The sequence below is a fragment of the Humibacillus xanthopallidus genome (assembly GCF_044793955.1).
Classification (GTDB): Bacteria; Actinomycetota; Actinomycetes; order Actinomycetales; family Dermatophilaceae; genus Humibacillus; species Humibacillus xanthopallidus_C.
Map to the genome: position 1 here is coordinate 342821 of NZ_CP084995.1, position 112552 is coordinate 455372.

The following is a 112552-nucleotide window of genomic DNA, read 5'->3' on the forward strand; positions in this document are numbered from 1 at the left end:
GGCCGTGCGGTGTCACCCGGAGGTCGATCGTTCCGCGGATCACCTTGCCCTGCTTGTGGATTCGGGCCCGACCCCCTGACCCGTCGGTGGGCTGCTCGATGGAGTCGACGACCATGACGTCGTCGAAGCCGACTGGTCCGAGGGCCGTGCGTCCGACGAAGCGCGAGCCCGGCACGAGCGCCGCCGCCTCCATCTGCTCACCGGTCACGGTCGTCAGCGGGATCACCTCGCTGTGGCCGCGCAGGTCGAGCACGCGCCGCCAGGCCTCGGCGGCCGGCAGGTCGGTGTCGAGGTGCACGTCGAAGGCCGCCATGGCGCTCATCATGCCCCCTGCGCCGGCGAACCGGCAGGGGTGGCTGCCGAGCCGGTGGGGCCGCCCTACTGCTTGGCGGTGAGCGTCATGCCCGAGCTGGCGTCGCCGAGGGTGAGGGTGTCGCCCTCGACCTTCAGCGCCGGGGAGGAGGTGAGGAAGGAGCTCAGCCACTGGTCCTGCGCGGCCAGGTCGTCCTCGCAGCCCATCATCGTCGAGGCCAGCGGCTCGGCGACGACGAGCGTGCCGCCGTCCCAGGTCGCCGAGCCGTTCATCGTGTTGCACCCGGCGTTGGCCGAGATCCGCCCGTCCTCGAACGCGAGCGTCACCGTGCTGCCCGCGACGAGGTCGTGGCCGCGGACCTCCGTCGACGTGTACGACTGACCGTTGAGGTCGGGGGTCGAGTCGCCGCAGGCGCCGAGCGACAGGACGCCGGCCACCGCGACGAGCAGCACGAGCGGCGCTCGCTGGCGCAGGCGCCAGTGGTGCGCGACGGGCCGCGGGCTCCCGGCCCTCGCCGACCCTTTCGCGACCGCACCGGTCATCGTCGTGGTCGGGGTGCTGTGGCGAGTGATCGGCATCGGGCTCTCCTCGTCGGTTGCTCGACCCTAACGGGCAGAACGTCGCCGGCTCAGGCGTTTCGCGACGATCGCTACCGCGATCCCGCCGCCATCCCGCCGCGATGGCGCCGCGGTGGTGACGTGTCGTGACACCTGTCATGGGCAGGTCGTGACGCCTGCTGCCGACGCGAAGGCGCCCGGACCGGCAGGCTGGGGCCATGCACACCACACCGCCCCCGACCGTCGGCCGCCCGGGAGCGCCCGCGATCGAGCTGCGCAACCTCGTCAAGAGCTTCCGACCGCTGCGTGGCTCGGCCGACACCGAGGTCACCGCGGTCGACGGCATCGACCTGACCGTCGGGCACGGCGAGGTCGTCGCCTTCCTCGGCCCCAACGGCGCCGGCAAGACGACGACGCTCGACATGGTGCTCGGCCTGACGGAGCCGACGAGCGGCACCGCCCGGGTCTTCGGCCGTCCGCCGCGCCACGCGGTCGTGGCCGGCGAGGTGTCGGCCGTGCTGCAGACGGGTGGCCTGCTGCGCGACCTCACCGTGCGCGAGACCGTCCGCATGATCGCGTCGACGTATGCCGTCACCGCCCCCGTCGACGAGGTCATCGACCGCGCCGGGCTGGCAGCTCTGGCGCACCGCCGCGTGTCGAAGTGCTCCGGAGGCGAGCAGCAGCGGCTGCGGTTCGCGCTCGCCCTGCTGCCCGACCCGCGCCTGCTCATCCTCGACGAGCCCACGGCAGGCATGGACGTCAGCGCTCGCTACGAGTTCTGGCAGACGATGCACGCCGACGCCAGCGCCGGGCGCACCGTCGTCTTCGCGACGCACTACCTCGAGGAGGCCGACGCCTTCGCGCACCGGATCGTCCTCGTGGCCGGTGGCCGGGTCGTCGCCGACGGGACCACCGCCGAGATCCGGTCGCAGGCGACGAGCCGCACGGTGACGGCGGTCGTGCCTGACGAGGCGATCGCCTCGATCAGCGCGTCGCTGCGCCGCCTGGACGGGGTGCGCACCGTCACGAGCCGCGGTGATCGCGTCGTCGTCACGACGAGCAACGCCGATGACGTGGCCCGGCTGCTGCTCGCGGAGCGCGGCGTCCATGATCTCGAGATCACCAGCGCCGGGCTCGAGGAGGCGTTCATGGCGCTCACCGGGCGCACGGTGGCCGAGCCTGCGAGCGACGGCCCGCCGGACGGCATACCGGCTCGGGTGGGCGCCGAGACCGAGGAGGTGGCCCGATGAACGCCACCTTCACGCTGCTCGAGATGCGCCGCATCACCCGCGACTGGAGCGGGATGTTCTTCACCGCAGTGCTGCCCGCCTTCTTCTACCTCATCTTCGGCGCGACCGTCGACAACAAGGACGCGAGCATCGGCAGCGGCAACGTCGCGATGTACGTGATGATCAGCATGGCCGCCTACGGCGCCCTCACCGCCACGACGAGCATCGGCGGGCAGTCGGCGATCGAGCGGCAGCAGGGCTGGGGGCGTCAGCTCGGGCTCACGCCGCTGCCCGACTCGTCCTACATCGCCATGAAGGCGGCCATCGCGATGACCGTCGCCGCCGTGCCGATCCTGCTGACGTATGCGTTGGGCGCGGCCACGGGAGCCCGCGGCACCGCGTCGGACTGGGTCTTCAGCGGTGTCCTGTGCCTGCTCGGCTCCGCGGTCTTCGCCGTCTACGGCCTGCTCGTCGGCACCGTCTTCCGGTCGGAGGCCGCGGTCGGCGCCGCGAGCGGCACCATGGTGATCTTCGCCTTCCTCGGCAACCTCTTCATCCCGCTCTCGGGCGCGCTGCTCACGTTCGCCAAGTTCACTCCGCTCTACGGGTATGCCGCCCTGGCGCGCTATCCGCTCACCGAGGGCTACCTCACCGACGGGTCTCAGGACCCGCTGTGGGTGCCGGTGCTCAACGTCGTCGTGTGGCTGACCATCTTCGGTGTCGGCGCGGTCTACTTCGTGCGGCGGGGTCGGGAGCGGCAATGACCGGCGCGGGTGGCTCGGCGGTCGGGCCCGCCATGGCCGGCGGGCCCGCTGTGTCCGGCGGGCCTGACGCGAGCGCGATGCCACCGCTGCGGGCCGGCGGCGGTCAGGGTCGCGACCCGTGGGAGCGCTACGGCTGGGTCATCCGCGCGGTCTGGCTCGTCTTCCTCGTCTTCCCCCTCATCACGCTCCTCAGCTCGGACCTGGCGTGGTGGCAGGTCGGCATCGGAATCGTGCTCATCGGGGCCTTCACGGCGATCTTCGTGCTGGGGGCCCAGCGTCTCGAGCGGCGCGAGCGGCGGTGCCAGCCCACCGCGGGGCTCGGGGCGGGCTACGTGCTCGCGCTCATCGCCTGTGGGCTGGGCACGGTGCCCCTCATCGGGGTGGCGGCGCTCAGCTTCCTGCCCTTCCTCGTGTCGTTCGGGATGTTTGCGCTGCCGATGACGTGGGGGATCTGCCTCTGGGTGGCGAGCGTGGCCGTGGCGGCCTTCGTCGGCCTCGTCGTCGACCCCGGCGAGGGCACGTGGGTCGTGGCGATCATCGCCTTCGCGGTCGGGGCCATGGCCGCCGGCATCCGCCTCGTCACCGACCGCAGCGGGCAGTACGTCGCGATGTCGCGCGAGCTCGCCCTCGTCGCCGAGCGCGAGCGGGTGGCCCGCGACGTGCACGACGTGCTCGGCCACTCGCTCGCGGTCGTCGCCGTCAAGGCCGAGCTGGCCGAGCGGCTCGTCGACCTCGACCCCGAGCGCGCCAAGGCCGAGCTCGCGGAGATCCAGACCCTCAGCCGTCAGGCGCTCGCCGAGATCAGGGCGACGGTCGGTGGCCTGCGCGCAGCACGTCTGGGCGACGAGATCGTCTCTGCAAGAAGGGCGCTCGCGGGGGTTGGCATCGCGGCGCACCTGCCCGACGAGGCGAGCGCGGTCGACGTGGTCGACCCGCGCCACCGCACGGTGTTGGCCTGGGTGCTGCGCGAGGCGGTGACCAACGTCGTGCGCCACAGCGACGCCGACGAGTGCTGGGTCGAGCTGGAGGGCAACCGTCTCGTCGTGCGCGACGACGGTCGTGGGCTGGAAGGGCGGCCAGAGGGCAACGGCGTGCGCGGCATCCGCGAGAGAGTCGAGGCGGCCGGTGGGCGGCTCTCGCTCACGACCGGGGACGAGGGCCACGGCACCGTGCTGGAGGTGGTCCTGTGAGCACGACGATCCGCGTGCTGCTCGCCGACGACCAGGCGCTCGTGCGTGGTGCGCTCGCCGCCCTGCTCGCTCTCGAGAGCGACCTCGAGGTCGTGGCCGAGGTCGGCCGGGGCGACGAGGTGGTGGCCCGGGCCCGCGAGAGCCGCGCCGACGTCTGCCTGCTCGACATCGAGATGCCGGGCCTCGACGGCATCGCGGCCGCAGCGGCGGTGCGCGACCAGCTGCCGGGTGTGCGCACGCTCATCGTCACGACCTTCGGTCGGCCGGGCTACCTGCGGCGGGCGCTCGAGGCCGGGGCGTCGGGCTTCGTCGTCAAGGACACCCCGGCACGTCAGCTCGCCGACGCGGTGCGCAAGGTGCACGCCGGCCTGCGCGTCGTCGACCCGTCCCTCGCCACCGAGTCACTCATCGACGGCGCCAACCCGCTGACGGAGCGTGAGCGCGAGGTGCTCGCGGTGGCCCTGGGCGGGGGCACGGTCGCGTCCATCGCCGCCGTGGTCCACCTCTCCGCGGGCACGGTGCGCAACCACCTCAGCTCGGCGATCGGCAAGACCGGCACGTCGACGCGCGCTGAGGCAGCCCGCGTCGCCCAAGACCGCGGCTGGCTCTGATCGAAAGAGCAATCCCGCGCGGTCCCCCTGATCGAGAGAGCAATCCCGCGCACCCGCCTCCCTGATCGAGAGAGCAATCCCGCAGGCGCGTCCCTGATCGAGAGAGCGATTCCGCGCGCTCGGCGTGCGGGACGGTGGGCCGTTGTCGCTGGTTTGGCCGGACGAATCGCTCTCTCGATTGTGGGGAGGGGTGGCCGTGTCAGGTCTCGAGGTGGGCGTAGTCGGGCAGCTCGATGCGATCGGCCGGCGGGGAGTAGAGGTCGCCGGCTCGTTGGACGACCCTGCTGGAGGCGAGGCGCAGGGCCGTGCGCATCGCAGCGATGCCGGCGCCGGTGCGGGGGTGCGCGATCCACGGCACCCCCGGCGGCAGCTTCTGCGCCTGCTCGACGTACGGGCGCATGACGCGCTCGTAGGCGCGGAAGGCGTCGACGTGGTGGACGTGCGACGCCAGCTCGCCGGCGAGCACGTAGGCCCCGACGAGCGCGAGGCTCGTGCCCATGCCACTGACGGGTGACGGGGCGGAGGCTGCGTCGCCGAGCAGGGCGACCCGGCCGCGACTCCACTGCGGCACGTGCACCTGGGCGACGGCCTCGAGGTAGAAGTCCGGGGCGTCGCGGACTCCGGCGAGCACTCTCTCCGTCTGCCACCCGGCGCCGGCGAAGACGTCCTCGAGCAGCTGCCGTTGCTGGTCGCGGGGAAGGAGCTCCGCTCCCTCAGGTGCGTCGCGGAAGGACAGCGCCGCCCGAGTGGTGCCCGCGTTGTCGGGGCGGAGGGTCACGACGCGCCCGCCGGGGGCGTTGTACCACCGCCACCACTGGTCGTCGGTGTCGGTGCGGTCGATGGTGAGCCACGCCATCTGCAACCCCAACGGGGAGATCGTGGCTGTCGGTCCGAAGACGAGGCCGCGTGTCGCCGAGTGCAGCCCGTCGGCCGCCACGACCACGTCGACGTCACGCTCGGCGCCGCTCGCGAGGGCCACCCGCACGTGACCACCCTCGTCGCTCAGCGCGACGATGTGGTCGTCGAAGACGTACTCGGTCCGATCGCGCGTCTGCTCGACCAGCAGGTTTGCCAGGTCCTCGCGCAGGATCTCGACCTCGGCGGTCGTGCCACCGCTCTGTGAGGTGCCCGCGGGGAACTCGGCGATGGCGCCACCGTCGCTGGTCACGAACCGGGTGCCCACCTCGCCCGTCGTCGCGTCGCGGATGGCCTGCTCGAGTCCCATCCTGCGCGTCACCTCACGACCGGCTCCCCGCACGTCGATGTTCTGACCTCCCGGGCGCACGCTCGCCGCCCGCTCCACGACGACGGTCTCCCAGCCGTAGCGGGTGAGCCAGTGGGCGAGAGCCGGACCGGCGATGCCGGCACCGGAGATGAGGGCACACTGCGGGCGCCCGGGCCCCTGATCCATGTCTGCCTCCCTGACGACGTGGATCCACCGTAGGACGAGAGCCGGAATGCCGCAGTGCGCGGCTCGCTGTGACCCCGATTGACCGGACGGAATTGCTCTCTCGATCGGGTTTGGGGGAAACGGGGTGTCGAGGTGAGGGCACGTCGATCGACGTGGGGGTGCAGGCTGGCAGTCAGAGCCACCTGCAGAGCCGCACCCACCACCGACGTCCGAGGAGACGACATGCGCTACCTGCTCATCCACAAGCTCGACGAGACCCGGCCCGAGGCCTGGAACCCCAGCACCGAGTTCGTCGAGGCGATGGGTGCCTTCATGACGGAGTGCGCCGAGTCGGGCGTGCTGCTCGCTGCCGAAGGGGTTCACGAGAGCTCCGAGGGGGCGCTCATCCGCAAGCGCGCCAGCGGCACGACGGTCACCGACGGACCCTTCACCGAGGCACGTGAGGTCATCGGCGGCTTCGCCGTGCTCCAGGTCGACTCCCGCGACCAGGCGATCGCGCTGGGTGAGCGCTTCGCGAGCCTCTTCGAGGAGGTGTCGGTCGAGGTGCGCCGGGTCATGGAGTTCGAGGACCTGCCCGACGACATCCAGCAGACGCAGGGAGCGCACGCCATCGATCTGGCCCAGGGCCACGCCTGAGGGCACCTGACCGCGGGAGCCCGCGGCACGGCATACAGCCGGAGCGACGTCGCCGCGCCGATGGTTCCGTGGCGTCGCTCCGAGCCGACCGATAGCGTCGGGCCCGTGAACATCATCTTCGTGGAGCCCTCGTTCCCCGCGAACCAGCGTCGCTTCGTGCACGCGCTCGCCTCCGTGGGCGCCAACGTCTACGGCATCGGCGAGACGGAGGAGGGGCACCTCGACGGTGAGCTGCGCGGGCAGCTGAGCGGTTACTACCGCGTCGGCTCGGTGACCAACGTCGAGCAGATGGTCGAGGCGGTGCGCTACTTCCAGGACCGCGTCTGGATCGACGGGCTCGAGGCCACGGTCGAGGCGCACACGATGCCTGCTGCACAGGTGCGCGAGGCGACCGGCATCCCCGGCACGAGCGTGCGCACGACGTGGCTGTGCCGCGACAAGCCCTCGATGAAGGAGGCACTGCGCCAGGCCGGCGTGCCGACCGCGGCGAGCGCTGCCGTCGAATCCGCCACAGAGGCACACGAATTCGCCGACCGCGAGGGCTATCCGCTCATCCTCAAGCCGCGCGCGGGCGCCGGCGCCCAGGGCACCGTCCGCGTCAACGACGAGCACGAGCTGCTTCACGCGCTGCAGGGCTACGCCCGTGAGGGCGCCACGTCGATCGCCATCGAGGAGTTCGTCGAGGGCCACGAGGGCTTCTACGACACGATCACCGTGGGCGGCAGGGTCGTGCACGACTGGGCCACGCACTACTACCCCAACGTCCTCGAGGCGATGCGCCACCGCTGGATCTCGCCGCAGTTCATCACGACCAACCGCATCGACGACCCCGGCAACTACTTCTACCAGGAGGTGCGCACCCTCGGCCACCGCGTCATCGAGGCGCTCGGCATCGAGACCTCGGCGACCCACATGGAGTGGTTCTACGGCCCGAAGGGCCTGAAGTTCAGCGAGATCGGCGCGCGCCCGCCCGGCGTCGGCGCGTGGGACCTCTACTCCGCCGCCAACGAGGTCGACGTCTATCGCGAGTGGGCGCACGTCATCACGCACGGCCGCCCGGAGCAGCCCATGAGACGCACGTATGCCGCCGGGATCGTCGCGCTGCGCCCTGACCACGACGGGTCGGTGACGGGCTACACCGGCATCGAGGAGATGCAGGCCCGGCACGGCGACTCGATCATCGACTCGCACTTCCCGCCCGTCGGGCACGGCACGCAGTCCGTCGAGGCCGGCTACATGGCCAACGCCTGGGTGCGCGTGCGCCACCACGACTACGACACGGCGCGGGCCGTGCTCGACGACATCGGCCAGACGATCCGCATGCACGCGCGTTGATGACGACGATCCTCCTTGGCCCGCAACGGTTCACCACGACCGTGGGCGCCACTGTGCGCTCCCTCGGTCTGGACGGGCCGATCGCGATGATCAACTCCGGCTGGGAGGAGCGCGAGAGCGAGGACGCCGAGCTCGCCGGACACCTCGAGGGGCGCGGGGTCAACCTGCAGCTGCACCACCGGATGATGGACGTGCTCGACAAGGACGAGCACTTCGCTGCGGCCGCACGGCTCTTCCGCGACCGGCAGGACGAGCTGCGTGCCTTCTACGGCATCCGCCTGCAGGCGGCCATCGACGCCGTGCAGGCGGTGGCGCACCGCTCCTCACTCCACGCCATCGGGCCGGTGGCCCTCCAGTCCGCGATCGAGGCCGTGCGCGACGTCGACGCCTGGTATGTCGCCGAGCTCGCCGACCTCTATCGCTCGGTGCGCGCCACGGCCCCTCGCGACGAGAGCGGCACGATCGGCTGGCACCGCGGCGAGATCGGGGCGCTGCTCGACGACTGCGTCGGGGTCGTCATCGCCGGGGGCAACGTGCGCACCCTGCTGCGCACCCTGCGGGTCTTCGACGTGCAGATCAGTGCCGACCTGCCCATCGTCGCCTGGTCGGCGGGAGCCATGGTGCTGAGCGACGAGATCGTGCTCTTCCACGACCACGCGCCGCACGGCGTCACGGCGGCCGAGGTCTTCGACACCGGCCTCGGACGGCTGCCCGGTGTCATCGCGCTGCCGCACGCCAAGCGGCGGCTCCGCCTCGACGAGTTCGACCGGATGAGCGTCATGGCGCGGCGCTTCCCCGACCACCGGCTCACGCTGCTCGACGACAGCACGGTCGTGCGCTTCCCCGACGGGTCGAGCGAGCTGCCCGCGGGGGCGCGCTATCTCGGCCTCGACGGCCATGTCGCCGTGGTGGGGGCCGCCTCATGAGCCCTCCCGAGCGTCTGGCCGTCAACCGCCTGCGCGAGCGCGTGCCGCTCGACGGCCCGACCATCGACCGGTTCATCACCCGCTTCGGCTCGCCCATCATCGAGGGCGAGCGCGCCACCTTCCTCTATCGCGGCGACGTCGACGAGGCGTGGGTGCGCCACCGGGTCGTCGGGCTCCCGGATCCCTTGCCGCTCAAGCGGATCGGCGAGTCCGACCTCTGGGCCGGCACGACGGTCCTGCCTGAGGGATCGCGGGTGGAATACCAGATCGAGATCCGCAAGGGCGAGCACTACGAGCGCTTCAACGACCCGCTCAACAGCCGGCTCGCGCACAGCCCGATGGGCTCGTCGTCGGTGTGCGCGGCGATCGGCTACCGGGTGCCCGAGTGGGCGCGCTACGACCCCGAGGCCCGTCAGGGCACCCTCGTCGAGGAGCAGGTCCGCAGCCGGGCCCTGCGCCGCGACCAGCCGGTGCAGATCTACCTGCCCGCGCGCTTCAACCGGGCCCAGCGCTACCCGCTGCTCGTCGTCCACGACGGCACCGACTACCTCGAGTTCGCGGCGATGAAGATCGTGCTCGACAACCTCATCCACCGCCTCGACGTCGACCCGCTCATCGCCGTCTTCGTGCCGCCGCGCGACCGGCTCAAGGAGTATCCGCACCACGCGCCGCACGCCCGCTTCATCGCGCGCGAGCTCGTGCCGCTGCTCAACGAGCGACTGCCGCTCATCGACACCCCGGAGGCGCGCTGCCTCATGGGCAGCTCGTTCGGCGGCGTCGCCTCACTCTCGACGGCGGTGCGCTACCCCGGCTACTTCGGCTCGCTCCTGCTCCAGTCGGCGTCGCTCGTCTTCACCGACATCGGGTTCGAGCACGGCGGCGGCCCGGCGTTCGACCCCGTGGTCAAGTTCGTCAACCGCTACCGCCTCCGGCCGACGGCGGTCGTCGACCGCATTTTCATGACGTGCGGCGTCTACGAGCCGCTCATCACGCCGAACCGGTCGATGGTGCCCGTCTTCCGTCACACCGGCATGCGCGTGCGCTACGTCGAGTCGCGCGACGGCCACAACTGGGAGAACTGGCGCGACCGCCTCGGCGACGGCCTCTCCTGGCTCTTCCCAGGACCCCAGAAGTTCGTCTACGAATGAGATCGACAAAGGAGTGCGCATGAAGGTGACCGACCGGTGGTACTCCGACCGCCTCGGCCATGACCTCACCGTGGCGCGGTGGGGCTCCTACGGCAGCCCGGTGCTGCTCTTCCCGACCGCCGGCGGCGACGCCGAGGAGGTGGAGCGGCACAAGATGATCTCCCACCTCGAGCCGCTCATCGCGGCCGGTCGCGCCAAGGTCTACTCCGTCGACAGCATCGCCGGGCGCGCCCTGGCTGAGAAGCGCGGCTCGGCGGAGTACCAGCTCGCCCTCTTCAACGGCTTCCACGAGGCGATCGCGCGCGAGGTGATCCCGGCGATCCACTCCGACCTCGGCGGCCAGCACATCCCGGTCACCGTCGCCGGGGCGTCGATCGGCGCCTTCAACGCGCTCGCGATCACCTGCCGCTATCCCGAGCTCGTGCGCTCCGCCGTCTGCATGAGCGGCACCTACGCGATCGAGCAGTTCGTCGGCGGGGTCGTCAACGACGACCTCTACTTCAGCTCGCCGCTGCACTTCCTGCGTGGTCTCGAGGGGCCGGCGCTCGACACCCTCCGCTCCCGCATGATCGTGCTCGCGTCGGGCAGCGGCCGCTGGGAGGACGTCGGCGAGTCGCGCGCCGTCGCCGACCTGCTCGGCTCCAAGGGCATCCCCAACCGGGTCGACGACTGGGGCACCGCCTACGACCACGACTGGCCGACGTGGTGGGCGATGCTCCCGCTCTACCTCGACGACCTGCTCCCCTGACGCTTCCCCCTCCCCCGGTCACCCCCGGCGTATGCCGTGAGGCCACCACCCCAATCGAAAGAGCGATCCGCGCGGCCTCCTCCAAGACGAGGGCCGCGCGGAATGCTCTCTCGATCAGGTAGGCGGCCGCAGGGAGGGCGCGCGGAACTGCTCTCTCGATTGTGAGCGGGGTATCAGGCGGGTGGAAGGTTGCTCTGACAGGAACGGGCCCGCGCGGCGTGGGCCCCTTCCCCGTGAGGTCCCCTGCCATGAGCACTGCCGACGTCTTCCCGCTGATCAAGGCCCCCGAGGCGTGGCCCGTGCCCGTCGTCGCGACGCTGGCGATGGTGATGCTCGCCGGGCTCGACCTCGTCGGTGCCCTCTTCGCAAAGGAGTGGGCCGAGCACGGCGGCATCCGGGCGCTCGTGCTCGGCGCGGGGGCCTTCGTCGTGCTCTTCTGGGTGTATGCGTCGTCGCTGAAGTACGCCGAGCTCGCCCTCGTCACGATGGGCTGGGTCGTCATGCTGCAGGTCGGCCTCGTGCTCATCGACCGCTGGGTCTACGGCGTGGAGCTGCCGCTCGGCAAGTGGGTGGCGATCGGGGTCGTGCTGCTGGCCCAGGGCTACCTCGTGCTCGCACCGGGCGTCGAGCGCGCAGCGACCGTCGCGGGCTCGGCTGGATAGACTGCCTCGACGGCTGGGAGCGCGTGACGCGTCCGGGTGGTCAGCCGGCACCAGTCGCGCCCAGCTCGCACCACGGAGGGCGCTCACCCCGTGAGGAGCCCCATGCGCCGTCCCGCCGCCCGCCGCGCCCACCGCGCGGCTCGGGCGATGGGTGTGCTCACGGTCGCGGCCCTGCTCACGACGGCTGCCTGCACGACCACCCCCGAGGTCGCGCCGACCTCCACGACGGGCACGGCCACCTCGACGCCCACACCGACGACCACAGGACCGCCCGAGCCCCTTGTCGTCGAGACCGTCTTCGACCACTCGACGCTCGACCCGACGAGGCAGTACGACCGCAGCGGAGCGCTCGTGTCCAAGGCGCTCTACGAGACCCTGACGACCTATGACGGAGCCGACCAGACCAGGCCCCAGGCCGGGCTGGCCGAATACACCCTGTCGCCCGAGGGCAACTGGCTCACGCTGCGGCTGCGCAGCGGCCGCGTCTTCTCCGACGGCAGCGCGGTGACGAGCGACGACGTCGTCTTCACCCTCGAGCGGGTCAAGGGTCTGGGGGGCGCGGCCGCGACGATGCTCGGCAACGTCACGATGCGCCGGGTCGATGACCGCACCCTGATCCTGACCTCGCCCGACGCCAACTTCGCCCTGCCGGCCATCCTCGCCAACCCCGCCTTCGGCATCCTCAACTCGCGAGCCGTCAAGGCCAACGGCGGCACCATCGGCCCCGGCGACACGGCCGATCGGTGGCTCGCGACCAACTCGGCCGGCTCGGGACCCTACGTCCTCTCCGGTGCCGACGACGACGAGGTGCGCCTCACCGTCAGCCCCACGTGGGCCGGCACGCGACCGGCCTTCCCCGAGGTCGTCCTGCGCGACACCGACCCTGACCAGCAGGTCACCGACGTCGCCTCCGGCGCGGCCGACGTCGTGCTCGACCTCTCGCCCGCGCAGGCCGACCGCATCGCCGAGGCCGCGACAGGAGCGGCCGGCTCGGGTCAGGCCGCCGTCACGGTCATGGCCGCCCTGTCCTCGACCACCGCCTTCGTGCTGCTGCACCGCGACCCTGAGGTCAACGCCTGGACCGCCAACCCCGACTTCGCCGAGGCGGTGCGGCTCGGCATCGACCGCCAGGCTCTGGCGACAGCGGTCAGCGACGCGATCCCGGCCGCGGGGGTGATCCCGGTCGGCATCGTCGGGTCGCTCCTCGCCCCCGACGGGACCCCCTCCGGCACCCCGACCACCCCGGCGCCGGCGGGGACGACGCCGGTGACCACCGACCCTGACCCGGCTCCCGCCCCGACGCCCGCCTCGACTGCCGCGGCGCCTGCCCCTGTGACCGAGCCGGGCCCGGGCGAGAGCACGCCCACTCCCGGCGCCACGACGGTCGCACCCCCGCCCGTCGTGCCGGCCCGCGACCTTCCGGGTGCCCGCGCGGCGCTCGCGCGCTCCGGCTACGCGGGCCAGCGCTTGCCGCTCACCTTCGCCCGCGACCTGCCGATCCAGGGCGTCCCGACCGCCTCGGTCGCGGCGCTCGTCGCGGCGCAGCTCGCCGAGGTCGGCATCACCGTCACCCCGACGCCGCTGCCGGCGGAGGCTGCGCTCGAGCGCTACCGCGCGGGCCGCGACGCCTTCAGCCTGTGGAGCTGGAACCCCGACTACACCGACCCCGAGAACTACCTCGCCTTCGCCCCCGGCGGCCTCGTCGGCCTCCGCGCGGGGTGGCCGCTCGGGGTCGACACCGAGGTCGACACCCTGACGGATGACGCGCGGGCGTCCATCGGAGCCGACCGAGCCGTGGCGTATGCCGTGTGGCAGCAGGCGCTCGACGCCCGGGGCCCGTTCGTCCCCCTCTTCCAGCCGTCGAGCCACCTGGCGCACGGCCAGCGGGTCAGCGAGCTGCCGACCAACCCGGTCTGGACGCTCGACCTCGCCCGGGTGCGCTGAGCCCCCGTCGTGGTCGCGTGGGCCTAGCCTGACTCCTGAGGTCGGCACCGCACCGACCCTGCCGTGTCGAGAGGATGCCGCCCATGCCCACGAGCAAGGCCAAGACCGAGTCGACGTCTGAGTCGAAGGCCGGGGCGACGTCCAAGCCGTCGACGTCTGACGGCTTCACCGCGGAGGAGCGCGCTGCGATGAAGGCGCGCGCAGCCGAGCTCCGCGCCGAGGGCCGGAAGGGGGCCAAGAAGGCCGACGGGCTGCAGGCCGTGCTCGACGCCATCGGCGAGATGCCGCCGGAGGACCGGGCGATCGCCGAGCGGGTGCACGTCACCGTGACTGCCAACGCCCCGGACCTCACGCCCAAGACGTGGTACGGCATGCCCGCCTACGCGAACGCCGACGGCAAGGTCGTCGTGTTCCTGCAGGCAGCGGGCAAGTTCAACACGCGCTACTCGACGCTCGGCTTCCAGGACGCGGCCAACCTCGACGACGGCGACATGTGGGCCGCCTCCTTCGCCGTCGCGAGGTGGAGCCCGGCCGTGGAGGAGAAGGTTGCGGCTCTCGTGCAAGCCGCCGTCTCCTGAGCCACCCCATGTGTACGCTGTGAACTCATGGCGACCGTGTCCTCCTTGCCTTCCGATCCCGCCGAGCGACACCGGGCCGTCGCCGGCCGGTTCACCGAGCTCGTCCGGGGTGTCACCGACTGGGATGCCCCCACGCCCGTGCCCGACTGGGCGGCGCGAGACGTCGTGCGTCACCTCGTCGAGTGGTTCCCGGGCTTCCTCGAGTCGGGCAGCGACGTGCGCCTGCAGCGCGGTCCGTCGGTCGACGAGGACCCCGTCGCTGCCTGGGAGACCCATGCGACCGCCGTCCAGGCCGTGCTCGATGACCCAGTTGCGGCCGCCGGGATGTATTCCAGCCCGCACACCGGCGATCTGCCCGTCGACCAGGCCACCGACCGCTTCTACACCGCCGACGCCTTCCTGCACACGTGGGACCTCGCCCGGTCGACGGGTCAGGACGACACCCTCGACGCTGCGACCTGCGCAGAGATGCTGGCCGGCATGCAGCCCATCGAGGACCTCATGAGGGCGTCGGGGCAGTACGGCCCGGCCGTCCCGGTCTCGGACCATGCCTCGTCACAGGACCGGCTGCTCGGCTTCATCGGCCGCGACCCGGCCTGGCGCCCCCCGACTGGCTGACCCCGCCGCGTGAGGAAATGGGCACTCGACCCAGCCGATGTCGAGTGCCCAGTTCCCGACGCCCCCTCGGGCCAAGCCGACGTCGAGTGCCCAGTTCCCGACGCCCCCTCGGGCCAAGCCGACGTCGAGTGCCCAGTTTCCGACGCCCGCTCGGGTCAAGCCAAAGTCGAGTGCCCAGTTCCCGACGCCCGCTCGAGCCGGGCGGCCGGACCCACAAAGTGCCTGCCGCCCCGACGGTCCCTGCGTAACGGCCGGACCTGGGACGCGGTTTGTGGGTCCGACGGTCACCGCGTGGGTTCGGCTCTGGTCGTGAGGAGATGGGCACTCGACCAAGCCAAAGTCGAGTGCCCACTTCCTGACTGCTGTCGGGGCTGGTGGGGGGCGCGGTAGCGTCGCCACCGTGACCTTGCCCCAACAGCCGACCGACTCGCAGCTCACCGCCCTGCACCGCCACGGCCGGGTGCCCCACGTGCGCGGGCTCGTGCTCGCGGCCGGGGCCGGCCGCCGGATGGGTAGCCCCAAGGCGCTCCTGCGCGTGACCCCTGACGAGCCGACCCTCGTCGAGCGCGCCGTCGACCTGCTCACGGTCGGAGGCTGCGACGGCGTCACCGTCGTTGTGGGCGCAGCCGGCGCCGAGGTGGAGACGCTCGTGCGGTCGCTCGGGCGCGACGTCGCCATCGCCCACTGCCCCGACTGGGACGACGGCATGGGCGCGTCACTGCGAGCCGGGCTCGCCTCGCTGGCCGCCTCCACCCACGAGGGCGAGGGAGTGACCGAGGCCGTGCTCGTGACGCTCGTCGACCTGCCCGACGTCACGCCGGATGTCGTCGCCCGCGTGCTCGACTCCGCGGCGCCGGCCGAGCCCGGCACCCCGGGTCACTGGCGACGCGAGCTGCGGCGGGCGGCATACGGAGGACTGCCCGGCCACCCAGCGCTCATCGGGCGCGACCACTGGGAGGCCGTGGCTCGCGAGGCCGGTGGTGACCAGGGCGCGCGCGGCTACTTCCGCAGCCACCCGCACGACCTGATCGAGTGCGGCGACCTCGCGACCGGACGCGACGCCGACACCCCGACCGAGCTGGGCCGGCTGCGGTCGGACGGAGCCTGACTCAGTCGGGCGACGCCCACGCGCCGACGGCGAGGGCGACGACGTAGGTGACGGTGCTCACGAGGTCAGGCGGGCTGGGCGGCGGCGTCCGATGCGACGCCCCGGTCGGCGCCCGTGCCCTCGCGAGCGTGCTTGATGGCGAAGTAGACCAGCGCGACGGCAGCGATGTTGGCGACGAACACGACCGCAGCGGCCAAGCCGGTGCCACCGCTGGCGGAGAAGCTCAGCGAGACGAAGTCGTAGATGGCGTGGAAGACCATGGCCCAGATCAGGGTGCCGGTCACGCGCCGGATGATGTAGAGCAGGGTGCCTGCCATGAAGGTCGTGTAGACCTGCTGAATGGTGGTGCCGACGGCCTGACCGTTGATGACGTTCGACGCGTGCATGAGGCCGAAGCAGAGGCTGCTGAGGAACCAGGCCATGCCCTCGCGGAAGCGCCCGCGGAAGCCGGTGAGCAGCAGGCCGCGTGTCATCAGCTCCTCCGAGAAGCCGACGAGGATCACGGCGACGGCGACGAGCAGGACGACGCTGACGTCGAGCTTGGACCACACAGTGCTGAGGGCGGTGAGGATGACGCCGATGACGGCCAGCACCACGGCGATCCACGGCAGGCGCGAGGTGGCCTTCTCCCGGTCGTAGAGCGCCGGGCGCCACCAGCCGAGATAGCTCGTGGCGGCAGCGACGAGCACCGACGAGCAGGTTACGGGGATGACGGCGCCCTTGAGGGTCGCGTCTGCCGTCTTGCCGATGTCGTCGTAGTCGGCGCCGAGCAGCTTCGAGACGCCGACGATGACGATGAGGTAGAGCACGAAGACCAGCAGGGCGGGTCCGGGCGAAGGCCTGTGGCGCATGAGGTGCCTTTCGTGATGCGCGAGTCGAGGGAGCCTAGGGCGGAGCACGTCGACGAGAAGGCAGGTAGGCGATGTCGACGCTACCAAGGGTGGGACCGTGCGCAAGATCGGTCGAGTTCGGCGTGTTTGGAGCGCTGCTCGGTGCGCCGCTGCCCTGACGCCGTGGTCCGGCTTCGCCGCTTCGTCGCTCGGTGGCTAGTCGTCCATCGCCTCGATGCCGAGCTCGGCCAGCTCGCCCAGGCGCTCGCGGAGGTGCTCGACCAGCTCCCGCGGCGGGGGCTCCCAGCCCACGACCTCCTCGACGACGCGCAGCGGCTCCGTCGTGCGATAGGAGCGGGTCGGGTTGCCGGGGAAGCGCTTGTCGGTGACGTTGGGGTCGTCCTCGATCGTGCCGACCGGCTCGACCCGATAGACGCGCGGCGGCCCGTCGCCGCGGGCGAGCTCGGCAGCCAGCGGCGCGCCCTCCCGGCTGGCCGTGAGGTAGATGTGCCGGGACTGGCGACCGGAGCCGTAGTTGGAGCGCCATCCCGGCGTCAGCAGCTCGCCGACCGCCACGTCGGCCCTCGTCCCGTGGAAGAACGGACCCGGGTCGTCGACGACACGGGGTGTCGGAGGCGGGTCGCGGAGCAGGCTGTCGAGACGGCCCATGAGGGCCGCGATCCTGGTGCGACCGTGGGGCGCTCGCGGGTAGCGACCGAGCACGTCGAGGACGACGGGCGTGGCTCGCTTGGCCGCGGCGGTGAGGACGTACTCCGCGACCACGGGGTCGTCGCCCCGAGCGAGCTCAGCGGCCCGGGCGGCATGCGTCGCCGCTCCCAGGATGTGACGCACCTGCGTCGCCGTCGCCAGCGGATGGAGGTATGCCGCCGCGGCCGCATCGCCTGCCGCGGTCGCTGCGTGCCGGGCGGGCTCGGTCGACGCCTCCTTCGCCGCGCGGTGGGCGTCGGTGGCGGCTGTCCGCTGGAGGCGGGAGCGGGGCGCACCCTCGGCGAAGACTCGCGCTGCGTCGAGCGCTGCCGCCGGGCGCGGGTCGTCCGGCTCAGCCCTCTCGAAGAGGACGAGGACAGGCTCGGCGCACGACACGGCATACGCGGCGACGGAGCGCAGCTCGTCCATCGTCAGCTGGAAGTCACCGGTGGGCATCGGCATCTCCCCGAGTATGGCTCAGGCGTGGCCGCTCAGCTGGCCCAAGCGGTCGGCGAGCGCGTCGACCATGGCGCCGGCGCGCTTCTCGGGAAGGGGCGACTTGCGGTCGCCACCCTGGCTGGAGACCGGGAGCACGTCGATCGAGAGCTTGGCGCCGCCGGCCAGGGCGCGCAGGGCGTCGACCCGCTCGGCGAACGGCGAGCCGCTGCCCGGCGAGTAGTAGCGCACGACCTCGTCGACGTCGTCGGGGTAGAGGTCGGTTTTCGTCACGGCGATGATGAGCCAGATCGGCTTGTTGCGCCGGACCGCCATGGAGGCGATGCGGTGCGAGGTGATCGTCCAGTCCTCGAGCTCCGCGGCGAGCTGCTCCTCGCGCGTCGAGGTGGCCACGCCCGTCGTGCCGGCGGCGCGGCGCGGGGTCGCGTGCCCGTTGGCGACGACGTGGATAACGCCGGCGACCGGCTGGTCGTGGAAGACCTCGTCGAGGGCGCCGAGGCGCGTGGCGGCGTTGTCGCCCGGCACGACGAGGAAGCGGAAGCCGTGCAGCTTGGCGCCGCGGCGGGTCCGGCGCTCCATGACGGCCGAGCCGACCTCGGCCACGGCCTCGTCGGAGGAGCGTCGCGTCAGCCGGTCGACGAGCTGGCTCTTGCCGACGCCGGTCATGCCGGTCACGGCCACCATCGGGTAGCGGTCGCGCAGGAGCCGGCTCATGCGCTCGGGCGCCGAGGCGAGTGCGGTCAGCAGACCGGTGGCGACGGTCGCACCCAGTGCGGTGCGACTCGACGTCGGCAGGATCGTCCGGATCCGGGATGAAGTCTGAGACACGGTGCCTCCTCGGCATGCTGGTCAAGGCCAGTGGGTGCCAGCCGAAGGCTGGTGGGCGGTCAGTTGGCCCCTCGAGCCTACGGTCCGCCGGTCACGGTGCGTGCCTTGCAGTGCGGCCGAGACCGATGAGCAACGAACAACACCCCGTCCTGGCGAGAGGACAGGGTGTTGCGTGACTGATTCTAGCGGGGTGCGGGCAGGCGCGTCGCCGAGCCCGTGTCCGAGATCTGGTGGTATGTCCGGCCTTGTGGGCCCATTGACGGACTTCTCCGCTCGGTGGTTCAGTGAACTCTCAGGTTTTCCCGTCCGCTCGATGGGGGTTGTCATGCACCGCAGGGGCACTGCTCACCTGGTCCGACTGACTGGCGGGCTGACCGCGCTGGCGCTCGCAGCCGCGCTGCTCGTCACTGCCCCGAGCGCCGGGGCACGGCCGGCGTCACCGCCGGGGGCTGCGTCGGGGGTTTCGTCGGCTGTGGCAGCGGCGTGTGACCCGTTCACCGCCCCGGCGCTGGATGCGAGCGTCCCCACCGCGCGCGACGTGATCGGCATCGATCTCGGCGACCGCGACGTCACGACGCAGGAGTCGGACTCCTACCTGGCCGCCGTCGCCGCGGCGAGCCCGAAGGTCGTCGACGGTGTGCTCGCCACGTCGGTCGAGGGACGCCCCCTGAGGTATGCCGTCGTCGGGCAGGAGAAGTGGGTGACCCCCTCGGGGCTGGACCGCATCGGTCGAGACCTCGCCCGGCTGCGCGACGCCCGCACGCCCGAGGCGCAGGCTCGCCAGATCATCCGTTCGATGCCGTCGATCCTCTGGGTCGCCGGCAACGTGCACGGTGGTGAGGAGAGCGGCACCGACGCCGCGCTGCGGGTGCTCTACGAACTGGCTGCGCGCACCGACTGCGCGTCCCAGGAGATCCTCGACGACGCGATCGTCGTCGTGCTGCCGACGCAGAACCCCGACGGTCGCGAGGCCGACACCCGGCGCAACGCATACGGCTTCGACATGAACCGCGACTGGTTCGCGCGGACCCAGCCCGAGACCGACGGCAAGGTGGAGATGCTCCGGAAGCTGCCGCCGCAGCTCTTCATCGACGCGCACGAGATGGGGCGCGCGACCTACTTCTTCCCGCCCAACGCCGACCCGGTCTACCACGACATCGGGGAGACGCCGCTGGACTGGATCTACAACCTCTACGGCACGTCGATGCAGGAGGCGTTCGGGCGGTTCTCGATCCCCTTCTTCAACGGTGACGTCTACGACCTCTTCTACATGGGCTACGGCGACACCGTGCCGGCCACGGGCTTCAACGCCGCCGGGATGACCTTCGAGAAGGCGAACGGCGACCCGACCGCGCAGCGGGTGCAGGAGCAGTACGTCGCGATCTGGGCGACGCTGAGCGCGGCGGGCGCCAAGGACGACGAGCTGCTGACGCAGTGGCGCGCCGAGCACGTCAAGGCCTATCAGCAGGGCGTGGCCGGGGAGCTCGAGCCCAACCAGCTCTACTGGGAGGGCACAGCCATCACCAACCCCGTGCCCGACATCACCATCAAGCACTACTTCCTGCGCACCGACGACCCGGCCAAGGCCGAGGAGGTGCAGCGCGTCGTGCGGCGGCTCCAGCGGATGGACGTCGAGGTCTACCGGCTCGTGCGCCCGCTCTCGGTGCCCGACTACACCGCCTACGGCCGGCCCGCTGCTCCGACGACGATGCCGGCGGGGACCTACTGGATCCCCATGGCCCAGGGGCAGAAGCACTGGGTGCAGGCGATGCTCAACGAGGACACCTACGTCCCGTTCCCCTACTTCTATGACGTGACGGCGTGGAGCTCGCCGCTGCTCGAGAACATCGCGGGTGGTCGCTCCGGCGCAGACCTCAAGCCCCAGGCCGCTCCCCTGGCCCTGCAGGCCGAGCCCGCCTCGGCGGTGACCGGTGCGGCTCCCCGGCTGGGCGTGTGGCAGGTGTCTGCCACCGCGACCGGCTCGATCGAGTCCGCCGGCTGGCTGCGCTGGTGGCTCGACAACCGCGTCGGGCTGGACTTCACCGACCTGACCGCGGCACAGATCGCTGCCGGCGCCCTGGCCGACATCGACGTGCTCGTCGTGCCCAACGGCTCTGATGCCACGGCCTCCAACGCCCTCGGCGCCGCCGGGCGGGCGGCCCTCGACCAGTGGGTCCGCGACGGCGGCCGCCTCATCACCCTGCGAGACAGCTCACGTCTGGCCACCCGGCTCGGCCTGACCTCCGCGTCCTACACGGCCGCGACCTCCGACATCCCCGGCTCGCTGATCCGGGTGGAGGTCGACCCGGCGAGCCCTCTCGCTGCTGGCGTGGGCGACACCGCGTGGGCGATGTACGAGTACGAGTTCGTCTGGACGGCTGCTGCGGGCGCAACGCCCGTGCGCTACCCGGCGGCGGGTGACCCGGACTGGTTCATCTCGGGGTTCGCCGAGGGCGAGGAGCAGCTGCACGGGAAGTCTGCCGTCGTGGACGAGAAGGTGGGTGACGGCCGGGTCGTGATGTTCGGCTTCGACCCCAACTACCGCGCGTTCACCGGCGGCACGGTGAAGATGCTGCTCAACGCCATCGTCGGGCCGGACCCGTCAGCGTCGGTGCAGGCTCGGACGGTTGCCCCCCGGGCGACGTCGGCGCCGGCGGCGTCCGACCGCATGGTCATCAGCGTGCGCCCCGGTGCCGCCGACCGCGTGCAGGCGATGCTCAACGCGAAGGCGGCGTCGGCCGACGTCGTGCGGTCACCCGGTGTCGTCAGCTTCCGGGTCGACCTCGGCGGCCAGACGTCCGACGAGCACCCGTGGGCGCAGGAGCTCGCTCTCGACGCCGCCAAGCTCGGACCTCAGGTGGTCGCCGTCCGGCTGCCGTAGCCCGAGGCGGATGGTCCGCTGCCGCAGGGCGCACCGGTGGTTGGATCGACGCATGCGCATCTTCTTCACCGGCGGCAGCGGCAAGGCCGGCAAGCACGTCGCGACGTTCCTCGCCGAGCAGGGTCACCAGGTCACGAACGCCGACCTCGTGCCGCTGCGTCACCCGGACGTCTCCGACCTCACGGTCGACCTCACGGACGTCGGCGAGACGTACTCCGCCCTGGCGGGGCTGGCGCGCTTCGAGGAGCTGGAGCTTGCGGCCAAGCCGGCATACGACGCCGTCGTGCACTTCGCCGCGGTGCCGGCGATCCTGCTCACGTCGGAGGCCAAGACGTATGCGACGAACGTGCTCAGCACCTACAACGTGCTCGAGGCCGCGACGCGGCTGGGCGTGCGCAAGATCGTCTTCGCGTCGTCGGAGACGACCTACGGCGTCTGCTTCGCCCAGGGTGAGCGGCGACCGCTCTACGTGCCGGTCGACGAGGAGCACCCCACGGTCCCGGAGGACTCCTACGCGATGTCCAAGGTGGCGGGCGAGGTGACGGCGCGCTCCTTCCAGGCCCGCACCGGCGCCGACATCTACGGCCTGCGCATCAACAACGTCATCGAGCCGCACGAGTATGCCGAGCTCTTCCCGCCGTTCCTCGACGACCCGGCGCTGCGGCGGCGCAACATCTTCGCCTACATCGACACCCGCGACCTGGGGCTCATGGTGCAGCGGTGTCTCGAGGTCGACGGGCTCGGCTTCGAGGTCTTCAACGTCGCCAATGCCGACATGTCCGTCGCCGCGACGACCGACGAGGTGCGCGAGCGCTTCTATGACGGGGTGGAGCTGCGGCGGCCCATGGGGCGCGACGAGACCTTCTACTCGATCGACAAGGCGCGTCGTCTGCTCGGCTACGAGCCGCAGCACTCGTGGCGCGACGTCCTGACGGACCCGCGCGCGTCGTGATGGCTGTCGCCCACGGCGACTGCGGGCGTATGCCGGAGCTGCGGACGTGCCCGAGCCTCCGTGTGCTCCCGGCGGTGTGGTCGTCGCCGTCGAGGCGACGGGCGTATGCCGCTCGGACTGGCACACGTGGAAGGGGCACGGCCCCGTGTCGTTGCCCCACATCCCCGGTCATGAGCTGGCCGGTGTCGTGGCTTCGGTGGGGGCTGGGGTGCGTGACTGGGTCGTCGGTGACCGGGTGACGGTGCCGTTCGTGTGTGGGTGTGGTGCGTGCTCGTGATGCCTGGCCAGCGAGGCGCAGGTGTGTCCTGACCAGACCCAGCCGGGATTCACGGGGCCGGGGTCGTTCGCCGAGCTCGTGGCGATCCACGGAGCCGACACGAACCTTGTGCGGCTGTCGGACTCGATCGACTTCGTGACGGCGGCGTCGCTGGGGTGCCGGTTAGCGACGGCGTTCCGGGCTCTGACGACACACGGGCGGCTCGGGGCTGGCGATTGGTTGGCCGTGCATGGCTGTGGCGGGGTCGGGTTGTCTGCGGTGATGATCGGTTTGGCTCTCGGTGCGCGGGTCGTTGCTGTCGACGTGAATCCGGCTGCGCGGGAGCGGGCCTCGGCGCTGGGAGTTGCTGCGATTGTCGACGCTGGCGACGTTACTGACGTCGTGGCGGCTATCCGGCAGGTCACGGGTGGCGGTGCGCACGTCTCCATCGACGCGTTCGGCTCGCCCGAGCTGGCGGTGGGCTCGGTGTGCAGCCTGCGCCGCCGTGGCCGACACGTGCAGGCGGGATTGCTGCTCGGACCGAAGTCGACCCCGCACTCCCGATGGACCTCGTCATCTCCCAGGAGCTTGAGATCTACGGCTCCCACGGCATGCCGCCCGCGACTACCCCGTAATGCTCGCCCTGATCGACAACGGCACCCCCCGCCCAGCCAACCTCGTCGGCCAAGTCATCGGCCTAGAGGAAGCCGCTGCGGCCTTGGCCATTTTGGATCGGGCGTCAGCCGCCGGGATGACAGTCGTGAGCCTCGGGACGCTGTCACTCGGGGAGGCATACGGCTATGAACGTTCGGGTCGGTCTGTTTGGCTGGACAGTCATAACGGTTCAAATGAGTGGCGCCAGACCCGCGAGCCGAGTCATCACCGCGCCCTAAAGGCGTAGGTACCGGCGCAGTACGTAGGGGGAGCGGGGGCAGTCCGGCTGCACCCCGGCGCCGTCAGTGCGGCCGCACACCCCAACGGAGATTCCCCGACATGCCTCAACTACATGCATGCAGCCTCGCGAGTCCGACGCCTTCGCTCTCACCCTGCCATCTGACTGCGGCTGGGTAGCACCGGCATGTCTGGGGAGCCTGACGGCGAGGTCCGACATGATGTGGGTATGTGGATCGAACGACTGCAGGTCGAAGAAGGATTCCTCGATGGTCTGGACATAACCTTCTCGCCTGGCCTCAACGTCATCATTGGGGCGCGAGGGGTGGGCAAGACCAGCATCCTCGAGCTGATCCGCTACGCGCTGCGCCTGCAACACGTGGACGACCGTCGGGCGGCGGCGGCGACTCAGCATGCGGAGGCGATCCTTGCTGGTGGCCAAGTGCTCGTGACCTTCGTCGACGCAGGTCAGCGCCTGACTCTTCGACGATCTGCCGCGGACCAGGCGGTAAATGATCTTGTCCCTTCCACGAACCCGCCACTGATGCTGGGTCAAAACGAGCTGGAAGGCATTGGCCTCGACCCCGGTAGCAGACTGCGCCTCATCGACGCCCACGCGGGCATAGAGCCGAGAACTGTCGAATCAGTTATCGATCGATACGGAGCCCAAGCGCAGTCTTTGACAGCGCAAATGCGGGGTATATCACAGCAGCGAGAGAACCTCCGTCAACAGGAGCTGGTTCGCCCCGCAATTGAAAAGGACCTATCCTCTGCCCGCGCAGAAGAAGCTTCACTTATTGGCAGCGCGGGTGCTGAAGCCGCGGCATTGCGCCAGCAATTGGCCTCGGCGACGGCTCACGCCGTGCAGTTGACGAGACACGTTGTTGGGCTTGAGGAGTCTCATGAAATTCTTCAGGAGCTCCTATCGAGCTCCCATGCGTCCGCGGAGTCGCTCGAGGCTTCCAGAGCCACGCTGACATCTCATGGCGGCCGTTCAGAGATGTATTCGACGCGCGTCGCTGGCGTTGTGGAACAACAGCAGCACGTATCGCGTTCGCTCGCCAAGTTAAAGGAAGACATCGAGGCTGATATTTCAGCCGCTCGCGCCGAAATTGCTCGCCTGAACGATCAGATGCGTCCGGTGCGCCGAAACTTTGACGAGTACGAGGTGGGAGCGGCGGCGGCGGCGCAAAGAACCGCGCAACTGGAACAGCAACTCAAGGCTATTGAAGAGAGCGTAGACCGAGCTCGAGCACTCGATTCGCAACTGTCTCAAATAGTTGCACAGCGCAAGGCCATAATGGATCTGATAGATCAGAGTCGAGAACAACTTTGGAGTCTACGTCTAGCGGCCGCTGAGCGGTTGAACTCCCAGTTTCGACCGCGCATAAGAATTGAAATGGAACACTATGGTAATCGTAGTGGATATATAGGCGCGCTGGCAAGCGCTCTTCGAGGTAGTGGTCTGCAATACAATCAATTGGCGGAATGGCTGGCCGACAGGTTGAGTCCACAAGAACTCGTCTCGGCAGTTGAGGATGGGGACGCGGCAAGGCTGGCCATTATGGGAGAAATCACCAGCTCACGTGTCGAGAAACTGGCGACATTCTTGGCAGACGCTGAGAGCCTGGGGCGAGTGTTGACCGCCAAGCTAGATGATCTGGTGCACTTCTCATTGCTGGTCGGTCGGGATTATCGAGACAGCGAGCAATTGTCCACGGGTCAGAGATGTGCCGTGGTTCTTCCACTCCTGCTTTCTGACGCGCAGCGCACACTCCTCCTCGACCAGCCTGAGGATCATCTTGACAACGCCTACCTTGTAGATAACACAGTGAGGACGCTAGTCGCGCGTTCGGATCGGGGGGCTCAGACGATTGTGGCGACGCATAATGCCAATATCCCCGTGTTGGGGGATGCCGGTTTGGTGCTGGTCCTCGAGAGTGATGGCAGGCGGGGATATGTCCGTCATGGGGGACCCTTGCTCGATGCTAACGTTGTCCGTGCCATTAGTGAATTAATGGAGGGCGGTGCGGACGCTTTCGCTAAACGCGTGCAGTTCTACGGTGCGGGGGAGCGGCGGGCATGATGCGAGAGGAGGCGCTGAGCGCGCTCGGCAGCGAGGTCGCGGCTGAGCGATTGACAGGCGCCAGATATCTGCAATTTTGGGCATTGCCGATCGATATCCCATTACTCCGCTCTCATATGAATACCGAGCCCGTCGGTTGGGTTCGGCGAGCCTTAGAGTCAGCTCTGGAGCGCCTAGGTGACAAGCATTCACGGATCGTGGACCTAGATGACTTGAGCCAAAACGAGAGCGAGTCATCGGCGGACGTGGCGGCCATTGCGCGAGCGAAAGTTGCGCGTACTGTCGTACACGAACTGGAGCCAATCGCTGGTGCTATCGAGTATTACGCTGCGGATGAGTTGTCAGACTATCCCAATAGCAAGACGCGGCTACATATAGAACGCTTCGCAGCGCTCTTGCGCGCTATCGAGACTTTGGGGAAGATATCCAATACGCCCCGAATTGAGCATGTGGAGTTGCGTCGCCTTCTCAGTGACGTGGTCGAGGCGGAACGAGCACACTTCGATAGGGAAGTACAAATGGATGGCCCAACTGCTGTCACCGTCCCCACAGACCCAGGCTTGGTGCGGTTGATAGTCGGCAACGCGCTTAAGAATGCCTGTGAGGCCGTGTCCCAGATATCTGATCGGTCTACCGAGGTAGTTCTCCTATTCGGAGCTTCCGATCGAGAGGTGTGGATCACTGTCGAGGATAATGGGATCGGGTTGCCATCTGGAAGTTCCCAAGTCCTTTTCGATATGGGGACGTCGACGAAGCAGGACCACTTGGGCATGGGCCTCGCCCTCTCCGCGGAGGCGGCTCGAGCGCTCAGTGGCGATCTGAGGTTGGTGAGTGACTCAACCGTCACCCGCCTTGAACTCACCTTTCCAATTGGTCGGAGTGACAGTGCACGTACTGCTAGTTGAGGATCGACCCAGTGTCATCGAGATATTTCAGCTCGCCTGTGAAAGGGAGGGGGTGAGGCTCTCAGTCGCGACAAGCCTTTCAGGTGCTGAGGCCGTGCTGGATAAGGGCAGGATCAATGCTGATCTGGCCGTATGTGACCTAAAGATTCCAACCTCTCACGGGGGTGTGGACGAGGAAGTTGCGCACGGCCTCTCAGTGTTGAGAAGACTTCAGGAAGAATGTCCAGGCGTTCCTGTTATAGTTCTGTCCGCGTTCGGCACTGTTGATGTCGTCTCAGATATGTTGCTTGGAGCGCGACAAGTCGATCTATATGGTGATGGCTCTGAGCGCCCGATGCTGCGCTTCTGGCAAAAGGCGAACATCAAGGGCGTTATTCAGGCCATCGGGGAGGCTAATGAGCAGTTGCGTCAGATTGACCAGGTCGAACTGTACGCTCCAGATCTTTCCGATGCCTACCGGCGTGCTATCCGCCTGTTCGCGCGTCGTCGAGCCGGATCTGTTGTCGAGTATCGAGGTCTGGCTGGGGGACGTTCTGGCGCCCAAACAGGACTTGTAACAGTGCGAAGCCAAGGGGGTGCTCAAACGGCCCATGCAGTAGGTAAGTTGACTACTGTTTCGCGGGCGGTTGAGGAGAAGGAGCGCTACCGAAACCATATCGCTGGGCGATTAGCTGCTGCTACATACACTGACCTTAGTGATGAGGTGATGGCAGGGTGCGGTAGTTCTGCCGGCCTTTTCTATAGTGTGGCCGACAACTTCGGGCGCGACATTTTTTCAGTGCTCCGGGAGGACGAGCAGGCGGCCGGTGCCGTAGTTCGCACCGTCTCGGAAGTCTTTTCGCCTTGGTTGAACGGGGTTCCCTGGTCAGACCGGTCCTGGCTGGACCTTCGCCGCAATTTGATCGCCGATGAAGACTACGAGGACGTGACCCGGGCTTACGACGTAGTGGCAATACATGGCGAAAGGCGGGTCCAAACCGTCTGGACTTCTCAGCATGGCGATCTCCATGGTGCCAATGTCTTAGTTGACGACTCGCTTCGTCCCGTGCTGATCGACTATGGACGGGTTGGTTTCGGGCCAAGCCCGCTAGACGCTGTCACACTCGAGTTGTCGGCTTTCATGCATCCCGACTCACCATTCCGCCACCACGATTGGCCATCGGCGCAAGATCTTTCGCGGTGGTCAGATCTGGAGGCCTACCTTGCGGGTTGTCCCTACCCAACCTTTGTCCGCGCATGCAGGGAGTGGGCCCTGAAGGTCCGTGTGGGACAGAGAGATCTGTACTGCACCATCTGTGCGTTCTCACTTAGAAACCTGCAGTATGGCGACGTGGACAAGGAGAAGGTCTTGGCTTTGCAGCAGTACGCCGCGGCTCAAGTGAACGCGTCTTGAGGCGGTGTTCCCGTCGTGTTTACCGGCTCATCACAGTTGAGGGTGTAGCGGGGGTGGTGGCTGGGTAGGCGTCGAGGTCTTCCGATGATGGAGGTTCCTACACCGACCATCCAGAAGACCTCGACGTGCGAGACGTTACCTTTGCTCGCCCTGACCTGACCACGTTCGTCCGCCTCGACGAGCTCGGCCTGGAGGTCACGGGACAACGCCTCGAGCTTGACCGGGCCGTGCTGGCCTGCCGGGTCGTGGCATCCGACCAGTGGTGTCGCCGCTGCGGCTGCGAAGGCGCGGCGCGCGACACCCAGCCCACTATTGTCCATGCGCCGCCGCAAAGTGCAGAAGTCTCAAGTGGTGGAAAGTACTCCCAGGATGATGAGGATGATCAAGTCTGGCCCAAACTGATTGCTCGGATCCTCGGCGGGTTTCTGGTTTGCGTCCTATATCTCAAGTATCGCGAATGGGCTCTTGGCTTCACGGCTGGGGCGATCGTCGTAACCCTTGTGATGTCCATTGTGAGCACCGCCTTAGTTTTCAGACTGGGCGATAAGGGTTTCAATGCGGGCTTGATTTTGAATACGATTGCCGTGCTCATCGCGTCACTTCTTCTTTGGCATCTTGCTACTAGAACCACGCCCTTTGGAACGTATGACCAAGTCCAGAGTGTGGCTGAGACTGAGGGAATTGAGGTCCTGTTCGCGGAGCAGCGGGCGCTAATCCTGTTCACCCTGCTCCAGCTATCCGCGGTGTTATTCATCGTTGTGGTGATGTGGAACATCATTCAACATCAGATCGGAATCCTCGCTGCAATCGCGGCCGCAAGGCGAGCCTGCAGTCATCCGGACCAGGCTCCGTCATGGCTTGTTCGGCACTGGGCGCCCAAGACCAAGTATCAACTCTATGGGTCACGAATTGCGCTCATTGGGGTGCTAGGTCTGGCATGGTTCTTCTCGAGCGCTGTTGCGATAACGCTCTATCAAGAATGGACCAATGGTGGGGCGTATCTCCCCTTCTCGAGATGATTTTGCTCGTGCGCCTTCGTCAGCGCCAGTTTGGCCTTGCAACGTTCCACCTAGTCACGTCTTGTCGTCTACGCAATGCATGGCTGGGAGCACTCGCTGGGCGGTGGGGATCTCACTCTGTCGACACGCCGGATGAGCTCGACGCGTCCCGCTAGACGCACTTCCGCTTCCCCAAGCCCCGCCGATGAGTGATGCTCAGGGAATGGATCACCTGTTCAACAGCGCCGACGACGTCACGACCGCCCTGGGCGGCACGGGCTATCTGGCGGACGAGGCGCTGGCGACGGTGACCTTCCTCGCGACCCGGCTGGACCGGCCGATCCTGCTCGAGGGCGAGCCGGGCACCGGCAAGACCGCGCTCGCCGAAGCCCTCGCCCAGTCCCTCGACCTCAAGCTCATCAGGCTCCAGTGCTACGAGGGCATCGACGCGACGCAGGCCCTCTACGACTGGGACTTCCCGCGCCAGATCCTCCATCTGCGCACCGTCGAGGCACTCGCGCGCGACGAGCACCACGACGCGAGTCCGGCCAACACCGCGGCCCTAGAAGCCGAGCTCTTCGACGAGCGCTTCCTCCTCGCCCGCCCGGTGCTCCAGGCTCTCCGTGAAGCCCCCTGCGTCCTGCTGATCGACGAGATCGACCGCGCCGACGACGAGTTCGAGGCCTTCCTCCTCGAGGTCCTGAGCACGTGGCAGGTCACGATCCCCGAGCTCGGCACGATCAGCGCCCCCACCCCGCCCCTCGTGGTGCTCACCTCCAACCGCACCCGTGAGCTGCACGACGCCCTCAAGCGACGCTGCCTCTATCACTGGATCGACCACCCCGGCCTGGCCCGCGAGCTCGAGATCGTGCGCACCCGGCTCCCCGAGGTCAGCGCCGCCCTCGCCGAGCAGGTCGTCACCCTCGTGCAGCGCCTCCGCTCCTCGGGCGACCTCATCAAGCCCCCGGGAGTCGCCGAGACGCTCGACTGGGCCCGCGCGCTCGAGACCGTCGGCGCCACGCGCCTCAATGCCGAGGTCGCCGCCGCCACCCTCGGTGCCGCCCTGAAATATCGCGAGGACTCCGAGCGCATCCGCGCCTCCCTCGACAAGCTGCTCACCGCGTGAGCGCGTCATGAGCCCCGGCACCACCCCCCTGAACGCCCGGCCCACCGCCGAGCCGGCGCCCGACGAGCTCCTGCTCGGCTTCGCCCGCGCCCTCCGCGCGGCAGGGGTCGGTGTCACCGCCGACCGCGAGCGCACCTTCCTCGTCGCCGTCGCGACGGTCGGCATCGGGGAGCGCTCGCACGTCTACTGGGCCGGGCGCTCAACTCTCACAAGCACGCCCGCCGACTTCGCGGCATACGACGAGGTCTTCGAGCGGTGGTTCGGCGGCGAGACCATCAAGCCGGGCCAGCGCGTAGATGTCGTGCGTCCCCCGGTCGTGCAGGCACCGCTCGACAGCGGCGAGGGTGAGAGCGGCGACGACGGCGACGCCGACACCGTGCAGGCCAAGGCGAGCGCCCAGGAGGTGCTGCGCCACCGCGACGTCGCCAGCCTCACCCCCGCCGACCGTGCCGCAGCCGCTCGCCTCTTCGCGACCCTGCAGCCGCGCTGCCCGCAGCGCCGGGCCCGCCGCCACGTGCGCTCGTCCACCGGCGCCATCGACGGCCCCGCCACGCTCCGCGAGCAGCTGCGCCGCATGGGCGAGCCGGGCCGCATCCACCGCCGCCACCGCGGCGTCCGCCCGCGCCGCATCGTCCTGCTCATCGACGTCTCGGGGTCGATGAGTCCGTATGCCGACAGCCTCCTTCGTCTTGCCCACGCCTTCGTGCGCCGGGCTGAGCACGTCGAGGTCTTCACGATGGGCACCCGCCTCACGCACGTGACGCGCGCGCTCACCGAGCGGGACCCCGACCGTGCGCTCGCCGCTGCGGGACGCGTCGTGCCGGACTGGTCGGGCGGCACCCGCCTCGGTGACTCGATCGGCGCCTTCCTCGACCGATGGGGGCGGCGCGGCATGGCCCGCGGCGCCGTGGTCGTTGTCTTCTCCGACGGCTGGGAGCGCGAGGGCCCCGAGGTGCTCGGCGAGCAGATGCGCCGCCTCGCCGCGCTCGCCCACCGTGTCGTCTGGGCCAACCCGCACCGCGGCAAGGCCGGCTACGCGCCCGTGCAGCAGGGCATCGTCGCGGCGCTGCCGCACATCGACGACTTCGTCGCCGGGCACTCGCTCGCGACGTTCGAGGAGCTGATCGAGGTGGTCGCCCATGCGTGAGGTGATGAACGAGCTGATGCAGTGGTGGTCGGCCGGCGAGACCGTCGGCGTCGGCACCGTCGTCGGCACGTGGCGCTCGGCGCCCCGCCAGCCCGGCGCCTCGATGCTCGTCGGCCCCGGCGGCGAGGCCGTCGGCTCGGTGTCGGGCGGCTGCGTCGAGGGCGCCGTCTACGAGCTCGCCCAGGAGGTCGTCGAGTCCGGACGGCCGGTGCTCCAGCGCTACGGCGTGAGTGACGACGACGCGTATGCCGTGGGGCTGACCTGCGGGGGCATCCTCGACGTCTTCGTCGAGAAGGTCTCAAACGAGACCTTCCCCGAGCTCGGCGAGGTCGCTGCCGACATCGAGTCCGGACGGCCCGTCGCGGTCGTCACCGTCATCGAGCACCCCGAGCCGTCGTGGCTCGGTCGCCGCCTCGTCGTCCACCCGGAAGAGGACGACGCCGAGGACGAGCCGGCCGACGGGTCGGCAGAGGGCACCGACGCGCACGTGTGGGAGACGGCATACGGCAGCGGCTCTCTCGGCTCCCTGCGCGCCGACGACGCCGTCCGCGACGACGCGAGGGGCCTTCTGGCGCAGGGCCGCTCGGCGATCCTCACCTACGGTCCCGACGGCGAGCGGCGGGGCGAGGGCATGCGGGTCTTCGTCGCGGCACACGCCCCCAAGCCGCGCATGCTGGTCTTCGGCGCGATCGACTTCGCGGCTGCGGTGGCGCGGGTCGGCGGCTTCCTCGGCTACCACGTCACGGTGTGCGACGCGCGGCCCGTCTTCGCGACGAAGTCCCGCTTCCCCGGCGCCGACGAGGTGATCGTCAAGTGGCCGCACGACTACCTGCAGGGCGAGGTCGACGAGGGCCGGGTCGACGGACGCACCGTGATCGCCGTGCTCACCCACGACCCGAAGTTCGACGTGCCCCTCCTCGAGGTCGCGCTGCGCCTGCCCGAGGTCGCCTACATCGGCGCGATGGGCTCACGCCGCACCCACGACGACCGACTCGAGCGCCTCCGCGAGGCCGGGCTCACCGACGAGGAGCTTGCCCGGATGAGCTCACCGATCGGCCTCGACCTCGGCGCCCGCACCCCCGAGGAGACCGCCGTCTCGATCGCCGCCGAGATCATCGCGCTGCGCTGGGGCGGGCAGGGCGAGCGGCTGGCGACGACCGAGGGTCCGATCCACCATCACCACCACCACGAGTGACGGCCAAACGCCCCCTCGGCCAGCAGACCTCAGTTGATGCGGATCCAGGTGTCGTTGCCCCCGCCGAGACGCCAGCAGCTCCCGGCGGCCAGGGTGGCCTCCATGGTCGAGTTCAGTGAGGTGACGGGCTCGTAGTGAGCGGTGCACGTGGGGCCACTGGCAGGTGTGAAGACGAGCGACCCCGGACCCGTCACGGTCGCCCGGCCCGCCTGCTCCGGCTGGTCCAGTGAGTCGAAGGTCCGGACGGCGTAGCGACCCGAGTCGTCAATCGAGAGCACCTTGTCCGTGCCACGGAGCAGCCACGTCCCACGCACCTTCGACAGGTCGGACACCGGCTCGGGCGCGGCGGTCGGCCACAGGAGCGCCAGGTTGGCCCCTGCCACCGAGACCGGCGACACCCGGGTGAACTCCCACATCTCCGCCGGTGCACTGGAGTCGGTCGGCGCGGCTGCCCCGCAACCGGCACTGCTCTCCGTCGTCGGGGTGGCGCGCAGCAGCCCTTCAGGCGAGATCGTCGCGGCCCAGGTGATGTCGCAGACCGCGCCGGCCGACGCGATGCGCTCGATGAAGCCGCCCGGCGCCGGTGCGTAGGTAACAGCGTCGTCCGAGTGGTGCGCCTCGGGATCGTAGGGATCTTGGGTCTGCGTCAGCCTGCCATCCGAGTGGAAGGTCCACAGCCAGCTGTCGAACGACCAGATCCCGGCGAGCTCCGTCGTCGTCAACGCCGGCGAGTCCGCGGGCACGTTCGGCGGTGCGGGGTCGCTGCGCAGGGCGAGCGCGCCGAGCACCACCCCGGTCACGGCGCACGCGGCGACGGCTCCCTGCCAGATCCTGTGGCGGAGCTCCTTCCGGGACGCCTTCTGCTTGGTCTCGAGCCCGCGCTCGAGCTGGTCGATCTCCTCCGTCGTCATGACGAGTCCCTCCCCATAGGCGCGCAGCCCCTGAGCAACCCTGCGCTCGATGTCGTTCACCGTGATCCCTCCAGACGCGACTGCAGGGTGGCCAAGCCACGATGCGCATGGCGCTTTACGGAGCCCACCCCGATCTCGAGGAGCTCGGCCGTCTCCCGCTCGGTGAGCTGGAGGTAGTAGCGGCAGGTGATGACCTCCCGCTGACGACGAGGCAACTCGCGCACCTGCTCCGCGAGCCGGCTCGCCTCGTCCCGCGCGACGACGTCGGTCGCCGCGTCGGTGCCGGCCTGGGCGCCGACGTCGCTGACCCGCAACAGGGGCTCCCCGCGCCTCGCGCTGTAGATCCGTCGCTGGTCCGAGCGGCAGCGGTTGATGACCCCCGCGCGGAGATAGGCCAGGGCCGACCGCTCATCGCGTGGTGGCCAGTGACGGAAGAGCGAGAGGTAGACCTCCTGGACCGCCTCCTCCGCGCGCTCCCGGTCGCCCAGCAGGCAGTAGGCGAGCCGGACCAGCTCGACGCAGTGCGATCGGAAGAGCCCGGTCAGCACCTGCTCTCGCGTCCCTCGCGTTTCCTGCGTTGCCGCTGCATCCATGCGGATAGCTCCCGTGACCACGTCTCACCTCCGACCAACAGCCGTGTCAAAGGAGAAGTCGCTCGTCCTCCTCGAAGGTTGACACGCCCGGCCGACGGATATCACCGGTCTCCCGGAAACGGCAGGCACTTGAAGATGTGACCACCCGGTGGCAGGCTCACCCCCCGTGAGTCAATCGGGGTTCGGGCCCGCCATCCGCCAGCCGGTGGCGCAGGAAGTCTTCTCCGAGCTGCGCGACGCCATCCTCACCGGCCGCCTCGCGCCCGGAGACAACGTGCCGCCCGAGCGCGAGCTCGCCCTGTCGTTCGGCGTCAACCGCTACTCCGTGCGCGAGGCCCTCCACCGGCTCCAGCACGCGGGCTTCGTGCGCATCGTCCCCGGTGGGCGCACGACGGTGCGTGACGTGCGCGCCACCGCCGGCCTCGACCTGCTCGCGCACCTCGCCGACGTGGCGGGTGAGCCCAACCCCTCGATCGTGCGCGACGGCCTCGAGATGCGGCGCTCCATCGGGCGCGAGGCGGCTCGCCTCGCCGCGAGCCGCGGCACCGCGGAGTCGCACGCGCGCATCATCGCCAGCTGCATCGACTACGGCGACGACGCGCACCCCGACGCCGACCGCTCGTTCTGGCGCGAGATCGTCGAGTCGAGCGACAACTTCGCCTTCCGGCTCGCGCTCAACTCGCTCGAGCGCGCCGTGGACTCGTGGCCCGACTCGATGGACCCCGTGCTGGCCGCCGACCGCGCCGACCTGCTCCCGCACGCGCCGCTCGCGGAGGCCATCGCGCAGCGCGACGTCGAGCGCGCCGCCGACCTCGCCGACGCGATCCTCAGCCAGGCGGTCGACACGTGGGCCGCGCTCGCCGACGCGACCAGCTGACCGCCGGCTGATCGACAGTCAGACAGCCGAGCCGGTATGCCGGGTGGCCCGGTGCGCGCCGATGCGCGGCGCCGCTGTGGACCGGAGACCCGCTCGGCCCACCCGCGCCGCAGCTCGGTGACCCTGATCGAAAGAGCAATCGGTCCGCGGGCGGGTTCAGGGGGTTGTCGCAACACGTGACTCGTTGGTGGTTGAGAGTAGCTTGGCCAGGGCTTGGGCTGGGGTGTCCCAGCCGAGGGTTTTCCGGGGTCGCGCGTTCAGGGCTGCGGCGACATCGAGGAGGTCCGTCGCGGTGTGGGTGGACAGGTCGGTGCCTTTGGGGAAGTACTGGCGCAGGAGCCCGTTGGTGTTCTCGTTCGTGCCGCGCTGCCAGGGCGAGTGGGGGTCACAGAAGTAGATCGGCAGCCCGGTCGCGACGCGGATCTCGGTGTGGGCGCCGACCATCTCCGAGCCCTGGTCCCAGGTCAGGGACCGCCACAGGTGCGAGGGCAGGGCGGTGATCGCCTGGCTCATCGCGTCGCGGACCGCGACCGCGTCGTGGCGGCCGGGCAGGTGCAGCAGCATCGTGTAGCGGGTGGTCCGCTCGACCAGGGTGGCGATCGCCGAGCCGCTGTCGGCGCCGATGATCAGGTCTCCTTCCCAGTGCCCGGGCACGGCCCGGTCGGCGGCCTCGGCCGGGCGGTTGCTGATCAGCAGCTCGTCCGGGACCCGGGTGCGGCGCTGGCCGGGGTCGCGGTTCGGGCGCCGGACCGCGCGCCCGGTCCGCAGGCAGCTGGCCAGCTCACGGCGCAGCCCGCCGCGGCCCTGGACGTACAACGCCTGGTAGATCGTCTCGTGGCTGACCTGCATGGTCTTATCGTGCGCGAAGGTCCGGGCGAGCGTGGCGCTGATCTGTTCCGGGCTCCACCGGGACGGCCCGCCCAGCTTGTCCTGCACGTACCGGGCCAGGCGCGGGTTGCTGGCCAGCTTGCCCGGCTTCGGCCGCCGTCCGCGGGCCTCGGCCCGGGCCTGGGCGACCGAGGCCAGGTACGGCCGAGGCGAGGGGCGCGTCCCCGGCGGCGCGGACGGGCCGGGCACCGCGAACCGGGCGTTGCGGGTCAGCTCGCGGCTGACCGTCGAGGGTGACCGGCCCAGCCGCCGGGCGATCTCTCGCACCCCGGCCTTCTCCGCGGCCCAGACCGAGATCAGCTCGCGCTCCTGGAACGACAGGTACCGCCCGGACAACGGCTTCAGCTGCGGGTTCACCCCGCCAGCCTTGCGGAAGTGGCGCCACGCCGGCGTCGGGGTGATCCCGACCCCGGCGGCGGCGGCTTCCACCGAGGCCCCGGCCCGGGTCAGCTCCCAGAACCCGCGCCATACCTCACGACGTGCTGGAGGACGCCCCTGACGCGCCCCGCGGCAATCCACCATTGACAACACCCTTTCGACGGGTGTTGCGACAACCACTGGAATCCGCCGCGTCCGCAGCTCCATGACCTTCGCGCGTCGCATCCTGCTCCGCTAGGCGGAGCAGGATGCGACTCGTAGACGGGTCGATCCGTTCGAGGGTGCACCCGTGCGGGACGAGTGCGGGCTCGGGGAGCCGGCCATGCGGCATACCGGCGTGGGGTGTGGCTGGATGCCGGGGGAGGTCAGTGCTTGCTGGAGCCCTTCCACAGGTTGATGCCGCCCTCGACCGCGTGCGTGTCGATCTTGTCGAGCTCCTCGGAGGTGAAGTCGAGGTTGTCGAGGGAGCCGAGGCTGTTTTCGAGCTGCTGTACCGACGAGGCCCCGATGAGCACCGACGTGACGCGCTGGTCGCGCAAGATCCACGCGAGCGCCATCTGGGCGAGCGACTGCCCGCGCGCCTTCGCCATCCGGTTGAGGGCACGGATGTGCTTGAGGTTCTGGTCGCTCAGCAGCTTCGGCGAGAGCGACTTGCCCTGCGACGCGCGCGAGCCGGCCGGCACGCCCTTGAGGTACTTGTCGGTGAGCATGCCCTGCGCGAGCGGGGAGAAGGCGATGCAGCCGACGCCCTCCTCGCCGAGCACGTCGAGCAGGTCCTCCTCGACCCACCGGTTGAGCATCGAGTAGCTCGGCTGGTGGATGAGCAGCGGGGTGCCGAGCTCGCGCAGGATCGCGATGGCGTCCTTGGTGCGTGGGCCGGAGTAGGACGAGATGCCGACGTAGAGCGCCTTGCCCTGGCGCACGGCGGTGTCGAGCGCGCCCATCGTCTCCTCGAGCGGCGTCGTCTCGTCGAAGCGGTGGGAGTAGAAGATGTCGACGTAGTCGACGCCCATCCGAGCGAGCGACTGGTCGAGGGAGGACAGGACGTACTTGCGGCTGCCGCCGCCCTGGCCGTAGGGGCCCGGCCACATGTCGTAGCCGGCCTTGGACGAGAGGATCAGCTCGTCGCGGTAGCGCTTGAAGTCCTGGGCGTAGATCGCGCCGAAGTTGCGCTCGGCGCTGCCGTAGGGAGGGCCGTAGTTGTTGGCGAGGTCGAAGTGGGTGACCCCGAGGTCGAAGGCTCGGCGCAACGTCGCGCGCTGTCGATCGAGCGGCACGTCGTCGCCGAAGTTGTGCCAGAGACCGAGGGAGACGGCCGGCAGATCGAGCCCGGATCGGCCGGTGCGGCGGTAGGTCATGGAGTCGTAGCGGGAGCGCAGGGCCTGGTAGTCGTCGGCGTGGAGCGTCATGGGCACCAGTCTGCCCCCAGCCCTTGTCAGGTAGTTGGAGGGGAGCGAGACTCAGGGCGGGGAAGTCACTGCAGCGCGGCAGGAGGACATCAAGCATGAGTCGAATCACGGTGATCGTCGACGGTGTGAGCTACACCGACGAGGTCGAGCCCCGGACCCTCTTGGTCCATTACCTACGAGAGACGGTCGGCAAGACCGGCACGGTCGTCGGTTGCGACACGAGCAACTGCGGGGCCTGCACGGTCCACCTCGACGGCACCAGCGTCAAGTCGTGCAACGTCCTCGCCGTCCAGGCGGACGGGCACGAGGTCACCACGATCGAGGGCCTCGCCCAGAACGGCGAGCTGCACCCGATGCAGAAGGCGTTCCACGAGTGCCACGCCCTCCAGTGCGGCTACTGCACGCCCGGCATGATCATGCAGGCCTGCGACCTGCTCAAGGAGAACCCCGACCCGAGCGAGCAGGAGATCCGCGAGGGTCTCGAGGGCAACCTCTGCCGCTGCACGGGCTACCACAACATCGTCAAGGCCGTGCAGCAGGCGGCCGGCGACCTGAGCTCGCAGGCGGTGTCGTCATGACGATCACCGACGACCGTCCCGACACCGCGGCACCCGAGCTCGAGATCGGCAAGTCCCGGCGCCGCAAGGAGGACCAGCGGCTCATCACCGGGCGCACCCGGTGGACCGACAACATCCAGCTGCCCGGCATGCTGCACCTCGCGATGGTGCGCAGCCCCTTCGCCCACGCCAGGATCACCGCGATCAACACGGCCGAGGCCAAGGCTGCTCCAGGCGTCATCGACGTCGTCACCGGCGAGGACATCAAGGACGTGCAGGGCGCCATCGCGAACGCCTGGCCGCTCAACGGGGAGCAGAAGACTCCCAACCACCTGCCCGTCGTGGTGGACCACGTCGCGTGCGCCGGCGAGATCGTTGCCGTCGTGGCCGCCCGCTCGGCAGCCGAGGCGCGCGACGCCGCCGAGCTCGTCGACGTCGACTACGACGAGCTGCCGGCCGTCCTCGACCTCAAGGAGGCCGCCAAGGACGAGGTGCTCGCCCACCCCGACCTCGGCACCAACACCTCCGCGATCTGGACCCTCGACTCGGCGGCCCAGGGGTCGGGCACCGACGTCGAGGAAGAGATCGCCACGGCACGCGACGGCGGCATCGTCATCGAGCGGGAGTTCCGCCAGCAGCGCCTCATCCCCGCCTTCATGGAGCCGCGCTCGACCGTGTGCGACCCGACGGGCGAGCAGATGACGGTCTGGAGCTCGACGCAGGTCCCCCACATCCTGCGCTTCCTCGTCGCGGCGACCACCGGCATCCCCGAGTCGAAGGTGCGCGTCATCGCACCCGACGTCGGTGGTGGGTTCGGCGGCAAGTTGCAGACGACGCCCGAGGAGTTCGCGACGATCGCGGTCGCGCGCCGCCTCGGCAAGCCTTGCAAATACACCGAGACCCGGTCGGAGTCGCTGCTCTCGGGACACCACGGGCGCGACCAGTGGCAGAAGCTCACTCTCAGCGCTCGCAAGGACGGCACCGTCACAGGGCTCAAGGTCGAACTGCTCGCCGACCTTGGCGCATACGTCGGTGTCGTCGGCGGAGGAGTGCCGGTGCTGGGCGCGTGGATGTTCAACTCCATCTACAAGTTCGCCGCCTACCACTTCACCGTGCGCACGCTGCTGACCAACAAGACCTGGGTCGACGCCTACCGCGGCGCGGGTCGCCCCGAGGCGACCTTCGCCATCGAGCGGATGATGGACGAGCTCGCTGCCGAGCTCGGCCGCGACCCGCTCGAGGTGCGCGAGCAGAACTGGATCACGCACGACGAGTTCCCCTTCACGACGGTCGCCGGCATGACCTACGACTCCGGCAACTACGAAGCGGCCACCGCGAAGGCCAAGGAGCTCTTCGGCTACGACGAGCTGCGGGCCGAGCAGCAGCGCCGCCGCGAGAGCAACGACCCGGTGCAGCTCGGCATCGGCATCTCGACCTTCACGGAGATGTGTGGCCTGGCTCCATCGCGCATCCTCGGTGCCTTGAACTACGGCGCCGGCGGCTGGGAGAGCGCCAGCATTCGCATGCTCGCGACGGGCAAGGTGGAGGTCCTCACCGGGGTGTCGCCCCACGGTCAGGGTCACGAGACGGCGTGGAGCCAGATCGTCGCCGACCGGCTCGGCGTCCCGTTCGAGGACGTCGAGGTGCTGCACGGCGACACCCAGATCTCGTCCAAGGGCATGGACACCTACGGATCGCGCTCGCTCGTCGTCGGGGCCGAGGCTGTCGTCCGGGCCGCCGACAAGGTCATCGAGAAGGCCAAGATCGTCGCCGCGCACCTGCTCGAGGCGAGCGTCGACGACATGGAGTTCACGGCAGGGCGCTTCGGCGTCAAGGGCACCGACAAGGGCGTCGGCATGGCCGAGGTCGCGCTCGCGACGTGGACCGGCCACAACCTCCCCGATGGCGTCGAGCCCAGCCTCGACGCAGACGCCACTTTCGACCCCGAGAACTTCTCCTTCCCCCACGGCACCCACCTGTGCGCCATGGAGGTGGACACCGAGACCGGGGCGACGTCGATGCGCAAGTACGTGTGCGTCGACGACATCGGCACGATCATCAACCCGCTCATCGTCGAGGGCCAGGTCCACGGCGGACTCGTGCAAGGCATCGCGCAGGCGCTCTGGGAGGGCGCGGAGTACGACGACCAGGGCACGCTTGTGACGGGCTCGTTCGTCGACTACACCCTGCCCACGTCGGCCGACACGATCAGCTTCGTCACCGACCACACGACCTCGCCGTCGACCTACACCGCCTTGGGCACCAAGGGAGTCGGCGAGGCCGGAGCCATCGCCTCGACCCCCGCGGTCGTCAACGCGATCGTCGACGCGGTGCGACAGTTCGGCGTCGACGACGTCGTCATGCCGTGCACGCCCGAGCGGGTGTGGAAGGCGATCCAGGCCGGGCAGGCCGTGTCCTACGAGGGCGAGCGCGAGGCCGCGCCGCACTTCGACGAGGCCACGCCCAACCAGGACCCAGCCGCCGGCAGTCCCAGCTCGACGACCGAAGGGAGCGACCAGTGATCCCCACACAGTTCGACTACCTCGCGCCATCGTCGGTGGAGGAGGCCGTCAGCGCGCTCGCCGAGCACGGCGACGAGGCCAAGGTGCTGGCCGGCGGCCAGTCCCTGCTGCCGATCCTGCGCATGCGCCTCAACGCTCCCGGGGTCGTCATCGACCTCGGGCGCATCGCCGAGCTCCAGGGCGTCAGCGAGGACGGTGACCACCTCGTCATCGGCGCCATGACGACGTATGCCGCCGTGCTGGCCTCCGAGGCCGTGTCGACCCATGCAGCCCTGCTGTCCAAGGCGATCCACACCGTGGCCGACCCGCAGATCCGCCACCGCGGCACGATCGGCGGCGCACTCGTGCATGCCGACCCAGCGGGTGACGTCGGGGCGCCGGCGCTCGCCCTCGGGGCCGAGTTCGTCATCGCCGGGCCCGGTGGGGCGACCCGCACGGTCGCGGGTGACGACTTCTTCGAGGACCTCTTCACGACGGCCGTCGGCGAGGGCGAGCTGCTCACGCAGATCCGGGTGCCCAAGCACACCGGCTGGGGGGCGCACTACGAGAAGTTCGTGCGGGTGAGCCACCAGTGGTCGATCGTCGGCATTGCGGCGACGGTGCGCAGCGAGGGCGGCACGATCGCCGAGGCCGGGGTCGGCCTGACCAACATGGGCTCGACTCCCCTGCGGGCGCGGGCGGTCGAGGACGCCCTCGTCGGTCAGCCCGCCACCGACGAGGCCGTGCGCGCTGCGGTTGCCTCGGTGGCCGACGGCACCAACCCGCCCTCCGACCTCAACGGCGACTCCGACTACCGCAAGCACCTCGCCACGGTGCTGACGCGGCGTGCGGTGCTCGCCGCGGCAGGGGCGTGATCGCCGGATGGAGCTGACGCACTCCTTCTCCGTGCCGACCCCGGTCGACGACGCGTGGGCGCTCTTCATGGACCTCGAGAAGGTCGGTGGCTGCTTCCCGGGGGCGACCGTGACGGAGGTGAGCAACGACGGGTTCGCCGGCACGGTCAAGGTCAAGCTCGGTCCGATCGCCCTGCTCTACACCGGCACCGGGTCGTTCGTCGAGCGTGACGACACGGCCCACCGTGCGGTGATCGAGGCCAAGGGCAAGGACAAGCGTGGCAACGGCACGGCCGGGGCGACGGTGACCATCGAGCTCTCACCCGACGGCACCGGCACCCGGGCCGACGTCGTCACCGACCTCGCCGTGACGGGCAAGCCGGCGCAGTTCGGTCGGGGCGTCATGCAGGACGTGTCGGACAAGCTGCTCATGGCCTTCATCGCCTGCATCGAGACCAGGCTCGGTGAGGGCGAGCCCGGCGAGGCAGGCGCGGCAGTGGACGCCGACGGTGCGGGTGCTGCTGAGGGTGCCGGTGTCGTTGAGGCCGAGGGGGCGGCCACCACGGACGGCACGGCGGTGCCTGCCGAGGCGGAGGCAGCCCCGACCGCGACCGCGGCCACCCCGGTGACGGAGCCGGCAGCGCCGACCCGCCCGGCGGCATACCCCCCGGGTCCTCGGCTCGTGACCTCGGCGGTGGAGGAGGACGACGCGCTCGACCTCGGGTCGGCCGTCATGCCGGTGCTCATGAAGCGCTACGCCGGCTACGCCGCCGCAGCCCTCGTCGGCCTCGTCATCGGCGTCCTCCTCGGCCGCCGCGGCACCCCCACCCCCTGATCGAAAGAGCAATCCCGCGCAATCGAAAGCGCAACCCACCCCATCGAAAGAGCGATTCGTCCGCCCCAGGGAGCGCGCGGATCGCTCTTTCGATTGGGGTTGGGGCGCGGGGTGGGGCTGGCTCTGAGAGGGTGGAGGCATGTCACGCGTCACGCTCATCGGCGGCCACGGCAAGGTGGCCCTGCTCGCTGCTCCCCTCCTCGTCGGCGAGGGCCACGAGGTCACCTCGGTCGTGCGCAACCCCGACCACGTCGCCGACGTCGAGGACACCGGTGCCACGGCTGCGGTGCTCGACATCGAGCACGCCAGCACCGACGAGATCGCCGACGCGCTACGTGGCAGTGAGGTCGTCGTGTGGTCGGCCGGAGCGGGAGGTGGCAGCCCCGAGCGCACCTACGCCGTCGACCGCGACGCCGCGATCCGCTCGATGGAGGCCGCCACGCAGGCGGGGGTCGGTCGCTATGTCATGGTGAGCTACTTCGGCGCCGGCCCCGACCACGGAGTGCCCGAGGACAACGGGTTCCACGCCTACGCCGAGGCCAAGACGGCTGCCGACGAGCACCTCCAGGGCACGTCGCTCGCGTGGACCATCCTGCGACCGAGCGCCCTGACGCTCGAGGCCGCGACGGGTCACATCGAGACCGGCGACGATGTCACCCCCGGGTCGGTGTCGCGCGACAACGTGGCGCACGTGATCCGGTCGGTCATCGGTCACCCCGAGACGACCAGCCGGCGCATCATCGCCTTCAACGACGGACTCACCCCGATCGAGGACGTCATCCACCCGCGCACCGACTGACGCCGGCCTCCCCCGTCGAGTGGGCACTTTCCACCGCCCCCTCGAGGTCGAGTGGGCACTTTGCACCCAGAAATCCACAGTTCGCCCTGTGGGTAACCGGGTGAAAATGCCCACTCGATGGTGACGTTCGGTCGAGTGGGCACTTTGCACCGACGGCAGCCGCCCTGGCTAGATCCGTGTGACGTGCTCGGCGACGACGAGGTCCTGCCAGGCCATGCCGACGCCCTTGAAGACGTTCGGTCGGTCGGTGGCCCGCTGTCGGCGGCCCAGCACGAGGTCGGCGAGCGTGCCGACGTCGGTCCAGTCGAGCCGCCCGTCGGCCACCGCGAGGACGACGTCACCCGCTTCTCGCTGGGCGGTGCCGATGTCCTCGACGACCACGAGGGAGCGGCCGACGAGGTCGCTGTCGAGCTCGCGACGGTCCGGCTCGTGCGATCCGATGGCCACGACGCAGGCACCGTCGGCCACCCAGTCCCCGTCGATCACCGGGGTCGCTGCCGACGTCGCGGTCACGATGACGGCGGCCTCGCGCACGGCCTCCTCGACTGCCGCACCGTCGGCGACGGCCAGCGCCTCCGCCCGCGGGGAGCCGGCCAGCCCGCGGATGCGGTTCGCGGCCGACCGTGCCCGCTCCACCTCGCGCCCCACCACCGTGATCGACGTGGGGCTGCGGATGGCGAGGATCGCTTCGGCGTGACCGACGGCCTGCGGCCCGCTGCCGATGATGACGACGTGCGAAAGCTCTTGTGCCGCAAGGCAGTCGATCGCCACGGCCGACACGGCAGGAGTGCGCAGGGTGGTGAGGGCGGCTCCGTCGAGCACTGCCGACGGGGTCAGGGTGGCGGCGTCGAAAAGCACGTAGAGCGCCTGGATCCGCTCGAGTCCCCGGGCTGGGTTGCCCGGCGCCACGGAGGCCACCTTCACGCCCGCCGCCCGCCGGGAGGCTGACGGCATGACGAGCAGCTGACCGTCACCGGCCGGCACCGCGAGCCGTGCGGGGTCGGCCGAGGGGTCGAGGCCGTCGGCCAGTGCCTGCCTGATGAGACGCCGTGCCCGGTCCGCGGACACGGCATGTCGAAGGGTGGTCGCGTCGACCCAGCGGGGCTGCTCCGTCATCACCGCCCAGACTGTATGCCGTCCGGCCCGGTGAGAAGCGCCCACTCGATGTTGGGGGCGTGTGAAGAAACGCCCACTCGACTGGTGGGGGTGTGACGAAGTGCCCACTCGACTGAGGGGGTGTCGGGGAGGGGGCGGACGGCATACCCGAGCGGTGAGGAAAGTGGGCACTCGACGTTGGGGGCGTGTGAAGAAACGCCCACTCGACTGTGGGGGGTGCGACGAAGTGCCCACTCGACTGAGGGGGTTTCGGGGAGGGGGCGGACGGCATACCCGAGCGGTGAGGAAAGTGGGCACTCGACGTTGGGGGCGTGTGAAGAAACGCCCACTCGACTTTGGGGGGGGGTGGGACGGAGGGGGCGCTCGAGTGCGGGGGTGGGCTGGGCGGGGGTGGACGGCATACCTCAGGGGTGTGCGTGGGGGCTCGTCCGAGCCGTAGGCTCGGAGCGGCCGCCCACCACCCCCGCGGCGGTCGCCGTCAACGACGACACGAAGTCAGGACACCATGGCGCTCAGCGTTTTCGACCTCTTCTCGATCGGCATCGGGCCGTCGAGCTCGCACACGGTCGGCCCCATGCGGGCCGCGGTGCTCTTTGCCGAGCGGCTGCGTGACGAGGGGCGACTCGCGCAGGTGGCGCGGGTGCGGTCCGAGCTCTTCGGATCGCTCGGTGCGACGGGCCACGGGCACGGCAGCGACAAGGCGGTGCTGCTGGGGCTGACGGGTGAGCGGCCCGAGCTGTGCGACCCGCGCGCCGTCGACGCGCGCCTTGCCGAGATCCGCGCGACGAAGCGGCTGTCGTTGCTCGGCGAGCGCGAGATCGACCTGGTCGAGGACGAGGACCTCGTGCTGCACCGCCGCAAGACGCTGCCGCTGCACCCCAACGGCATGACGTTCACGGCGCTCGACGGGGCCGGTGCCACGCTGTCGCAGCACACCTACTACTCCGTGGGCGGCGGCTTCGTCGTGGGCGAGAACGCCGTCGGCGAGACGAAGATCGTCGAGGACTCGACGCCCGTCGCGCACCCCTTCCGCACCGGCGACGAGCTGCTCGCGCACTGCAAGGAGACCGGCAAGTCGATCGCGCGGATCATGCTCGAGAACGAGCTCTCGTGGCGCACCGAGGCGGAGGTGCGCGAGGGCCTGCTCGATATCTGGAAGGTCATGAAGGAGTGCGTGCGCAACGGGATCGCGACCGAGGGAGTGCTGCCCGGCGGTCTGCGGGTGCGCCGCCGCGCCCCCGAGCTCGCCCGCCGGCTGCAGCTCGAGGAGGGCAGCGACGACCCCCTGCGCGGCATGGACTGGATCACCCTCTATGCGCTCGCCGTCAACGAGGAGAACGCTGCCGGAGGGCGGGTCGTCACCGCGCCGACCAACGGGGCGGCCGGCATCATCCCCGCGGTGCTGCACTACTACGCCAACTTCGTGCGGGGCGCGGACCGCGACGGCATCGTCCGCTTCCTGCTCACCGCGGGCGCGATCGGCGTCATCTACAAGGAGACCGCCTCGATCTCGGGCGCCGAGGTCGGCTGCCAGGGCGAGGTCGGCTCGGCCTGCTCGATGGCGGCCGGCGCGATGGCGGCGGTCATGGGCGGCACCCCCGAGCAGGTCGAGAACGCCGCCGAGATCGGCATGGAGCACAACCTCGGCCTCACCTGCGACCCCGTCGGCGGGCTCGTGCAGATCCCCTGCATCGAGCGCAACGCGATCGCCTCGGTCAAGGCGATCACGGCCGCCCGGACGGCTCTGCGCGGCGACGGCTCGCACGTCGTCTCGCTCGACAAGGTCGTCAAGACGATGCGCGAGACCGGCGCCGACATGAAGGTGAAGTACAAGGAGACCGCGCGCGGCGGCCTCGCCGTCAACGTCATCGAGTGCTGACGCGCCCCCGCCCTCACCGCTGACGTATGCCGGGTGGCCGAGCCTGTGGACAACCCTCGCTGAGGACGGCCCGACGTTGTCAGGCTGGTCCGCGTGGGACGGAGGGGGCACGATGGTGACCATGACGACGCTGCCGCGCTCGCGTCCGCTGACGCGCGCGGACCTGCAGACGATGCCCGATGACGGGCACCGCTACGAGCTCGTCGACGGCGTCCTCATCGTGACGCCCGCGCCCGGCTTCCAGCACCAGGCCGTGCTGGCCGAGCTCTACGACCGGCTCAAGGCGGCATGCCCGCGCGAGCTGGTCGTGCTCTTCGCGCCCTTCGCGGTGGCCCTGGCCGACGACACCGAGCTCCAGCCTGACCTCATCGTGGCGCGGCGGGCGGACTTCACGCCCAAGGAGCTGCCCGTGGCTCCGCTGCTCGCCGTCGAGGTGCACTCGCCGAGTACGCGTCGGATCGACCTCACGCTCAAGCGCGACCGGCTCGAGGCGGCAGGGTGCGGCGCCTACTGGTGCATCGACCCCGATGCGCTCACGCTCGTCGCCTGGGAGCTGCACGACGGCCGGTTCGTCGAGGTGGCCTCGGTCGGCCGCGACGAGACCTTTGCGGCGACGAGACCGTTCCCCGTGGTGATCCGCCCCTCAGACCTCGCGCCGGACACTGCGTGACGCAGGGACGCGGACCGAGCCCAGACGCGCCCTGTCGAGGCTGAGCTCGAGCGCCCGGCCCGCGCCCGCCCGCTCGGGGCGCGGGTCATGCGACAGACTGGCCCGCATGGGTCACGTCTCCGTCGCCGACCACCGCGCCGCCGTGGCGCGGCTCGTGGGCGAGGCCCCGGTCGAGCGGATCGCCCTCGACCGGTATGCCGTGGGGCGGCGGCTCGCGGCCGACCTGCTCGCGCTCGACGACCTCCCACGCTTCGACGGCTCGGCGATGGACGGTTATGCCGTCCACCCGGCCGACCCGGGCCAGCGCCGCTACCCCGTGGTCGGTGACGTGCCCGCCGGATCGGCCCCGCAGACAGCGCTCGCGCCCGGCGAGGCCGCCCGCATCATGACGGGCGCCCGACTGCCGGAGGGGACCGTCGCCGTGGTGCCCGTCGAGGTCACCGACGCGTCGCCGACCGGACCGGCTCCGTCTCACGTAGCGCTGCATGTCGACCCGATCCCGGGCCACCACGTGCGGGCCCGCGGGGAGGACATGCGCGCCGGATCCCTCGTCGCCGCAACGGGATCCGCGGTCACCGCAGCCCTGGTCGCGCTCGGACGCTCGGCCGGGTGCACCACGGTGGAGGTGCGGGGCGGCACCGGGGTCGCCATCATCGCCACGGGCGCCGAGCTGGTGCCTCCCGACGTCGACCCCGGCGCCGGGGGCATCCACGAGTCCAACTCCGACATGGTCGCCGCCCTCGCAGCGGGCGCCGGGTGCGACGTGCGCCGCGTCGAGGTGTGCTCCGACGAGCCGGAGGAGCTGCACCACCTGCTGGCGGCTCTCGACGCCGACCCGGCTGTCGACCTCGTCATCACGACGGGAGGGGTGAGCGCCGGCGCCTACGAGGTCGTGCGCCAGGTCTGCGAGCCGCTGCCGACCTTCGACTTCGTGCACCTCGCGATGCAGCCCGGTGGCCCGCAGGGGCTCGGCCGCTTCGGCTCGACACCGGTCGTCTGCCTGCCGGGCACCCCGGTCGGGGCGTTCGTCGCCTTCGAGGTGCTCGTCCGTCCGGCACTCGACCGGCGCCACGGCGCGCCGCCCACGACACCCGGCCACGCGGCATACCGGGGCAAGCCGAGGCGCACCCGGGCGGGGCGCGTCCAGTTCGTCACGAGCGTGCTGCACGACGACGGCACCGTCACGGCGCCGGACGCCCGGCACCTGACGGCGCTGGCCGCCGCGAACTGCCTCATCGAGGTCCCGGTGGGCGTCGACCAGCTCATCGACGGCGACGTCGTCACCGTTCACCTGCTGTGACCGTGGCCGGAGGCGCCCGCCGGCGCACCTAGGCTGGCCCCGTGAGCGCGACCCTCGTGGCCAAGGACCTCGCCGGGGGCCACGCCCACCGGACCCTCTTCGAGCACCTCGACCTGACGGTCGCCCCCGGTGACGTCGTCGGGGTCGTCGGTGCGAACGGCGCCGGCAAGTCGACCCTGCTCCGGCTGCTCGCGGGCGAGGACGAGCCCCTGGCGGGCACCGTGACGACGGCACCCTCCGACGCCTTCGTCGGGTGGCTGCCGCAGGAGCACGAGCGCGTGCCGGGCGAGACCGTCGCCGACCACATCGGGCGCCGCACCGGCGCCACGGCCGCGACAGTGGCGATGGAGGACGCGGCCGCTGCGCTCGGCGGCGACGACCCCCAGGCCGACGAGAGGTATGCCGTCGCGCTCGACCACTGGCTCGCCAGCGGAGCGCCCGACCTCGACGACCGCATCCCGCCGATGCTCGCGGAGCTGGGCCTCGACGTCGGCCCCGACGCGCTGATGACCTCGCTGTCGGGCGGTCAGGCGGCGCGGGCCGCGCTCGCGGCGCTGCTGCTCAGCCGCTTCGACCTCGTGCTGCTCGACGAGCCGACCAACGACCTCGACCTCGAAGGGCTCGCGCGGCTCGAGGCCTTCGTTGAGGGTCAGCGCGGCGGCATCGTGCTCGTGTCGCACGACCGGGAGTTCCTCGCCCGGTGTGTCACCCGCATCGTCGAGCTCGACCTCGCCCAGAACGCGGTCTCCGTGCACGACGGTGGCTACGAGTCCTACCTCGAGGAGCGCGAGGTGGCCCGGCGTCACGCGCGCGAGGCCTACGAGGCCTACGCCGGCACCAAGGCCGACCTCGAGTCGCGGGCCCGCACCCAGCGCGAGTGGTCGTCCAAGGGCGTGCGCAACGCGATGAAGAAGAGCCCTGACAACGACAAGATCCGGCGCGCGGCGAGCATCGACTCGGCGGAGAAGCAGGCCCGCAAGGTGCGGCAGATGGAGTCGCGCATCTCCCGGCTCGAGGAGGTCGACGAGCCACGCAAGGAGTGGGTGCTGCAGTTCTCGATCGGGGCGGCGCCGCGGTCGAGCTCGGTCGTCGCGACGCTCAACGAGGCAGTCGTGCGACGCGGTGACTGGACCTTCGGGCCGGCGTCGTTGCAGGTGGAGGCGCGACGCCGGATCGGCATCACCGGACCCAACGGTGCGGGCAAGACGACCCTGCTGTCACTGCTGCTCGGTCGGCTCGAGCCCGACGAGGGCAGCGCCTCCCTCGGGGCGAGCGTGGCCGTCGGCGAGATCGACCAGGCCCGCACTGGGCTGCGTGAGGACCTGCCGCTCGGCGACGCCTTCGGCGAGGCGGTGCCCGACCTCGTGCCGGCCGAGCGTCGCACGCTCCTCGCGAAGTTCGGCCTCAAGGCCGACCAGGTCGGCAGCGCCGTGGGCCGCCTCTCACCCGGCGAGCGCACCCGTGCCGCCATGGCGCTGCTGCAGGCCCGCGGGGTCAACCTGCTGGTCCTCGACGAGCCGACCAACCACCTCGACCTGCCCGCGATCGAGCAGCTGGAGCAGGCGTTGGACTCCTACGACGGCGCGCTGCTGCTCGTCTCGCACGACCGCCGCCTGCTCGAGAACGTCCGCCTCGACGAGCGGTGGCACGTCGAGGACGGCCAGGTCACCCGTCTCTGACGGTTGTCGGTGCGCCGACGGACCGCCACGAACGCCCGGGCAGCGGCCACGGCACGCTCAGCCCGGCGGCATACGCCCGTTGGTGGCGGTCCGTCGGCTGGGTCCGCCGCCGGCCCGCTCGGTAGCGCCTCAGCCCGGTGACTGGGTCTCGTCGGCGACCCACGGACCGAGCGGCGGGTCCCACCGGCGCACGACGCGGCGGAGCACGTACCCGCCCAGCCAGTAGGGGTCCTGGTCGAAGGTCTCGGTGACCTCGGCGACCGACTCGCCCGACACGACGATGAGCGCGGCGTTGACCGGCTCCTGGTCCGTCGGCTCGCCCTCGCTCAGCTCGTCGATGCCGTCCTGGTACATCCCTGCGACGAGCAGTCCGTGGAGACCACTGAGCCACTCGCGGTGTTCGGGACGGATCGTCATCATCTCCGACGCGTCGTCGGGGTAGGTGTAGTGGATCGCGAAGATGGCCACGGTCGTCCTTCCGGTCAGGTGGTGGTGACGCGGTGTGCGCCGGCATACACGTTGAGGCGGGAGCCTCGCACAAAACCCATCAGCGTCATGCCGGCGTCGTCCGCACACTCGACAGCGAGCGACGACGGCGCCGAAACCGCTGCGAGACAAGGGATCCCGGCCATGATGGCCTTCTGTGTCAGCTCGAACGACGCCCGCCCCGAGACGACGAGCACGCACCCGACACCGGGGACCCGGCCGTGCTGCAGCGCCCAGCCCACCACCTTGTCGACGGCGTTGTGCCGCCCGACGTCCTCACGGGCGACGAGCAGCTCGCCATCGGCGGTGAAGAGCCCGGCCGCGTGCAGCCCGCCCGTCTTGTCGAACGACCGCTGCTCGGCACGCAGCGCGTGCGGCAGCTCGGCGACGACCTTGGCCGCGAACTCCGTTGTGTCAGAGCGCACCTCGTAGGCCGACTGCGCCCGCAGCTGCTCGATGCTCGCCTTGCCGCAGACGCCGCACGAGGAGTTGGTGAAGAACGAACGCGTGGCCGAGGCCGCGGGCGGCGCCACTCCCGGGCTCAGCGTCACGTCGATGACGTTGTAGGTGTTCTCGTCGAAGCCGCTCTCGCCCGAGACGACGGCGCCCTCGCAGTAGCGGGCGAGCGCGATGTCGTCGGCCGACCGGATGAGCCCCTCGCTGAGCAGGAAGCCGTGCACGAGCTCGATGTCGTGGCCGGGCGTGCGCATCGTCACCGTCAGAGGGCTGCCGCCCACCCGCAGCTCGAGCGGCTCCTCGACGGTCAGGGTGTCGGGGCGCGTCGTGCTCGACGCGGTGGCGAGGTCGATCGAGGTGACCTTGCGTCGCACCGTCACCCGTCCCATGAGGCCAGCGTGCCAGACTCCCCCCGTGGATCCGAGCCCACCCATCCCGCCGTATGCCGTGAGCGTCCTCGTGCTCACCGGTGGCGCTTCGCGACGCATGGGCAGCCACAAGCCCTCGCTGCGGGTCGGCGCGGCACCGATGGTCGTGCGGGTGCTCGCCGCGGCGCGACCCCGCCCCGTGCTCGTCGTCGGGCGAGACGATGACGTGCCGGACGGCATACCGGTGCTCGTGGAGGACCCGGCCGGGTGCGGACCGGTGGCGGCGATCGCCGCGGGGCTCGGCCACCTGCCGGAGGGGGCGGACGTCGTCGTCGTGCTCGCGGCCGACCTGCCCTTCGTCACCTCGGTCCACCTCGACCGGCTGGTGAGCGCTGTCCTGCACCACCCGCCGACCGAGGGGCCGGCCGTCACGACCGACGCGACCGGCCGCCTCAACTGGCTCTGCTCGGCCTGGCGTCGCGCCGCCCTCGAGGCCGCGATCGACCGCCTCGGCGACCCCGCCGGGCGCAGCATGCGCGACCTCGCGGCCGGGTTGCGACCGGTCGAGGTGGCTGACACCGACCACGTCGCCGACGACGTCGACACGCCGGACGACCTCACGCGTGCACGCCGACGTCACGGCGACGAGGCCCAGCCCACCTGAGGCCCGGTCGAAGGCTGGGAGATCGGCCAAGTGAGCCCCTGCCACGAATCTTGTTGCGGCCAAGCGTTACTCCGAGTTTGGACCGCAGTTGGCAAAGTCTTGGTAAGGGACGTTGACCGACATTTCGGGCTGCTGCGACTGTCAGCCGTCCCCCCTCATGAGTCTCATCACCTGAGACGGCGGACTCCACCAGCGGCGGATGCCGCACGTCGACAGGAGCAATCAGTGAATCGATTGAAGTCTGGGCTCGCGACCGGGGGCCTGCTGGCCCTCGCGCTGGCCATCTCGCCGGCGATCCCGGCGGGCGTGGCCTCCGCAGCACCCACGGCGTCCACGGCTGCGGGCGACAAGGGCCCCGCACCGGAGTCGCAGAGCCTCAAGACCGTCGAGCAGGCCAAGGCGGCCGGCTCCGCCACGGCGCTCGGCCTCGCCGCGGGCGAGGAGCTGACCGTCAAGTCCGTCATCACCGACCCCGACGGGGCGACCCACGTGCGCTACGAGCGCACCATCGACGGACTGCGCGTCGTCGGCGGCGACCTCGTCTCGCACCGCGACTCCTCCGGTGCCGTCAAGAGCGTCACGTGGAACGTGCGCAAGAGCGTCACCCCGGCCACGACCACCCCGACCATCTCCAAGGGCGCGGCGCAGCAGGCCGGCCTCGCCGCTGCGAAGGCCAACAACGAGAAGGCATCCGCCGGCGAGCTCGTCGTCTACCAGGGCGCCAAGGCCCCGACGCTCGCCTACGAGGTCGTCACCGAGGGCATCAAGGCCGACCAGACGCCGACCCGCCTGCACACCATCGTCGACGCGACCACCGGCAAGACCCTGACGAGCTGGGACGACATCAAGCACGGCACCGGCAACGGCATCTACGTCGGCAGCGTCTCCCTCGCGACGAGCGGCAGCTCGGGCAGCTACACGATGCGCGACAGCCACGGCAACTACGCCACCGACCTGGGTCAGGGCACGTCAGGCACCGGCACGACCTTCACCGACGCCGACGACATCTGGGGCAACGGCAGCACGAGCAGCCGCCAGTCCGCCGCCGTCGACGCGCACTACGGCGCGGGCAAGACCTACGACTACTACAACACCCAGCTCGGCCGCGCCGGCATCTGGAACAACGGCACCGGCGCCCGCAGCCGCGTCCACTACGGCCAGAACTACGTCAACGCCTTCTGGGACGGCACGCAGATGACCTACGGCGACGGTTCGGGCAACGCCAACCCGCTCGTCGAGCTCGACGTCGCCGCCCACGAGATGAGCCACGGCGTCACCGAGAACACGGCGAACCTCAACTACTCCGGTGACGCGGGCGGCCTCAACGAGGCGACGTCCGACATCTTCGGCACCGCCACGGAGTGGTATGCCAACAACGCCGCCGACACGCCGGACTACCTCATCGGCGAGGAGATCAACATCAACGGCAACGGCACGCCGCTGCGCTACATGGACAAGCCGAGCAAGGACGGCGCCTCGCGCGACTGCTGGAGCTCGACCGTCAGCGGGCTCGACCCGCACTACTCGTCCGGCCCGCTCAACCACTGGTACTACCTGGCCTCCGAGGGCACCGGCAGCAAGTCGATCAACGGGGTCAGCTACAGCAGCACCGCCTGCAACGGCACGACCTTCACCGGCATCGGCCACCTCAAGGTGGAGAAGATCTGGTACCGCACGCTCTCGACCTACCTCACCTCCTCGAGCAACTACGCCGCGGCCCGCACCGGCGCCATCAAGTCGGCCAAAGACCTCTACGGCGCGGGCAGCGCCGAGTGCCTCGGCGTCGAGAAGGCCTTCAGCGGCATCTCCGTGCCGGCCGGCACCGAGACCTGCGGCGGCACGACCCCGCCGCCGACCGGCAGCTCGCTGACCAACGGTGGCTTCGAGTCGGGCCAGACCGGCTGGACCGGCACGACCGGCCCGATCACCAGCAACACCGGCCGCCCGGCACGCACCGGCTCCTGGAAGCTCTGGCTCGGCGGCAACGGCTCGACGGCCTCCGAGAGCGAGTCGCAGACCTTCGCCGTGCCGTCGACGGCCACCTCGCCGACGCTCACCTACTGGATCCGGATCGACACCGCCGAGACGACGACGTCGTCGCAGTACGACAAGGCCACCGTGCAGCTCAACGGGGTCACCAAGCAGAGCTACTCCAACCTGTCGACCCCCAAGTCGTCCTACGTGCAGAAGAGCATCGACCTGACGGCCTACAAGGGCACCAACGTCACGCTGAAGTTCGCCTCCACTGAGGACTCGTCGCTCCAGACGAGCTTCGTCATCGACGACGTCGCGACGAACTTCTGACCGACGGCGTCACGCGACGCACCACAGACCCACGGCCGGTATGCCGCCCGCTCCCTGGCGGCATACCGGCCGTTGCCGTGCGGCTGGGGACGATACGGGCGCGAGCTGCGGAGAGCTGGCGCAAGACCAGATGGCGCGCGTGGAGAGCTGGTGCGTCAGCCCGCGGCCGCGACGCCGGTCGGCGTCGTCGTGGTGGGTGTCGAGCACTTCGCGTTCGCGGGGCTTGTCAGCGTCACGTCGATGACGACGGCGCCGACGAGGTCGGACACCCCGCCGAGCGAGGGGTCGGTGAGGTCGAAGGTGCGGGCGAGGTCGTCGGTGACCGCCAGCGTGATCGGCGCGCTCTCGGCGTCGGCGGGGTCCTCGGCGGGCGGGATCGGCACAGCGCCGTCGGTGGAGGGGTCGGTGGCCTCGACGGGGGTCGCGCGCAGCGCGGTGAGCGCCCCGATGAGCTGCTGGCGCTGGGTGGCGCTCAGGGTGCAGGTGCGGCCGCGCACGAGTCGGGTCTCCACGACGACCCGCCCGTCGGCCTGGATGACGACGCGGTCATCGAAGTCGGCGATGCCGCCGGTGCGGCGCAGGGTCATTGGGAAGGTCGGTCCGGGCTCGTCGGGACCGCTGCCGACGCCGCCGTCACCGTTGGCACGGTCGACGTCGTTGCCGGCGTCGATGCCGGAGCCCCCCGTGGCGTCGCTGGTGGACCCGCCGTCGCCGGACGGCTGGTTCTGGGTCGCTGGTGCTGACCCGATTGCGGACACGGAGACCCCGCACCCCCCGAGCAGGAGTGCACTGACGGCCACCCCCGCGCACACGCTTGCGCGCCACATGACGTCCATCTTGCGCCCATCTGCGCGCTGGTGCACGTGGGACAGGCGGGTTTCCTGACAACACTTCGGTGAACGTTTCAAGTGGCAGACCTCGGGACGGGGGTGTTGGCTCGACCGCGTGGGCCGAGTCGCAGGGCCGCGGCGCGACCCACCCCAGCCGGGATACGAAAGGGACAAATTCAGTGATACCCCACGACCACGACCAACGAACCTTCGACGGGTCGCCACCCGACTCCGTCGCCACGATGACGCTCCCCCGGGGTCGGGCGCGTCGGCGCTCGATCGCCGCGCTCGCCTCGGCCGCGGCCGTGCTCGGCGGCCTGGCGCTGGCGGCAGGCCCCTCCGCCGAGGCGCAGGTCACGTCCGTCGGTGACGACGCGGGCAGCCGCGAGCGAGCCTTCGCCGCGGCCTCCGCCGAGTTCGGCGTGCCCCAGCCCGTGCTCGAGGCCGTCTCCTACGCGCAGACCCGCTGGGACTTCAACCCCGGCCACAGCACGTCGGGCGGCTACGGCCCGATGCACCTGGTGGATGCCGGTCTCGGCTCTCCCGCCGACGCCAAGGGCCTCGGCGCCCCGGCCGCCCCAGCCGCGGCCCCCGTCGCGGACACGCTGTCGCGCGCTGCCACCCTCACCGGCATCGACGAGGAGGCGCTGCGCACCGACGAGCTGGCCAACATCCGCGGCGGCGCCGCCCTGCTGGCCGCCGAGCAGCGCTCCCTCGGCCTGCCGCTGGGATCCTCGACCGCTCCGGGGGCCTGGTATGCCGCCGTGGCCGAGTCCTCCGGCTCCGCCCAGGAGGACGTCGCCGCGGCCTTCGCCGACGACACGTTCGCGGTGATCGCCACCGGTGCCTCGCGTCAGACCGTCGACGGCAAGGACGTGTCGCTGCTGCCCGCACAGGTCAGCCCCGACGAGGCCCAGCTCGCCCGCCTCGGCCTGCTGAAGAAGGCCAACAGCGCACCCATCGACTGCCCGCCCGGTCTCGACTGCGAGTGGATCCCGGCTCCCTACGAGAAGCTCGGCTCCGACCCCGGCGACTACGGCAACCACGACCTCGCGAGCCGTCCCGCGTCCCCGAAGATCACCAACATCGTCATCCACAACACCGAGGCGAGCTACGAGACGACCCTCAAGCTCGTCACCGACCCGACCTATGTCTCGTGGCAGTACTCGCTCCGCTCGTCGGACGGGCACATCGCGCAGCACCTCGAGCCGCAGGACGTCGGCTGGCACGCGGGCAACTGGTACGTCAACAGCCACTCGATCGGCCTCGAGCACGAGGGCTTCGCCGCGACCGGCGCCCAGTGGTTCAGCGAGCCGATGTATCGCTCCTCCGCGCGCCTCGTGAAGTACCTCGCGCGCAAGTACGACATCCCGCTCGACATGCAGCACATCTTCGGCCACGACCAGATCCCGGGTGTCACGGCCGCCAACGTCGCCGGGATGCACTGGGACCCGGGCCCCTACTGGAACTGGGAGCGCTACTTCCAGCTCCTCGGCGCGCCGCTCAACTCCCACGCCGCCGACGGCGCCGTCGACCTCGTGCGCATCGTGCCCGGCTTCGACGACAACATCCAGCCGCTGATGTCGTGCACCAAGACGGGGGTCGTGTGCGAGCCCCAGGGCACGAACTTCGTCTACCTGCACCAGTCGCCGTCGCAGAGTGCGCCCTACATCAACGACATCGCGCTGCGCCCGAACGGGGCACCCGCGACGACCCGGGTCTCCGACATCGGCGCCCGTGCCCAGGCCGGTCTGACGTTCGCCGTGGCCGAGCGCCAGGGCGACTGGACCGCGATCTGGTTCAACGGCGTCAAGGGCTGGTTCCACAACCCGGCGAGCGACCCCACGGCCATCCCGGTCAAGGGCTCCTACGTCGTGCCCAAGGCCGGCCTCGCCAAGGTGCCCGTCTACGGCAGGGCCTACCCGGAGGCGTCGGCCTACCCCGCCGGCATCCCGGTGCAGGCGCTCGCGCCGCTGCAGTATGCGTTCACGCCGGGTCAGCGGTATGCCGTCGGTGACCTCACCGTGCCGACGAACTACTACCGCGCGGTGACCTACTCGCTCGACACGCCGAACGACCACGTCGACGTCGTCGGGCAGGACCGCTACTACCAGATCTCGCTCGGCCACCGTTTCGCCTTCGTGCGCGCGGCCGACGTGGAGGTCATGACGGCGAAGTAGCACCACCGATCGTCACGACGTGAGCACTCGACCAAGCCCGGTCGAGTGCTCACGTTCTGACCGGCATACGGCGTCGGGATCTGGGCACTCGACGCGAAGGTCCGGTCGAGTGCTCACTTTCTGACCGGTATACGGCATCGAGAACTGGGCACTCGACGCAGAGGTCCGGTCGAGTGCTCACTTTCTGACCGGCATACGGCGGGCGGTCTCAACTCGTCTGCGCAACGGTGAGTAGTTGGTTGAGTTTAGCGGCGGGGGTGTGGAAGCCGAGGGTGGCTCGTGGTCGGGTGTTGAGCAGCGCCTCGACCTCGGCGACGCGTTCGTCGGTGACGGTGGTGAAGTCGATGCCTTTGGGGAAGAACTCGCGGATCAGGCCGTTGGTGTTCTCGTTGGTGCCGCGTTGCCATGGTGAGTGCGGGTCGCAGAAGTAGACGTTGCAGCCGGCCGCGACGGTGAACCGGGCGTGCTCGGCCAGCTCTGACCCTTGGTCCCAGGTCAGCGTCTTGGCCAGGTGCGCGGGCAGCGCGGTGACCATGTCGATGAGCCGGTCGGTGACGGTGGTCGCGTCGTGCCGGGCGGGTAGCCGGGCGATCATCGTGTACCGGGTGCTCCGTTCGACCAGCGTGATCGCGGCCGTCCGGTTCCCGGCGCCCAGGATCAGGTCGCCTTCCCAGTGTCCGGGCACGGCCCGGTCGGTGGCCTCGGCCGGGCGGGCGGTGATGGTGGCCTGCCCGACCCAGGACTTGCCCCGGGGCCGGGCGGCCAGCTTCGAGGCCGGTACCCGGTGGGTCCGGCCGCTGCGCAGCGCCTGCTCCCGGGCCAGCTCAGCGCGGAGGCTGCCGCGGCCCTGGACGTACAGCGCCTGATAGATCGTCTCGTGGGAGATCTGCATGGACTCATCCTGCGGGTGGCGCAAGGCCAGCTCGCCCTGGATCTGCTGCGGGGACCAGTGCGCGTTCAACCCCTGGATGACCTCGGCCCGCAGCGCGGCGTGCTCGGGCCGGTCCAGCTTCCGCGGCTGGGGCCGGGCCCGGTTGGCGTGGGTGCGGTGCTGCGCGACCCGGACCGAGTACACCCCGCCGACCCGGTTACGGGTCAGCTCCCGCGACACGCTGGAGCGGTGCACGCCCAGCTCGGCCGCGATCCGCGCCGGGCTGCGGCCCTCACCCAGCCGCAGCGCGATCACGCCCCGGCCGGCCTCGGTCAACCTGCCCCGCGCGTCGGTCCAGTCGCCCTCGCTCACCGCCGGGGCAGGGCGCAGCAGGCCACCGACCGGTCCCATCCGAAACGTCATACCGGCCACCTTGGCCCACCGGCCCACCGCGCGGCGGTCCACCCCGAGCCGCCGCGCCACCTCCAACGCCGCCAGGCCCTGCTCCAACAGCCCCAACGCCTGCTGCCGCTGCACCACGCTGTACCGCCCAGGCCTTCCAGCCATCATCTGCCTCCACACGATTCGTGTTGCGCAGACGATCTGAAGCCAAGGCGTCGGGAAATGGGCACTCGACGCGAAGGTCCGGTCGAGTGCTCACTTTCTGACCGGCAACCGGCGTCGGGAACTGGGCACTCGACGCAAAGGTGAGTCGAGTGCTCACTTTCTGACCGGCATACGGCGTCGGGAAATGGGCACTCGACGCAAAGGGTCGGTCGAGTGCTCACTTGCCGACCGGCATACGGCGTCGGGAAATGGGCACTCGACGAGAGCCTGGGCCCCGGGACCAACTGCTCTCTCGATCGGTCAGCTGGGGTTGTAGGCCTTGAGGAAGCTGAGGATGAATGGCGCGGCGCCGGTGACGCCGTTCTCGCCGACCTCGTTGTAGGCGGCGATCGCCAGGTCACCGCGGCCGGCGACCATCCACGCGTGGGTGTCGGGCGGGCTCTTGGTGCCGAACTCGGCCGTTCCGGTCTTGGCGAACTCCACCCCGGCCGGCTTCAGCACGGTGCCCGACCCCTCCGTCACGACGGCCCGCATCTCCTGGCGCAGCAGCTCCGCCTCCGTGGGGTCGAGCGGGGTCGCGGGCGCGGGCAGGGCGGGCGCGCCGGCGACGAGGGTCGGTCGCACGGTCTGGCCCTTCATCACCGAGGCGACGACGAGGGCCATCGTGAGCGGTGAGGCCTCGACCCGGCCCTGGCCGATGAAGGACGCCGCGTGCTCGACGACGTCGTCGGTCGCCGGCACCGACCCGAGGAAGCCGGTGAAGGGCAGGTCGAGCTTCTCGCCCATGCCGAGCGACTGCGCGGCAGTGGTGAGGTCGTCCTGGCTGACCTTCTCGTGCTGGCTGATGAAGGCCGTGTTGCACGAGTAGGCGAGCGCGGTCTGCATCGAGATGTCGCCGAGCTTGTCGGCGGGGTAGTTGGTGTAGTTGCTGAACCGTCGACCGTTGACCGTGAGCGTCTCGGTGCACGGCAGCGTGGTGGCCGCCGTCGCGCCCTTGCGGGCGATCGCGAGCGAGCTGACGATCTTGAACGTCGAGCCCGGGGCGGCCTTGCCGGCGAGGGCCAGGGTGGAGCCCTTGGCTCCCGGCCCGACGGCGGCGGCGAGCACCTCACCGGTCGAGACCTTGACGACGACGAGCGCCGTGGGCCGGGCCGTCTGCTTGGCGAGGGCGCTCTCGGCGGCGGTCTGGGCGCGGGAGTCGAGGCTGGTGCGCAGAGGCTCGCCGGGCGTCGACACCTCGGCGAAGAGCTCACGCTGGTCGACGACGCTGCCGTCGGCGCCCCGCTCGACGGCCCGCACGGCGAGGCCGGGCGTGCCCCGCAGCCGCTCGTCGTAGCGGAACTCCAGACCGCTCTGCCCGACCTCGTCACCGGCCGCGAGCACCCCGCCGGAGTCCTTGACCTGCTCGGCGGTCGCCTCGCTGACGCTGCCGAGGATGGGCGCGGCGAAGGTGCGGGTCGGCCCGAGCACCTTGAGGGCCGGCACTGTCAGCGACCCCTTCACCGCAGCGATCGCCGGGCCCTGCTTCGCGAGCACCGGGTCGTCGGAGCGCAGCGTGATCGCCTCGACGAAGGCCCTCGCGCCGGCGGACGACACCTTCGCGGCATACCGGGTGGGGTCGATGCCAACGAGGCCGGCGAGCTGCTTCGCTGACGCGGCGGCAGCGGCGCCGGACACCTTCGTCTTGTCGATGCCGATGACGGCGACCTCGCGCTCCGTCATCAGCTTGGTGCCGTTGGCGTCGAGGATGTCGGCGCGGCGCGGCCAGGTGCGCTGGAGCGCCAGCGTCTCGTTGGCCGTGAGCTGGGGAGCCACGACGCCGGGTGACCACGACACCTGCCACACGTTGTCGACGAGGCGCATCGGCACGGTGGTCGCGTAGGTCCAGTCGGTGGGTGACACGGAGATGTCCCACCGGGTCTGGAGGGTCGCGGTCGCCTCCTCGCCGTCGCCGCTCGCCTTGACGGCGGTGACGGTGACCTCGGGCCGCAGGGTGCCGAGCCCCTTGTAGGCCTTCGTCACGAAGGCGCTCGCCGCTGCCGGTGTCGTCGACCCCGCGAAGGCGACCCCCGCGAGGTCGGCCTTGGCGAGTCCGGTGGCCAGGGCCCGGGCGGCGTCCTCGGGCGCGGGCGCCTGCTCGAGGAGCGAGCAGCCGGTGCCGAGCCCCAGCACGAGCACGCCACCGAGCACGGCGGCCACGGTCGAGCGGGGGCGTCGGGTGCGTCGGGTGCCAACCATGCGCCCACGGTACGTGCCGCTCCTGAGCGACGGGCTCATCGCGCTGCCGCGTCGTCCGTATGCCGTGCGGCCGGCTCGGGCGCCCGTGGCCCGGTGGCCGCGTGGTCCCTGGGTGCGACTGGCGAGGGTCCGGACTCGCTGGACGGGTGCGCAGCCGAGCGGGGTCCGTCGCCGCGGGGACGCAGTCGGGGCAGCAGGAGTGCGCCTGCGAGGCCGACGACGACGGCGAGCACGAGCGGCCCGGGACGATAGGCGAGCAGCGCCTGCACGAAGACGTCTCGGCCGGCATCTGCGACCTCGCGCACGTTGCCCGGCAACCCCGCGCCCGGGCGCAGCAGCACCGTGACGTAGGCGAGCGCCGTGATGGCGGCGTCGAGCACCCAGACGGAGGCGAGCGCGACTACCCAGGTGACGATGCGCCGAGCGGGCCGCAGCCCGACCGTAGCCAGGGCCAGGCCGAGCAGGATGCCCACGAGCCAGCGGGTCTGGCCGACGAGGAGCGGGGCTGCGGCCGGGCCGAGCAGCGCCACGGTGAGCGCCGACAGCCAGTTGACGGTCAGGACCGCGAGGGGCGCGGTGGCGAGGGCGCGCAGCACGGGCCGGCCGTAAGCGACACAGAGCCCGAGGACGAAGCCGCCGAGGCTGCAGGCCACCGCGATCGCGACGAGCGGGCGCAGCACTCGGGCGTCGCCGTCGAAGGTGCCGGCCGACTGGCGGGCCGCGCCGGCCGACTGCACGACCGTGTAGGCCGTCGCGGCCAGGGCCCCCGTGAGCGCTGCGAGGGCGCGGCGCACGCGCCTGCCGTCGTGCGGCCGCGTCCAGAGCACCGCGAAGGCCGAGACGGCACCGGCACACATCGTGAGCACGACGAGCAGCGGGAGCTGGCCCGTGAGGAAGGGGAGCGTCGACAGGTAGGGCTCGGGTGGCCGGTCGCGTGCGGTCGTGAGGCGCGGCGTGAGGTCGAGGCCGGTGACGACCCACGGGAGCGCCCCCACGAGCCACCAGCCCACGAAGGCGAGGGGCACGATCGGCCACACCCGTCGGCCCCAGGTCTGGCGCAGGGGTGGGTGCACCCGGCGATCAGCCGGTCGGCTCATCGCGTCGTCCGGGACCTCGACGGCGTCGTCCACCCGCAGATCCGATCATGAGGGGGCGACATCGTCCAGTCGACGACGTCTGCGCCGAGCCATCACCGTGGGCAACGGTCATGGGGCATGGCGGTGCTGCATCTCGACGGTGCTGACGGTGAACGGTGCTGAGGGTCAACGATCCTGGCGCTCAACTGCGCTGGGGTCGCCAGAGCTGCACGGAGGCCACCGGCTCGAAGCCCGCCGACAGGGCGGCGCGCAGGGCTCGGGCGTTGCCGGGGGCACAGGCGGCGACGACGACCTCGTCGCGGGGCACGAGGGTCAGCGCGGCCCGCGTCACCTCCGCGCCGGAGTGGCCCTTGCTGGGGTCGATCTCGATGCCGAGCTCCGGCAGGCCACCCAGCCCCGTCGCGAGGGTCACGAGGGTGTGGTCGTCGGCCGCGGCATACCCGAAGGTGACGACGCCGGTGCGCACGACGGTGGCGTGCTCGGCGCGCGGGTGGTTGCGCAGGTCGCTGCGCGGCACGAGCTGCGGCTCGCCGCCGAGCCCGCTCGCGACGAGCACGATGTCGAGAGCGTCGATCCAGCCGTCGCCGGCGATGGCGGCGACGAGCCGAGGATTGCTCGCTCCGCCGAATCCGTTGGCCCCCAAGGCATTGATGCGCTCGGCTGACACGTCCTCGCCGACCGCGATCACGGCATGGCCGGTGAGGGCGACGACGCCCTCGACCCCGTCGTGCCACGGCTCCGCCCGCTCCCACGCGCCGTCGACGTCGGGGAACTCGCCGCGGGCGGCGTTGCTCAGGACCTGCGCGATGGGGTGCACGGCCACCATCCAACAACGGACGACACCCGGCGTGCCTCCCGGTCCCACCTTCCGGCCACTCACCGGCCACGCGCCAACCGACGGGGGTGGCCCTGCTCCGGGTAGGTTGAGCACATGTCACGACCGCACGCGGCCGCCATCGTCGAGGACACCGTCCACGAGCAGATCGAGCGCGTGCTCCGAGGCCGGGGGTGGGGCAACCGCGTCATCACCCACGTCGGCTACGGCTCGCCCTCCTTCGTCAGGGTCTTTGCGCGGATCCTGCTCGGGCGCAAGGGTCGTGAGAGCACCGAGGGCCCCGAGAGCCGACAGGACGCGACCGGTGCACTGAGCCCGGCGCACTACGACCGCGGCTGGCGCGCCTTCCTCACCTCGCCCGCGACGGGGGTGCCGGTCAAGGTCACGGCAGGCGACCGCGAGATCTTCGGTCGCTCCGACCGTGGCGGCCACGTCGACATCGTCGCCCGCGACCACGGTCTCGAGCCGGGCTGGCAGCAGGTCGTCGTCGAGGCCCAGGGCACCGACCCGGTGGCGGCCGACGTCTTCATCGTCGCCGACGACGTGCGCTTCGGCCTCGTCAGCGACATCGACGACACCGTCATCACGACGATGCTGCCTCGACCCATGATCGCGGCCTTCAACACCTTCGTGCGGCGGGCCAAGGCCCGTCACGCGGTGCCCGGCATGGCGCCGATGTATCGCCGCCTGCTGTCGGCGCACCCCGGAGCCCCTATCGTCTACGTCTCGACCGGGGCGTGGAACACCGCGGCGACGCTCAACCGCTTCCTCCTCGAGAACGGCTTCCCGCTGGGGCCGCTGATGCTCACCGACTGGGGCCCCACCAACACCGGGTGGTTCCGCAGCGGGCAGGACCACAAGCGCAGCTGCCTGCACCGGCTGGCGCGCGACTTCCCCGACATCAAGTGGCTGCTCGTCGGTGACGACGGCCAGCACGACCCGCAGCTCTATGCCGAGTTCGCGGAGGCGCGTCCCGACCGGGTCGACGCGATCTGCATCAGACACCTCTCGCCGACCGAGCAGGTGCTGAGCAACCCGATGAAGATCGACGCGCCGGCGCGCATGATGGGCCCGCGCAGCGTGCCGACCTTCTCGGCGCCCGATGGCCATTCCCTGCTGCGCACACTGGACGGGCAGGGGCGCGTCGGCCCGGCGGTGGCCGAGGACGAGCAGCCCTCGCGACCCCAGCGTCAGCCCACCCGCTGACGCTCCCGGATGTCAGACTGGGGCCATGCCTGAGCTGCCCGAGGTGCAGGCGCTCGTCGACTTCCTCGCCGAGCGCACCGACGGACTCGCCATCACCGGGGTCGAGCTCGCCTCCTTCAGCGTGCTCAAGACCTTCAACCCGCCGCCGCAGGCTCTCGAGGGCAGCCCCATCGACGGGGTGCACCGGCACGGCAAGTTCCTCGACATCGACGCCGACGGCACCCACCTCGTCTTCCATCTCGCCCGCGCCGGGTGGCTGCGCTGGTCCGACCAGCTGCCGATCACGGTGGTGCGCCCCGGCAAGTCGCCGATCGCCCTGCGCGTCCGGCTGTCCGACGGCTCCGGCTTCGACCTGACCGAGGCCGGCACGAAAAAGTCGCTCGCCGCCTACATCGTCACCGACCCCGCCGAGGTGCCCGGCATCGCCCGGCTCGGCCCCGACCCGCTCGCCGACGACTTCACCCTCGAGCGCTTCCGCGCGCTGCTCGACGGGCGCCGCACGCAGATCAAGGGCCTGCTGCGCGACCAGGAGTTCATCGCGGGCGTCGGCAACGCCTACTCCGACGAGATCCTCCACGTCGCCAAGATCAGCCCCTTCGCGCTCGCCGGCACGCTCGGTCCCGAGGTCGTCGACCGCCTGTATGCCGCTCTGCGCGACACGCTCAAGGGCGCCGTCGGCACGGCGTCGGGCAAGCCGGCCAAGGAGCTCAAGGACGCCAAGCGCGCCGGCATGCGCGTGCACGCCCGCACCGGTGAGCCGTGCCCCGAGTGCGGCGACACCGTGCGCGAGGTGTCCTTCGCCGACACGTCGCTGCAGTACTGCCCGACCTGCCAGACGGGCGGCAAGCCGCTCGCCGACCGACGGATGAGCCGGCTGCTCAAGTGAGCGCGCGTCCGGCGCCACCGCCACCTGGGATGCAACGTCTGCCCCGCGTTGGGTGTCTCTCATGGACATGAGCACTTCCACGTTGCGCGTTCGGGCGCTGCCGACACTCGCGCTGATCCTCGTCATGGGCTCAGCGGCTGCTTGCGGCCAGGCCACGCCGTCAGGTGGGGCGACCCCCGCCGGCGCCGGCACAACGGGGTCGCCCGGAGGCTCCGCCAGCAGCACCGCACCCGAGACCCCTGCACCTGAGACCCCGGCACCCGGCGCGACCTCGGCGCGCGCGTCGGTCACCGGAGCGGGCGTGCGACTCGACGCGACCTTCGAGATCGGCTTCTCGGAGCAGCCGGTCGACCCCGGGGTGCGCCGCAAGCCGGGTGTCGTCGTCACCTACACCCTGACGCGCGAGGGCGGCGGGGGGAACGCGGGCGGCGAGCTCGTCGCCTACGACGTCGTGCCCGACAGCCTCGGCTCGGCCGGCCTGCCGCCCGACGTCAACCCCGAGCACGCCTGGGTCTATGCCGACGGCGACGCCGTGCGCATCAGCAAGCAGTCCTTCGCGGCTGCTCCGGGTGTCTCGTTCATCGCCGCCCCGACGACCGGGGTCCGGGTGATTCCGGCCTCCGGCGCCCTCGAGGGCCGGGCGTATGCCCTGTCGCCCCCCGAGCTCGACGTCCCGGGTGCGGAGTTCGCCGCCCCCCGTGACCCCCTTCCGACCGACCCCGGCACGTGGCAGTTCTGCGTCCAGGTCGGTGAGCGCCTCGACAGCATGCGACCCTCGACCGCCCTCGACGGGGTGCTCGAGGCCCCCGTGCGCGCGCCCGAGGGTGACGAGCTCGTCTGCACCGATCCGGTCGCCTTGGATGCGCCCTGATCTAGGCCCGACCGTGCCCCTGCCGAGGTCCGGACCGAGCTCCCACGGCGACCCAACGGAGCCCTGACGGGCTCAGGACCCGACGACGAACGCGTAGAAGGCCATCCACAGCACCTTGATCACGAGGGCGGTGATGGCCCAGGAGCGGGCCCGGCGTGACGCGCGCGCGGCCTCGGCGATCCGGCCCGACCGGTGCAGCCGGGCGACCGAGAGGGCCAGCACGATGGCGATGAGCCCGAGGGGCGGGAAGCCGAAGAAGGTGGCGAAGATCGCCAGTCCGAGGTGACGTGGCGGGCCCGCCACGACCTGTGGAGGCAGCGTGGGTGGCGGCGCGGACCGGTAGGAGGTGTAGGACCACGTCGCCGGGCTGGGTGGGGGCGGCACCGCGGGGCCTGCGCTCTGCGGCAGCGTCGGACCCGCACTCTGCGGGAGACTCGTGCCCGGAGCCGGCGGCGGGGGGGCCGCGGACTGTGGCCCCGGATCGGCCGCCCCGGTGCGGTCGCTCGTCGCGTCGAGCGGAGGCAGCCAAGCCGACCAGCGGTCGGCGTCGGGGTCCGGGTCGGTTCCGTCGTAGCTGTCTCGGTGATCGGTCATCTCGGGAGGGTCGTCATCTCGCGAAGGGGCCGCACGGCATACGGCCCGGGGTGGGTCAGAGGATGCGGGGCTCTCCGGAGCCCGCGAGCTGCTTGCCTGCGGAGTGCCAGGCGCGCATGCCGCCCTCGACGTTGGCGACGTCGAAGCCCTGCTGGGCCAGCCACTCCACCGCGCGGCCGGAGCGTCCGCCGCTGCGGCAGACGACCGGGATGGTGTCGTCGCTGTCGGGCAGCTCACCCAGGCGGGCCGGGAGGTCGCTGAGCGGGATGTGGACGGCGTTGGGGGCGTGCCCGGCGGCCCACTCGTCGGCCTCTCGGACGTCGACGATGACGGCGTCGTCGGGCAGCTCGGTCACGGTCGTGGTGGGGATCGTGCTCATGCTTCATCCTCGCACGGGCAACGGCGCGTCACCCGGGGTAGCACTAACCTTGCGACTCGTGAAGATCATGTCGATCCAGTCCCACGTCGCCTACGGCCACGCCGGCAACTCGGCCGCGGTCTTCCCGCTGCAGCGGCTCGGTCACGAGGTCTACCCCGTGCTCACGGTGACCTTCTCCAACCACACCGGCTACGGCGCGACCCGCGGGCCGCTCATCGCGCCGTCCGACGTCGCCGAGGTCATCAGCGGCATCGAGGACCGCGGCGCCTTCCCGACGATCGACGCCGTGCTCTCGGGCTACCTCGGCGCGGAGCAGGTCGCCGACGTCGTCCTCGACGCGGTGGCGCGGGTCAAGGCGGCCAACCCGGACGCCGTCTACTGCTGCGACCCCGTCATGGGTGACGTGGGGCGGGGCTTCTTCGTGCGGCCCGGCATCCCGGAGTTCATGCGCGACCACGTCGTGCCGCGGGCCGACATCGTGACTCCCAACCAGTTCGAGCTCGAGCACCTCGTCGGGCGCACCGTGACGACCCAGGAGAGCCTGCTCGAGGCGGCCCAGCAGCTGCGGGCGGTCGGCCCCGACGTCGTGCTCGTGACGAGCGCCCTGACGACCGACACCCCGGAGGGATCCATCCAGATGGCCTGCGTCACGGGTGAGGGCTCGTGGCTCGTGACGACGCCGATGCTCCCGATGACGGTGCGCGGCGGCGGTGACGTGACGGCCGCGGTCTTCCTCGCCCACCTGCTCACCGACGGGCCGCAGGCGGCGCTCGCCCGCACCGCGGCGACGATGTATGCCGTGCTGGAGCGCACCCACGCAGCGGGCTCGGAGGAGATGCTGCTCGTCCAGGAGCAGGACTCCATCGCCAGCCCCGACGAGGTTTTTGAAATCTTTGCTACCAGTTGACCGCTGGGCTGCCGGTCACGTTATAGTCGCAACGCGCCGTTCCGCATGACCACCCCTGACCGTGCGGAACGGCGCTTTTTCATGTCCTCATTCGGTGGAATCCGCATCAAACAACGGCGGTTCCCATCGAGTCGGTGACTGTTGCGACGCCCTGGACCTCAGTGCTGGAGGCTCAGCTGGCCCCGGATCGCGCCACCCGGGAACTCCGCGTTGTGCACGTTGACGTAGTACTGCTCCGGGTTGGCGAGGATGTCGGCGACCGTCTGGCCGCCGACGAACTTGCCCGCCTCGCCCTCGGTCAGGCAGTCGGCGGCGTTGCCGTCGGCGGGGGCCGCGAGGTTGGCGACGACGGGCCCGTTGGTGCCGGCCACGCCCTTGTGGATGTGAGCGGCCGTGGCGGGGGCGATCTTGCTGACGGTCAGCACGTAGCAGAGCGTCGTGGGGTCGCCGTCGACGCCGTTGACGTAGGCCTCGCCGCGACCGTTGGGATCGCCGGCCAGGGCCTTGGTCGCGCCGACCTCGGCGCGGCCGGTCAGCGAGGCCTCGAGCAGGGTGTTGGTGTGCCCGGCGAAGGCGGGCGCGAGGGGGACGAGCAGGACGAGTGATGCAGCCGATGCGGCGACGGCGAACCTGCGGTGCGATGAAGCCATGGTGGTGCCTTTCGGTGGTGCCCCCGAGGTGAGTTGACCCTGACGGTCACTGTTCGGAGCGGGCGGGCGGATCGGATGGGTGCGACGCGCCGATCGGTGTCTATCCGGATGTCTCAGGATTTCGGTAGAGACGCGTATAGCCTCCGATCGTGGATCCGATCACCAACCCGTATGCGCCTGGCGCTGGCCAGCGCCCGCCCGAGCTCGCCGGCCGCGACGAGCAGCTGCGCACCTTCGACGTCGTGCTCGAGCGCATCGCGCGAGGCCGGTCCGAGCGCTCGATCGTGCTCACCGGGCTGCGCGGCGTCGGCAAGACTGTCCTGCTCAACGCCCTGCGCAGCTCGGCCGTGCGCGCCCACTGGGGCACGGGCAAGCTCGAGGCGCGCCCCGACCAGCGACTGCGCCGCCCCCTCGCAGCGGCAGCGCACCAGGCGGTGCGAGAGCTCGGCCACCCGCGCGGCGGCGAGGTCGACCAGGTGCTCGGCATCGTCAAGTCCTTCGCGCTGCGCGAGGCCCCGGCGGCCGCCAAGCTGCGTGACCGATGGCAGCCCGGCATCGACGTGCCCGCGGTGACCGGACGGGCCGACTCCGGCGACATCGAGATCGATCTCGTCGAGCTCTTCACCGACATCGGTGGGCTCGCGGCCGACGTCGGTAAGGGGGTCGCCTTCTTCATCGACGAGATGCAGGACCTCGACCCCGAGGACGTCTCCGCGCTCTGCGCGGCCTGCCACGAGATCTCGCAGTCGGGGCTGCCCGTCATCGTCGTCGGGGCGGGCCTGCCGCACCTCCCGGCGGTGCTGTCGGCGTCGAAGTCCTACTCCGAGAGGCTCTTCCGCTACTCCCGCATCGACCGGCTCCCGCGTGAGGCCGCCGACCAGGCACTCGTGGGGCCAGCAGCCGAGGAGGAGTGCGAGTTCACTGCCGAGGCGCTCGACGAGATGTATGCCATCACGGCGGGCTACCCCTACTTCATCCAGGCCTACGGCAAGGTGGTCTGGGACGTCGCGCCCTCTTCACCGGTGACCGCCCAGGACATCCGGGTGGCCGCGCCCGAGGCGGAGTCGGAGCTGGCCGTCGGCTTCTTCGGATCGCGCTACGAGCGCGCCACGCCGGCCGAGCGCGAGTACCTCCGGGCCATGGCTGATGCTGCGCTGCTCAATCCGATTGCGACAGAAGGCTCCCCGTCGGGGAGTGCTGATTCCGACGGACCCAGCGCGGCGGCATACGGCATGGTGGGTGAGCGTGAGGCGGTGCCGACGTCGGCGGTGGCAGAGGTGCTGGGACGCAAGCCGCAGTCGCTCTCGCCGGCGCGTGACGCCCTCATCAAGAAGGGGCTCATCTACTCCGGCGAGCGGGGGCTCATCGCCTTCACGGTGCCGCACTTCGGGCGCTACCTGCGCACCAACGCGTTGGCCGGCTGAGCCCCGCGGCCCTGGTGTCAGCGGGAGCACGCGGATTGACGTTGACCACGAGTCTGGGTGGGAGGACTGTTGATCAGGGGCCGCGAGAGGAGTGGCGATGGGGCTTCGCGACAGGGTCGTGCGCTTGACCAACAAGACCGTCGGGCGCGATGGCGACCGAGATGCGACTCGAGATCAGGCGGCATCGGCAGACGCGGCCAAGGACGTGGCGCAGTACAAGTACCTGGTGCGCGTCGCGACGCCAGGCGTCTTGGAGCAGGCGCACCGAGAGGCGTTCGCAGCCTTGGCCCCGGAGGCGCGCGAGCGGCTGCTGCTGCGGTTGCGGTTGGATCTGCCCGAGGATTCTCGGCCCACGACGAGTGAGCCGGGCCAGCTGGCGCGCGCCGCCGTTGCCGCCCATCAAGGTGATCAGGGGTATCTCGTCCGGATGTTGCGTCGTCCCGGCCATGGTGTGAGCGAGGGCCGCTACGCGACAGAGGCCGCTGCCGCACCTTCCGGCGGTCTGCTCTTCGCCGGGTCGGTGCTCGGCCCAGTTGCAGCAGCGGCTGTCGCGTCGGACAGCGCGACGCATCTGCTGGAGGGTTTCGACAACTCGCCCGAGGCGGCTCAGCTCAGCGCGGAGGTGCACGTCCGTCCGGCGGATGCGCCGGGTGGTGGCGTCTGGGGCGGCGGAGGTGGTGGCGTGACCGCCATGGGCGATGGCGGAGGCGGCGGCGGCGGCGTTTAAGTCGTGGGTGGCAGGCGCTGGTCCGAGTCCGAGCAGGGGGCGTGGCCACCAGGGGATTGCCGCAACCGGAGTGACCGATCTTCCCGGTGACGTCGGGGCCACTTTCTGCGAGGAGCTTGGCAAGTGCTCGCCGCCCGATCACCTCCTTGGAGCATGCCGACAGGATCTAGTCTGGCAAGCCGTGGCTAGGTAGACTACGACTATGCCTCCGCGGATGACCATGGCCACTCGACTGGTCCTCGACGTCCTCTTCAGCGATCTGTCAGCCGACTGGTACGGCTCGCAGATCGGCCAGCTCGCGGGTCTGCCGAGCGGCACGATCCACCCGATCCTGGCGCGCCTCGAGCGGGTCGGCTGGCTCGAGTCCCGGTGGGAGGACATCGACCCGAGCGCGGCGGGACGCCCGGCGCGCAGGTACTACCGACTCACCGAGTCGGGCGCCACCCAGGCGGGACGCGCCCTGGCCTCCTCCCGCCGGCCGCAGCTTGGCTTCGTTCCGATACCGAAGGAAGGCTTGTCATGAGAAGGAAGAAGCAGAGGGCGTCGATCCGCTTCGCGGCGGCGGCAATGGAGCGGGCCACCGAGGGCGTGCCCTCCGAGACGCGTGATCGCTACCACGACGAGCTAGTCGCCGAGATGCATGAGCTCGGGCGCATCGCCGCGTGGCGGTATGCGGTGGGTGTCGCCGCGTCAAGGTCCTCGATGCATACCGCCCTGACCGACGGCGGTCCGCAGCCGGAGCCCGCCGTGCGACATCCTCTTGGCTGCCGCACCAACACGCGCCACCTGTGGAAGACGACGCACACCACGGATGGTCAGCTGTACCGCGCCTGCGCTCGCTGCGGCAAGGAGTACGTCAACACGGGCACCGCGGGCGTCATCGGGGGCTGAGGCAACCCAAGTGACTGGGGGTCCGACTGCCGGCCCCGCCTTACCCTGGGCCCGCGGGACGCAGTTGGCCCCAAGTGGGGATGCCGGAACACAGGTGACCGCAGGAGCCTGATCAACGGTGCCGACTGCCTCCTCCATGTCTTGCTGAGGACGGGCCGCCCGACACGGGCGCTAGGACGTAGGTGTCAGCCGGATGGCCAGCCAAGCAGCGATATCCGGCACGTCGATCTGGCCGGATGCCGCCCTGAGCATCAGGTCCTCGGCCTCGTCGACGGTGTACGTCAGGTCCCGGTCGTTCAGAAGGCAGAAAATGCGGGCGGCGGACCATGCGAGGCGCTTGTTCCCGTCCACGAGTGCGTGATTGCGGACCAAGGAGTGTAGGAGCGCTGCAACCTTCTCTTCGAAACTCGGATAGGCGTCCTCACCGAACACGGTGACCTCGGGGCGCGCCGCGGCCGCGGCCAACAGCCCGGCGTCTCTGATCGCGACCTCGTCCATCACTCCACCGGCGATCTCCAGGAGATCCTCGACCGACAGGTAGTCGACCGCCTCGGCACTCACTTGCTCAGTCGCTCGAGCAGCTCACGGTCCTCGGTGCGCACCCGTTGGATCGCGCTCAGCAGCCGCTGCGGGCGGTCAGAGACGTACTGGGCGATGGCGGTCCGGGCCACTTCCTGCATCGAACGCCCTTCCTGCTCGGCCTTGGCGCGCAGGGCTTCGCTCTCCGAGTCGGTCAGCCGAAGATTCATAGCCATGCACCAACGGTACCAGAGCGGTACCAGATACTCCTCGAGTGACTCGACGTGCGGTCAGTCGACATCACCGGTGTTCACGAAGGCCGGGTGCCTCGTGCCCACCTTGCGCGCCGTCGACAGGTGCCCGCCCAGATACGCAGCGACACCAGCGGTGGCGACTCCAGCGAAGCCGAGGCGCGCACCAACGGCATCAGAACCGCGTCGTCGTGACAGGTACGACGCCGTGTAGAAGCCGATCGCCAGACCGTTGGCCACGGCGTGGACGAGACCGACCCGCTGGCCACGCGGCCCCGCCTCGGCCCACTGGGCCCACCCCGACCACGCGGTTGGTCCGACGGCGAGCAGGCCCGCGCCGACCAGCTGCCGTGCTGCACGACGTGAGCCCTGGTCGCCGATGACGTCGAGCACCGTCGCCGACGTCCACGAGCCGAGCACGAAGTTGGCCAGGGCCGGGTGAAGGGCATGCCCGATCCAGTCGCCGCGCAGCACCTGCCCACGAACACCGCTCGCGAAAGTTGTGCGGATGGTCGGCTCGATGGCTGCCACCGCGTCGTCGAGGCCCCTGAGCCCCTCCAAACGGAGCATCCATCTCACTGGCCCGGGGGACCTGTCGACCTGGCTCATGTTGCCGCTCCTCTCCAGCGCCCTGTCATCGCACAGTACGACCGGCGGTGACATCTCGGAAGGGTTGACGCCGACTGTCTGGCAGACGCCGCGAAGAACTACGGGGCCGGCCATCTGCACTCCACCGACGCAGAACGGATGGCTGGGGACCGTGCGGATGCGGCGCAGTCACGGGCTCACTGGTCGTCCAACGAGCTGACGTCGGCGATCTCCCACGCTTCGGCGATCTTGCCGTCCCGGAGGTGGCAGATGACGGCCTGATCCATCCGGAAGGACCGCCCCGTTCCCGGGATTCCAGCGAAGTCATGGCGCAGGGTCCCGGTGACGATGACTCGGGCCATCTCCACGTTTTGCTGAGTCACGACTTCCTGCACCTCGTGGCGAAGGTCGGGCATGGCGGCCAGTGCCTGGAGCCACACCCGTTTCTCTGACTCGAGGTCCTCAGTTTGAGAGGCCCCTCGGTGCGTGGACGACGACGTCACGATGCAGGAGGGCGTCGAAGGCCGCAACATCCCCCGAGTCACCGGCGGCCAGCCAGCGGGCTACGACGGAGGGCGGGTCGTCCATGCCTGATTGTCTACCCCGGTGCTGACGAGCGGGTGGGATGCACCGATTCATGCCTGCAGCCCCGCGCCATCTCAACGATTCCTTGCGCCTCCCAGCGAGGAGGACTCACCTCGACGACGTCACCGGAGGGGGCGCCAGACTGACTCCGTCTCGCTGGGCCCCGGCGACCACGGGGCGATCCAGGGTCCGGTGCCCTCGCTCGGATCGAGCACGCCCTCCTCGAGCCAGGTGTAGTCGCCGGCCAGCACACGCTGCGCCAGCCGTGAGTCGGTGGCATCGGTATTGGTCCAGAGGGCGGCGAACAGCGTCTCCACGCGCAGCCGGCTCTGGTCGCAGAACGCGTCGGCGAGCTGGTAGGCGTGGCGGCCACGCACCTCGTCGTCGACGCGCAGCATCTCCGCCCGGCTGCACGCGGCCGTCATGGCAAACAGCTCGGCGCCGATGTCCACGATCCGGCCGAGGAACACCTGCCGGTACTCCAGCTTCGCCTGCCAGCGGGACATGCCGTAGAACGTGTGCCGAGCCAGCTTGCGACTGGACCGCTCCACGAACCGCAGGTGCTCCGCGAGAGGCCCGAACGCGGCATACGACATCGGCGCGGTGCCGCGGCCGGCCACGAGGTGCGGCAGCCATTTCGCGTAGAACCCACTGGCTCCCACCGCCGCCCGCGCCTTGTGCTGGAACGTCGCGTCCTTGTCCGCGAGCGCGCCGGCCGCCTTGAGATGGGCGTCAACGGCCTCCCGGGCGATGAGCAGACGCATGATCTCGCTCGAGCCCTCGAAGATGCGGTTGATCCGCACGTCGCGCAGCACCTGCTCGGCGGGCACGGCGCGCTCGCCGCGGGCGCGCAGGGACTCGGCGGTCTCGTACCCTCGGCCTCCACGGACCTGCACGAGCTCGTCGGCGATCTTCCACGCCATCTCGCTGGCCCACAGCTTGGCAAGTGCGGCCTCGATCCGGATGTCCTTGCTGCCCGCGTCGGCGAGCTGCGCCGACAGCTCCAGCACCGACTCCAGACCGTACGTCGTGGCGGCGATGAACGCGATCTTCTCGGCGACGGCGTCGTGCTCGCCGATCGGCCGGCCCCACTGCACCCGCTCGGAGGACCACTCACGCGCGATCTTCAGCGCCCACTTGGCCGCCCCTGCGCACATCGCGGGGATGGCCAGCCGCCCGGCGTTGAGGGTGGTGAGCGCGATCTTGAGGCCGTCGCCCTCGTTGCCCAGCCGGTTCTCCGCGGGGACCCGCACCTGGTGGAAGCGGGTCAGACCGTTCTCGATCCCCCTGAGCCCCATGAAGGAGTTGCGACGCTCGACGGTGATCCCCGGGGAGCTTGCCTCGACGACGAACGCGGTGATGCCTCCCTTGCGGCCGTCATGCGCGGGCACCCGCGCGATGACCACGAGCAGCTCAGCAACGACGCCGTTGGTCGTCCACAGCTTCACGCCGTCGACGAGGTATGCCGTGCCGTCCGTCGTGGGGATGGCCGTGGTTGCCAGCCGGGCCGGGTCAGACCCCACGTCGGGCTCGGTCAGAAGGAACGCGGAGATGGCGCCCGCGGCGCAGCGGGGCAGGAACGCCTCCTTCTGCTCGGGGGTGCCGACGAGCTTGACCGGCTCCGGGACCCCGATCGACTGGTGGGCCGACAGCAGCGCCCCGATGCTCGGGTGGGCGGAGCTGGCCAGCATCAGGGCCTTGCCATAGGACGACGTGGTCAGACCGAGCCCGCCGTACTCGCGAGGGATCTTCATGCCGAAGGCGCCCACGTCCGCCAGGGCCTTGACGTCCTCGTCAGGGATCTGTTCCTCGCGCTCGATGCGGGCGCCGTCGATCTGTGTGCAGACCTCGCGCATCCTGACCAGGAACTCGTCACCGCGGGCGTCGTCTGCCGCGTCGGCCCGCGGATGGGGGTGGACGAGGTCGAGGTCGAAGCGGCCGAGGTAGAGGCCCCTGGCGAAGCTCGGTCGCTCCCACCCCTTATCGCGCGCCGCCTCGACGACCGCGCGGGACTCCCGCTCGGTGGCGTCAACACGACCGGTGCGGTCGGCCTGCTCGGTGGACGGGTTCTGCCTGACGTCACTGTTCATTGACCTCGCCTCCTGTCACCCAGTGTTACCTCTGGGTAGCCGGAGCGAAAGCGATATGGGCCGACCGTTAGAAGCCCCTTCAGTGCTCCAGCGCAGACTGCACCGGTTGAGCGAGCGGCCCTGGCAGGTCAGGGGCCTGGACTTGCAGATCGACGCCGGTTCGCGGCGGCCAGACGCACGTGCCTTTATGCCGCGTCGATGATTTCGCCGTTGCGGGGTAGGTGGCCGCCGAAGGTGATGGGGACGGCGGAGGCGTGCAGCACGTCCAGGCGGTCGATGGCCTGAAGGTGGACATGCGGCTCGGTGCTGTTGCCGGAGTTGCCGCAATGCCCGATCGGCTCACCCACCCGAACGCTTTGACCAAGCTGTGCCTGGACGCTGCGGTGTTGCAGGTGGCACACCGCGATCACCGAGCCGTCACGCGTTTGGATCATCACGTGGTTGCCGGCCAACGCCACCCAACCCGCTGCTGCCCGGCGGCGCTGCGTGATGGCGTAACCAACGGAGGGCAGCCCACGGAAGGCGTGGTGGTCAGGCGCCGTGTCGTGCACGCCGACGACCAGGCCATGGACGGGCGCGAGGATGGGGCGCCCGAAGCCCGGAAACTGCTCTGCAGGTTCGGGGCGCAGCAGCGACCCGAACGTGATGGGTGACGCTCGCCCTGCCTCGTTGACAGGGACGAAGTCGATCGCGAAAGACGTAGCGAACAGGGCGGTGCCGTGACTGGGCACTCGGTTCGCAGGGCTGTTCTGGGTCAGCCAGCGGCCCGCGAACGGGTACGCCAGGTCGACGGTGGACACCATTCGGCTGACCGCACTCTCCGCGCCAGGGCTGAGCTAGGCCGGGGGATCCACCATCACCAGGGTCATCCGGCACGCTGTCTCGGCGACCAGGGCATGTGAGGCACCCGGCGCGAGGTAGACGACGTCACTGTCCTCCAGGGTGTGCTCGGTGCCGTCGACGGTGAACCGCATCCGGCCGCTCACCAGCTGCACCGCCACGGCGCGCGGCGAGGCATGCTCGGTGAGCATCTCCCCGGCGTCGAAGGTGAACTGCACGATCCGCAGCACGTCGTTCGTGACAACGACCCGCGAGGTTGTCGACTCGGCTACGACCGGCAGCGCGTGGAGCAGACCCACGTGGGCGGAGGACTCTGAGACGGGCGACGGCTTCGCCATGCACCGAGCCTATGACCGCCGGGCCGCCTGTCGGAAGAGCCTGTGCGGAGACTGCTGATGACTGATCGGTGTCCGCACGGGTGGCTGTGGCCGAGATCCGTCGGCGGCATATGGTGGGGCCTCCCGGAGTCGTACCCTGCTCTCATGGACCGGACGCCGTTTGCGGCTGGGACGAGCTGCGGTGAGCTCTCGGGATGGGTCACTGGCAGCGGGCCGCGAGTGCTCGCGATCCACGGCGGGCCGGGCATGGGCTTCACCTATCTCGATGACGCCGTGGAGGAGCTGGCTGGCCGCTATCGGGTGGCGACCTACCAGCAGCGGGGTCTGGCTCCGTCCACGGATCAGGGCGAGTTCACGATCGCCGAGGCCGTGTCCGACATCGCCGCTGTGCTCGACGGCCTGGGCTGGGACAGGGCCTACCTGATGGGCCACTCGTGGGGAGGCCATCTGGTGTTCCACGCCGCGGCGGGCATCCCAGAGCGGCTCGCCGGTGTGCTGTCGGTGGATCCGCTCGGCGCGGTCGGTGACGGCGGGGCAGAGGCCTTCGGCACAGAGATGCTCGCACGAGTGCCCGAAGCCTCCCGGGACCGTGCCCGCGACCTGGACGAGAAGGACTCCGCAGGCGAAGCAACGCCCGAGGAGGTGCGCGAGGCGTTGTCGTTGTTCTGGAGGTCGTACTTCGCCGATGCGGCTTCCGCCCCGCCGATGCCGCACCTCGAGCTCTCCCAAGCGGCCAGCCAGGGGTTGTGGACGGACCTGACGGCCCGGCTGCCCGTGCTGGAGGCGTCTCTGCCGGCGATCAGGGTCCCGGTCGGCGTGCTCGTCGGCGAGCTGAGCCCGATGCCAGCCAGCGCCGGCATTGACAGTGCCGCCCGCATCCCGGGTGCCTGGTCGCGGATCGAGCCCGGTGCGGGCCACTTCGTCTGGCACGAGTCGCCGGGCTGCCTTCTCGCTGCGATGGATCGACTCGTCGCGAACGCATCAGCGACCCGCGCGGCGGGGTCCCGCCCGTAGCTCAGGTAGTTCTGTTGGTCGAAACGCGGCGGTGTGACGCACGTCGCGAACGCGCTCATTGCCGATCATCCGGAAGTTAGTCGCAGCCGCTCGCATCAGCATGAGCTGCAAAGTCGCGGTGTCCCGGGTGGTTGTTTGGCGATCCGCGACGCGCGCCTTGCTCACCGCGGCGAGGGCATCAGGAAGCGTGTAAGGCTGCCCTCTCGCGAAACGCGAGCGGCCACTCCTTACCGTCTCTCGGAACCAATGCCAGCGGCCCCCATTGGCTGGCCGACCGGGTTCGATACCCATGAACATGTGTGAGTGAGATCGTCCCCGGCAACGAGTCAGCCGCACCTCAGATTGCGCCGCCATCCGCATCGGCGGTACGCGGGGGCCCTTCAGGTCTCAGCCTGCCGGGATGCCGTGGTCATTGCGGTAGGTGCGCAACCGCTTGATCCGGCCGTCCTCGACGGCGAAGATGTGGCAGACCGTGCTGACGTAGTCGTTTCCGTCGCGGCTGATGGTGGACAGTTGCTCGACCAGGACGTCCTTGCCGGCCTGGACCACGTTCGTGTTCTCGGTCCTGAGGACGGATCCCGCGTTGATCGGTGCACCGAGCCGCTCGACCATTTGGTCGGCGCTCGTGTACGCAATCCGCCAGGGCGAGTCCGTCCACGCGCTGGCCAGCTTCACCTGGACGTCGTCGGCGAGGAAGCGGCGCAGGGCCTCGTAGTCTTCGGGTTGCTGCGAGTTCCGGGCGCGCTGGCTCGCCTCGATCCACGCCAGGACGAGGGCGACATCGTCGGGCATGAGCTCGATTCAAGCAGCGATGACCGGCTCGGTCGTTGTCTATGGTCAAAGTCGCGCTGACGGTGGCCACGCTGGCCCTCAGAAACGATCGTTCTGGACCAGCAGTGCGCGCCTCAGGACGCCAGCGCCCACCGACAGGACCCGCACGAGGAGCGGCATAGGAAGGCGATGACCGGATGAGTCCGGCGCTGCTGGCTCCACGGCGACCCCGACGGTCATCGGGTGTCGGCAACCTCCGTGAGCCAGGAACCTACGATCGAGGCGAGTCGGTCCTCGGCAGGTGGCCAGTCGCTGAACACTTGGCGCCCCAGGTTGCCGATCGTCGAAGCTGGCACTTGCTCCCAGGCCCCGGCTCTCAGCATCGGCTTGTTCTGGTCGAGGTATCGCGGATGCGGGTCAGTCGCCACCTCCCACTTCGCCTCCGGGACGGCGCTCGTGATGATGTCGATCACGTAGGAGATCAGTCCGTCGAGCAGCTGGAGGGAGGCCTCGTCGAGTCGCTCGTGCTCCCCGAGCCCCAGCCTCGACCAGGACGGCTGATGTCCGGACGGACCGAGCCGGAGCCTCTCCTTCGCCCACACCCACAGCGGTCCGAGGCTCTCGACCGAGTGGTCCAGGTGGACAGCATCGCCCACGGCGAGCTCGAGATGCCGCAGGGCGGGGGACCGCTCCTGCAGGAACTCCTCGAGGGCGGCCGCCGCCTGCTGCTCAGTCAGGTGTGCGTACGGGGTCATGGAAGATGGTTAACGCAAAGATCCCGTTCTCGTCGAGAGGTTCAAGACGGCCGGGTCGGCACCCATCGACCTCAACTGCCCGCGGGCGACGAAGTTGCAGACCACCTGCTGGCCGTCCGCCCTGAGCAGGGCATCCGGGAAGCTGACGGAGAGCCCGACCACTCTTACGGCGGAGGACTTCTTCGGCCTCCCAGACCCGTGGCCACCAGGCGAGCCCGGGCCGGGCGAACGTTAGGACGGCGGCTGAAGGTGGCAGGGCATACTTTCCGGCTGCGTCGAGTACAACGTCTCGACCGGCAGCCAACAACTCGTGTGTACGTACACATCCGCGCATCGGCGTGTGGGTGAGAGACAGGCGTGCGCCCGAAAGGCGGCGGTGTGACCCATCGACGAGGTCACGGATTTGATGGTCACGGCGTCGTTACTGGCGGCGACCCGCCACTAGTCTCGCGGTGTGCCCGAGTTCAGCTGGCGACCGGCCAACCACGCGACGAGCGAGGACGTCGAGGCCGTGTTCGACGCCGGCGGCGCCGGCAAGTGCCGCTGCCAGGCGCTCAAGGTGCCGGGCTGGATCTGGCGCGACACGACCCAGCAGGAGCGCGACGCCGCACTCCTTGAGCAGGCCGGCTGCGGCACGAGCGGCCCCACATCCGGCCTCGTCGGGTACCTCGACGGCGGGCCGGCCGGCTGGGTCGCGATCGAGCCGCGGGAGAACTACCCGAGGATCTGGGCGCGGCAGAAGTCGTGGATGCGGATGGACCCCGACCTCGAGGGCGTCTGGTCGGTCACCTGCTTCGTCGTGCGCAAGGGGTTCCGTCGACAGGGACTGATGTACGAGCTCGCCGCCGCAACCGTCGAGTACGGCAGGCAGGTCGGCGCTCGCGTCCTCGAGGGCTACCCCACCGAGCCGCCGCCGGGTAAGACGGTGATCTGGGACGAGGCGTCGGTCGGGCTGCTCCAGGTCTTCCTCGACGCCGGCTACGAGGTCGAGGCGTCGCCCACCCTGCGCCGGAGGGTGGTGCGACACCGACTCGGCGCGCCGTCCTGACGGTCGGTTCCGTCTAAGCCCAGGCGGGGTAGTCACATCTGGGCCTATCGCTCTACGCGGCGAAGAGACGCAGGTCCAACACAGGCATCCGTCTTCAGCGCAGATCATCCCTGATCCACCGACGGTGATTTGATCGGGGTTCAATCCTGCACCTGGCCGTCGACGAACATCTCCAGCCGCCGCAGGGTGCTCTGCTCGTCGACGGACAGATGCCCGTTGACAGCTCGGGCGGCCCAGCCCAGCCTTGTTGCGAGGCGCGCGGCCTCCACCAGCTCGGCGTGCGAGAGGTTGGGGTAGGCGGCCTCGTAGGGCCCGAGGAAGGTGTCGCGGAACGGTTCGGTGTCGACGGAATTCTCCACGTCGTCCAGGCCCCAGGCGATCTGGCCCTCCAGCGCGACGGCCAGCACGAAGAACGGGTGGGAGACACAGGCGTCCCCCCAGTCGACGACCCAGTGGCGACCATCGCGCACGAAAACCTGCCCGTCGTGAAGGTCGTCGTGCTGCACGGACTCCCTGATGCCGTAGGCCGCGAGCTGATCACACAGCTCGGCCACCCGGTCGGTCGCGGCGCGGAAGCGGGGCGCGGCGTCGATCTGCTCCATGAGCGCGGCGTAGCTCGCCGGGAGGGTGGCCAGCCGTAGGTCGGGGACGCCCGCCTCGAGGAGGGCGGCGACGTCGTCCTCCATCGCGATGCTGATCCGCGCCACGGTGTCCAGGACGGGGTGCCACCGCTCCAGGCTCGCCTCGATGACCACCAGCTCACGCATCCGCGTCCCCGCGTCGCGCATCAGCATCCAGCCGCGGTCGAGGTCGGCGGCCAGGAGCGGCTCGACCTGGTCGGGGACGCGCTGGGCGAGCAGCGTGACCAGTGCTGCTTCGTGCTGGAGGGGGCCGTGGTTGGCCTTGAACCACACCGGACCGGCGGTCGTCGGGATCTTGAGCACGGTCGACCACACCCGGACGTGCGGCTGCTCGACGTCGCCGGTGCGCACCAGCCCAAGCGCGTCGGTCTGCTCCTCGACCCACGCGTGGGCACCGGCAAGCCACTCGGGGTCGGTCCATAGCTCGGTCACCGTCCCGTTGTAGCGCCTGGCGCACCGGTCCCGCACCCCGGTTAGACGTCACGCGGACCCAGGACGTCGTCGTCGGCACCTTCGCGAACAGGGTGCCGACCTGATGGTCGCCGTCGCTGAGCAGGTGATCGAGCGCGGCGCGCGACAGCCTCAATGCTCACCCTCCCGAAGATTCGAGGACACCCACTCGCGGCGGATAGACGCATCGGGCAGGACGCGATCGGAGGTCGGCTCCGCCACCAGCAAGCCGGGAGCAAGGATCGCGGACGCAGCTCATGCGGCCCTCACCTGCTCGCTGTGATCCACCACTTTCCATCGCGTTTGACGAGCGTCGTGTCTCCGTCGTCCGAGGCCCGGCCACCGAAGGAGACAGCCTTCTCGGGGATCTTGACCACGTCGGCTGAGGTGTCCACCCCATCCATGTCAATTTCAACGTCGGTCATCTTCGCGCGCGTCTCGGGCGGATATTCCTTGGCCATGGCCACCTCGCAGGTGGAGCCGAAGTTTGCAAGGCTTTGCTTGGCCCGCTCATCGATGAACTCGCAGGCGTCGGCGAAATTGCCGTCGCTGATCGCCCCGTATGCCGCCTTGAGCGCCGCTTCAGGTGAGCTCTGCTCGCCTGCCGAGCACCCCGAAAGTATCAAGGCGAGCATTGCTGCGCCCCCAACCCTTAGCCTTGCGCTTCCAACCATGAAGGAATGCTGGCATGGAAGGAGTTGCCGCGCACCTAGGACGCAAGACATCCCAGATCGTGGCTCAATCACCACGCGCCCAGTCGCGGCGGAATCGATAGTCGTTGTCGTGGCGCACTTCAGCGGACGACGGACGTGGGGCGCGGCAGGCGGGCGCTGCGCACGAATGGACCTAGTTCTTGTTGTGGCCAAGCGAGCGCGCGTGGAGGACTTCCTTCCAATATGACTCTCGCTGCAGGACGTGGGCGTCGTCGGTGCGCATCGACCAGAACTCCAGCAACGCGAACTTCATGTTCATGCGGAAGTAGTCATCGCCCTTGTCTAGGACGAGCTCCTTGAGACCGACGTTGTTCCCGTGGAGGGTCGCGGCGTACGTGCTCCAGCGCTGCCAGATGCCAGTATCGCCATAGGCCGACCCCACATACCGGGCGCCGGTCGTCTGGTCGTGGATGACGTAGACGCCCTTCATGTGCTCGAGGGCAATCCGCCAGTCGGGGCGCTGTTGGCTGACAATGATCTGGAGGTCGGCGAGCGTGTGGTTGATGCGGTCGTGGCCCGGGAAAGGGTCACCCACGAACGCCTCCTCGAGGATCGAAGACACGGTCATCTCGTCAAGACAGGACTCCATCGTCCGCCGTCGTTGACGCCCGGCCAGGTGCAGCCTGATGTAGAGACGCCGTACAAACGGGCCCATCAAGTCGTCGCGTGGAACGACGTCGTAGGAGTAGGTCCTCGGCTCAGGACGCCGGCCGGTGACCTCCCACGTTCCGCCGAAGAGCCACAGGGTCGGATCGTGGCGATCCTGGGCGAGCGCGAAGATGAACTGTCGGTTGAAGTCGTTCTTCTCGGCGCGCCACGAGTTCCAGCGCTGCCACTCCGCCGGATCGTTGGCGAGGACGTCGATGGGGTAGTTCTCACCATTGAAGACCGCGCAGTGCAGCTTGCAGGTCTTCGGGTCGAACCCCGAGGGCAGAAGCGAAGCAAGCGGAATCGGTCGCATAATAGGAGCCTAAGCGGAAGCGCAGGACCCCACCCTTCAGCACAGCGGGCGTTTACGAACCTCGTACCTGCCTCTCCGCCAGCGCAGCCGACGCCAAGGATCTCAGCCCGGTACCTCCAGAGAACCAACGGCCTTCTACGCGGCGGATAGACGCATGTTGCGGGCCACTCAGGCGAGATTCTTCGACGCCCAGTCGAGGATTCGCAGGTTGCGGCCGCGAACGAAGTGCGGTGAGGCCTGCCGGTAGGTCTCGTACTCATCGGGGGTCTGCGGCAGTGGCGACCTGCCGAAGCCGTCGAATGGCAGATACCACCGGACCTCGACGCACGTCTCATTCACGAGGTCCTCGAGCAGGAAGAATTCGACGTAGCGGCGGAAGTCGCCGAACAGCGCGAAGTAGTCTTGGTACCTGCGCAGCGCCCCGGCCAGCGGACTCTCCTCCTGCGCGTAGTGACGGCGGATGCACTCCAAGGTGAGGTCGATGCGGTCGCAGATCTTTGGGTGCATCCCGCGGACGCCGTTGATCGTCGGCTTGCGATCGCGCACGTCGCCGGGGAACAGGAGGTAGCCGCCGATGGTCGAGCCCTCGTCATGAACTTGAGCTGCGTGCTCGGGCGGCACCTGCTTCATCACTGCTCCGAGGCGGTTCAGGTAGGCGCCGCGGTAGGAGTGAACGATGGAATCGCTGGACATGAGGAACTCGCCCACGGCAGAGGCATGGTGAAGGTAGGAGTACGGGGTCGTGGTGTCGAGGGTGAATTCAGTTCCGTCCGGGAGCGGTTTACTCCAGAGCAGCTGGTGGTAGCGACGGAGGGTGGGGCTGGTCCGGTCGGGATCCCCGCCGCCCGCATCGGTCTCGACGTTGAACGTGACGTCGATCAGGTGTCGGGTGCCGCCTACGGTCATGCAGCAGAGGCTAGCGAGCCGGCGCGCACACGTACGACCTCCAATTCGCGAACGTCTGCGGCTACAAGACAGGGTCCATGTCGAGGCCGTGTCCGCACGCGGCGAAAAGAGGAAACGTGTTTCGCGCCCCTGCCGACTCGCACGGCCACCTCATGAGGACCGAGATCTACCGGACCTGCTGGATCCCACTGCCCCCAGCCGGCAGTGCCGTCTCAACTAGAGCCGGGGGGAGGCCCTTCCGTGCTGGGAAGCGACCTCCGTGCCTCCAAGTCGTTTGGCGCATCTGCGTTCTGGGCCGGACCGCCTCCAGGAGTCAAGGGCCTACCAATGCCCCGCCTCAGTCGAAGGGATCGACAGCGCGCTCAACCGTATGGTGCCGCCCGAAGGGCCTCAAGGCGAGCCAAAGCACCCCGGCGGCCACAGCGGAAGCTGCCAGGTCCAGGGGCACGCCGGTTAGGAGCCACTCGCCGACGTACCGGTCGTCGTACCAAGGCATGACCACCTCGACCCATCCAGGGGGTTCTGGTGGACGGGCCATGTCAGGAATCTGTTGGCTTGTGGCGTCCCAACACTTGAGTTCTCCTCCGCTCGGAGCCTGGACGCAAAGCTTGTCGTGGAAGTGAACCTTCCAGTGCCAAAACCCTTCCCACCCGTTCGTCATGAATGAAATAGCGGTCGCTGGGATAAGGCCGACTCCAATGGGCAACGGCCAGTCGAAAACGATCTCTACGAGCAAGAAGAGGATGCCGAAGGACACCGCCACCCAGAAGCTCAGCCACATCGCCCGACTCCGAAAGACCCGTTCGCATGACGTAGTCGTTCTGACCGTGTTCGCGGAGCAGTCCTTGCACTCCAACCGCCGATCCACTGTCCAGCCCGGCCATCACGAGGCACGTTCAAGAAGCACGATGCCCGCATGTCGACTCGCGCTTCGGTGTGGCACCAGGCGGAGGTCCAGGTGGCGCCATTCGATAAGAGGATGGAGTCTGTGGTCGATGACAGGTCGCCGCCGAAAGGCCGGTGATCGGGGTCCGGGCTCATGGCGGCCTCCTCTCAGCTGGGATATCGAAGGAGAGGGTTGGGTCTCTCCCCGAGATACGTCACGGACTGGATCACTTCGATGGGAGGTCTGGTCGACCGGTCCGGCACGTAGCAGCGGGAATGACCGCTCAGACGGGCGATCAGGACCGCATCCTTTCGTCTGTCTTGTCGCTTGTCAGGACCTCGGTATTCGCATCCAGGCCGAGATGGCCGGGCTGCACGCACACCAGAGATATCGGAGCGTTCCAGCGCGAGGTGCTCCATCACCCACCACCGGTCATCGGTCGGCTCACATGCCACGGCCACCCCAGCGAATGATTGCGAGCATGGGCCGCCGTCGCAGCTGCGGCTGCGGCGCTAGTGGTGAGCCTGCTGGGTGATGTGCCCGTAATTGGCACTGACGTGCGCTCGGGATTTGGGGTGGACATGACGTCCTGCGTCTTGGACAGAGGGTGAGCAACTGGCAGTCCTGGGCGCTTGTCCAGCCGCTTGATATGTGGGTAGAGCCACGGGGTCAGCCCAACTGGGGTTGAACCACCTGGGTCTCTGGGCGCGACCATACGCGCGCAGGTATGAAGTTGCTTTACGCCGCCCTCACACATGTGTACCGCCCGAGTGGTGTCCTGAGCACTGTTAGCGCGGATGAGTACCGATCAGCGCTTCGCGCTCCTGGAATAGGAGTTCGAGGGCTGGGTCCGGCAATCCCGGTCGTGCAGCATCTCGTTCGATCGCCGCAAGTCGTTGCACGCGAGTGGCGATATCGAGCGTCGAAATGTCGTACGGCAGCGGTACTGAGTAGATGACCGTCTCGGTTGACGGCGTGTAGGTCGACACCGCGCCGCTCGAGGGGAGGTGCATCGCTTCGCCGTACGAGTGGGACCGCGAAGAGTGATAGTCGAGCCCGACGGTCGCACCACCGAATCCTGCGTCCTCAAAGCTGGTGTCGAAGAAGACGCCGCCGTACATGCTGCTGATAGTCACGGTCTGTGACCTGATCCAGATGGACATATGAGCCCAGACGGTTGCACCTCCTGACGTACGTTGAAGGGTGGCGACCTGCGAGGAAAGGCCGCGCACGGCTGCCTCGAGGCGGGGCTGCTCGGTGGCCATCTTCCGTTGGAACCTCTCCGCCTCAGCCCCCCTCCTGAGGTAGTCGAGGCCGAGCACGATCACCGCCATGATCGCTGCACGCACTAGAGCGGAACCGACCCGGCCTGCCATGGTAAGCGCGCGGCCCGCAGCCCCCGCCCCGGCGGTTTCCTCTGCAACAAGAACCGCCCGCGAGCTGGTGCCGGCGGCTGTTTCGACAGTTAGAGGGCTTTGTGGCGACACGGCGGTCGACGTACCCGGCGCTGCTGCCTGACTCCGGAGACCCAGATGGGGACGGAGATTACCGTCGGGCGCTACTGGAGGAACCGCACCATCGATGAATCGAACACCGAGTCCACGGAGCCTTGCGGTCACTCCAGTTGACCGTCCGATCTCGTTATGGACCACGAGTTGGACTCGGCCCGGCAGGGGGGTTCCGTCGCGTACGGCCGCCCTGGTCTGCCGTAACAGCCGTAGGACGTCCTGCCGGAAGGTGGCATCCCTTGTCGATCCCATTGCTTCGACGTCGGCGATCATGTCGTCAAGATTTCGAAGGAGATTGACGTGCGGATCGATCGCCGTGGCAGATGCGACGTTGCCTGCACGGGCAAACGCCTTATTGTCAGCGATACGAAGTACTCCATTGCGCACGTTGTAGAAGAGCCCGTCCTCGCCGGCGGCGTTCGCCGCATGACCAGCGGCGCCGCTGGGGCCGCGGAGGACGATCCAGCCATCTTGGAGGCGATATTGGGAGAAGGCCATCTGCTGTTCCCCCGCAAAGCCACGGTCCAGACGCGATGGCTGCCGCTGAAGTGCTGGAGAAGGTCCCCTGGGGATGGGCGGGGCCGCATTGCCCTCGGCAAAGGACTCAGCGGCTTGTTCCCAGGCGTCACCCTCATGTCCACGGCTCTGCGGATCAATGCTGGGGTACAACGCCTGCTGGGCGACGTGAACCAGTTCATGGCTCAGCAAGCGGCGCCCCGCTGCTGTGGTCGCGTTGCCGGCTCCATTCCTCACCCAGATGTCGCGTCCAACGGTGAACGCTTCTGCACCCCAGCCACGGGCGGCTGCGTCCCCATGGGCTCCGGCATGGACCCGGACAGCGCTGAAGTCGTGTCGTAGCCGCGATTCCATCTCCAGCCTGAAGGACGAATCTAGCGGCTGCCCTGCGACTGCAGCGGAGCTTGCTTGCTGCCTGTCCACTGAAAGTCGGGTGCGAAGAGCAGCTTGCTCCGGCTTGGCCTGCTCGGACCCGCTAAGGAGCCGCGCGCGCTGAGACACGTTCTTCCCTCACTCTCGCGAAGGGGGATTCTCCATTTTAGCGTCGAGGAGGGTGCCGAAGAGCAGAATCGCGGCCGCAGCCTCAAGGCCAGCCCTCATGACCGGGTTTTGTCACGTCCATGTCCACTGCGGTCGGCGACGCGCCAGATGCCAAGACGCGGAAGACCTTGGCACGACGCGATGTCGACCGATGTGGTGACCTGGCCCCTCTCCGCGTTGTCCTGTGCCGGGTCTAATGGAGGGTTTCATTCCACGGAAGGATGAGGGTCATGGCACCACCGAGGAAGTACCCGGAGGAGCTTCGGGAGCGGGCGATCAGGCGGACGGTCGATCTACGTCGTGACCCGGACACCAAAGCTGGCGCGGTGAAGCGGGTCGGCGAGCAGTTCGGGATCAACCCCGATACGTTGCGCAACTGGGTCCAGCAGGCTGAGGCCGACCAGGCCCACCATCCTGGCGTGATGCCCGCGGAGGCGAGACGGATCGCTGAGCTGGAGCGTGAGGTCAAGGAGCTACGCGCGGACGCTAGACCCGCAGGAGTTCTCGCGTCGCAGGCGGCGGAAGGACGCAGGGGAAGGCCCGAGACTTCCGGACGGCTCTTTGGACGCGCCCTTTCTGGGCGGAGTTGACGCTGTTGGTGTCCCGCAAGTCAGACGCCGGCGACGTAGGCGGTGAGGGAATGCACGCCGTGCCGATCGAGGTTGCCTCGGGCGCGGCCGTAGTGCTCGGTGGTTCTCGGGTCGGCGTGCCGGGCCAGGATCTGCGCGTGGCGCAGTGGGACACCGGCGTCGAGGGCGTTGGTGATGGCGGCGTGCCGCAGCGAATGCGGGCTGATGTGCCGCGGGATCTCGGCGGTCTTCGCGATCCGGGCGACCATCCGGTAGACGTCGCGCCTGTCGATCGGCTTGCCGGAGACCGGCCGGAGCACGAGCTGCCCGGTCGTGCGTTGGCCGCGGCGCGCTTCGAGTGCTCGCAGGACGGGGACGGTGACCGGCATGGTGGCGGGCTTGTTTCCCTTGCCAATTAGGTGCAGCACCCGGTGTCCGCGCAGGGTGTCGGCGTAGTCCTCGATCCGCACCGCGGCCGCCTCGGACGCGCGGAGCGCCTTGATGCCGAGCAGGTACGCGAGGGCGCCGTGGTGGACGGTGATGGTCTGGGCGACCTGCAGGAACCGGATCAGCTCAAGCCGGTCCAGTCCTTGGGTGGCGGGACTCGTCGCGGTGGATCTTCGGCAGGTGGGCGTAGACGGCCGGGTCCGCGGCGATGCGGCGCTCGATGTGGGCGAAGCGGAAGTAACCGCGGACGGCGTGCATCATCGTGTTGACCGAGGAGTCCATCAGCCCGCGGTCGCCGAGCTGGCGGATGTAGAGCTCGACGTGGGCTCGCTGGATCCCGGTCAGGGCGTCGAGCCCGTTGCTCTCGCACCAGGCGAACCACTCCCGCAGCTGGAACGAGTACAGGGCGTGTGTGCGACCGGAGTACCGGGCCAGGTACGACACCGCGGCGAGTTGCGCCGTCGACATGGCCGCCGGCTGAGATGGAATAAGGCGAGTTGGAGCGGACATGGGGGTAACCTCACGCGGCGGCTCGCTGCCGGGACCAGACCCCGCCGCCCGACGCGACCGGCCATGAGGGGCTCCTCGACGCTAGGCCCGTTCCACTTCTCGCGTCGGCAGGCGAAGGAAAGACCTACCTTGATCTCGGCCGGGTATTTGGCGTCTCAACGAAGCGGGTGACGGCGCCAAGGCGGGTCACGAACCTACTGTAGGGACCGCCGTGGTCGTCATCGTGGACGTCGGGGGCGGTGTGGTCACTGTGGCCGCAGACCACGAAGGGGCATCCAAGACGATGCAGGCGAGCTGCGATTCACTGAAGCGCCTGTCGTCCTGAGGGCATTGCGCGGCGTCACCCAGGTTGGCGCTGACCTGCAGACCGTCATAGTCCTGTGGCAGGGGCACCTGCAGATTCAGCGTCGCGTTGCCGTCCAGATCCGCTCCAATCACCTGTTTGTAGACTGTGCCCGCGTAATAGGCGAAGTGCGGTGGTGGGTTGAACGCCGGTCTGGTGGTCATTCCTGGAGTCGCCACTAGGGTCGTCGGAGGGGCCTCGTTCGTGCTGGTGACAATACGATTCACCTGAACGGTGAGCTTGTCGCCCGTTTGAAGACCGGAGGCCCTGACGGTCCCCTTGAGCGACCATCCCCCGTCCGTCTTGGCCCAGACCACGTCGATCACTGGCCGATCTGGCTTCGCGAGTGACTGCGAGAGCGCCAAGGCCACAACGACGGACGCGAGCCCGAACGTGCTGAGCGCTCCAATCAGGAGTCGGCCACGAACCTTGGCTGTGCAGTCCGTGACGGTCGGTTTCAAGGCCATGGCGGCCGCCAGGAACACAAGAAAGACAATGGCCGGGAGCCACCACGGACCGTTGCGCGCAACCCGGGCTATAGCTCCGGTGAAACCCCCCACCAGGGCAGCAGAAACACTCACCACCCCGATGGCTGCAACGGCCAGCTTCGCAACGTCCACGTCGGATGTCCCTGGTGGGGTGTTGCTACCGCTTTGGCCTGGGGTCGTAACGCTAGATTCACTGCCGCTCGTTGGGGTATCCACAGCAACTCCATTCGGCCAACATGTGCATCCAGAATGACAGGTCACGCGCTCGCGTACTCCGAGTTCCGGGGTGAGCGGCGCCAGCGCATTGAAATGGGCGCCTAGCACGGGTTGCCCTGGGGAGCGATGCCGACCGGTCCGGGCAGAACGGTGGCGCGTGGGGGAGAGCCGGCATTGGTGCGCCGAATACGCGAGCCTGTCGGTGGGCTGCTGCGGGGCGGGGCTGTTCGCGCCCGCCGGCGCGGTTGTCGACACATGTCCTTTTGCGCCACCCGTATCGGGCCAGTGGAAGTCGGGTGCGTACTGGCCTATAGCGTGTCCTCAACTCGCCGAACAAACTCACTCTTTCACGGGGGTCACTTGATGCGCCGTTCAACGCTTGCCTGCGCCGTCTTTGTCCTTGCTCTGTCCGCGTGCAGCGGCGGGTCAACACCGCCATCCGACGTCGCGACCTCCAGTCCGGGTACGTCCGGTCCGAGCGCGGAACCGTTGCCTGCGGCTACGTCATCGGCGCCACAGGAGCTGGGGACTATCAAGGCAAGCGGGTTCGGCCAGCACGACCAGTACGTGTGGGTGACCGCGGTCGTACACAACAACAGCACGTACGTCGGACAGGCGGTCACGGTCAGCTTCAACGTCCTCGACGAGAAGGGCACCCTGCTGAAGACGGCCTCTCAGGTCGAGGCCTTCTACCGCCCAAGCGCGGACCACGCGCTGGGCACCCAGGTGAGCCTGGACCCTGGGCAGAAAGCGGCGAAGGTCGAGGCGTCCCTGGACGTCGAGGCCAACGGCGCGTTTAGCGACAAGGCGTTCCCGGCCGCGCCTACCGGCCCGGTGACGGTCCGCACGGGCGAGTACGGCCAGACCGTCGCCTCCTTCGAGCTGTCGAACCCGCTCACCGTGGCGCTCAAGTCACCCCGGGTCGCGGTCGTATGCACCAACCCCAGCGGAGCCATCGTCGGCGGCGGCAGCTCGTACCCGGAGCTCGTCCCCGCATCGGGCAAGGTGAAGGTCGACACCGACGTACTGGTGTCCGGCAAGCCATCCACCTGCTCACCCTACGTCGGCCCCGACGTGAGTTGGGACGGCGAGGGGACGCCACCTGCGGAAGCGAGCTCGTCGGCCGCGGCTCCTCAGGCGGCTACCGGGTCTGCCGAAGCTGCCTTCAAGAAGTGGGTAGAGCGGTTCAACGCCAAGGACTGGGCTGCGCAGTACGACACCCTAGTGAGCGCCCAGCGGGCCGTCGTCTCCAAGGATGAATACGTCGCCTGCCGGTCCAAGACCACCGCGCCAGAATTCAAGTGGCTCAAGGTGTTGTCGGTCACCGACGGCCGTGCGGACGTCATCCCCGGCACGAACGCGTCGCTGCCCTCGACGAAGGTCACCGTTCAGGTGGCGGTGCAGGGGGCGAAGGTGCCGGTCACCGCGCACATGTACCAAGAGGACGGGCAGTGGCGCTGGTCGATGACCCAGGAGAACATCAGCAACTGCGCATGAAAGCCGGGGTAGCAGAAGCTGGGCCCCCGCCCTTACAGAGGGCGAGCGACTCACCATCACGGCCGCGTTAGCCGAGGCAGCCCTCCCTGGAACGGCCGGCGTAGACCTATGCGTCAGGATGCCCCCGATTTGCGGCGGAAGGACACTGCCGCTTCGCGGCGGTAGGGGTCACCTGCACGAAAACCGACACCTATCCAGTTACGCCGTAGCATACTTTGGTGAATGAAGACCATCTTCGACGTGTTTCTCGCGAGCCCCGATGACGCCGTCGAAGCTCGCGCTGCGGCTGAAACTGCCATGGAGGATTGGAACCGGGAACACGGGTTGGCAGAAAATGTTCAATTCCGCAGCCGTTACTATCGAAAGGACGCGATTCCGATACTTGGGCGAGGTGATGCTCAGAGCGTTACTAACGCTCAACTTGTCGACACTTCTCAAGTCGTGTTGGGCATCTTTCACAGACGCCTGGGAACTCAGACGGCTCGTGCCGCATCAGGAAGTGCCGAGGAAATCAAACGCGCGCTCAGACTAAACAAGATCATTCACCTGTACTTCTCTGAACAGATTCGAGGCGGCGCTGAGTTCCAACCAGGTCTACTTGCGTTTCGCAAAGAAGTCGAGCCTCTAGGGCTGGTTGGTATTTACGAGTCTCCCGGCTCCCTGCACAAGCAGATCATGACCGCCCTCGATCACGATGTTTCTGAGCTTCGCCTGAGGGATACGTCCCGCGGCGCATGGCTACAACCGGTGGCGGTGAGGGCCAGCGGGAGCAGTTCGATTCTCGTTGGCTTTGATAGACAGTCAGGTCGGGTAGAGGTTAGAAATGCCGGGAGTCACGTTATCGAGGATCTCGTCGTTGTCGTATCTCGTCACGCCGATACGCCCCCGCCGCTTGATCCGGCGGATAAAGCCGCCCTGCGGGCTGCACGTGAGGCGTTCGGCGGAAGGAAGCGTGGCTTTCTTCAGTCTTTTGCATCGGCTTACTTCAGTATTGACAAGAAACTCTTTAGGTTTATGACTTATGTGCCTTTCGAGGTGAGCTACGAGGATCACGGGGAGGTCCAACGTTATGAGTATGTACTTGCCGCTTCCCAAAACTACTGACCCGGGCCAATGCACGGCATTGAGTTGGGCAACCTCAACTTCGAGGAAGTTGGCTCGCGCACCCCAAGACCAGGGGGTCGGCAGACTCGTCATGTGAGGGTGAGACGGAGGTGAGCAGGTTGATGGGGCGGGTGATGTGTTCGACAGGAGTGCTCCCAAGACGGGCGATCACGCGCGGCCATCCACCGCCTGCGCCTCTGCTCACGAAGCCAGGCGCACCAACCCCCAAGGCGAACCACGGACACGGCCCACACACCAGCTGCCGGCGGGAGGACTGCCGACCGGATCCGGCTACCGGTGCGCCCCTCGCCCCGCGTCCCTTCGCCGGCAGTCGACCCGCCACCCGGCGTTCGCCATGCCGCCGACGCCCGCGAGCTGCGAGATGACCCGGCTGATTCGGCCGAGTGCGAGGCGCCAGCGGTGCTGCGGTCAGGTCTGAGGGATCCAGGGAAGGCCGTCGGCGGCTTGGATGAGACCCGACTTCTTGACTTCCGTGAGCCCGACACTCCTCCACCATGCACCCGGCCGCAGTTCCGGTGCGCTGCTACGTGGCCTCGGTGTCGGCTCTATCGGCGCACGCCCTGGGGCCAGACTACGTGGGTCGGCTTACCGCGCTGCGCGGCGTACGCGACGATGTCGGCGGTGCCACCCAGGCCCCGGGCGGGCTGGCCGTCCCACACCGCGAGCAAATGGTCGGACTCGTCCACGACCCGCCTGCCCGCGGCCAGGTAGGCCGCCTCAGTGGGGGCGTCGTAACCCATCTGGATGACATGCTCGGCCACGGCGAGGAGCCGCGCGAAGCGGCGGTGATCGTCGGGGGACTCGAAACTCGACTCGTAGTCGACGCTCGGGACGACGACGACGAGCCCGCCCCCGGCTGCCACCACGAGGTCAGCGAACTCCTGGTCCGCTCCGGCGGCCAGGCTGCTCACACCGACCAGGTCCGGAACGCCGGTCAGGTAACGCGTGATCGCGTCGATGATGAAGGCGTGGGCGGCCGGCGGGATGCGCTGGTGGCCCGTGATACCTACCCGCATTGCGTCAGAACCGGTCGTCCGCGGCCAGGCGGCGGTACCGTCGCCCCAGTGGGGTGAGCCGACACCCGCGGGAGTTCATCGCGGCGTAGTACATGTGCGCTTCACTGACGGGCTCGATGAGCTTGGCGGCCACGCACTTCTGCAGACCGGCGAAGATTTCCTCGTGCTCCTCGTTGCTGGGCTCTGCGGTGGGCTCGTAGCTCGGGTCCAGCGCGAACACATGCTCCGGTGTCGGGAACCACGTTGGCAGCCGCCGCAGTAGGGACAGGCTCGGACTCGGCGGGCACTGTCGAATCGGCTGGAGGCGCTCAACGTTGGCCTTGAACGTCGGCCGCTGATCAAAAGCGCCGAACGCCTCACTGACGTACGCGTAGAGCCCAGCCACGGTCACTTGGCCGAGCACGTCAGCAGCTCCGCCCTCAAGCGCACCTTCCAGATACGTCGAGAACGCCCCCCGCCGGCTAGGCGTCTCCACCGCGGGCTGGTCGGCCCGGCTGGCGGTGAGGATGGACACCCCGGTGCGAATGTGGGCGAGGTTGGCACCATGCAACGGTGGCGTCGCGGCGCCGCCGCTGAAACAGGAGTCCAGCCAGACGCCCACCTCACCCGGGAACCTGCTGATCATCGGCTCGATCTCGCTGTACTTCACCCCGAGCGTGTCCTCGGTCCCGTCACTGGTCACGAGCCACACATCGGCATCGGTGTCGGCCAGCTTCGCCCCATGCCCGGCGAAGTACATTAAGGCCAAATCCGCACCCGGAGCGAACAGGGTACGCAGCGCCCGTAACAGCTGCCCTCGACTCACGGACGAGTAGCGGTCGCGGGCGACCAGCAGCTGCACGTCGAAGTTCTTGGACGAGTCCGCGTCGTCGTTGCGCGCCAGCAGCGGCGCCAAAGCCTCGGCGTCGTTGGCACACCCCCGCAACCTGGATACGTTGTCGTAATAGTCGATGCCCACGACCAGGGCCCGCTTCATCTCCCCTCCCCACGTCGAGCCACCGTGCGCGCTGCTCGGGCGTGCTCTTCTCCGGGCGGTCACCGAACAACGGTAGCAACATGCGCCCGACCGTGGAGCAAGAACGTTGGCTGTCGAGCCCGGGCCGGCGTCAGCCGTGACGAGCGTCAGGAGTGTGCGGGTGAGTACTGCTCGCCTTGCATGGATGGCTCTCAGACATCGAAGCGTCCGTCTCATGTTCCCTCGAGTTCGTTGCCCCTCGGGGCATGTTTGACTTTCGCGAGGTGGTTGCTGATGAGACGGGGCAGATCCTTTCGGGATACCGTGTGAAATCGAAGTGTCCGAAGGTAAAGGGGAAGGCTGTCGGGGCTTAGCGACCGAAGGGAGAAAAGCAGCGGACGAGCCCCTCGTCCGTGAGCGTAACCGATCTCGTAAATGACGTTCTCGTTCAAGTCCGTGATATCCGCGATGACGGCAGTGGCCCTCCGCGCAATGGTATCGTAGAACAGCGAATGGATCAGCTCGCTGCCACCTTCGTCCTTGAGCCTGACGGGCACCATGTGCTCTGCAACGCTGGGACGAATGATTGAATCATACAGCTCCTCATCTGACTCCGTGCGGTGGGGTTGGAGGACGAGGCATTGTCCCAGGCGAGCCGTTTCAATCACATCGACGACGCACCTGGGAGCCTGCTGACCGTCCAACCGGCCAGCGAGCAGCTTGAAGCACTCATTGACCGAACCCGGGGCGAAAGCAGCGTCTATCCGTCGCTTGTGCGATGCGTACATCTTCTTGGAGACCCCGCCTGCCTGAATAAGAGGCAGCACCGGCACGCCGAGCTCAACCGCCTGCTCCACAACAACTTCGGTGTGTCTGCTGCCCGCAATGGTGACAACCAAATCGACACCCTTCACCATCGATAGGCGCCGACCCAAGGGAGTCTGTCCCTCGGCGACACGGACGCGTATCCCCAGGTCGCCTGTCATTCTTGTGACCCTGGCTTCATCGCCTTGTGGAACCCAGGCCTCAAACAACGCATCGAGCGGCTCTCGTAGATCGTCCGCGGCGCGCCGAGCGCCTCGTAACGCCGCTGAATCCGTCGAGTCGGCCGTGGGATGGCGATCATTGTGGACGAACCCTCCCGTCACGAGAACCGAAGGCCTTCTCGTGAGGAGCTCGTACGCGAGCTGCTCGACGAATGGTGTGGGCGTGCCTTTGAGGTCTGTTCCTCCGTAGAGGCAGATCCGGATATTTCTCATGAGTTTGACCTAATCCTTGGCAATCCGAGTTGGCATTTCGAGTTGGGAAACGACGGTGACACGTGCACGAAATGGTTTGGATCGGCCAGTCATCGGTCTAACTCGAGCATCCTTCTTGCCGTGAAACGGGTCTCGTTCCAACTTCCGGCGAACCAATTGGGCCCGGCGCTGCCGTCGATTCGATACTCCAGCATCTGGCCTTTGCCTGCTGCCAGCCTCAGCGTGACTTTGTCGGGGTCCAAACCCCATGTGCCCCGAACGCGAGACAAACCCTTCCTGTCGATCACCAATTGCTGTTCGAATGACCTGTTGGGAAAGAGCTTCAGCACGTGATGTTTGACGAGACTTATCCTGCGCTTCGGTGGCTTAACCTCGACGAACCATTGGCCGAGGTAAAGAGCCGCGTCGTCCGAGAACGGCCCTCGTTTCACGTCCCAAGCATGTTGCGGTATCGCATGCTCGACAGCTCCGCGTTTCGAAAGGACAGCGACTTCCCTTGATAGTTTGGCCAGCCCCTCGGCGAAATCAACTGCACAGTCGACCCACACCACATTGGGCCACACAAACTGTGGATAGAGTTTCAGGCCAGCCTCCATGCGTACGGGGATTACAGGGATCCCGCGGTCCTGTGCGACCACGCACTCCAATCTGCATGAACTTTCCCAGCGAAGCGAATCTTTGGTCATGACGAGGATATCCGCCTCTGAACCCGATATATTGGTGCCGACCTGAGAAACCCAGCTGGCGCCGAGGCGCATGTGATCCGTCGGTGAGAAGACGTCGACGCCGGGAATGGATTGCAGGGCCTCAGTCAGAATTGCTGCATGCTTCACGCCATCCCTGAAGGAATGGCTAATGAAGAGTCGGGGCACGAACGGCTCCTTCGCTCGAATGGGCTCCGCCACGACGCCTACTTCCAACATGCTTACCAGATCGCGAGAAGCAGCACACGGGTTTGGTCCGGTCTTGGCCTCGTCTTGGCCGACATCCCATGCCAAGGGGTCCTTTCGGACTGGACGTCGACCCCCTTCTGCCCGCACAACAGCGGGCCGCAGCGTTCAGTGCGATGGGCGACGCAGCGCCCGCGGAGCCGAGCCGCGGCGCCCTTTCTGGGCGAAGTGGGGCGCCTACTGTTCGCGATGGGAAGCAGCTCCCTGGGATGTCCTATCTGTGCGATTGGCGCCCTCGCCCGAGGACGATCGGCGCCGATCGCAGGATCAGTCTCGGACCAGACCTCAGCATCTGCTCCTACAGCGTGCTCCGACCTCTGAGCAGCCATGGCTCACATCTGGCCACTGGGAATCGCCCGCCGGGCCACCCGGGGTATGCGGCGTTACGCGGGCAGGCTCGTTGCTGCGCACTGTCCGGTCCTCGGCACATCACAGGCCGAGCATCACCGGCGTCGCCGGGATGTCACCGGCGATCAGCGCCGCCAGCGGGGTGGCGATGTCACGAGGTGAGAAGAGGTCAGTCCCGCCGTATGCGGCGATGTCTGCGAGCCGCCACCATCGCATACCGCTGATGTACTCGGCGGCGAGGTCGTCATCGGATAGCGCGCCGCGGGGATCGAAGCGCGTGGTGCGCACGAGGTAGTAGTCGTTGACCAGCCCGTCGTAGCCGTCTGCCCGGTCGGGAGTCGCGACCTCTTGGTGCCAGACATGAGGCGGGTCCGTGTCGACGACAAGGCCCGTCTCCTCCATCAGCTCTCGGCGCAGCGCCTCCAGCGGCAGCTCGTCGGGCTCGATGCCGCCACCGGGGGCCGCCCACACGACTGTTGCGTCCGTCGGCACGGCCGGATGCGGGAACCTGAAGCGGCACAGCAGGACACGGTCATCCTCGGCGAGGATGACCGCCCGGACGGCCCGTCTCCGCCGCGTCGATGCGGAGGCGCTCACGGCACCGGAAAGTCCATCGGAGGGCCCTCGCCCGTGGCTCCATCCACCTGCTCGCGGAGGAGGTCGGCGTGCCCCGTGTGCCGGGCGTACTCCTCGATGAGGTCGGCGAGGAGCCGGCGCAGACTCATGCCGTCGTGGGTCGCCTGCTCCAGCCCACCGCGGACCAGCGCCTCGGCCAGCGCGTCGCGGGATCGGTGCACGGACTCGGCCCAGAGCGCCCGCAGGGCATCGGCGGTGTCGTCGGCCGCCGTGCTCCAGGGCCAGTCATCCCAGTCCCGCTCGAGATCCAGCCGGTCGAACGGCGCCATGGACGGGCGACCGGCGAGCCGGTGCTGGAAATAGAGCTCCTCGACCCACGCCAGGTGTTTGAGCAGGCCCCCTAGCGTCACCGACGACGGCCCGAGCCGCAGCCCCAGCCCGTCGGCGTCCACGGCGGCGCACTTCCACGCGAACGTGCGCCGGTTGCGCTCCAAGGTGATCACGGCCGTAGCGACCTCGTCTCCGCGCAGGAAGCTCTCGAGGTCCCAAACAGGTGGCTTGCCGGGCGTGAAGCCGAAGGTGGTCGCCATCCGCCCACCCTAGGCATCCAGCCCCGGGAGCGGGCGGAACCCGTCCTCGCCCGATCGGTGCTCATCGCTCCATGCTGCTGCCCCTGATCATCAACTCGCTGATGAGGTCATCGGTGACGGTGAACTGGTAGTCGAGGTCGGCCACGCTGCCGGGGAAGTCGCCTTCGATGCGGATGACGGCGGTCCAGCGGGCGTCGTCATCACGTCGGGCGGCGAGGAGCTCCGTGGAGTAGGTGAACTCACTTCCGGCGTTCTGGAGGAAGTCGAGCACCTGCTCGGCGCCGTGGAACGTCTCGTCCTGGTCGACGACGACGGCGTCGTGGGTGAAGGTCCGCACGGCGGCGCCTGCCTCCTTGGCCGAGTGGGCTGCGAGGAACGAGCGGATCACGGTGGGGAGCTCGATGGGGCGAATGGTCGTGGGAGTGGCGTTGGTCGTCATGGGACGACGGTCCCGCCTCCACATGGCGGAGAGTCAAGCACTGGACTCTCCCCCGGGGAGAGAGTGCAGACTGCGCGGGTGCACACCAACCTCAGCATCGGAGAGTTCGCCCGACTGACCCACCTGAGCGTGCGCACGTTGCGTCGCTACCACGAGGCCGACCTGCTGGTCCCGGCCCACGTCGACGAGCGAAGCGGCTACCGCTACTACACCGCGGAGCAGATCCCCACCGCTCAGGTCATCCAGCGGTTGCGGGACCTCGACGTCCCGATCGCCACCGTGAGGCGCATCCTCGACGCGACGGAGCCCGCAGCGCGGTCCGCACTCGTCGCCGAGCACCTCCTCCGCTTGGAGTCCGAGCTCGACCGGACCCGAGCTGCCGTCCGGTCGCTCCGTCGGCTGCTGGCACCGGACCCCGCACCGGTGCAGGTTGAGGTGCGGCCCGTTCCGCGGATGACCGTCGCAGCAGTGGAGGGTGACGTCGAGCTGGACGACGTCCTCGGCTGGTATGCCGGCGCCATGGCCGAGCTCGATGCGACCCTGGGGGAGCCCGCCGGCCCGCCCGGAGGCGTGTACGACAACGCGCTGTTCGAAGGGGGCCGCGGACACGTGCTGGTGCACCGGCCATCCGCGGACCCGCCGGACAGGGGACGAGTGCACCCGGCGGTGCTGCCGGCCGTGGAGCTGGCTGTCGCGACCCACGTCGGCGATCACGACGACATCGACGTGACCTACGGCGAGGTCGGCGCCTGGGTCGTCGCCAACGCGCTCAGTGTGGCCGGGCCGGTGCGGGAGACCTACCTCATCGGACCTCGTGACACCGCCGATCCATCGCAGTGGCGCACCGAGATCGGCTGGCCCGTCTTCTCGGTGAGCGAGATGGGCCGGAGCTGACCCGCCACACCCCCACACCCGGGATCGCTCCAGCCGATTCGCCAGCCCTGGCAGCGGTCAGCACGGTGAGACCGAGAGGATCGCGGCCGACTGCCGCGGTGCGCATGGTTCGCGAGTTCGGACGCCCGCGCGTGGCGGTCACGCGGCGCGCCAGGGGTGTCCGGTGCGCGGCTCGTGAGGTCCCTGGGCGTCGGTAAATGCAGTTGCGGTCGGCGGGTCTCTCGGGCTGGATCGACTCATGAGCATCGTGACGACGACACCCGGTGTGGCAGGACTCCACGAGGCTGTCGCCGCCCTCCGCGGGTGGCAGCGCGACCGTGCGCCCCTCCAGCTCCACCCGGGCGACCTCGGGTTTCACTGGCGCGACGGCGCCCAGGCGACGGCGGATGCCCTGCGCGTGTGGTCGCGTGACGGGAGGGTCGTCGCCCTCGGGCTGATCGACGGTCCGCAGCTGCTGCGCCTGGCCGTCGACCCGGAGCTGCAGCTGGACGAGGACCTGGTCGGGCGGCTCGTCGACGACATCACCGCGCCCGAGCGCGGCGTGCTCGACCCGGGCAGCGCGGTGGTCGAAGCCCGGTGCGGCCCGCTCCTCGCAGACGCACTTCAGCACCGTGGCTGGCAGCTCGACGAGCCGTGGACTCCGTGTCACCGCGACCTGAGCGACCCGGTCGAGGACCGCGGACTGCGCATCGAGACCATCGGCGCCGACCGCGCCGAGGCGTGGGTCGCCGTGCACTGGTCAGCGTTTCGCGGCTCGCCCATGACCGGCGACGACGACCGCCGGCGTGCGGTCGATCGCTGGCACTCCATGGCCGGGAGCGCCCCCTTCGCGGACGCCCGCTGCCTCGCGGCGTTCGACGAGCACGACAACGCCGTGGCGGTGGTCGGGGTCTGGTCGGCCGGCCCCGGGCGCCCGGGGCTGCTCGAGCCCATGGGCGTGCACCATGAGCACCGGGGCCTCGGCCACGGCCGGGCGATCACGGTCGCGGCTGCAGCAGCCCTGCGCGAGATGGGCTCGTCCAGTGCGATCGTCTGCGCCGAGAGCTCCAACGCGGGTGCCGTCGCGACGTATGCGTCGGCGGGCTTCACGCCCTACGCCGAGGTCTGCGACCTGCGACGCAGCGAGTGACCAACGGCCGTCGCTCGGTGCGCTGAGGGGCAGCGAGGCCGTGACCTCATGCATCCGCGCTGGTGGGCAGAGGCCGCGAAGTCGGCTGGGTGAGGATCTCCGCGCCGTCGCCCGTGATGGCGATCGTGTGCTCGCTGTGTGCCGTGCGGCAGCCGGTCGCGCTCCGCAGCGTCCACCCGTCGGCGTCGGTGACGAGCTCGGCGGTGTCGGCCATGACCCACGGTTCGAGGGCCAGCAACAGCCCGGGCCGCAGCCGATACCCACGACCGGGCCGTCCGGCATTCGCGATGTGCGGGTCCTGGTGCATCGTCGAGCCGACGCCGTGCCCGCCGAACTGGGTGTTGACCGGATAACCCGCCTCGGAGAGAACCCCGCCGATGGCGTGCGAGATGTCCCCGACCCGGGCCCCGGGCCCGGCAGCCGCGATGCCGGCGGACAGCGCACGCTCGGTGGCCTCGATCATCGCGACGCTCTCGGCCGGCCTCGAGTCACCGACGATGAAGCTCACGGCAGAGTCCGCGACGACGCCTCCGGTGGAGACGGCCAGGTCGAGGGAGAGCAGGTCGCCGTCGGCGAGCGCGTAGTCGTGGGGCCGACCGTGGAGCACGGCGTCGTTGACGGAGGTGCAGATGTAGTGGCCGAACGGCCCGCGCCCGAAGGACGGCGCGTAGTCGACGTAGCACGACTCGGCACCGGCGCCGAGGATCAGGGCCTTGGCCCACTCGTCGATGTCCATGAGGTTGGTGCCGACGACGCTGCGCTGCTTGAGCGTCTGCAGGACGTCGGCGACGAAGGCGCCCGCCTCCCGCGCTCGGGGCAGCTGGGTCGGGCTCAGGATCTCGATCATGCAGGGCCCTCCTCAGGGTTCCAATAACTATCCCGGCAATGCTATCCCGGTATTAGAATCGCAAGATGGTCAGGTTGCCGCTCACCCCCGCAGAGCTGGAGCGCGGACAGCGCCTCGGTGCGCTGTTGCGTCGCGCCCGTGGAGAGCGCTCGATGCTCCAGACGGCACTCGATGCCGGCGTCTCGCCCGAGACGCTCCGCAAGATCGAGACGGGCCGCGTCGCGACGCCGGCCTTCCCGACGATCGCGGCGATCGCCGACGTACTCGGCCTGTCGCTCGACGCGGTCTGGGCGGAGATCAGCCGGCCCGAGCACGAGGTCGAGCCGACCCGCACCGATCGCGCCACGCGCGAGCGCCTGGCCTCGTAGGTGGGCCGCGTCAGTCCTCGGGCATCGAGCGGCGCTGGCCGACAGGCCCCTCGGCGAGGGGGAAGGCCAGGGAGCCGGCCCGGACCCACCACTGCATGACGTCGTAGGCGAGCCGGCCGGCCTCGACGGACGGGTCGCCCTCAGACAGCCGGGCAGCCTCGGCGCCGTCGCACGCGAAGATCGACATGCCCCGGTATGCCGGGTCGCTCTGCTCGTCGAAAGGGCCGTTCGCGACGAGCAGCCCTCGACGCCCCAGCTCGGCGCGGTAGGCGAGGTGTCGAGCCTGCAGCGCCTCGAGGTCCTCGTCCGACATCTCCGGGGCGTCAGCGGGCCGCCGGAGGACGGCCACCGTGTAGACGTCGAACGCGTCGGGGACGTCGGGGTTGCGCGCCGTCATCGTGCCCCCGTCCGGCCGGGCCGACCCGCCCGACCCGCGACCGCGCCCACCGCGCCGGCCGCGCCGAGGTCGGAGAGCAGGTGCTCCTCCGCGTCGGAGAGGTAGGCGCGAAGTGCCGCCGCTGCGCCGGCCCGGTCACCGCGCTCGAGGTCGCGCAGGATGGCGTCGTTGCGGTCGAGGTAGGGCTCGTGGAAGCCCGAGTCGTCGGCCATGAGGTGGAAGACGAGCCGCATCTCGGCGAGCACCCCCTCCATGAGGTGGTCGATGCGACGGCTCCCGCCGAGCCGCACGAGCGATCGGTGGAACTCCTGGTTGCCCTGGGCGACGGCGGCAGCGTCGCCGCACTCGCGAGCGGCGCGGGCGGCATCGACGATCGCGCGCAGCCGGCCGAGGGCCTCGTCGGAGAAGCCCGGCGCGTGCTCGACTGCCGCTGGCTCGATGATCTGGCGCGTGGCATACAGGTCACGGATGTCGTTGGGGGTGGGGGTCGCGACGAAGACGCCCCGGTTGGGCTCGCGGGCGGCGAGCCGCTCGGCGATGAGCAGGGCGAACGCCTCGCGGATCGTGTTGCGCGAGAAGCCGAGCGCGGCGCCGATCGTCTCCTCCGTCAGCCGCGTGCCCGAGCGGAGCGCGCCGTTGACGATCTGCTCGCGCAGGGCGTCCGCGACCCGCTCGGCCGCCGAGGGCTGGGCGGACACGTGGGCCGGGATGTGGCGAAGGGCTTCGGAGAGGACGCGGTTGGGCACAGCAGCACTCTAGGCCGCCTGACCTCAAAATTTGTCGGATTGACCTATTGCAGGATTGTTGAGCAATCCGCTACCTTGCTGAGATCGGTCACACTGGCGTGGCCGTCCCGCCGTCAGCACTCTTGGCGCCCGACAGTTCGGAGCAGCGATGGAAGACAAGACGACCGAGGTCGAGGCCGCGCCGCGACAGGCCCCGCCCTCCGCCCAGGGGCGCACCGCCCTCCTCGGAGCGATGTTCCTGATGGCCACCTCGGCCATCGGCCCCGGCTTCATCACCCAGACGACAGGCTTCACCGTCAAGCTCGGCGTCGCCTTCGCCTTTGCGATCGTCGTCTCGATCCTCGTCGACATCGCCGTGCAGATGAACGTCTGGCGCGTCATCGGCGTCTCGGGACTGCGCGCCAACGAGCTCGCCAACCGCCTCGCCCCTGGGCTCGGGTGGGCGCTCGCCGCCCTCATCCTCATGGGCGGGCTCGTCTTCAACATCGGCAACATCTCGGGCACCGGGCTCGGCACCGACGCCATGATGGGCCTCGACCCCAGGATCGGTGCGGTCCTCTCCGCGGGCCTCGCCATCGCGATCTTCCTCGTCAAGCGAGCCGGCGCCGCCCTCGACAAGATCGTCATCGGGCTCGGGCTCGTCATGATCGTGCTCACCGCCTACATCGCCTTCACGTCGGCCCCGCCCGTCGGGACGGCCCTCAAGAACGCCGTGCTGCCCGAGCAGGTCGACTTCCTCGCCATCACCACCCTCATCGGCGGCACCGTCGGCGGCTACATCACGTATGCCGGTGCGCACCGGCTCATCGAGTCGGGCCGCACCGGCCCCGAGCACGTCGACGAGATCACCAAGGGCTCGGTCCTCGGCATCATGGTGACCGGCGTCATGCGCGTCATCCTGTTCCTCGCCGTGCTCGGCGTCGTCTACGGCGGCGCCACCCTCGCGGCCGACAACCCGGCGGCGAGCGCCTTCGAGCAGGCGGCCGGCCAGTTCGGCCTCCGGGCCTTCGGCATCATCTTCTGGGCTGCCGCCATCACCTCCGTCATCGGCGCGAGCTACACGACGGTCTCCTTCCTCACGACCCAGCAGACCTCCGCCCGCGTCCGCAGCCTGATGACGGTCGCCTTCATCGTCATCTGCACCGTGCTCTTCCTCGTGCTCGGCAAGGCCCCGGTCAAGCTGCTCATCTTCGCCGGCGGCTTCAACGGGCTGATCCTCCCGATCGGCTTCACCGCGATCCTCTGGGTGGCCTGGCGCCGTCGCGACCTGCTGCGCGGCTACGCCTACCCCCGGTGGCTGCTCGGCATCGGCGTGCTCGCCTGGCTGCTCACCCTCTGGCTCGGCTGGCAGTCGATCACCGGCCTGCAGGCCCTGTGGGCCTGAGGGAGCCGGCGATGACACCGCAGCGGATCGACCTCAACTCCGACCTCGGGGAGTCCCTCGGCAACTGGGAGCTCGGCAACGACGAGGCGATGCTCGACATCGTCACGAGCGCCAACGTCGCCTGCGGCTTCCACGCCGGTGACAGCCTGACCCTCCAGCGCACCTGCGCCCAGGCCGCCGAGCGGGGCGTCGTCGTCGGGGCGCAGGTCGGCTACCGCGACCTGGCCGGCTTCGGCCGCCGCTTCATCGACATGGAGGCGGCCGAGCTGACCGCCGACGTGATCTACCAGATCGGCGCGCTCGAGGCGATGTGCCGGGTGGCCGGCGTGCGGGTCGAATACGTCAAGCCCCACGGCGCGCTCTACAACGCGATCGTCCACCACGAGGACCAGGCGGCCGCGGTGGTCGACGCGGTCGTCGCCATCGACCCGAGCCTGCACGTCATGGGCCTGCCGGGCTCCGCCTTCCTCCGGCTCGCCGAGGAGGCTGGGCTGCGCACCGTCGCAGAGGCCTTCGCCGACCGCGCCTACACGCCCGAGGGTCATCTGGTGTCGCGGCGTGAGCCGGGCGCGGTGCTGCACGACCCCGAGCTCGTCGCCTCGCGCATGGTGCGTCTGGCGACCGAGGGGCGCATCACCGCCGTCGACGGCACCGAGATCGAGGTGCGGGCCGACTCGATCTGCACCCACGGTGACTCGCCGGGCGCCGTCGAGATGGCGCGCGCGCTGCGCACCGCCCTGACCGGGGCGGGCATCGAGATCGCCCCGTTCGTCAGGTAGGCCGCGATGTCCGAGTCGAGCACCACCAACGCACCGAGCCTGCGGCTGCTGCCGATGGGTGACGCCGCCCTGCTGCTCGAGACCGACGACATCGACGCCGTGCTCGCCGTGGCCTCCGTGCTCGCGCCGCTCGCCGAGGCCGGCGACGGCGTCTGGGCCGACGTCGACGACCTCGTGCCCGCCGCCCGCACCCTCCTCGTCGTCGCACGTCCGACGACCGACCTCGACGAGCTCGGTCGGGCCGTGGTCGGCGCCGCCCGCGGTGCCGCGCTCGCGACCACCTCCGCCGACCAGCGAGTCACCGAGATCGCCGTGCGCTACGACGGACCCGACCTCGAGGAAGTCGCCCAGCTGACCGGGCTGACTCCCGACGAGGTCGTCGCCCGCCACACGGGCACGGCCTGGCGCGTCGGCTTCGGCGGCTTCGCCCCGGGCTTCGCCTACCTCGTCGGCGGCGACCCCCGGCTCGTCGTGGCTCGCCGGGCCGAGCCGCGCACGCGTGTGCCGGCCGGATCCGTCGGTCTCGCAGGCGAGTTCAGCGGCATCTATCCGCGCGAGTCGCCGGGCGGGTGGCAGCTCATCGGCAGCACCGACGTCGTCCTGTGGGACGCCGACCGGCAACCTCCGGCGCTGCTCATCCCGGGCACGACCGTCCGCTTCGTCGAGGCAGACCGATGACGCGCCGCATCGAAATCGTCGAGCCGGGACCGCTGACCCTCGTCCAGGACCTCGGCCGGGTCGGCCACCTCGCGGTCGGAGTCGGACGCGCGGGAGCCGCCGACGTCGCTTCCTACCTCCTCGGTGGGCGGCTGGTCGGCAACGTGCACGGCGTGGCCGCGCTCGAGGTGACCTTCGGTGGCCTGCGCTTCAAGGCGTTCGGCGACCTGCTCGTCTGCCTCACCGGCGCGCACGCCCCGGGTGAGGCCGACGGCCGGGCGGTGCCGCACGCCGCACCGTTCACTCTGCGCGACGGCCAGGTGCTCTCCCTCCGTATGCCGTCCAGCGGGCTGCGCACCTACGTCTCCTTCCGTGGTGGGCTGGCCCTGCCGGGGGTGCTCGGATCGGCGGCCTCCGACACGATGTCGGGCCTCGGTCCGGAGCCGGTCCGGGCGGGCCAGACGATCGAGATCGGCCGGCGCACGGAGGCGCTGCCGCACGTCGACGTGGCCGGCGTGGCCCATCCGCCGACCGGTCCGGTCGAGCTTGCCGTGCTGCCCGGGCCCCGGATGGACTGGTTCGCATGCCCCGAGCGCCTGGCCGCGACGGAGTGGTCCGTCTCGGGACGCAGCGACCGCAAGGGGATTCGTCTCGAGGGTGAGCCGATCGAGCGGCATACGCAATGGCGTGACGCCGAGCTCCCGAGCGAGGGCATGGTGCGCGGAGCGATCCAGGTGCCCCCCAACGGGCAGCCGGTGCTCTTCCTCAACGACCACCCCGTGACGGGCGGCTACCCCGTCATCGGGGTCGTGCGGTCCGCCCACGTCGACCGAGCCGCCCAGCTCCAACCCGGGCAGACAGTGCGATTCCGATGGGAGCAGAGATGACGAAACCCTTTGACCTGCAAAACGGCACGCCGCTGGAGAGCGCGGTCCCGGCCATGCCCGGCGACCCGGCCTCGGTGTCGCCGAGTGAGGCGCGACGGCTCTTTGCCGCCGGGCTGAGCGTGCCGACGACGGGGTGGTCGGCAGGCCACGCCCAGGCCAACATCATCGCCCTGCCGCAGGCGCTCGCCTTCGACATGATGCTCTTCGCGCAGCGCAACCCGAAGCCCTGCCCCATCCTCGACGTGCTCGACGCCGGCGAGGTGCGCGGCGGGGTCCTCGGTGGCGACGACCCCACGGCGCACGCCGACATCCGCACCGACATTCCGCGCTACCGCGTCTACGAGCGCGGCGAGCTCGTCGCGGAGGTCTCCGATGCGCGCGAGCACTGGCGCGACGACCTCGTCACCTTCATCGTCGGCTGCTCCTTCACGTTCGAGCACCCGCTGCTCGAGGCGGGGGTGCCGGTGCGCCACCTCACCGCGGGGCGCAACGTGCCGATGTATGTCACCTCCACTAGGTGCTGGCCCGCGGGGCGACTCTCGGGGCCGCTCGTCGTCTCGATGCGGGCCATCCCGCCGGCCCTCGTCGCCGACGCCGTCCGCGTCACCTCGCGCTACCCCGCGGTCCACGGGGCGCCGGTCCACGTCGGTGACCCGGCGGCGCTCGGCATCGCCGACCTGGCGAGGACCGACTTCGGCGACCCTCCGGTCATCGAGGAGGGCGACGTGCCGGTCTTCTGGGCGTGCGGCGTGACCCCGCAGGCGGTCGTCATGGAGTCGCGACCCGAGATCGCGATCACCCACGCGCCGGGGCACATGCTCATCACCGACGCCCGCGACAGCGCGTATGCCGTGCCCTGAGCGACGTGCGGCAGGCGGGCTCGGCGACGGGTCCCGTCGCCGCGACGCGGCTCGGAGGTAATCTCGGGCTGATGTCGATCGACTCCGACCTGCCCGCTCGCCTGCCTCTGGGCCGTCACGCCTCGAGCGTCATCCGCGAGCGCTGGGACATCCTCGCGGTCATCGCGGTCGGGGGAGCCATCGGCAGTGCGGCGCGCTACGCGGCGGGCGTGCTCTGGCCTCACGACCCGTCGCAGATCGCCTGGTCGACCTTCGCCGTCAACGTCGTGGGCGGCTTCCTGCTCGGGCTGCTCATGGTCTTCGTCAATGACGTCTGGCCGCCGCACCGCTACGTGCGCCCCTTCCTCGGCGTCGGCGTGCTCGGCGGCTTCACGACGTTCTCGACCTACATGCTCGACACCCATGCGATCTTCGTGGCCGGTCGCCCGACGATCGCCCTGCTCTATCTGCTGGGCACGCTCGTCGTGGGGCTGGTCGCCGCGTGGTTGGGCATCGTCGCGGGTCGGGGGGCGGCCGCCGTGCTGCGCACCCGGGGGCGCAGAGCCGGCCCGGGCCGCACCGAGCGCACCAAGGGCAGCGAGAGCAGCGAGAGCACCGAGAGCACCACCGGCACTGAGAGCACCGACTCAGAGGCCAGCGACGCCCGCAAGGGCAGGAGGTTGCCATGACCCTGCACGGATCTGCCGTCCGGCTGACCATCGTCATCACGGAGTCGAGCCAGTGGCACCACCGCCCGGCCTACACCGAGATCGTCCACCGCGCCCACGCCGCCGGGCTCGCCGGAGCCAGCGTCTTCAGGGGGGTCGAGGGGTTCGGCCGCTCGAGCCACATCCACACCAACCGGATCCTCTCCCTGAGCGATGACCTGCCGGTCTCGATCGTCATCGTCGACGAGGAGCAGCGCGTGCGGGACTTCCTGCCGCAGCTCGACGAGATCGTCGCCGCAGGCCTCGTCATGATCGACCCGGTCGAGGTGGTCAGATACGTCGGTCCCGAGGGAGCCTCGTGACGCTGCTGCTCGTCGTCGCCGGCGGTCTCATCGGCGCGCCGCTGCGCTATCTGACCGACCTGCTCGTGCAGGCGCGGCACGACAGCGTCTTCCCGTGGGGCACCTTCACGGTCAACGTCATCGGGTCGTTCGTGCTCGGTCTCGTGCTCGGCGCCGCGTCGTCGTGGGCCGTGCCCGCCTCGGTCGTCGCCTTCGTCGGCACCGGCATCTGCGGCGCGCTTACGACCTTCTCGACCTTCGGCTTCGAGACCGTGCGGCTCCTCGAGGAGGGGTCGATCCTGGCGGCGGCCGCCAACGCCGTAGGCAGCCTGGCCGCGGGCCTGGTGGCGGGCACCGTGGGCTGGGTGATCGTCACGGCGCTCGTCTGACCCCACGACCCCGACGCGGCGCGTGCACCCAGGGCAGGCATACTGAGGGCCGGGCCGGCGTGCTGGCACAGCGAGATGCTCAGGGGTGCACGTGACGGTGGGGGCCGAGGGATGAGACTGCTCATCCACCTGGTGGTCATGGCCGTCGCGGCCGGCCTCTACGTCGTCTCCTCCCGTGCCGAGCCGCGGCGCTGGCGCAACGGCGTGCTGCTCCTCGTGGTCCTCTGGGCGGGGGCCGATCTCATCGCCGGCGAGGTCGTGAGCCGGCTCGGCTTCGACCGTTACGACGTCGGCCTCGTGCTGCTGGCCCTGCCCTGGTTGGGCGCCATCGTGCTCGGGGTGCTCCTGCTGCTCAACGGAGTCCGCATGGTGCGCAAAGAGGGGCGCAGCCTCGGCAACCTGCTCTCCCTGCTGATGGGCCTCGGCATGGTGGGGTCGACCGTCGTCGGAGTGGCGCTCTTCCTCTCCGGCACGACCGCGCTCGCAGCGGTGGGCATCGTCATCCTGCTCCTGCCCGGCTATCCGGCGCTCGCCCTCCTCAGCTACCTGCTCTACTGCCTCGACTACCTGCGTCCGCGCACGCGGCCGACCCCGGCCGCCATCGTCGTGCTCGGATCCGGACTCATCGGAGGAGCGATCCCACGACTCCTCGCCCGGCGCCTCGACGCTGCCATCGCCCTGCGACGCACCGAGGAGCTCGCAGGCCGGCGTCCTCCCCTCGTGCCGAGCGGGGGCCAGGGCGACGACGAGCCCACGTCCGAGGGTGCTGCCATGACGGCATACCTGCTCGAGCGGGGCCTCGACGCGCACGACGTCGTCACCGAGGACCGCGCCGCCTCGACGGAGGAGAACCTCCTCTTCTCCCGCGCGCTGCTCGAGGAGCGGGGGGTGACGGGCCACCTGCGGGTCGTCACAAGCGGCTACCACGTCGGTCGCGCGGCGCTCATCGCGCGGCGGCTCGGGCTCGACGCCGACGTCACCGGCGCCCGCACCGCGTGGTACTTCGTGCCCAGCGCGTTCCTTCGCGAGTTCGCCGCCGTGCTCACCTACCACCCGTGGGTCAACGCCCTCGGCCTCGGCGCGTGGGCGGCACTGAGCGCCTTCCTCACGTTTGCTGTGATCGTCGGTTGAGGCGCCCGCTCCCCTCGCCACGGCGTAGACTGCCCTGAATACTGGGCAGCGAGTCCGCTCCTCACCCGTCGACCCAGGAGAGCGCATGAGCTTCGTCACGAGAGGCTTCCACGGCCGGCGCCGCGACGACGACGGGCGGCTGCCGCCGGGGCAGCACCTCACCGGCGACTTCCCGGTGCTGTCGGCGGGTCCGACCCCGCGCATCTCGCACGACGAGTGGGAGCTGTGGGTCGCGACCGAGGACGGCACCCGTCACGCGTGGTCCTGGACCGACCTCATGTCGCTCGCTGCCGACGAGCCCACCGTCGACATCCACTGCGTCACGAGATGGTCCAAGCTCGACACGACCTGGCGTGGAGTGTCGCTGGACACGCTCCTCGCCGACGTCGAGACGGCAGCCGACTACGTGCTCGTGCACAGCTATGGCGGCTACACGACCAACCTCCCCCTCGAGGACCTGCTGGACGGGAAGGCTTGGGTGGCTTATGAATTCGAGGGAGACGAGCTGCATCCCGAGCACGGCGGGCCCGCGCGGCTCCTCGTGCCGCACCTCTACTTCTGGAAGTCGGCGAAGTGGGTGCGCGGCTTCGAGCTGATGCTCGACGACACCCCGGGCTTCTGGGAGCAGCTCGGCTACCACGACTACGGAGACCCATGGCGCGAGCAGCGTTACCAGGGGGACTGAGCGCCCGCCGCGCCTGGCGGGAGGCCCGGCTCGTCGAGCGCCGGGCCGAGACGCCCAGCGCGACGACGCTCGTCCTCGACGTGACCGGCTGGCCGGGCCACCTTGCGGGCCAGCACGTCGACCTGCGCCTCACTGCCGACGACGGCTACACCGCCACCCGCAGCTACTCGTTGGCCGGCCCGGCTGTGGGCGACCGCGTGGAGGTCACCGTGCAGCGCGTCCCCGACGGGGAGGTCTCGACCTTCCTCTGCGACGACCTGCAGGTCGGTGACCGCATCCGGCTGCGGGGGCCCGTCGGCGGCTGGTTCGTCTGGCGTCCGGGTCAGCCCGGTCCCGTGCTGCTCGTCGCCGGCGGCTCCGGGGTCGTGCCGCTCATGGCGATGATCCGGACCCGTCCGGCCGACGGACCGCCGTTCCGTCTCGTCTACTCCGCACGCGAGCCAGACGACGTGCTGCACCGCGACGAGCTCGGCCGTCTCGCAGCACGCGGAGTCGTCGACGTCGGCTTCGTCTTCACCCGCCGGACACCCGACGGCGTCGAACGAGCGCCGGGCCGGCTGCGCAGCGACGACCTCGACCGGTCGGGGTGGACCGCAGCCGATGCGCCCACCTGCTACGTCTGCGGTCCAACGGGATTCGTCGAGGCCGCGGCCACCCTTCTCACGGCGGCGGGCCACGACCCGGCTCGCATCCGAACCGAGCGATTCGGCCCCAGCGGCCCCTAGCAGGAGGCAGTGATGCAGAGCGACAGCGATCCCACGAGCGACGCCGGCGACGGAGGCACGACCGTGTGGGACGGCAACGTCCTCGCAGGCCCGCTCTCCGAGATCTTCGCCGTCGACATCACGACCGCCGTGGGGCGGTGCCGCGGGTGTGGGTCGAGCGGGGCCATCGCGACCCTGCGAGTCCATGGCCCCCAGCCAGGGCTCGTCGGGCGGTGCCCCGGGTGCGGCGACGTGCTGCTGCGCATCGTTCGGACGCCTCACGCCGTGTGGCTCGACCTCGGGGGCCTGACCTCGTTGTGCATTCCCTCAGCGGACTGACAGACAAATCGGAAGGTTCCAAAGCCCCGCGCCGGGGGGTGCAGGGTCCAGACTTGCCCAGGCGCCGCAACGACGTTGTGCCCCAAGTGAACCCCTGACGCTGGGGCTCGCCGTTGCCGCTGCCGCACGCCGCCCTCCCCTCCACGGGGCGGCGCCACACGGGGTCGTGTGCCGCTCTCCCCGCCGAGTAGCACACGGCCCCGTGCCACCCGCCCAGCGCGGGTATGCCGCCCACCCCGGCGGGCGGCATACCCGGGCTGTGTCGTCGGTCAGGGCTGCAGGCCCGCCTCGACCGCGGCGATGATCCGCGGGCGGATCTCGTGGGGCGCGATGACGGCGTCGACCGAGCCGACCGTCACGGCGCGCTGGATGCTGTGCACCGCATCGAACTCGGCGGCGACCTGACCGAGCTTCTCGGAGCGGACGGCACTGCGCACCTCCGCGAGCTCCGTTGCGAGACGGGCTCGCTCGACCCCGGACGCCGAGGCCAGCTGGCTCTCGAGCTCGGCGACGCGCGGGTCGGCGGTAGTGCGGGCGTCGACGTCTCGGGAGAAGACGACGGCCGCCGCGGGGGCACCGCCGAGCACCGACGCGAAGGAGCCCTCGACGGCCAGCACCGTCATGCGCGGGTTGAGCGTCTTGGAGAAGACGACGAACGCGCCGCCGTGGTAGCGCGAGACGACAGTGAAGACGATCGGGCCGTCGAAGTTGACGATGGCCCGGCCGATCTCGGCGCCGTATTCGAGCTGGAGCGCGCGCATCGACTCCGGCGACCCGTCGAAGCCGGAGAGGTTGGCGAGCACGACGAGGGGCCGGTTGCCGCTGGCCGCGTTGATCGCCCGTGCCACCTTCTTGCTCGACCGGGGGAAGAGCGTGCCGGCAGTGTAGGTGTCAGGGCCGTCGGTGGGCGGGAAGCCCCGTCGCGCAACGGACTTCGACTCGATGCCGAGGAGGCAGACCGGGATGCCGCCGACGTGCGCGTCGAAGACGACGGCCGTCTCGGCGTCGGCCAT

At 69.6% G+C, this 112552-nt stretch carries 113 protein-coding genes and 3 pseudogenes (2 of these 116 cut by a window edge); 65 read left to right on the forward strand and 51 right to left on the reverse strand.

Annotation, left to right across the window (positions count from 1 at the left end; translation table 11 throughout):
- Both LG278_RS01555 and LG278_RS01560 read right to left on the reverse strand, forming a co-directional pair.
- Positions 1-313: the 5' portion of an SRPBCC family protein gene (locus LG278_RS01555; RefSeq protein WP_404390252.1), read on the reverse strand. Its footprint begins 131 nt before the window's first position; the window shows 313 of its 444 coding nt (coding positions 1-313); the start codon lies at positions 311-313; its stop codon lies off the left edge, out of view.
- A gap of 65 nt (positions 314-378) precedes the next feature.
- Entirely contained in the window at positions 379-891 is a 513-nt protein-coding gene (locus LG278_RS01560; RefSeq protein WP_404390254.1) for an META domain-containing protein, read from the reverse strand.
- Between the two features lie 197 nt (positions 892-1088).
- Here LG278_RS01560 and LG278_RS01565 point away from each other — a divergent pair, with 197 nt between their 5' ends.
- The 4 genes from LG278_RS01565 to LG278_RS01580 are packed head-to-tail and all read left to right on the forward strand — an operon-like array spanning position 1089 to position 4664.
- Positions 1089-2120, forward strand: a complete 1032-nt coding sequence (locus LG278_RS01565; RefSeq protein WP_404390256.1) for an ABC transporter ATP-binding protein — start codon at positions 1089-1091, stop codon at positions 2118-2120.
- A complete protein-coding gene (locus LG278_RS01570) occupies positions 2117-2863 on the forward strand; it encodes an ABC transporter permease (RefSeq protein ID WP_404390258.1) in 747 nt (248 codons plus the stop codon). The genes LG278_RS01565 and LG278_RS01570 overlap by 4 nt, the downstream gene beginning before the upstream one ends.
- The gene (locus LG278_RS01575; RefSeq protein WP_404390260.1) at positions 2860-4053 is read left to right on the forward strand and encodes a sensor histidine kinase; all 1194 of its coding nucleotides are present in this window, start codon (positions 2860-2862) and stop codon (positions 4051-4053) included. Before LG278_RS01570 ends, LG278_RS01575 begins: the two co-directional genes overlap by 4 nt.
- Positions 4050-4664, forward strand: coding sequence for a response regulator (locus tag LG278_RS01580; RefSeq protein WP_404390262.1), 615 nt, complete (start codon positions 4050-4052; stop codon positions 4662-4664). The genes LG278_RS01575 and LG278_RS01580 overlap by 4 nt, the downstream gene beginning before the upstream one ends.
- A 199-nt stretch (positions 4665-4863) precedes the next feature.
- On the opposite strand, the gene LG278_RS01585 is transcribed toward LG278_RS01580, so the two are convergent.
- Complete coding sequence (locus tag LG278_RS01585; protein ID WP_404390264.1) at positions 4864-6075, reverse strand: FAD-dependent monooxygenase; 1212 nt, start codon at positions 6073-6075, stop codon at positions 4864-4866.
- 222 nt (positions 6076-6297) lie between these two features.
- Here LG278_RS01585 and LG278_RS01590 point away from each other — a divergent pair, with 222 nt between their 5' ends.
- The 10 genes from LG278_RS01590 (at position 6298) to LG278_RS01635 (ending at position 15778) form a co-directional block, all read left to right on the forward strand.
- The gene (locus LG278_RS01590) at positions 6298-6711 is read left to right on the forward strand and encodes a YciI family protein (protein WP_404390266.1); all 414 of its coding nucleotides are present in this window, start codon (positions 6298-6300) and stop codon (positions 6709-6711) included.
- 105 nt (positions 6712-6816) lie between these two features.
- Positions 6817-8046 (forward strand): acetyl-CoA carboxylase biotin carboxylase subunit family protein, encoded by a 1230-nt coding sequence (locus LG278_RS01595; protein ID WP_404390268.1) that lies wholly within the window; start codon positions 6817-6819, stop codon positions 8044-8046.
- Positions 8046-8972: a Type 1 glutamine amidotransferase-like domain-containing protein gene (locus LG278_RS01600; protein WP_404390269.1), complete on the forward strand. Its 927-nt coding sequence runs from the start codon at positions 8046-8048 to the stop codon at positions 8970-8972. Before LG278_RS01595 ends, LG278_RS01600 begins: the two co-directional genes overlap by 1 nt.
- Positions 8969-10120 (forward strand): alpha/beta hydrolase, encoded by a 1152-nt coding sequence (locus LG278_RS01605; RefSeq protein WP_404390271.1) that lies wholly within the window; start codon positions 8969-8971, stop codon positions 10118-10120. Before LG278_RS01600 ends, LG278_RS01605 begins: the two co-directional genes overlap by 4 nt.
- Positions 10121-10139: 19 nt before the next feature.
- Positions 10140-10868: an esterase family protein gene (locus LG278_RS01610; RefSeq protein WP_404390272.1), complete on the forward strand. Its 729-nt coding sequence runs from the start codon at positions 10140-10142 to the stop codon at positions 10866-10868.
- Between the two features lie 248 nt (positions 10869-11116).
- Entirely contained in the window at positions 11117-11530 is a 414-nt protein-coding gene (locus LG278_RS01615) for a hypothetical protein (protein WP_404390274.1), read from the forward strand.
- Between the two features lie 102 nt (positions 11531-11632).
- A complete protein-coding gene (locus LG278_RS01620) occupies positions 11633-13474 on the forward strand; it encodes an ABC transporter substrate-binding protein (RefSeq protein ID WP_404390276.1) in 1842 nt (613 codons plus the stop codon).
- Positions 13475-13557: 83 nt separating this feature from the next.
- A complete protein-coding gene (locus LG278_RS01625) occupies positions 13558-14052 on the forward strand; it encodes an iron chaperone (protein WP_404390278.1) in 495 nt (164 codons plus the stop codon).
- A gap of 27 nt (positions 14053-14079) precedes the next feature.
- On the forward strand, positions 14080-14670 hold the full coding sequence (locus tag LG278_RS01630; protein WP_404390280.1) for a TIGR03086 family metal-binding protein: 591 nt from the start codon (positions 14080-14082) through the stop codon (positions 14668-14670).
- Positions 14671-15070: 400 nt separating this feature from the next.
- Entirely contained in the window at positions 15071-15778 is a 708-nt protein-coding gene (locus tag LG278_RS01635; RefSeq protein ID WP_404390282.1) for an NTP transferase domain-containing protein, read from the forward strand.
- A gap of 65 nt (positions 15779-15843) precedes the next feature.
- Here the strand turns inward: LG278_RS01635 and LG278_RS01640 are convergent, their stop codons facing one another.
- From LG278_RS01640 to LG278_RS01650, 3 genes are all read right to left on the reverse strand, one after another.
- Complete coding sequence (locus tag LG278_RS01640; RefSeq protein ID WP_404390284.1) at positions 15844-16629, reverse strand: lysostaphin resistance A-like protein; 786 nt, start codon at positions 16627-16629, stop codon at positions 15844-15846.
- A 195-nt stretch (positions 16630-16824) separates the two neighbouring features.
- On the reverse strand, positions 16825-17778 hold the full coding sequence (gene arr / locus LG278_RS01645) for an NAD(+)--rifampin ADP-ribosyltransferase (protein ID WP_404390286.1): 954 nt from the start codon (positions 17776-17778) through the stop codon (positions 16825-16827).
- 15 nt (positions 17779-17793) lie between these two features.
- Positions 17794-18600, reverse strand: a complete 807-nt coding sequence (locus LG278_RS01650; protein ID WP_404390287.1) for a hypothetical protein — start codon at positions 18598-18600, stop codon at positions 17794-17796.
- Positions 18601-19138: 538 nt separating this feature from the next.
- On the opposite strand from LG278_RS01650, the gene LG278_RS01655 reads away from it, so the two are divergent.
- The 10 genes and pseudogenes from LG278_RS01655 (at position 19139) to LG278_RS01700 (ending at position 32430) form a co-directional block, all read left to right on the forward strand.
- Entirely contained in the window at positions 19139-21481 is a 2343-nt protein-coding gene (locus tag LG278_RS01655) for a M14 family zinc carboxypeptidase (RefSeq protein ID WP_404390289.1), read from the forward strand.
- A gap of 52 nt (positions 21482-21533) precedes the next feature.
- Positions 21534-22433, forward strand: coding sequence for an NAD-dependent epimerase/dehydratase family protein (locus LG278_RS01660; protein ID WP_404390291.1), 900 nt, complete (start codon positions 21534-21536; stop codon positions 22431-22433).
- Positions 22433-23458, forward strand: a pseudogene (locus tag LG278_RS01665) (alcohol dehydrogenase catalytic domain-containing protein); the annotation flags it as partial. The gene LG278_RS01660 and the pseudogene LG278_RS01665, both read left to right, overlap by 1 nt.
- A gap of 351 nt (positions 23459-23809) precedes the next feature.
- Positions 23810-25666: an AAA family ATPase gene (locus tag LG278_RS01670; RefSeq protein WP_404390293.1), complete on the forward strand. Its 1857-nt coding sequence runs from the start codon at positions 23810-23812 to the stop codon at positions 25664-25666.
- A gap of 518 nt (positions 25667-26184) precedes the next feature.
- Entirely contained in the window at positions 26185-26571 is a 387-nt protein-coding gene (locus LG278_RS01675) for an ATP-binding protein (protein ID WP_404393505.1), read from the forward strand.
- Entirely contained in the window at positions 26552-27964 is a 1413-nt protein-coding gene (locus LG278_RS01680) for a response regulator (RefSeq protein WP_404393507.1), read from the forward strand. The genes LG278_RS01675 and LG278_RS01680 overlap by 20 nt, the downstream gene beginning before the upstream one ends.
- 125 nt (positions 27965-28089) lie before the next feature.
- Positions 28090-28266: pseudogene (locus LG278_RS01685) on the forward strand (ISL3 family transposase); the annotation flags it as partial.
- Positions 28267-29185: 919 nt separating this feature from the next.
- Positions 29186-30088, forward strand: coding sequence for an AAA family ATPase (locus tag LG278_RS01690; RefSeq protein WP_404390295.1), 903 nt, complete (start codon positions 29186-29188; stop codon positions 30086-30088).
- A 7-nt stretch (positions 30089-30095) separates the two neighbouring features.
- A complete protein-coding gene (locus tag LG278_RS01695) occupies positions 30096-31235 on the forward strand; it encodes a VWA domain-containing protein (protein WP_404390297.1) in 1140 nt (379 codons plus the stop codon).
- Positions 31228-32430: an XdhC family protein gene (locus LG278_RS01700; RefSeq protein WP_404390299.1), complete on the forward strand. Its 1203-nt coding sequence runs from the start codon at positions 31228-31230 to the stop codon at positions 32428-32430. The genes LG278_RS01695 and LG278_RS01700 overlap by 8 nt, the downstream gene beginning before the upstream one ends.
- 29 nt (positions 32431-32459) lie before the next feature.
- On the opposite strand, the gene LG278_RS01705 is transcribed toward LG278_RS01700, so the two are convergent.
- Complete coding sequence (locus LG278_RS01705; RefSeq protein ID WP_404390301.1) at positions 32460-33401, reverse strand: hypothetical protein; 942 nt, start codon at positions 33399-33401, stop codon at positions 32460-32462.
- Positions 33398-33934 (reverse strand): RNA polymerase sigma factor, encoded by a 537-nt coding sequence (locus LG278_RS01710; RefSeq protein WP_404390303.1) that lies wholly within the window; start codon positions 33932-33934, stop codon positions 33398-33400. The genes LG278_RS01705 and LG278_RS01710 overlap by 4 nt, the downstream gene beginning before the upstream one ends.
- Positions 33935-34100: 166 nt before the next feature.
- Here LG278_RS01710 and LG278_RS01715 point away from each other — a divergent pair, with 166 nt between their 5' ends.
- Positions 34101-34811, forward strand: coding sequence for a FadR/GntR family transcriptional regulator (locus LG278_RS01715; protein WP_404390305.1), 711 nt, complete (start codon positions 34101-34103; stop codon positions 34809-34811).
- 156 nt (positions 34812-34967) lie between these two features.
- Here LG278_RS01715 and LG278_RS01720 read toward each other — a convergent pair whose 3' ends face one another.
- Together LG278_RS01720 and mgrA are read right to left on the reverse strand one after the other, a co-directional pair.
- Positions 34968-36221 (reverse strand): IS30 family transposase, encoded by a 1254-nt coding sequence (locus tag LG278_RS01720; protein ID WP_404393509.1) that lies wholly within the window; start codon positions 36219-36221, stop codon positions 34968-34970.
- A gap of 221 nt (positions 36222-36442) precedes the next feature.
- Positions 36443-37486, reverse strand: coding sequence for an L-glyceraldehyde 3-phosphate reductase (gene mgrA, locus LG278_RS01725; protein WP_404390307.1), 1044 nt, complete (start codon positions 37484-37486; stop codon positions 36443-36445).
- A 95-nt stretch (positions 37487-37581) separates the two neighbouring features.
- Here mgrA and LG278_RS01730 point away from each other — a divergent pair, with 95 nt between their 5' ends.
- The 5 genes from LG278_RS01730 (at position 37582) to LG278_RS01750 (ending at position 43032) form a co-directional block, all read left to right on the forward strand.
- Complete coding sequence (locus LG278_RS01730; protein ID WP_404390309.1) at positions 37582-38064, forward strand: (2Fe-2S)-binding protein; 483 nt, start codon at positions 37582-37584, stop codon at positions 38062-38064.
- Positions 38061-40565 (forward strand): xanthine dehydrogenase family protein molybdopterin-binding subunit, encoded by a 2505-nt coding sequence (locus tag LG278_RS01735; RefSeq protein ID WP_404390311.1) that lies wholly within the window; start codon positions 38061-38063, stop codon positions 40563-40565. The genes LG278_RS01730 and LG278_RS01735 overlap by 4 nt, the downstream gene beginning before the upstream one ends.
- Positions 40562-41419 carry an FAD binding domain-containing protein gene (locus tag LG278_RS01740; RefSeq protein ID WP_404390313.1) on the forward strand — a complete coding sequence of 286 codons (858 nt, stop codon included), beginning with the start codon at positions 40562-40564 and terminating at the stop codon, positions 41417-41419. Before LG278_RS01735 ends, LG278_RS01740 begins: the two co-directional genes overlap by 4 nt.
- A 7-nt stretch (positions 41420-41426) precedes the next feature.
- Complete coding sequence (locus LG278_RS01745) at positions 41427-42233, forward strand: SRPBCC family protein (RefSeq protein WP_404390315.1); 807 nt, start codon at positions 41427-41429, stop codon at positions 42231-42233.
- Positions 42234-42372: 139 nt separating this feature from the next.
- Positions 42373-43032, forward strand: coding sequence for an NAD(P)-dependent oxidoreductase (locus LG278_RS01750; RefSeq protein ID WP_404390316.1), 660 nt, complete (start codon positions 42373-42375; stop codon positions 43030-43032).
- Between the two features lie 168 nt (positions 43033-43200).
- On the opposite strand, the gene LG278_RS01755 is transcribed toward LG278_RS01750, so the two are convergent.
- Complete coding sequence (locus LG278_RS01755; RefSeq protein ID WP_404390318.1) at positions 43201-44148, reverse strand: ornithine cyclodeaminase family protein; 948 nt, start codon at positions 44146-44148, stop codon at positions 43201-43203.
- 505 nt (positions 44149-44653) lie between these two features.
- Between LG278_RS01755 and LG278_RS01760 the strand changes: the two genes are divergently transcribed.
- From LG278_RS01760 to LG278_RS01775, 4 genes are all read left to right on the forward strand, one after another.
- Positions 44654-46027 (forward strand): L-serine ammonia-lyase, encoded by a 1374-nt coding sequence (locus tag LG278_RS01760; protein ID WP_404390320.1) that lies wholly within the window; start codon positions 44654-44656, stop codon positions 46025-46027.
- Between the two features lie 121 nt (positions 46028-46148).
- On the forward strand, positions 46149-46697 hold the full coding sequence (locus LG278_RS01765) for a Uma2 family endonuclease (protein ID WP_404390322.1): 549 nt from the start codon (positions 46149-46151) through the stop codon (positions 46695-46697).
- 106 nt (positions 46698-46803) lie between these two features.
- A complete protein-coding gene (glp, locus tag LG278_RS01770) occupies positions 46804-47997 on the forward strand; it encodes a gephyrin-like molybdotransferase Glp (RefSeq protein ID WP_404390324.1) in 1194 nt (397 codons plus the stop codon).
- 41 nt (positions 47998-48038) lie between these two features.
- Positions 48039-49676, forward strand: a complete 1638-nt coding sequence (locus LG278_RS01775) for an ABC-F family ATP-binding cassette domain-containing protein (protein WP_404390326.1) — start codon at positions 48039-48041, stop codon at positions 49674-49676.
- 129 nt (positions 49677-49805) lie between these two features.
- Here LG278_RS01775 and LG278_RS01780 read toward each other — a convergent pair whose 3' ends face one another.
- Together LG278_RS01780 and fdhD are read right to left on the reverse strand one after the other, a co-directional pair.
- Entirely contained in the window at positions 49806-50144 is a 339-nt protein-coding gene (locus LG278_RS01780; protein ID WP_404390328.1) for a YciI family protein, read from the reverse strand.
- Positions 50145-50158: 14 nt separating this feature from the next.
- Entirely contained in the window at positions 50159-51007 is an 849-nt protein-coding gene (gene fdhD / locus LG278_RS01785) for a formate dehydrogenase accessory sulfurtransferase FdhD (protein WP_404390330.1), read from the reverse strand.
- Between the two features lie 25 nt (positions 51008-51032).
- On the opposite strand from fdhD, the gene LG278_RS01790 reads away from it, so the two are divergent.
- Both LG278_RS01790 and LG278_RS01795 read left to right on the forward strand, forming a co-directional pair.
- Positions 51033-51650, forward strand: coding sequence for a molybdenum cofactor guanylyltransferase (locus tag LG278_RS01790; RefSeq protein ID WP_404390332.1), 618 nt, complete (start codon positions 51033-51035; stop codon positions 51648-51650).
- A 225-nt stretch (positions 51651-51875) separates the two neighbouring features.
- Positions 51876-53954, forward strand: a complete 2079-nt coding sequence (locus LG278_RS01795) for a M4 family metallopeptidase (RefSeq protein ID WP_404390334.1) — start codon at positions 51876-51878, stop codon at positions 53952-53954.
- 155 nt (positions 53955-54109) lie between these two features.
- On the opposite strand, the gene LG278_RS01800 is transcribed toward LG278_RS01795, so the two are convergent.
- A complete protein-coding gene (locus tag LG278_RS01800) occupies positions 54110-54712 on the reverse strand; it encodes a hypothetical protein (RefSeq protein ID WP_404390336.1) in 603 nt (200 codons plus the stop codon).
- Positions 54713-55026: 314 nt separating this feature from the next.
- Between LG278_RS01800 and LG278_RS01805 the strand changes: the two genes are divergently transcribed.
- Complete coding sequence (locus LG278_RS01805) at positions 55027-56964, forward strand: N-acetylmuramoyl-L-alanine amidase (RefSeq protein WP_404390338.1); 1938 nt, start codon at positions 55027-55029, stop codon at positions 56962-56964.
- A 208-nt stretch (positions 56965-57172) separates the two neighbouring features.
- Here the strand turns inward: LG278_RS01805 and LG278_RS01810 are convergent, their stop codons facing one another.
- From LG278_RS01810 to LG278_RS01825, 4 genes are all read right to left on the reverse strand, one after another.
- The gene (locus tag LG278_RS01810) at positions 57173-58375 is read right to left on the reverse strand and encodes an IS30 family transposase (RefSeq protein WP_404389124.1); all 1203 of its coding nucleotides are present in this window, start codon (positions 58373-58375) and stop codon (positions 57173-57175) included.
- Between the two features lie 327 nt (positions 58376-58702).
- Positions 58703-60640, reverse strand: coding sequence for a penicillin-binding transpeptidase domain-containing protein (locus LG278_RS01815; RefSeq protein WP_404390340.1), 1938 nt, complete (start codon positions 60638-60640; stop codon positions 58703-58705).
- Positions 60641-60675: 35 nt separating this feature from the next.
- Positions 60676-61770, reverse strand: a complete 1095-nt coding sequence (locus tag LG278_RS01820) for a hypothetical protein (protein WP_404390342.1) — start codon at positions 61768-61770, stop codon at positions 60676-60678.
- Between the two features lie 148 nt (positions 61771-61918).
- Positions 61919-62554, reverse strand: a complete 636-nt coding sequence (locus tag LG278_RS01825; protein WP_404390344.1) for an N-acetyltransferase — start codon at positions 62552-62554, stop codon at positions 61919-61921.
- A 114-nt stretch (positions 62555-62668) separates the two neighbouring features.
- Between LG278_RS01825 and LG278_RS01830 the strand changes: the two genes are divergently transcribed.
- From LG278_RS01830 to LG278_RS01840, 3 genes are all read left to right on the forward strand, one after another.
- Positions 62669-63778, forward strand: a complete 1110-nt coding sequence (locus tag LG278_RS01830) for an App1 family protein (protein ID WP_404390346.1) — start codon at positions 62669-62671, stop codon at positions 63776-63778.
- A 25-nt stretch (positions 63779-63803) separates the two neighbouring features.
- Positions 63804-64664, forward strand: coding sequence for an Fpg/Nei family DNA glycosylase (locus LG278_RS01835; RefSeq protein WP_404390348.1), 861 nt, complete (start codon positions 63804-63806; stop codon positions 64662-64664).
- A 67-nt stretch (positions 64665-64731) separates the two neighbouring features.
- Positions 64732-65535 carry a hypothetical protein gene (locus LG278_RS01840; protein WP_404390350.1) on the forward strand — a complete coding sequence of 268 codons (804 nt, stop codon included), beginning with the start codon at positions 64732-64734 and terminating at the stop codon, positions 65533-65535.
- Positions 65536-65607: 72 nt separating this feature from the next.
- On the opposite strand, the gene LG278_RS01845 is transcribed toward LG278_RS01840, so the two are convergent.
- Positions 65608-66129 (reverse strand): CD225/dispanin family protein, encoded by a 522-nt coding sequence (locus LG278_RS01845; RefSeq protein WP_404390352.1) that lies wholly within the window; start codon positions 66127-66129, stop codon positions 65608-65610.
- 55 nt (positions 66130-66184) lie between these two features.
- Positions 66185-66508: a rhodanese-like domain-containing protein gene (locus LG278_RS01850; protein WP_404390354.1), complete on the reverse strand. Its 324-nt coding sequence runs from the start codon at positions 66506-66508 to the stop codon at positions 66185-66187.
- A 58-nt stretch (positions 66509-66566) separates the two neighbouring features.
- Here LG278_RS01850 and pdxY point away from each other — a divergent pair, with 58 nt between their 5' ends.
- Positions 66567-67415: a pyridoxal kinase PdxY gene (gene pdxY, locus LG278_RS01855; RefSeq protein ID WP_404390356.1), complete on the forward strand. Its 849-nt coding sequence runs from the start codon at positions 66567-66569 to the stop codon at positions 67413-67415.
- A 158-nt stretch (positions 67416-67573) separates the two neighbouring features.
- Here pdxY and LG278_RS01860 read toward each other — a convergent pair whose 3' ends face one another.
- Entirely contained in the window at positions 67574-68065 is a 492-nt protein-coding gene (locus LG278_RS01860) for a CHRD domain-containing protein (protein ID WP_404390358.1), read from the reverse strand.
- Between the two features lie 149 nt (positions 68066-68214).
- Between LG278_RS01860 and LG278_RS01865 the strand changes: the two genes are divergently transcribed.
- The 4 genes from LG278_RS01865 (at position 68215) to LG278_RS01880 (ending at position 71107) form a co-directional block, all read left to right on the forward strand.
- Positions 68215-69489 (forward strand): ATP-binding protein, encoded by a 1275-nt coding sequence (locus tag LG278_RS01865; protein ID WP_404390360.1) that lies wholly within the window; start codon positions 68215-68217, stop codon positions 69487-69489.
- A 124-nt stretch (positions 69490-69613) separates the two neighbouring features.
- A complete protein-coding gene (locus LG278_RS01870) occupies positions 69614-70216 on the forward strand; it encodes a hypothetical protein (protein ID WP_404390362.1) in 603 nt (200 codons plus the stop codon).
- A gap of 220 nt (positions 70217-70436) precedes the next feature.
- Positions 70437-70739: a PadR family transcriptional regulator gene (locus tag LG278_RS01875; RefSeq protein WP_404390364.1), complete on the forward strand. Its 303-nt coding sequence runs from the start codon at positions 70437-70439 to the stop codon at positions 70737-70739.
- Entirely contained in the window at positions 70736-71107 is a 372-nt protein-coding gene (locus LG278_RS01880; RefSeq protein WP_404390366.1) for a hypothetical protein, read from the forward strand. The genes LG278_RS01875 and LG278_RS01880 overlap by 4 nt, the downstream gene beginning before the upstream one ends.
- 171 nt (positions 71108-71278) lie before the next feature.
- Here the strand turns inward: LG278_RS01880 and LG278_RS01885 are convergent, their stop codons facing one another.
- The 7 genes from LG278_RS01885 to LG278_RS01915 all read right to left on the reverse strand — a co-directional run bounded on the left by LG278_RS01885 (position 71279) and on the right by LG278_RS01915 (position 76318).
- Positions 71279-71668 carry a type II toxin-antitoxin system death-on-curing family toxin gene (locus tag LG278_RS01885; protein WP_404390368.1) on the reverse strand — a complete coding sequence of 130 codons (390 nt, stop codon included), beginning with the start codon at positions 71666-71668 and terminating at the stop codon, positions 71279-71281.
- Positions 71665-71862, reverse strand: a complete 198-nt coding sequence (locus LG278_RS01890) for a DNA-binding protein (RefSeq protein ID WP_404390370.1) — start codon at positions 71860-71862, stop codon at positions 71665-71667. Before LG278_RS01890 ends, LG278_RS01885 begins: the two co-directional genes overlap by 4 nt.
- A gap of 54 nt (positions 71863-71916) precedes the next feature.
- Positions 71917-72447, reverse strand: coding sequence for a DUF2231 domain-containing protein (locus tag LG278_RS01895; RefSeq protein WP_404390372.1), 531 nt, complete (start codon positions 72445-72447; stop codon positions 71917-71919).
- A 215-nt stretch (positions 72448-72662) separates the two neighbouring features.
- Positions 72663-72881 carry an ester cyclase gene (locus LG278_RS01900; protein ID WP_404390374.1) on the reverse strand — a complete coding sequence of 73 codons (219 nt, stop codon included), beginning with the start codon at positions 72879-72881 and terminating at the stop codon, positions 72663-72665.
- Positions 72882-73172: 291 nt separating this feature from the next.
- A complete protein-coding gene (locus tag LG278_RS01905) occupies positions 73173-75140 on the reverse strand; it encodes an acyl-CoA dehydrogenase family protein (protein WP_404390376.1) in 1968 nt (655 codons plus the stop codon).
- 185 nt (positions 75141-75325) lie between these two features.
- Positions 75326-75943, reverse strand: a complete 618-nt coding sequence (locus LG278_RS01910) for a M23 family metallopeptidase (protein WP_404390378.1) — start codon at positions 75941-75943, stop codon at positions 75326-75328.
- 33 nt (positions 75944-75976) lie between these two features.
- Positions 75977-76318, reverse strand: a complete 342-nt coding sequence (locus LG278_RS01915; protein WP_404390380.1) for a cupin domain-containing protein — start codon at positions 76316-76318, stop codon at positions 75977-75979.
- A 144-nt stretch (positions 76319-76462) separates the two neighbouring features.
- Here LG278_RS01915 and LG278_RS01920 point away from each other — a divergent pair, with 144 nt between their 5' ends.
- A complete protein-coding gene (locus LG278_RS01920; RefSeq protein ID WP_404390382.1) occupies positions 76463-77332 on the forward strand; it encodes an alpha/beta fold hydrolase in 870 nt (289 codons plus the stop codon).
- 387 nt (positions 77333-77719) lie between these two features.
- Here LG278_RS01920 and LG278_RS01925 read toward each other — a convergent pair whose 3' ends face one another.
- Both LG278_RS01925 and LG278_RS01930 read right to left on the reverse strand, forming a co-directional pair.
- A complete protein-coding gene (locus tag LG278_RS01925; protein ID WP_404390384.1) occupies positions 77720-78124 on the reverse strand; it encodes a nuclear transport factor 2 family protein in 405 nt (134 codons plus the stop codon).
- A gap of 215 nt (positions 78125-78339) precedes the next feature.
- Positions 78340-78858 carry a hypothetical protein gene (locus LG278_RS01930; protein ID WP_404390386.1) on the reverse strand — a complete coding sequence of 173 codons (519 nt, stop codon included), beginning with the start codon at positions 78856-78858 and terminating at the stop codon, positions 78340-78342.
- 454 nt (positions 78859-79312) lie between these two features.
- On the opposite strand from LG278_RS01930, the gene LG278_RS01935 reads away from it, so the two are divergent.
- Positions 79313-79906 carry a GNAT family N-acetyltransferase gene (locus tag LG278_RS01935; protein ID WP_404390388.1) on the forward strand — a complete coding sequence of 198 codons (594 nt, stop codon included), beginning with the start codon at positions 79313-79315 and terminating at the stop codon, positions 79904-79906.
- 140 nt (positions 79907-80046) lie between these two features.
- On the opposite strand, the gene LG278_RS01940 is transcribed toward LG278_RS01935, so the two are convergent.
- The 7 genes and pseudogenes from LG278_RS01940 to LG278_RS01970 form a co-directional block, all read right to left on the reverse strand.
- On the reverse strand, positions 80047-80979 hold the full coding sequence (locus LG278_RS01940) for a phosphotransferase (protein ID WP_404390390.1): 933 nt from the start codon (positions 80977-80979) through the stop codon (positions 80047-80049).
- A 284-nt stretch (positions 80980-81263) separates the two neighbouring features.
- Positions 81264-81671 (reverse strand): hypothetical protein, encoded by a 408-nt coding sequence (locus tag LG278_RS01945; RefSeq protein ID WP_404390392.1) that lies wholly within the window; start codon positions 81669-81671, stop codon positions 81264-81266.
- A gap of 172 nt (positions 81672-81843) precedes the next feature.
- The gene (locus tag LG278_RS01950) at positions 81844-82671 is read right to left on the reverse strand and encodes a GIY-YIG nuclease family protein (protein WP_404390394.1); all 828 of its coding nucleotides are present in this window, start codon (positions 82669-82671) and stop codon (positions 81844-81846) included.
- 168 nt (positions 82672-82839) lie between these two features.
- The gene (locus LG278_RS01955; protein ID WP_404390396.1) at positions 82840-83577 is read right to left on the reverse strand and encodes a DUF6994 family protein; all 738 of its coding nucleotides are present in this window, start codon (positions 83575-83577) and stop codon (positions 82840-82842) included.
- A gap of 337 nt (positions 83578-83914) precedes the next feature.
- Positions 83915-84358, reverse strand: a complete 444-nt coding sequence (locus LG278_RS01960) for a hypothetical protein (RefSeq protein WP_404390398.1) — start codon at positions 84356-84358, stop codon at positions 83915-83917.
- Positions 84359-85251: 893 nt separating this feature from the next.
- Positions 85252-86469 (reverse strand): hypothetical protein, encoded by a 1218-nt coding sequence (locus tag LG278_RS01965; protein ID WP_404393738.1) that lies wholly within the window; start codon positions 86467-86469, stop codon positions 85252-85254.
- A gap of 231 nt (positions 86470-86700) precedes the next feature.
- Positions 86701-86841 (reverse strand): annotated as a pseudogene (locus LG278_RS01970) (DUF4157 domain-containing protein); the annotation flags it as partial.
- Between the two features lie 416 nt (positions 86842-87257).
- On the opposite strand from LG278_RS01970, the gene LG278_RS01975 reads away from it, so the two are divergent.
- On the forward strand, positions 87258-87617 hold the full coding sequence (locus tag LG278_RS01975) for a transposase (RefSeq protein WP_404390400.1): 360 nt from the start codon (positions 87258-87260) through the stop codon (positions 87615-87617).
- A gap of 20 nt (positions 87618-87637) precedes the next feature.
- Here LG278_RS01975 and LG278_RS01980 read toward each other — a convergent pair whose 3' ends face one another.
- The 3 genes from LG278_RS01980 to LG278_RS01990 all read right to left on the reverse strand — a co-directional run bounded on the left by LG278_RS01980 (position 87638) and on the right by LG278_RS01990 (position 89516).
- A complete protein-coding gene (locus LG278_RS01980) occupies positions 87638-88183 on the reverse strand; it encodes a tyrosine-type recombinase/integrase (RefSeq protein WP_404393510.1) in 546 nt (181 codons plus the stop codon).
- Positions 88170-88511, reverse strand: a complete 342-nt coding sequence (locus tag LG278_RS01985) for a site-specific integrase (protein ID WP_404390402.1) — start codon at positions 88509-88511, stop codon at positions 88170-88172. The genes LG278_RS01980 and LG278_RS01985 overlap by 14 nt, the downstream gene beginning before the upstream one ends.
- Positions 88512-88739: 228 nt before the next feature.
- A complete protein-coding gene (locus LG278_RS01990; protein WP_404390404.1) occupies positions 88740-89516 on the reverse strand; it encodes a hypothetical protein in 777 nt (258 codons plus the stop codon).
- 657 nt (positions 89517-90173) lie between these two features.
- Here LG278_RS01990 and LG278_RS01995 point away from each other — a divergent pair.
- Together LG278_RS01995 and LG278_RS02000 are read left to right on the forward strand one after the other, a co-directional pair.
- Positions 90174-91097 carry a hypothetical protein gene (locus tag LG278_RS01995; RefSeq protein ID WP_404390406.1) on the forward strand — a complete coding sequence of 308 codons (924 nt, stop codon included), beginning with the start codon at positions 90174-90176 and terminating at the stop codon, positions 91095-91097.
- 222 nt (positions 91098-91319) lie between these two features.
- Complete coding sequence (locus LG278_RS02000; protein WP_404390408.1) at positions 91320-92201, forward strand: hypothetical protein; 882 nt, start codon at positions 91320-91322, stop codon at positions 92199-92201.
- A 566-nt stretch (positions 92202-92767) separates the two neighbouring features.
- Here LG278_RS02000 and LG278_RS02005 read toward each other — a convergent pair.
- From LG278_RS02005 to LG278_RS02035, 7 genes are all read right to left on the reverse strand, one after another.
- A complete protein-coding gene (locus LG278_RS02005; RefSeq protein WP_404390410.1) occupies positions 92768-93238 on the reverse strand; it encodes a hypothetical protein in 471 nt (156 codons plus the stop codon).
- 4 nt (positions 93239-93242) lie between these two features.
- Positions 93243-94214 (reverse strand): caspase domain-containing protein, encoded by a 972-nt coding sequence (locus LG278_RS02010; RefSeq protein ID WP_404390412.1) that lies wholly within the window; start codon positions 94212-94214, stop codon positions 93243-93245.
- 212 nt (positions 94215-94426) lie between these two features.
- Positions 94427-95452, reverse strand: a complete 1026-nt coding sequence (locus tag LG278_RS02015) for a hypothetical protein (protein WP_404390414.1) — start codon at positions 95450-95452, stop codon at positions 94427-94429.
- 89 nt (positions 95453-95541) lie between these two features.
- Positions 95542-96324 carry a TIR domain-containing protein gene (locus LG278_RS02020; protein ID WP_404390416.1) on the reverse strand — a complete coding sequence of 261 codons (783 nt, stop codon included), beginning with the start codon at positions 96322-96324 and terminating at the stop codon, positions 95542-95544.
- A 507-nt stretch (positions 96325-96831) separates the two neighbouring features.
- Positions 96832-97347 carry an NUDIX hydrolase gene (locus tag LG278_RS02025; protein ID WP_404390418.1) on the reverse strand — a complete coding sequence of 172 codons (516 nt, stop codon included), beginning with the start codon at positions 97345-97347 and terminating at the stop codon, positions 96832-96834.
- A complete protein-coding gene (locus tag LG278_RS02030) occupies positions 97344-97916 on the reverse strand; it encodes a DUF664 domain-containing protein (protein ID WP_404390420.1) in 573 nt (190 codons plus the stop codon). Before LG278_RS02030 ends, LG278_RS02025 begins: the two co-directional genes overlap by 4 nt.
- A 61-nt stretch (positions 97917-97977) precedes the next feature.
- The gene (locus tag LG278_RS02035) at positions 97978-98355 is read right to left on the reverse strand and encodes a nuclear transport factor 2 family protein (RefSeq protein ID WP_404390422.1); all 378 of its coding nucleotides are present in this window, start codon (positions 98353-98355) and stop codon (positions 97978-97980) included.
- A 78-nt stretch (positions 98356-98433) separates the two neighbouring features.
- On the opposite strand from LG278_RS02035, the gene LG278_RS02040 reads away from it, so the two are divergent.
- Both LG278_RS02040 and LG278_RS02045 read left to right on the forward strand, forming a co-directional pair.
- The gene (locus LG278_RS02040; protein ID WP_404390424.1) at positions 98434-99249 is read left to right on the forward strand and encodes a MerR family transcriptional regulator; all 816 of its coding nucleotides are present in this window, start codon (positions 98434-98436) and stop codon (positions 99247-99249) included.
- A gap of 238 nt (positions 99250-99487) precedes the next feature.
- On the forward strand, positions 99488-100378 hold the full coding sequence (locus LG278_RS02045; protein WP_404390426.1) for a GNAT family N-acetyltransferase: 891 nt from the start codon (positions 99488-99490) through the stop codon (positions 100376-100378).
- Between the two features lie 46 nt (positions 100379-100424).
- On the opposite strand, the gene map is transcribed toward LG278_RS02045, so the two are convergent.
- Positions 100425-101225 (reverse strand): type I methionyl aminopeptidase, encoded by an 801-nt coding sequence (gene map, locus LG278_RS02050; protein ID WP_404390428.1) that lies wholly within the window; start codon positions 101223-101225, stop codon positions 100425-100427.
- 65 nt (positions 101226-101290) lie between these two features.
- Here map and LG278_RS02055 point away from each other — a divergent pair, with 65 nt between their 5' ends.
- Complete coding sequence (locus LG278_RS02055) at positions 101291-101593, forward strand: helix-turn-helix transcriptional regulator (RefSeq protein ID WP_404390430.1); 303 nt, start codon at positions 101291-101293, stop codon at positions 101591-101593.
- Positions 101594-101603: 10 nt separating this feature from the next.
- Here LG278_RS02055 and LG278_RS02060 read toward each other — a convergent pair whose 3' ends face one another.
- Both LG278_RS02060 and LG278_RS02065 read right to left on the reverse strand, forming a co-directional pair.
- Positions 101604-101990 (reverse strand): YciI family protein, encoded by a 387-nt coding sequence (locus LG278_RS02060; RefSeq protein ID WP_404390432.1) that lies wholly within the window; start codon positions 101988-101990, stop codon positions 101604-101606.
- A complete protein-coding gene (locus tag LG278_RS02065; protein ID WP_404390434.1) occupies positions 101987-102736 on the reverse strand; it encodes a GntR family transcriptional regulator in 750 nt (249 codons plus the stop codon). The genes LG278_RS02060 and LG278_RS02065 overlap by 4 nt, the downstream gene beginning before the upstream one ends.
- A gap of 148 nt (positions 102737-102884) precedes the next feature.
- On the opposite strand from LG278_RS02065, the gene LG278_RS02070 reads away from it, so the two are divergent.
- The 12 genes from LG278_RS02070 (at position 102885) to LG278_RS02125 (ending at position 111539) form a co-directional block, all read left to right on the forward strand.
- Positions 102885-104120 carry an NRAMP family divalent metal transporter gene (locus tag LG278_RS02070; protein WP_404390436.1) on the forward strand — a complete coding sequence of 412 codons (1236 nt, stop codon included), beginning with the start codon at positions 102885-102887 and terminating at the stop codon, positions 104118-104120.
- Between the two features lie 11 nt (positions 104121-104131).
- The gene (locus tag LG278_RS02075) at positions 104132-104899 is read left to right on the forward strand and encodes a LamB/YcsF family protein (RefSeq protein WP_404390438.1); all 768 of its coding nucleotides are present in this window, start codon (positions 104132-104134) and stop codon (positions 104897-104899) included.
- Between the two features lie 6 nt (positions 104900-104905).
- A complete protein-coding gene (locus LG278_RS02080) occupies positions 104906-105577 on the forward strand; it encodes an allophanate hydrolase subunit 1 (protein ID WP_404390440.1) in 672 nt (223 codons plus the stop codon).
- Positions 105574-106443 (forward strand): biotin-dependent carboxyltransferase family protein, encoded by an 870-nt coding sequence (locus LG278_RS02085; RefSeq protein ID WP_404390442.1) that lies wholly within the window; start codon positions 105574-105576, stop codon positions 106441-106443. The genes LG278_RS02080 and LG278_RS02085 overlap by 4 nt, the downstream gene beginning before the upstream one ends.
- Positions 106440-107303: a putative hydro-lyase gene (locus tag LG278_RS02090; protein WP_404390444.1), complete on the forward strand. Its 864-nt coding sequence runs from the start codon at positions 106440-106442 to the stop codon at positions 107301-107303. The genes LG278_RS02085 and LG278_RS02090 overlap by 4 nt, the downstream gene beginning before the upstream one ends.
- A 71-nt stretch (positions 107304-107374) precedes the next feature.
- Entirely contained in the window at positions 107375-107971 is a 597-nt protein-coding gene (locus tag LG278_RS02095; protein ID WP_404390446.1) for a fluoride efflux transporter FluC, read from the forward strand.
- Entirely contained in the window at positions 107968-108312 is a 345-nt protein-coding gene (locus LG278_RS02100) for a DUF190 domain-containing protein (protein WP_404390448.1), read from the forward strand. The genes LG278_RS02095 and LG278_RS02100 overlap by 4 nt, the downstream gene beginning before the upstream one ends.
- Positions 108309-108680 carry a fluoride efflux transporter CrcB gene (gene crcB, locus LG278_RS02105; protein ID WP_404390450.1) on the forward strand — a complete coding sequence of 124 codons (372 nt, stop codon included), beginning with the start codon at positions 108309-108311 and terminating at the stop codon, positions 108678-108680. The genes LG278_RS02100 and crcB overlap by 4 nt, the downstream gene beginning before the upstream one ends.
- Positions 108681-108791: 111 nt before the next feature.
- Positions 108792-109811 carry a YdcF family protein gene (locus tag LG278_RS02110; protein WP_404390452.1) on the forward strand — a complete coding sequence of 340 codons (1020 nt, stop codon included), beginning with the start codon at positions 108792-108794 and terminating at the stop codon, positions 109809-109811.
- An 85-nt stretch (positions 109812-109896) separates the two neighbouring features.
- On the forward strand, positions 109897-110496 hold the full coding sequence (locus LG278_RS02115; protein ID WP_404390454.1) for a sulfite oxidase-like oxidoreductase: 600 nt from the start codon (positions 109897-109899) through the stop codon (positions 110494-110496).
- On the forward strand, positions 110466-111221 hold the full coding sequence (locus LG278_RS02120; RefSeq protein ID WP_404390456.1) for a ferredoxin reductase: 756 nt from the start codon (positions 110466-110468) through the stop codon (positions 111219-111221). Before LG278_RS02115 ends, LG278_RS02120 begins: the two co-directional genes overlap by 31 nt.
- Before the next feature lie 12 nt (positions 111222-111233).
- Positions 111234-111539 carry a DUF6510 family protein gene (locus tag LG278_RS02125; protein WP_404390458.1) on the forward strand — a complete coding sequence of 102 codons (306 nt, stop codon included), beginning with the start codon at positions 111234-111236 and terminating at the stop codon, positions 111537-111539.
- A gap of 269 nt (positions 111540-111808) precedes the next feature.
- Here LG278_RS02125 and LG278_RS02130 read toward each other — a convergent pair whose 3' ends face one another.
- A protein-coding gene (locus tag LG278_RS02130) for a carboxyl transferase domain-containing protein (protein WP_404390460.1) crosses the window boundary here: on the reverse strand, positions 111809-112552 show its 3' end. Its footprint extends 4794 nt past the window's final position; the window shows 744 of its 5538 coding nt (coding positions 4795-5538); the start codon falls outside the window, past its right edge — the gene reads right to left on this strand; its stop codon occupies positions 111809-111811.

Excerpts from the sequence above, each read along its gene's own strand:
- LG278_RS01560 (WP_404390254.1), bottom strand. The coding sequence starts at position 891 with ATGCCGATCACTCGCCACAGCACCCCGACCACGACGATGACCGGTGCG.
- LG278_RS01565 (WP_404390256.1), top strand. The coding sequence starts at position 1,089 with ATGCACACCACACCGCCCCCGACCGTCGGCCGCCCGGGAGCGCCCGCG.
- LG278_RS01570 (WP_404390258.1), top strand. The coding sequence starts at position 2,117 with ATGAACGCCACCTTCACGCTGCTCGAGATGCGCCGCATCACCCGCGAC.
- LG278_RS01575 (WP_404390260.1), top strand. The coding sequence starts at position 2,860 with ATGACCGGCGCGGGTGGCTCGGCGGTCGGGCCCGCCATGGCCGGCGGG.
- LG278_RS01585 (WP_404390264.1), bottom strand. The coding sequence starts at position 6,075 with ATGGATCAGGGGCCCGGGCGCCCGCAGTGTGCCCTCATCTCCGGTGCC.
- LG278_RS01590 (WP_404390266.1), top strand. The coding sequence starts at position 6,298 with ATGCGCTACCTGCTCATCCACAAGCTCGACGAGACCCGGCCCGAGGCC.
- LG278_RS01600 (WP_404390269.1), top strand. The coding sequence starts at position 8,046 with ATGACGACGATCCTCCTTGGCCCGCAACGGTTCACCACGACCGTGGGC.
- LG278_RS01605 (WP_404390271.1), top strand. The coding sequence starts at position 8,969 with ATGAGCCCTCCCGAGCGTCTGGCCGTCAACCGCCTGCGCGAGCGCGTG.
- LG278_RS01610 (WP_404390272.1), top strand. The coding sequence starts at position 10,140 with ATGAAGGTGACCGACCGGTGGTACTCCGACCGCCTCGGCCATGACCTC.
- LG278_RS01615 (WP_404390274.1), top strand. The coding sequence starts at position 11,117 with ATGAGCACTGCCGACGTCTTCCCGCTGATCAAGGCCCCCGAGGCGTGG.
- LG278_RS01620 (WP_404390276.1), top strand. The coding sequence starts at position 11,633 with ATGCGCCGTCCCGCCGCCCGCCGCGCCCACCGCGCGGCTCGGGCGATG.
- LG278_RS01625 (WP_404390278.1), top strand. The coding sequence starts at position 13,558 with ATGCCCACGAGCAAGGCCAAGACCGAGTCGACGTCTGAGTCGAAGGCC.
- LG278_RS01630 (WP_404390280.1), top strand. The coding sequence starts at position 14,080 with ATGGCGACCGTGTCCTCCTTGCCTTCCGATCCCGCCGAGCGACACCGG.
- LG278_RS01640 (WP_404390284.1), bottom strand. The coding sequence starts at position 16,629 with ATGCGCCACAGGCCTTCGCCCGGACCCGCCCTGCTGGTCTTCGTGCTC.
- arr (WP_404390286.1), bottom strand. The coding sequence starts at position 17,778 with ATGCCGATGCCCACCGGTGACTTCCAGCTGACGATGGACGAGCTGCGC.
- LG278_RS01660 (WP_404390291.1), top strand. The coding sequence starts at position 21,534 with ATGCGCATCTTCTTCACCGGCGGCAGCGGCAAGGCCGGCAAGCACGTC.
- LG278_RS01670 (WP_404390293.1), top strand. The coding sequence starts at position 23,810 with ATGTGGATCGAACGACTGCAGGTCGAAGAAGGATTCCTCGATGGTCTG.
- LG278_RS01675 (WP_404393505.1), top strand. The coding sequence starts at position 26,185 with ATGGATGGCCCAACTGCTGTCACCGTCCCCACAGACCCAGGCTTGGTG.
- LG278_RS01690 (WP_404390295.1), top strand. The coding sequence starts at position 29,186 with ATGGATCACCTGTTCAACAGCGCCGACGACGTCACGACCGCCCTGGGC.
- LG278_RS01695 (WP_404390297.1), top strand. The coding sequence starts at position 30,096 with ATGAGCCCCGGCACCACCCCCCTGAACGCCCGGCCCACCGCCGAGCCG.
- LG278_RS01700 (WP_404390299.1), top strand. The coding sequence starts at position 31,228 with ATGCGTGAGGTGATGAACGAGCTGATGCAGTGGTGGTCGGCCGGCGAG.
- LG278_RS01710 (WP_404390303.1), bottom strand. The coding sequence starts at position 33,934 with ATGGATGCAGCGGCAACGCAGGAAACGCGAGGGACGCGAGAGCAGGTG.
- LG278_RS01720 (WP_404393509.1), bottom strand. The coding sequence starts at position 36,221 with ATGGTGGATTGCCGCGGGGCGCGTCAGGGGCGTCCTCCAGCACGTCGT.
- mgrA (WP_404390307.1), bottom strand. The coding sequence starts at position 37,486 with ATGACGCTCCACGCCGACGACTACCAGGCCCTGCGCTCCCGCTACGAC.
- LG278_RS01730 (WP_404390309.1), top strand. The coding sequence starts at position 37,582 with ATGAGTCGAATCACGGTGATCGTCGACGGTGTGAGCTACACCGACGAG.
- LG278_RS01735 (WP_404390311.1), top strand. The coding sequence starts at position 38,061 with ATGACGATCACCGACGACCGTCCCGACACCGCGGCACCCGAGCTCGAG.
- LG278_RS01745 (WP_404390315.1), top strand. The coding sequence starts at position 41,427 with ATGGAGCTGACGCACTCCTTCTCCGTGCCGACCCCGGTCGACGACGCG.
- LG278_RS01750 (WP_404390316.1), top strand. The coding sequence starts at position 42,373 with ATGTCACGCGTCACGCTCATCGGCGGCCACGGCAAGGTGGCCCTGCTC.
- LG278_RS01755 (WP_404390318.1), bottom strand. The coding sequence starts at position 44,148 with ATGACGGAGCAGCCCCGCTGGGTCGACGCGACCACCCTTCGACATGCC.
- LG278_RS01760 (WP_404390320.1), top strand. The coding sequence starts at position 44,654 with ATGGCGCTCAGCGTTTTCGACCTCTTCTCGATCGGCATCGGGCCGTCG.
- LG278_RS01765 (WP_404390322.1), top strand. The coding sequence starts at position 46,149 with ATGACGACGCTGCCGCGCTCGCGTCCGCTGACGCGCGCGGACCTGCAG.
- glp (WP_404390324.1), top strand. The coding sequence starts at position 46,804 with ATGGGTCACGTCTCCGTCGCCGACCACCGCGCCGCCGTGGCGCGGCTC.
- fdhD (WP_404390330.1), bottom strand. The coding sequence starts at position 51,007 with ATGGGACGGGTGACGGTGCGACGCAAGGTCACCTCGATCGACCTCGCC.
- LG278_RS01805 (WP_404390338.1), top strand. The coding sequence starts at position 55,027 with ATGACGCTCCCCCGGGGTCGGGCGCGTCGGCGCTCGATCGCCGCGCTC.
- LG278_RS01815 (WP_404390340.1), bottom strand. The coding sequence starts at position 60,640 with ATGGTTGGCACCCGACGCACCCGACGCCCCCGCTCGACCGTGGCCGCC.
- LG278_RS01830 (WP_404390346.1), top strand. The coding sequence starts at position 62,669 with ATGTCACGACCGCACGCGGCCGCCATCGTCGAGGACACCGTCCACGAG.
- LG278_RS01835 (WP_404390348.1), top strand. The coding sequence starts at position 63,804 with ATGCCTGAGCTGCCCGAGGTGCAGGCGCTCGTCGACTTCCTCGCCGAG.
- LG278_RS01840 (WP_404390350.1), top strand. The coding sequence starts at position 64,732 with ATGAGCACTTCCACGTTGCGCGTTCGGGCGCTGCCGACACTCGCGCTG.
- LG278_RS01845 (WP_404390352.1), bottom strand. The coding sequence starts at position 66,129 with ATGACCGATCACCGAGACAGCTACGACGGAACCGACCCGGACCCCGAC.
- LG278_RS01850 (WP_404390354.1), bottom strand. The coding sequence starts at position 66,508 with ATGAGCACGATCCCCACCACGACCGTGACCGAGCTGCCCGACGACGCC.
- LG278_RS01860 (WP_404390358.1), bottom strand. The coding sequence starts at position 68,065 with ATGGCTTCATCGCACCGCAGGTTCGCCGTCGCCGCATCGGCTGCATCA.
- LG278_RS01875 (WP_404390364.1), top strand. The coding sequence starts at position 70,437 with ATGGCCACTCGACTGGTCCTCGACGTCCTCTTCAGCGATCTGTCAGCC.
- LG278_RS01880 (WP_404390366.1), top strand. The coding sequence starts at position 70,736 with ATGAGAAGGAAGAAGCAGAGGGCGTCGATCCGCTTCGCGGCGGCGGCA.
- LG278_RS01890 (WP_404390370.1), bottom strand. The coding sequence starts at position 71,862 with ATGGCTATGAATCTTCGGCTGACCGACTCGGAGAGCGAAGCCCTGCGC.
- LG278_RS01895 (WP_404390372.1), bottom strand. The coding sequence starts at position 72,447 with ATGCTCCGTTTGGAGGGGCTCAGGGGCCTCGACGACGCGGTGGCAGCC.
- LG278_RS01900 (WP_404390374.1), bottom strand. The coding sequence starts at position 72,881 with ATGCCCGACCTTCGCCACGAGGTGCAGGAAGTCGTGACTCAGCAAAAC.
- LG278_RS01905 (WP_404390376.1), bottom strand. The coding sequence starts at position 75,140 with ATGAACAGTGACGTCAGGCAGAACCCGTCCACCGAGCAGGCCGACCGC.
- LG278_RS01910 (WP_404390378.1), bottom strand. The coding sequence starts at position 75,943 with ATGGTGTCCACCGTCGACCTGGCGTACCCGTTCGCGGGCCGCTGGCTG.
- LG278_RS01915 (WP_404390380.1), bottom strand. The coding sequence starts at position 76,318 with ATGGCGAAGCCGTCGCCCGTCTCAGAGTCCTCCGCCCACGTGGGTCTG.
- LG278_RS01920 (WP_404390382.1), top strand. The coding sequence starts at position 76,463 with ATGGACCGGACGCCGTTTGCGGCTGGGACGAGCTGCGGTGAGCTCTCG.
- LG278_RS01925 (WP_404390384.1), bottom strand. The coding sequence starts at position 78,124 with ATGCCCGACGATGTCGCCCTCGTCCTGGCGTGGATCGAGGCGAGCCAG.
- LG278_RS01930 (WP_404390386.1), bottom strand. The coding sequence starts at position 78,858 with ATGACCCCGTACGCACACCTGACTGAGCAGCAGGCGGCGGCCGCCCTC.
- LG278_RS01945 (WP_404390392.1), bottom strand. The coding sequence starts at position 81,671 with ATGGTTGGAAGCGCAAGGCTAAGGGTTGGGGGCGCAGCAATGCTCGCC.
- LG278_RS01950 (WP_404390394.1), bottom strand. The coding sequence starts at position 82,671 with ATGCGACCGATTCCGCTTGCTTCGCTTCTGCCCTCGGGGTTCGACCCG.
- LG278_RS01955 (WP_404390396.1), bottom strand. The coding sequence starts at position 83,577 with ATGACCGTAGGCGGCACCCGACACCTGATCGACGTCACGTTCAACGTC.
- LG278_RS01960 (WP_404390398.1), bottom strand. The coding sequence starts at position 84,358 with ATGTGGCTGAGCTTCTGGGTGGCGGTGTCCTTCGGCATCCTCTTCTTG.
- LG278_RS01965 (WP_404393738.1), bottom strand. The coding sequence starts at position 86,469 with ATGGCCTTCTCCCAATATCGCCTCCAAGATGGCTGGATCGTCCTCCGC.
- LG278_RS01975 (WP_404390400.1), top strand. The coding sequence starts at position 87,258 with ATGGCACCACCGAGGAAGTACCCGGAGGAGCTTCGGGAGCGGGCGATC.
- LG278_RS01985 (WP_404390402.1), bottom strand. The coding sequence starts at position 88,511 with ATGTCGACGGCGCAACTCGCCGCGGTGTCGTACCTGGCCCGGTACTCC.
- LG278_RS02000 (WP_404390408.1), top strand. The coding sequence starts at position 91,320 with ATGAAGACCATCTTCGACGTGTTTCTCGCGAGCCCCGATGACGCCGTC.
- LG278_RS02005 (WP_404390410.1), bottom strand. The coding sequence starts at position 93,238 with ATGCGGGTAGGTATCACGGGCCACCAGCGCATCCCGCCGGCCGCCCAC.
- LG278_RS02010 (WP_404390412.1), bottom strand. The coding sequence starts at position 94,214 with ATGAAGCGGGCCCTGGTCGTGGGCATCGACTATTACGACAACGTATCC.
- LG278_RS02015 (WP_404390414.1), bottom strand. The coding sequence starts at position 95,452 with ATGAGAAATATCCGGATCTGCCTCTACGGAGGAACAGACCTCAAAGGC.
- LG278_RS02030 (WP_404390420.1), bottom strand. The coding sequence starts at position 97,916 with ATGGCGACCACCTTCGGCTTCACGCCCGGCAAGCCACCTGTTTGGGAC.
- LG278_RS02035 (WP_404390422.1), bottom strand. The coding sequence starts at position 98,355 with ATGACGACCAACGCCACTCCCACGACCATTCGCCCCATCGAGCTCCCC.
- LG278_RS02045 (WP_404390426.1), top strand. The coding sequence starts at position 99,488 with ATGAGCATCGTGACGACGACACCCGGTGTGGCAGGACTCCACGAGGCT.
- map (WP_404390428.1), bottom strand. The coding sequence starts at position 101,225 with ATGATCGAGATCCTGAGCCCGACCCAGCTGCCCCGAGCGCGGGAGGCG.
- LG278_RS02055 (WP_404390430.1), top strand. The coding sequence starts at position 101,291 with ATGGTCAGGTTGCCGCTCACCCCCGCAGAGCTGGAGCGCGGACAGCGC.
- LG278_RS02060 (WP_404390432.1), bottom strand. The coding sequence starts at position 101,990 with ATGACGGCGCGCAACCCCGACGTCCCCGACGCGTTCGACGTCTACACG.
- LG278_RS02070 (WP_404390436.1), top strand. The coding sequence starts at position 102,885 with ATGGAAGACAAGACGACCGAGGTCGAGGCCGCGCCGCGACAGGCCCCG.
- LG278_RS02075 (WP_404390438.1), top strand. The coding sequence starts at position 104,132 with ATGACACCGCAGCGGATCGACCTCAACTCCGACCTCGGGGAGTCCCTC.
- LG278_RS02080 (WP_404390440.1), top strand. The coding sequence starts at position 104,906 with ATGTCCGAGTCGAGCACCACCAACGCACCGAGCCTGCGGCTGCTGCCG.
- LG278_RS02085 (WP_404390442.1), top strand. The coding sequence starts at position 105,574 with ATGACGCGCCGCATCGAAATCGTCGAGCCGGGACCGCTGACCCTCGTC.
- LG278_RS02090 (WP_404390444.1), top strand. The coding sequence starts at position 106,440 with ATGACGAAACCCTTTGACCTGCAAAACGGCACGCCGCTGGAGAGCGCG.
- LG278_RS02095 (WP_404390446.1), top strand. The coding sequence starts at position 107,375 with ATGTCGATCGACTCCGACCTGCCCGCTCGCCTGCCTCTGGGCCGTCAC.
- LG278_RS02100 (WP_404390448.1), top strand. The coding sequence starts at position 107,968 with ATGACCCTGCACGGATCTGCCGTCCGGCTGACCATCGTCATCACGGAG.
- LG278_RS02110 (WP_404390452.1), top strand. The coding sequence starts at position 108,792 with ATGAGACTGCTCATCCACCTGGTGGTCATGGCCGTCGCGGCCGGCCTC.
- LG278_RS02115 (WP_404390454.1), top strand. The coding sequence starts at position 109,897 with ATGAGCTTCGTCACGAGAGGCTTCCACGGCCGGCGCCGCGACGACGAC.
- LG278_RS02120 (WP_404390456.1), top strand. The coding sequence starts at position 110,466 with ATGGCGCGAGCAGCGTTACCAGGGGGACTGAGCGCCCGCCGCGCCTGG.
- LG278_RS02125 (WP_404390458.1), top strand. The coding sequence starts at position 111,234 with ATGCAGAGCGACAGCGATCCCACGAGCGACGCCGGCGACGGAGGCACG.